Below are 115343 nucleotides of genomic sequence, written 5' to 3' on the forward strand. Positions count from 1 at the left end.
TCCTTTTCCATCATATCCAAACCGTCGTGTCTTAAGGATGGACGGTGTGCCGACCGAATTGATTGCGCTTTCAAGTTCGTTAACCGTTTCAACGTTTTCATAGGGCGCAACGCGCAGACCCAGTCCGGACAGGAAGTCCTTTTCGGTCAGCCGGTCTTGACTGACGCGCAGCGATTCGCGGCCCGGACGTATGGTTCGGTGCTGCTCCAACAGGTCCAGCGCGGCAGTGGGGATGTTCTCGAACTCATACGTGATGATGTCAACGGATGCGGCGAAGGCTTCAAGCGCGGCGACGTCATCATAGTCGGCGGTTGTCACCCGGTCAGCAACATGCCCAGCGGGCGGGTTCGCACCCGGTTCGAAAATATGCGTTTTGAAGCCAAGGCGAGAGGCAGCGACTGACAGCATGCGACCCAACTGGCCGCCACCAAGAATACCAATCGTGGTACCAGAGGGTAGGGGTTTAGTCATCTTGCGGCTCATCCGGGATCGAGGCGGACAGCGCCGCGCGCCAGGCGTCCAGCCGGTCGGCCAGCGCCGGGTCCGATACCGCAAGGATACCAGCTGCCATTAACCCAGCATTCGCGGCACCAGCCGCGCCTATGGCCATCGTTGCGACCGGAAAGCCTTTGGGCATCTGCACAATGGAATACAGGCTGTCGACCCCGGACAAGGCGCGGGTTTGGACCGGCACACCGACAACCGGCACACGTGTTTTTGACGCCATCATGCCGGGTAGGTGCGCGGCCCCTCCAGCCCCGGCAATAATCACGTGAAGGCCGCGGTCCGCTGCCGTTTTGCCATAGTTCCACAACCGATCGGGGGTCCGGTGCGCCGAGACAATCTTTGTCTCATAGGCAACGCCCAGTTCGTCCAGAATTGCGGCAGCTTCTTTCATTGTGGGCCAGTCGGATTGGCTGCCCATAATGATCCCGACTTTTACAACTGTCATGGTGACCTCGCGTCTTGGAAGCCCGCTTTATAAGGGGATGGGGCCGTGATGCAATCAGGCAATGATGTCTGGTGTCAGTTTGTCCTCGATCCGGGCGATCTTGTCCTTCAACGACAACTTCTGCTTTTTCAGGCGCCTCAGTTGCAACTGATCGGCCATGCCGCGTTCTTCCAGTGCGTGTATGGCGGCGTCCAGATCTCGGTGTTCGGCGCGAAAGACTTCAAGTTCCACACGAAGCACCTCTTCGGTCTTCATCTCTTTGGCGTTGCTCATTTATGCGGATCGTTCTTTCTGGGGCAGGTGCACGGGCAGTTTAGCGTCAAGCGTGCCGCATAGCCAAGGAAAAGCCGCCTCTTGCAACCCTTTACCGGACACCCCATATTTTTGACAGGGTCGCCCATGCGGGGCCCGCAAACGTGTCGCTTATTCAAGGACGTGTCGATGACAAAGATGAACTTGGGAACCCATCCCTTTCTGCTGGGATTTGAACAGCTTGAACGCATGGTCGAACAGGCTGCGAAATCGGGCAAGGACGGCTATCCCCCTTTCAATATTGAACAGGTCAGTGACCGGGCGTATCGCATAACACTTGCTGTGGCGGGGTTTGCGGATGACGACCTGTCGATCACAGTCGAAAACGCAAAGCTGGTGATCCGCGGTGTGCAAAGCGACGATGGGCAGGAGCGTGTGTTCTTGCATCGTGGCATCGCTGGACGCCAATTCATGAAAAGCTTCGTGCTGGCCGATGGCGTCGATGTCAAAGGGGCGCACACGGAAAACGGACTGCTGCATATTGATCTTGAACGCGCCGAGCCGGAGCGTCTTGTGCAGACGATCCAGATCAAGAAGGGGTGAGCTGATGAACCATAAACTACCATTTGGCCAATCCGAGATTGGCAACATCGTCTATGTGAAAGCCGTCGCAATCGACGACCTACCGGATTCCATTCAAGACGAAGCGCGTGAACAGGCCGATGGGGCGGACACGCTCTATGCCGTGCACCGCGAGGACGGAGAGCAACTGGCATTGGTAGTTGACCGCGATCTGGCCTATGCGCTCGCCCGCCAGAATGATTTTTCGCCGGTTTCGATCCACTGATCCGAACCAAACAGCCAAGCCAATGAAAAACCCGGGGATCTCCCCGGGTTTTCTGCGTTCCATCTTGTCAAGGCTTTAGCCGCGAATCAGACCCATGTTCTCAAGCTTCAAAAGAACTTGGTGAGCACAGTTGTCCACGTCAACATTTTCTGTCTCGACGCTAAGTTCCGGGTTCTTTGGCACGTCATAAGGGTCTGAAATACCTGTGAACTCCTTGATCTTGCCTTCCCGCGCCAGCTTATAAAGACCCTTACGGTCACGGCGTTCGCATTCTTCAATCGAGGTGGCGACATGCACTTCGACAAAAGCACCAAACTGCTCGATCTCTTCGCGCACTGCACGGCGGGTGGTGGCATAGGGCGCGATGGGCGCACAGATGGCGATGCCGCCGTTTTTGGTGATTTCAGACGCGACATACCCGATACGTCGGATGTTCAGGTCACGGTGTTCCTTCGAGAAGCCCAGCTCGCTCGACAGGTTTTTCCGGACGATGTCACCATCCAGCAGCGTCACCGGACGTCCGCCCATTTCCATCAACTTGACCATCAGTGCGTTTGCGATGGTGGATTTTCCCGAGCCTGAGAAGCCGGTGAAGAACACGGTGAATCCCTGCTCGGCGCGCGGTGGTTTGGTCTTGCGCAGTTCTTCCACAACGGCGGGAAAGCTAAACCATTCCGGGATTTCCAGACCTTCCGACAAACGACGGCGCAGTTCGGTTCCCGAGATGTTCAGGATCGTCACGTCGTCCTTGTCTAAAATCTCGTCAGCTGGTTCATATTGCGCGCGGTCCTGCACATAAACCATGTGTTTGAAATCAACCATTTCTATGCCCATTTCGTCCTGATGCTCGCGGAACAGGTCCTGGGCGTCATATGGGCCATAGAAATCTTCACCGGCCACGTTCTTGCCGGGGCCCGCGTGGTCGCGGCCAACGATGAAATGGGTGCAGCCGTGGTTTTTGCGGATCAGCCCGTGCCAGACCGCTTCGCGGGGGCCTGCCATGCGCATGGCCAGGTTCAATAGACTCATGGTCGTGGTTGCGCCGGGGTACTGATCCAGCACAGCCTCGTAGCACCGCACACGGGTGAAGTGGTCGATGTCGCCCGGTTTAGTCATGCCGACGACGGGGTGAATCAACAGGTTGGCCTGCGCTTCTTTTGCCGCGCGGAAGGTTAGTTCCTGATGCGCGCGGTGCAGCGGGTTGCGGGTTTGGAACGCCACAATACGACGCCAGCCCAATTTACGGAAATAGGCGCGCAGCTCGTTCGGCGTGTCGCGACGACCGCGGAAGTCATAATGGATAGGCTGCTGGATGCCGACAATCGGCCCGCCCAGATAGATCTTGCCTGCCACGTTGTGCAGATAGTTCACCGCCGGATGCGTGTCGTCATCGGCGCCAAAGACCTTTTCGGCCTCGTAGGATTTGTTCGGCTCCCACCGATCGGTCACGGTCATCGTCGCCAGGATGACGCCCTCTTGATCGCGAAGGGCGATGTCCTGTCCCATTTCGATCGAGTTTGCGAAATCTTCGGACACGTCCAGCGTAATGGGCATCGGCCACAATGTGCCATCTGCCAAGCGCATGTTGTCAACGACGCCATTGTAATCGTCTTCTGTCAGAAATCCTTTCAGCGGGTTGAACCCTCCGTTCATCAAAAGCTCCAGATCGCAAGTCTGGCGCGGGCTCAGGTCGTGGCTGATCAGATCGCCAGCTTCGACTTTTAGTTTCTGCGCGCTTTCGTATGAGACATAAAGCTCGGGGATGGGTGAGAGGTTGTTCTGCATCGGATGTGTCCTGTGTTTTAAAGGCGAAAGACCGCTGGAAGTGCCGGTCAGTTCGGCATGTAGGGCGTCGTATTCGGCGAATTTTCGGGCAAGAAACTTATCTCTTAGGCGCACCTTCTCGGCAGCTCCCTGAGAGGTGATGGTGTAAGCAAAGCGCGGGCGCTTGTCGGGGCCTGCACGTTCGCTGACCCTGATCAGGCCGCGTTCGGCACAGTTACGCAACAGCGCATTCAGCCGTCCCAGCGAAATCCCAATCGCTTCTGCGGTCACGCGCTGCGACGCATCCGGCGCCAGATCAAGCTGGCGCAGAAGTCGGAAGATCTGATCTTCCTCGGCAGAAGTGGTTTTTGTCAGGTGCGACGTCATAGCTCGCGACTCAAAGAGTGTTCACGCGTGAACGCATTACATGGTTTGCGGCAAACGCAAAGCAGAAACATGCGAATGCACGTGAAATTGCCGACCGTGGCTCAAGAGCAACGCGGCGGGGTGGCTAGGGAAACGAGATCGACTGCCCAACCAAGCGCACCGCATCCGGCGCGGTTGTAAACAGGGTCAGATGAGTCAAGTCCGGGCGGGACCGCGAGGAATACATCAAGGCTTGCGCGTCATCTTCGCGGGCTTGATCCGAAAATGCCCACGTCGGCGCGGGATGACCCGCAGCCCGACTGTCTTGCCAAACCGCCGAGGCTGCTGACGGCCCACGAATGTCCACAACACGTTCAAGTGTGACCTCAAGCGGCACGATGTGGCGCGGCGCGTCATCAGGTGTCAGATAGCGCTTGATCGCGACGCCGCACCCTTCAGGTGAAAGCGATGTATAGATGGCCATTTGGCCAGAATGGTGAAAGCGCCCTTCGGGGGATTGCACCGGCAATGTCGCATTCTGATCAGTGAAGATCAGGCGATAGACACTGCCGGTGTAAGATATCATTCTTGTTCAGCGAGGAAATGTTCAGCCTCAAGTGCGGCCATGCAGCCCATACCAGCCGAGGTCACGGCCTGTCGATATTTGTGGTCGGTCAGGTCTCCTGCCGCAAACACCCCGGGGATCGACGTCGCGGTCGAGTCCGGTTTTGTCACCACGTATCCGCCCATATGGGTTTCCAGCACATCTTTGACCAATTCGTTCGCGGGTGCGTGACCGATGGCGATAAAGACGCCCTTGGCCGGGATCTCGGTGATCTCGCCTGTTTTGACGTGCTTTACGCGCACGCCGGTTACACCCAGCGGGTTTTCGTCGCCCACGACTTCCTCCAATGTGTGATCCCACAGCGGTACGATCTTTTCGTTCTTCATCAGCCGGTTGATCAGAATCTTCTCAGCGCGCAACTCGTCGCGGCGATGGACCAACGTCACTTTCGACGCGAAGTTGGTCAAAAACAGAGCTTCCTCGACCGCCGTGTTGCCACCACCGATAACGACGATTTCCTGCCCACGATAGAAGAAACCATCGCAGGTGGCACAGGCAGACACGCCGAAGCCTTTGAATTTCTCTTCGCTCTCCAGACCCAGCCATTTGGCGCGGGCGCCTGTCGCCAGAATGACCGCATCGGCTTGATAGATCGTGCCGCTGTCACCGGTAGCAGTAAACGGACGCTTGGACAGGTTCAAATCAGTGATCAGATCGCCGATAATCTCGGTGCCGACGGCTTTTGCGTGGGCTTCCATGTTGACCATCAGGTCAGGACCTTGAATTTCGGTCTCGCCGGGCCAGTTCTCAACCTCGGTCGTGGTGGTTAACTGACCGCCGGGTTCCATGCCCTGCACAAGGATCGGCTCCAGCATAGCGCGCGACGCATAGACTGCGGCGGTATATCCTGCCGGACCTGAGCCAATGATAAGGACTTTTGTTTTACGTGGTTCGGACATGCAACGTTCCTTGAGTATTCTGGGTTCCCAACGCATATAAGGTGACCTGCCGCCGGTGGAAAGCCCGTGTCCACTTCCAAAAGCGTGACGATGGAATGTGCGGGCATGTACTAATGCAGAAATTATGTTGCGCGAAGGCGAAAGATTGTTGCGCATTCATTCTCTGGGCGGTAATCTCTGCGCAATTTCCAACGAAAACTCTGGTTCTACCGGGATCAGTGGGCCCACCCAAAAAGGTTCATCTATGACCGCAAGTAAACTTGATCCAATCGATCGCATGATTCTCGCCGAGCTTCAGGCGGATGGTCGTATGACGAATGTCGAACTGGCCAAACGTGTGGGAATTTCTGCGCCTCCCTGTTTGCGGCGGGTTAGAACGCTGGAAGAGCAAGGGTTGATCCGAGGTTATCACGCCGATGTTGATGCACGCGCGCTTGGATTCGAAGTGCAGGTGTTCGCAATGGTCGGGCTTGTCAGTCAGGCCGAGGCCGATCTGTCAGCGTTCGAAAACCAATGTCGGGGTTGGTCGCTGGTTCGTGAATGTCACATGCTGAACGGCGAAGTTGATTTCGTGCTGAAATGCGTGGCCCCGGACCTGTCCACCTTCCAGACTTTCCTGACCGAGGAACTGACAGCAGCTGAAAACGTGGCGTCGGTAAAAACCTCATTGGTAATTCGAGGTGCGAAAGACGAACCTGGTGTGCCTTTTGATGTGCTTGAAGCCCGGCTAGGCTCAGCGCCCTGATCTGCGCGCCAAGTTTCTAAAGACGTATGGCTGAAATCAAACGACCGTAATCCGCTTCCTTCTTATGGCAACTGCGCCGATAGGAATAGAAACGGTCCGGGTCGGAATAGGTGCAGTGTCCTACCCACTCTGCGTGCGCCACTCCGGCCTCGCGCAGCAGGTGAAGACCAAAGCCCGGCAGATCGAACATCGCACGATCCCCTTCACCGCCCGCGAAGAAACGACCATATTCAGGGTTTTCGATCATGAAACTGTCAAAGAATTCTGGACCGACCTCATAGGCGCGTTGGCTGATCGTTGGCCCAATGATGGCGGTGATGCTGCTGCGGGTCGCACCCAGCGCCGTCATCGCGTCTATCGTCGCCTCAAGAACGCCGCCAAGTGCGCCCTTCCATCCAGCGTGGGCCGCGCCAATGACCTTTGCAGCCTGATCGGCAAACAACACCGGCTGGCAGTCAGCAGTCAGGATCGTCAGGGCCAAGCCGGGTGTGGCCGTAACCAGCGCATCCGCTTCGGGGGTAGCGCCATTGAAGGGTCCGTCCAGAGTCACAACATCTGGGGAGTGCACCTGGTGCACGCCACATAAACTGTCGCATTCAACACCCATTGCGTCTGCCACGCGGGTGCGATTGATCGATACAAGTTCGGACTGGTCCTGACTTCCCCTGCCACAATTCAAGCCAGCATAAACGCCGGATGATGCTCCGCCCCGGCGGGTAAAAAAGCCATGCTTCAGAGGAGCCAGAGCGTTTGAAGTGATGATTTCAAGGGTCATGCGGGGTCAGCTTGGTTGGGTTTTCGGGTGAGGCCGGGCAGGTCAGGTGCATCTGCACGAGTCAGGCCCAGCACTTTGAAGAGCGTCCCCATTTCATCCGGGTGCGTCAAGCGCCGGTGTGCATTGATATGCGTGTCCAGCGCGCCGCCGGTAAGGTTTGCGGCCAATGTATGGGCCCGCTGAGTGATACCCAATCGCTCTAGAAACAATCCCTGAGGGGTCAGAAGATGTGGGGAAAGCGGAGCAGCGTCGCGGACCAAAGCTTCGAAATCTACATGGGCGGTCAGGTCCGCCGCGCCAGGGTTGGCCAGCGGGTCAACATGTTCATGCGACGCAACAGCTTGCAACGTGTCACCAACTGACCGCCAATCACCATAGTCGATGATCAGTGCTGCGCCACCATGTGCTTCGATACGCGTCGCGATCTGCGCCATGATAGCAGGCGCGGCGGGGCAAAGCTCGACAAGGTCGCCGTCGCGCGTGTCGTCCAACCGGTGTTCGATATCGCGGACATGTAGGGGGAAGGTCAGACCGAAGGTCAGGCGGTCATCCTCCAGCCCGATCTGACGCTCGCGCCAACCTGTGCCATCCCTTTGAAACTGGCGAATGGGCAGGGCATCGAAAAATTCGTTGGCAACAAGGAAAAGCGGTGCGTCCGGCAGGGTGTCAACATGGTCGTGATGATGGATGGTATATGGGGTGAGCGCCTTGGCCTGTGCGTCTTTCAGCACCGGAGAGACTTCGACCAGATGCACTTGAAGGGCAGCATGAAAGCTTGGCACATTCTTGGTTGCGCGTAGGATGTCTGCCATCAGGGTGCCACGCCCCGGTCCAAGCTCGGCCAGTGTGAAGGGGGCTGGTGCGCCCTGATCCAACCAAGCCTGTGCCAAGGCCAACCCCAAAAGCTCTCCGAACATCTGGCTTATCTCGGGGGCTGTGGTGAAATCGCCAGCTGTGCCAAATGGGTCGCAAGTGGCATAGTAGCCATGTCCCGGGTTCATCAGACATTCAGCCATGAAGTCTGCAACCGAGACCGGTCCGGTGGTGGCGATTTGGCGCGCCAGTATCGTGGCCAGCGGAGTCATGGGGAGGCAGCGGATGATGTTTGCCGGGCGGCCCAGATCATCGTGAAAATCCCGATCACAATCATTGGAAGCGTCAACGTCTGCCCCATGGTCAATCCCCAATCGCCAAGCCGAATGACGTGACCCCACGGATTGTCGGAGGTAATGAACTGCATGTCTGCCTGCCGAAAAAACTCGACAATAAAGCGCGACAGCCCGTAGCCCAAGAAGAACAGTCCTGTCAGCATCCCAGGTCGTTTCAACCATCCGCGGCGGAATGCCAATGTCAGAAGGATTGCCGCAAGCAAGAGCCCCTCAAGTATCGCTTCGTAAAGCTGGCTGGGGTGGCGGGCACAGGCACCAAGTGTGACATCCCAACCGGGACAGCTTTGCGCTGCTTCACCCGGGAAGATGACACCCCAGGGTGCTGAGGTCGGACGGCCCCAAAGCTCTGCATTGATGAAATTGGTGATCCTCACCAACCCGATGCCGATCGGGGCGGCAATGGCCATAAGGTCTGCCAGCTTGGCCACGGCGATCCCGTGTTTGCGGGCAAACAGACAAGTGACCGTTATGATGCCAAGAAAGCCGCCGTGAAACGACATGCCCCCGGTCCAGACCTTCGGAATGTCCAGCGGGTTCTGCAGGAAATGCGCAGGATCATAGAACAGAACATAGCCCAGCCGACCACCCAGAACGATGCCAACGATGGCCCATGTGGCTAGGTCTTCCAGATGTGATCGCGTCATCGGCACGTCACCGCGCCACAGCGCGGGCTTTGAAATCGCGCGTGCGATGATCCACCAGCCAAGCGCGATGCCGGCCAGATACCCCAGCGCATACCAGCGCAGGGCGAAGGTGAAACTGCCGATCTCGACCGAGAAGATCTCGGGCGAAATGGCGGGAAATGGGATAGCCAAGAACATGCCGCATTCCTGACCCTGTCCGGCGGGGCAAGTCAACCTTGTCTCTGCCATCGGAAATCCCCATATAGTTCCCAACAAGCGAGGAGATGCCGATGCAGACGCGCAATAAAATTTTGGATGATATGTCTCAATTGATGACCAACGCCATGGGCGTGGCTCAAGGTGCTAAGGATGAGGCCGAGACGGCGATGAAAAGCTGGATGGACCGTTGGTTGGCAGATCGTGATTTCGTGACCCGCGAAGAATTCGATGCTGTGCGCGCGATGGCGCAGAAAGCACGCGAAGAAAACGAGGCGCTTAAATCTCGTCTGGACGCGCTTGAGAAAAAGATAACCAAAAACTGATCGCGGTAAGAGCGCTCGACATCAGTCGGACGCTTTCGCCACCATCGCTATTTCAGAATAGGCGGCTTGTCAGGGTCAGAGCCGGGCGCAACTGGTGTCAGCCGTTCCTGCGGTTTGGGTTTTGGCAAATCAAACCTGATCCCAAGCGCGGCAAGTTTCCCCGCCGCCTGATCGTGGCTGGCAAAGAACCCCACATCCATTTCGCCTGCTTCTAACCCCGAAAACGTCAGGGCTTCATTTGCCGCCCCAGCCAAGGCGTGCTCGGCACCGGTAGCGGCATCCACAAAGCCTAGCAGATGCCCTTTTCGCCCATCGGCATAAGTGACGCCTGCCAAACAGGCATAGCTTGCCAACCCAGCCGCACTGGCCAGCTTGACGCCAAGCGCCGAAATCAGGGCCTCGGGTGCGGAAGGGGCATGAACTTCGGCAATGCGCGCTTCGACCTGCTCCGGTCCGGATTTCAGCGTGTCGGCGAGCCATGACATCGCATCCGGCGGGATCAGGATCGAGGATGGTGCTATACCCAAGTTGACGCCCAGACCGATATTCTGTCCCGCCAACATATTGGCAACCAAGCGGCCCGGAAGGGCGGCATAGGGGGCAGGTGTGCCAACAAATTCTGCCAGCCGATCCTCGCGATCGAACACAAGGGCGAAGGTTGCGCCCTCAAGCTCGAACAGATCAGGCGAGATTTCATCGTCGTTCGGCTCTTCGGTCAGCAGAAGAAACAGTTCGCCATCCGCTAAGCGCTCATAGAACCGAAGCCGTGCCGCGTCATCATCCAGATTAGCCTGCATTGCGACGTGGGCGTCATCAAGGTGGGTCGTCTCAGTCATGGCGCGTCCTTTGCGCTTGAATTCGAAAGCACCTCGGTCAATTGAGATTGTAAGGCCGGCAGCAATTCGGCCTCGAACCAAGGGTTTTTCTTCAACCACCCCGTATTGCGCCACGACGGATGAGGCAAGGGAAACAGGCGCGGCGCATGATCGCGCCAGCCCTTGACTGTTTCTGTCACGCCCTTGCCACGTCCAAGATACCGTGCCTGTGCATAGCCCCCGACCAGAAGCGTCAGGGGCGTATCCTCAAGAAACTTATCCACGTGCTCAGCCCAGGTTTCCGCGCAAATTCGGGGCGGTGGCAGATCCGACCCTTTTGCATCGTAGCCTGGAAAGCAGAACCCCATCGGTGTGATCGCGATACGGGTTTGATCATAGAAGGCGTCGCGGTTCAGCCCCATCCAATCTCGCAAACGATCTCCCGACGGATCGTCGAAGGGCAGGCCGGACTTGTGCACACGCATTCCTGGCGCTTGCCCGATGATGCGCACTTTTGCCCCCTTTTGGAACCAAACCACCGCGCGGGGGGAATGGGCGGTCTGTGTCGCGGCGAAACGGTCGGCACACAGGCGACAGGCCTTGATGTCATCAGTCAAACTGGGCATGGCCTCAGGCTAGGGCTGCCGGGCAAAGGGTGCAACATTTCGACATTTATCGAAATAATTCTTGCGTCCGAATAACATTTCTATATTTCTAGAAATATGAAATACGAATCTCTCGAACCACTCAATGTCGACGTTGCTTCTTCGCAATTTGCTGCCCTCGGGTCTGAACACCGCCTGTCCGTCTTGCGCACTTTAGTGCGCGCTGGGCCAGAGGGATTGCCCATCGGTGCATTGGGCGAACGCTGTGGAGTAACAGGTTCAACCCTGACCCACCATATGAAAATCCTTGCGGCGGCCGGGTTGGTTACGCAAGAAAAACAAGGCCGTAGCATTATATGCGCGGCGGCTGAATATGATGTGATGCGCGCGCTGTCTGACTATCTTTTGTCGGAATGCTGCGCAGATTGTCCAGATGGAAAGGGCCACGATCATGGCTGAGACGACGCAATCGCAATCGCCTTCGAAACGTTGGCACGTCGATAAGGCATGGGTGGCGATCCTGTTGATCCCGGCCGTTTTGGCCCTGTTTGCGCCGCATGAAGTCTGGCCAACGATCGCATTTGCGCTGACAGCCCTGATGCACACAGCGCCATTTATCCTGTTTGCGATCCTTGCCGTGGCCTATCTAAAGGCGACGGGGGCGGAAAACCTTCTTGCCCGTGCCTTCGAGGGGCGCGAGACCCGAATGATCGTACTGGCGGCGTTTGCCGGTGGTTTGTCACCCTTCTGTTCCTGCGAGGTAATCCCCTTCATCGCGGCCTTGCTGGCGGTTGGTGCCCCTTTAGGCGCGGTCATGGCCTTCTGGCTGTCCTCGCCCCTGATGGACCCGGCGATGTTTGCCATTACAGCAGGCACATTGGGCACCGGCTTTGCCGTGGCGAAAACCATCGCGGCGGTGTCGATAGGGTTGTTTGGTGGGTTTACCGTAAAAGCGTTGGCCAAATCGGCGTTGTTTTCAGATCCGCTAAAAAATACCCCGGCACCTGCGTGCTGCTCATCATCGGGCTGTGGCGCTGGATCGGGAGCCGATATTTACTCCGGTGTCGTCAAATGGCGGTTCTGGACAGATGAGGTGCGCCGGTCGACCTTTCAGAAAACGGCAATTGAAAACGCGTTGTTCCTGTCGAAATGGTTGCTATTGGCCTATATGCTCGAAGCTCTGATGCTGCGCTATGTGCCCGCTGACCTTGTCGCGCAAGTGTTGGGAGGCACGGGAATCGGTCCGATCTTGCTGGCCGCCCTTGTCGGAGCGCCAGCCTATCTGAACGGTTATGCCGCTGTGCCAATGGTGGCGGCACTGCTGGAACAAGGTATGTCGAACGGTGCGGCCATGTCATTTGTGATTGCAGGCGGTGTCAGCTGTATCCCGGCCGCAGTTGCAGTCTGGGCCCTGGTCAAGCCCCGCGTGTTTGTCGCCTATCTTGGGTTGGCCATGATCGGTGCCATTGCAGCTGGTTTGGTCTGGGGGTTGGCCGCCTGATGTCGCAATGAAACAGATATTACGCTCGACCATTGTTGTTTGAGCCCAGTTGAAGTATTTCCTGAAACGAACGAAAACAAAGGTCGCGCCCAGCCTTTCATCGCCGGGACGCGGCCTGTTTGTAAAACAGGAACTAGACGGGGCAACATATGTATCGCGTATGGAATTTCATCACGACCTACTCGATCCTTCTGATCAGTGGCGCAATTCTGGCGCTGATCTGGGCCAATATTGATCCGCACTCGTATCACCATTTCGTTGAATACCCGCTGTGGTTCAACTCGACGATTGGTATCGACATTGGCTATTGGGAAAAAGCCTATGGAGAAGCGGCGCATCATTTCGAATACGGTGATATCGAACGTGTGGTGACCTTCCATTACCTGATCAACGATGTGCTGATGGCGTTGTTCTTTGCCATCGCCGGTAAAGAGGTTTGGGAGGCTGTGATCCTTGAAAATGGATCACTGCGCGGCAAAAAGGCAGCGACACCGCTGGTTGCCACAGCTGGTGGCATGCTGGGCCCGATCGCCGTTTATCTGGGCATTGCTTACTTCCTTGGCTCGACAACCTTCGATGCGGTTGCGCGGGGTTGGGCCATTCCAACCGCAACGGATATTGCGTTCAGCTATCTGGTCGGGCGCATGGTTTTCGGGGCGGGCCACCCGGCGGTACGGTTCCTGCTGCTTCTGGCTATTGCTGACGATGCTGCAGGTTTGATTATTCTGGCAATTTTCTATCCCTCGGGTGAACTCGCTCCAATCTGGCTGCTGCTCTCGGTGGCAGCATCGGCCGCTGCGTTTGTTTTGTTCAACTGGCTGCCGCGGCGCATGGATCGTGGCGACCAATTGCGCCCACGTTCGACCTGGATGCGTAAAAACCTGAAATGGTATCCCTATGCTATTGCGGGCTGTCTGAGCTGGTTTGGCTTTGCACAAGCGGGCATTCACCCCGCGCTAGGGCTTTTGCCTGTCATTCCGGCCATTCCGCACGCCGATCGCGCATTCGGTATTTTTGCTGAGGCTGAAAGATACTTGCACGACATACTGAACGATATGGAGCACGGGTTGGCCATTCCGGTCGACATCGTTCTGTTCTTCTTTGGCCTGTTAAATGCCGGAGTGGAATTCGGAGCGATTTCCGAGGCTACATGGTTGGTTCTGGCCGGTCTGATCATCGGGAAACCCGTTGGTATCTTTATCATGGGGTGGCTTGCGGCTTATCCCATGCGGCTTGGGCTACCTGCCGGAATGCGGTCGGTTGATCTGATCGTAATTGGGTTCGTGGCGGCCATCGGCTTTACCGTATCGCTGTTCGTCGCGTCGGTCGCCTTTGCGCCCGGACCGGTGCAAGACGCCGCCAAGATGGGTGCGCTGTTCAGCTTTGGAGCCGTCTTCCTGTCATTCGCCGCAGGAAAAGTTTTCAAGGTGCAGAAACAAGAGGGCTGACGCTCTTCCCTCCGGCCCCCTGGGGCCGGAGACACGCCTGCTGGCGGTTTCGGGGACCATCCCGAAATAATTCCCCATATTTCCTTGATGTTGGAACGTGATCTTCGACATAATGATGCCTAAGTGAGCAATTATAGCGCATCGTTAAGAAAGCTTGTGTACAAGCGATAGGCGAAAGCAGTGCCGGGGCACCCAATGCTCGAGTTCGATAATGTCAGTAAGTCGTTCTGGACGGGACAACAACGCAAAGTCATCTTGGACAATGTGTCCTTTCGGGTTGATCTGGGAAAGTCGTTGGGCATTCTCGCACCCAACGGGACGGGGAAGACCACGCTGATCAATATGATGGCGGGACTTGAAAAACCGGATGAGGGTGAGATCCGCCGGGGTTGCAGAATATCCTTCCCGCTCGGGTTCATGGGTGGCGTCCTCGGGAAATTATCCGCCAAAGAAAATGCACGCTACATTGCAAAAATCTATGGCCTCGACCCTGACTACATCGAGGCATTCACACGTTGGCTGTGCGAACTTGACGAATACTACGACTTCCCCGTCGCGACCTACAGCGCCGGGATGAAGGGGCGGTTTTCGTTTGCGCTGCTATTGGCGTTGGATTTTGACATCTACCTGATCGATGAAGGGATGCCGCAAAGCACAGATGCCCAGTTCAACCGCAAGGCCGGTGATGTACTGCGCGAAAGACTGGTCAATTCGACGGTGATCATTGTGTCTCACCAAGCCGAAACACTAGAGAAATTCTGCCAGTCGGCGGCAGTTCTGCGGGATGGGCAGTTCTATATGTTTGAAACTTTGGAAGAAGCGAAACGGCTTTATGACTACCAAACCCAAGGCTAAGAAATTTCGCATAAGCAGAACAAAACGCGCGTCGCATTCCCATCCTGCGCGTGCCGAAAAGGATGTCTTTGCCCAACGCGTGCAAGCTGCCGCTGGGCAGTCTGGTGCGACTGCAACTGGGTCTGGCTCCTCTGCGGCTCAAGCGCGCACCCCGAACCCGATGGAGCAATTGGCCCAGTCACCGGCCGAAGATGGCTTTCCAAAGGAAGGGTTCGTGTCAAAAGGAACTTCAACGGATGCTGTGTCGAATGAAGGCGCGCCTGACGATGACTCATTGACAGCCATTGAAACGATAAAAAAAGAGGGATTGACCAGTCGCCAACTAAGGATGGCACGCCGCGTCGCACAGAAACACGGTGTAGCAGTCGACAGCGATTTTGATGCGGTCTATCGACTTCGAAAAGCGGGTATCGATCCGTTTAAACGAGCCAATTTACTAGAACTGGTCGGCGCTGATGGTGGCGGGAAGTTCAGCGGTGGTTCGTCCAGTAATCTGCCGCAAACCCGCCCCATGCCTAACCTTCCGGCAAACCATGTATATGACGACGCTGATCGCGCCAGATCCATTCGAGAAATCCAGCTTGATATTGCGCGCCGCCGGCGGCGAAAGCTTCGGCTGCTATTTATGCGTCTTGCGTTTTTCGTATTCCTGCCGACCATCATCGCGGGGGTCTACTACTATAAATACGCCACGCCGATGTATGCGACAAAAACAGAATTCGTTATTCAGAAGGCTGATGGGGCAGGGGGCAGTGGACTGGGCAGCCTGTTTGCCGGGTCGGGCTTGGCGACGTCGCAGGATAGTATTACTGTTCAAAGCTATCTGACATCGCGCGATGCGATGCTTAGGCTGGACGGCGATATTGGTTATAAATCTGTATTTGCCGATCCAAGCATTGATCCGATACAGCGTCTTGATCCTGATGCGACAAATGAAGCGGCATATAAGCTCTATAAGAAAAACGTAAAAATCGGTTTCGACCCGACCGAAGGTATCGTCAAGATGGAGGTTGTCGCGCCCACGCCAGAACAAAGCGCGCAGTTTTCTGAGGTGTTGATTTCCTATGCCGAAGAGCGGGTTGATGATATGACTCAACGGCTGCGCGAGGATCAAATGGAAGGCGCAGTCACCAGCTATGAAAAAGCCGAGCTTGATATGCTGGAAGCACAGGCCGAAGTCCTGCGCCTTCAGGAAGAGATGGGTGTATTTGACGCGACCTCTGACGCGTCAGCCCTGATGACACAGATCACGGGTTTTGAAAGCCAATTGCAGGAAAAACGCCTGACGTTACAACAATTGTTGGACAACACACGTCCGAACAGAGCGCGGGTTGACGGGCTGCGTGGTGATATTGGACGTCTTGAAACCTTGATTGCTGAGCTGCGAGGCAGGTTGACGGAAGCAGGGGGCGAGAACGGATCACTGGCGTCCGTCAGCGGTCGTCTGCGGATTGCGATGACCAATTTGGAAACGCGCACTGCCTTGATGCAGCAGTCGCTGCAGCAGTTGGAAACGGCACGTATCGAAGTCAACAAACAGACCCGCTATTTAGAATTGGGTGTGCGTCCGGTTGCACCGGATGAACCGACATATCCAAGATCTTTTGAAAATACCTTGCTCGCGTTCCTGATTTTTTCAGGTCTGTATCTGATGGCGTCGATCACGGCATCGATCCTACGCGAACAGGTGTCGTCCTAAGATGGGGGATATAGGCGTCCGGGGCGTGCTATTGGGCAATGCCAGGCCTCTGACCATCATCGCCGGCCCTTGCCAGTTGGAAGGCCGCGATCATGCACTTCGGATCGCCGAACACATGGCGCGGGTCTGTGGCGAAAACGGGCTAGGCTATATCTTCAAGGGGTCTTTCGACAAGGCAAACCGTACTTCACTTTCCAGTGCACGAGGGTTGGGAATAACCGAAGGGCTTTCGGTGCTTGCAGCGGTCAAAGAACAGTTGGATGTGCCTGTTCTGACCGATGTTCATCTGCCGGATCAGTGTATCGAAGTAGCGGCGGTTGTGGATGTCCTGCAAATCCCTGCCTTCTTGTGCCGTCAAACTGATCTTCTGATTGCCGCGGCGCGGACCGGCAAGCCTATCAACATCAAAAAAGGTCAGTTTCTGGCACCGTGGGACATGGAACATTTGGTCGGAAAAATTACAAGCTCAGGCAATGCACAAGTGATGCTCACTGAGCGCGGCACTTCTTTCGGTTATAACACCTTGGTCGCTGACATGCGCAGCCTTCCCCAGATGGCGACGCTGGGCCATCCGGTTATCATGGATGCAACACACGCTGTTCAGATGCCGGGCGGGCAAGGGTTCGCGTCGGGGGGGCAACACGAATATGCGCCAGTACTCGCTCGCGCCGCGGTGTCTTTGGGGATTGCTGGGGTGTTCATCGAGACCCATCCTGACCCTGACACCGCCCCATCGGATGGACCGAACATGGTGCCACTTGACCAAATGGCGCAGTTGATTGCCGATCTGGCTGCCTTTGATCGGCTTGCCAAAAACCGCCCCCTAAGAGGTATTTGATGCGTATTTGCCCAAGCGGATTTCGCGAATACGACGCGCGATGGCGATACCCTGACGATATTGACCTGGAAGGAATGATTGCGGTCGGGATGGGATTTGGAACCCAAGTGGCCCGCCGAAACGTGGGGCGAAAGGTTATTGTCGGCCATGACCATCGAAGCTACTCGTCCGCAGTCAAGGATGCGTTGAGTGATGGGCTTGTTCAGACCGGCGCGCAGGTTTGCGACATTGGTATGTGCTTGTCCCCGATGGCTTATTTCGCGCAGTTCCATCTGGACATGAGTGCCGTTGCCATGGTGACAGCCAGCCACAACCCGAACGGTTGGACAGGCATCAAAGTTGGGTTTGACCGCCCATGCACCCATGGCATGTACGAGATGACGGAACTGCGAGACCTTATCCTCAATCGTGATTTCGATCTGGTTAGTGGGGGGCGGATTGATGTGGTTACAGCTATCAGCGATGCCTATCTTGACGATCTGACGGCAATTGCGACGATATCGCGCCCCCTGCGTGTGGTGTGCGCGACCGGCAATGGCACCGCCGGGGCTTTTGCGCCCGAGCTGTTGCGCCGTTTGGGCATCGATGTGGTCGAACGACATTGCCAATTGGATCACAGTTTCCCTCACTACAACCCGAACCCAGAAGCGTTGGAGATGCTAGACGATATGGGGGTGGCAGTCAGAGAAAGTGGGGCGGATTTTGGCATTGGACTGGACGGTGACGGAGATCGGCTTGGCATTGTCGATGAAATTGGTAGCGCTGTGTTTGCGGACAAGCTGGGGCTGTTGCTGGCGCGAGACCTGGCTGCCACACGGCCGGGGGCGCATTTTCTAGTGGATGTAAAATCCACCGGTTTGTTCGCCATCGACCCGTTTCTGTCGTCAGTTGGTGCAACGGTCGAATACTGCAAGACAGGCCACAGCCATGTAAAACAAAGGATCCGGGCTTCTGGCGCGTTGGCCGCTTTTGAGAAGTCAGGTCACATCTATTTCGGTTCACCGGTCGGGCGCGGCTATGACTGCGCCCTCCGTGCGGCTGTTGCATTGTGCCATCTGATGGAACGTCAATCGAATATGCGCCTTTCCGATCTGGTTGGTGGACTGCCTTCCAGTTGGTGCACTCCGACCCTATCGCCGGCCTGTCCAGACGATCAGAAATATGGTGTGGTGGAACGGTTGACCAACGTCTTTAGGCAAATGAAGCGTCGAGGCGAGACAATTGCGGGGCAGAAGATCACCAAAATCCTGACCGCCAACGGCGCGCGCGTTCAACTTGAAAATGGGGCATGGGCATTGGTTCGGGCATCCTCGAATACACCAAATTTAGTGGTGGTATGCGAAAGTTTCGAAAGCAACGCGCATCTTCAAGACGTCTTTACTGATTTTGACCGCGTCCTGCGACAAGAGCCTGTCTTAGGTGAATACGACCACTCCTTTGTTGCGCAGAACCAAATGTGACCCGCCGTTCAACCGGTGTGTCAAGACAGGTGCGTTATTGCTTTGCTCTCTGTCCAATCTGCTAATCTTGAATCTGGCAATAATCGGTCATTTTAGGGTTGCGCCCTGCTTTGGCTTTGGCTAGGAAAGCGCGCACTGCTGGGGTGTAGCCAAGTGGTAAGGCAACTGTTTTTGGTACAGTGTACCGTAGGTTCGAATCCTACCACCCCAGCCAGACACTTCCCTGATTTGAGACGTTGTGTGCGTGCCTCGCTATTGTCGCGTGATTTCCGACGCTTGCCGCATCGGATATCAGTAAGAGACACGGATTTGACCATTACTACGGTCGATTTCGGGCCGCAGTCTCTGTTTGCCATTCCGGCGGTACGAGTTTGAAGAGTATTGGGATGTACAGTTTACAGTTTCGCGAACTGTTCGTGCTGATCCGACCATGACGTCGGAACACCAGATTTGATCAGGTGGTCAGTGGTGAGCCCATCGGGTTGTTCGCCACTGGAAATGGCATCAATGATGTCCGGCGCTAGCGTTGCGAGATCGACGACATCCTGCACGCGGCGTTTCGAAACGCTGTCAGCTTCAGCGATCTCGGCGAATGTCATTCCGTCTATGATCATCGCCAACCACTTCTGGGCTTTGACGATGTTTTGTACGAGCGTCAGGTCGACTTCAGGCGATGCGTCACCCAGATGTAGTTTCAACTCGACGCCCCGGCGGCGCATTCGGAATGACGATGTGAGTGAAAGCTGACCTGTGTTAATCCGGGTTGAATCACATTCCAGGGTTGTGGCGAGTTCACCTGGGCTCAAACGAACGATCAGAGTTCCCGGGCTCAGCTCCGCGCGCGCGACCAGCTTCAGACACTGATTGGTCTGCTGAATGGCCTGCAGGAGGGGTTGCTTGGCTGCAATCTCTGATGCGGTCAGATCTCTTACTATTCTCGGCACACCATCATGACGCTGCAGATGCTTCTTGACCAGATCAGCGATCAGCCCCTCCAACTGCTCCGCTGGCAGTCGCCAGGCATCCGGATGCTTTTGGCTCCGATCTTTCACCAGCCGGTGGGAGATGTAGTAGCGCAGGCGCTTGCCGTTCTTGCGGCTGTGGCTGGGTGTCAGTCGATCACCAGTTTCATCAAAGAGTTTGCGCGCCAGCGGAGATCTTGTTGCTTTCTGTTTAGCACCGCGAGCGACCGCGGCCCCACTCTGAAGCATTTGCTGAACTTCTTCCCAAACATCCGGATCGATGATTGCAGGGTGTTGTCCTTCATAGACATTTCGTTTGTGACGAATGCGCCCGGCATAGACCGGGTTGCTCAGGATGTGCTGGATATGACCGCGGTCGAAGTGTTTTCCACCCGATATCCGATCACCCGCCCGTTTACGACGTCGGGATCTGAGATCAAAGTTCTCCGCGCGATCTTTCACGTCCCTCAAGGTGCCATGTTTCAGGTAGAGGTCGTAGAGGGTCCTGACCGTTCCGGCCTCGCTCTCGTCGATTTTCAGTGTCCGGCCATCTGGCTGATAGCCCAGTGGAACATTCCCTCCCATCCACATACCCTTTCGTTTGGAGGCGGCGATTTTGTCCCGGATGCGCTCTGCGGTGACCTCGCGTTCGAACTGGGCAAAGCTGAGCAGCATGTTGAGGGTCAGGCGTCCCATACTGGTGGCTGTGTTGAAGGACTGCGTGACAGACACAAAGGACGTCTCAGCCGCATCCAGCCGATCGACCAGCTTGGCGAAGTCCGCCAGTGAGCGTGTCAGACGGTCGATCTTGTAGACCACGATCTGATCGATGCGCTTTTCGTCCACAGCCAGCATCAGCCGCTGTAGGGCAGGGCGCTCCAGATGACCGCCTGATATGCCGCCATCATTATAGCGGTCCGGCAGCAGCTCCCAGCCTTCATGCTTCTGGCTCGCAATATAAGCTTCACATGCCTCCCGTTGTGCATCCAGAGAGTTGAAGTCTTGATCTAAACCCTCTTCAGAGCTCTTGCGGGTATAGATGGCGCAGCGAACCCGTCGCATCATTGAACCCCGAAGAAGCGTGGGCCAGACCAGTGCGCACCGGTGATATGTTTGGCGATGGCCGACAAAGATCGCCACGTTTTGCCATCCAAAACGTAGCCACCATCGATCACCTCAACCTGATAGGTCCGCCCGTTCCATTCCCGAACCAGATGCGACCCCGGCTTGGCTTTCACAAGCGGTGTCTTGCCCGATGCGATGTGTTGCAGGCGGCGTGCGGTCTTAACTGACAGCCGACCCAGTTCCTTGTTTTGCAGCTCCCAGATCAGCACCCGCTTCATGAATTGCGGCGAGAGATGTTTGGGTGGGGGCCTGCCGAATGCCTCTCGCCAGCGTTCAAGACATCTAGGTCGGTCTAGTTGTTCGATAGTAGTGATTGCCTGTTCAGATTTTCGCATGTTGTCTTTGGCCACCTTATCTCTCCACTGGCGAAGGCGAAGACCAATCCAACGCCTCGTACTGCGTGGAGCCCCGCAATGCAGGGGCGTGAAGGGTATAGCCAGTACCGCTTCCGGGCGCCCGGAAGTCCAGTGATTTTGGAAGAAGGGCGGATTGCGGTCATTCGCTACGTCATGGGATTCAGTGGCGCGGCGCCATCAAAGCTGCCATTGAAGTAAAACAGAATTTGATATCTTGTGACACGCCGTCGTCAATTTTCTTCGTTCACATCAAACAAGTCTTGCAGATCGTAGACATCGACTTCGCCGAGTTCGATCTCGTGATATAGGCTGTCCAATTCACTCTCCACAAACACAACTTCTTCATCCTCGGTACCAAAGCAATGCACATCGAGCGTGACGGTCGTGCGCACCTCGAGCTCTTCGTCAACTTCGATCATGCGACCACCCATCCCGAGAGACTCTTTGTCGACGCTATCCCAGATCGAGAAACTTAGCTCGACAGGAACCTTCACCACTAGGCTTAAAGGCAAACTGACAACCACTCTCAGAATTTCTTTATCACCGGTTTCCGGCAATTCGATGAAATCGATTTCATCTTCGCCGGGCCACTCCAAACTCTTGAGTTCACCCGCCCAAGTATACAATTCGACTTCCCCATGTGTTGGGTGGGCATTGGCGGTAAATTCGAGACGTTCCACTTCTGCAGAAATATCGCTCTGGAGTTCTACTAAGCTGTCCTCGCCTTCTTGAAGCCATGTCGAAATCGTCGTTCTTAGGCCTAGCGGAGCGTTGGTGATAAGGGAAAGTGCACGTTCAATTTCGGGCACCAAGTACAAACGACTAGATTTTTCACAGAATTCTTTCCAGTCGCCGTCCTTTGAGATCACCAGAATGCCTATGTTGCGTTCAACTGCAACTCGTTCAAGGGCGTTGAGCGCCAAAGCATCTGGAAATTCAGCTTTCTTTCCTCCCGAACCGAAGGGCGGTTCACCAGAAAAGTAACCATCAAAGATGGTCGCAATACTCACCAAATCCGTATCGTTGAGCACCTCACAACCTGTGTCTTTGATATATTTGTCCCAGCGCTGATTGGAAGCTTCAAGCGGCGTTCTCCCACCAGAAATTTGAGCAAGTAAGGCCTCCCGTTCAGGTTGGTTCGTTTCAAACGCAAAAAGTGCTTTTCCAATCGACTTCTTTGCTGATTGCAGTGCTTCGGCTGCTGCTTTTTCAAGATGGGTTAGGACTTCCTTTGCGACAGTACCGGATAGCAAAAAATCGAATGGGCGATCTTTTAACCCGGCCAAAGCCTGCATTGATGCCGAGTTAAGCTGTAGACGCTTTTGATCGAATATGCTGGTGTCGACTGAAATGGCAGTAATACGGCTTTCCGCCAGCAAAGCCGCAAGTTGATCGTCGCTCAGAATAGGCATGTCAAAGACCTCGTCGTACGGTACAAAGACTGCACTATGGGAATTGGAGCGAGTAAACGGAATCGAACAATCGCCACGTGCTTGGGACGCAAATGCTCTACCATTGAGCTATTCGCGCATTGAAGCTTGATTAACACCGCGTCCCATCACAATTTAAGGCCATAACGCTAAGCCAAAGCAATCTGTGTATCTTTCTGCGGCACACGCTTGCGCGCAGGAAGATCGAAGTGGACAACGCCGCGCTGACGCATGTCCATTAACAGCTTGTTCAGTTGTGTTCGCCTAATCGGAACGGTTTCCATCGCAATGTTGAACATTGGGCCAGGAAAAGCGTGGCTACGACCTCGCAGGAAGTCGACGATAACGGTTTCTGCGATGTCTCGGTTCGCCTTGCAACCAACCCCCTTTTGCTCCTGCTGGAACGCCGCAACGTCTTCTGCTGAAAACAGACTGATTTGTGGATTGTCGCCTTCGCGAAGGTTGTGACGCATTTCCATTTCTTGTTTTTCGACTTTCTCTTGAACGTCTCGGAAGACCTCAAGACCCTTGGGGCTGTGCGTGCCGAGGATCAGCCGCATTTTCACGCGCTCTTTCTTCGGCACCATGATTGAGAAGTCAGGAACATAAGTCGCGATTTTGTGCGACCGCATCGCCTCTTTCATCAGGTGTAGCATCTTTCGTTCGTTGCCCCAGTCACTGGGCAATTGAACAAATTCTTCAGCCCACTGTGCATCTGCAAGGAATCTCCCAAACGATGCCGCTACCTCTTCATACTCAGCGTGACGATTGATGTGGTCAGACATGAAATTCAGCATGAATTCCCCACCTTGACTGCGAAGGAAGCGGAACACCTCTTCGTTTCGAATATTCCATCCGGTTGGGTCAATAAATGTGAACGTGAAACCATCAGGCAGTTTTGCAGCGATACCGTCCAAATTGTCTTCGAACGCACCTTCGAAGATGTGAATTTCGAACCTACTTTTCGTAGCAGCGTATTCGCGCAGACGAGCAACAGCGTCAGGGCGCTGTTCACAGAAGCAAAACCTGATTTTCAAACCGGCGACGCCATTTTTACCGAGATCGGCACGCACAGCTTCGAGAGTGTTGATGGCTTGGTCGAACGAGGCGTCGGAATACTTCGCTTCGTCGGATACCTTCCAAGGTCCAGCGAAGGCGTCAACGAAATTAAATGTCTGCGAATGCCCTTGCAGCGTCTTATAGGCTGCGGCTTGCAGGTATTTAGTCAAAAATTGATGTTTGATGAACGATTGTTCTCGATCGCGATAAAGCTCTACATCTGCGGTCATTAAATTCTTTCACTATTGTAACTCAGCCATGATCGCTTTGGGAACAATCTGCCATGGGAACCCATTCCACTCTTCACCTTCAAGGGTCCGCCCCCCAGATTTCGGTCGCGCACCGCCCCATTGCTTAAAGAAGAATGCTACGTCGAAATGCTCACAGGCGAGACGTAGTTCGGTTGCCCATGGGGCCTCCATAGGACGCGCTCTAGGCCCGCTCTCGCCGCCGACAATTGCCCATGCGATACCTGAAAGGTCCACCTCGCCAATTGGCCCCAACAGCGGCTCAAACGAAATGAACCGCGCGTCAGAATTAATTTGGCGAAGGTGTTCGATCCGGCTTTTGTGCCCGCTGTCTTCGACAGAGACACCGAGCCATATGTGTGACGGTACACTTGCGCCTTCGTAACGGGTCTTGACGTAGTTTCGCATTAGTGAAGAACGCTTTGTTAACACCTGATAAACATGCCAATCAGCAGCTTCCATTGCGTCAAAAACGGCGTCGATATGCGATTTAGGAATGTCTTTGTGAAATAAATCGCTCATCGAATTGACGAAGATCATGCGAGGTTTTTTCCATTGCGCGGGCTGGCCTAGGCGAGACGGCCACAATCGTAGATCGAAGCCTTGCTCATAGGGGTGCCCCTCGATGCCGCGCCAGCGTTCTGCAAACCGCTCTGCATAGCAATTGTCACAGCCAGGGCCGATTTTTGTGCAACCCGTAACTGGGTTCCACGTCGCATCTGTCCACTCAATTTCGGATTTCTGTGCCAAGCTACTCGATCCTTTTTGTGGGTAAGTCTAGAGTAGAGTGGGCGATCAAGGAACTCATTTTCTAGCTGAATTGCCAAAAAGTGAAACACCTCGATAGGACCTCTGTGGTCTAGAATTGACGGTTTGAAGACGAGATTGCTGCACTCTGAATGAAGGTCAGCTTCTGTGAAGTGGTACAGCCTAACCGCCGATCACTCTCAACGTCAGCAAAGGGCCGCCCTCACCGCTGCTGAACGGCCCTGGCACCAAGATGCTGCGTGTGCTCCGATGACAGCAACGAGCCCATTTTGACCGATGCTGCGCTATGGCCGAATGTCGGCTTCTTCAGTCCCGACCAAAAACCGTGACAATAATATATGGAGTTCTCCATCGGACTATGGCGCTTGAAATATCAAATGTTCCACTTTGCTGTTGGTTGCTCTTGAGCATTCTCTCAAGGTAGTTGGTGATCACTTCGTTAGACGCTTTCGTTGTCGCAGAAACAGATTTTCGGCTGGGCGTGACAATCATGATATTCGACTAATGCGTTTGCTGCCAGACAGGTAAGTCCTGCGCAACTGAACCATCAATAAGGTCTCTTTTGCGTGTCCCAAGTGGATGTTAACGCGATTCCCAACCCGGTTTGCACAAAGCACAAAGGTAGAAAGAGTTTCGACCACTCCGAGACAATAAACACTACGTTGTCCTTCAGCTACCAGTGGTTGACTATAATGCAACAGTGCCACGAAAATCCTCTCCAAACATCCTAGCATGAGGCCGAAGAAAAGTTCATTCTCGCACCGTAACTTAATTGGAAAATAGGCAGGTTGGATATGCACTTAGCAATATCTCAAATTCACTCAATTGGCCGTCGTTTTGCTGTGATCGCGGCGTTGGGGGCCGTCGCTTTGACGTCGGGTTGCGGGTCGATTCGTGACGATAACTTCGACCGTTCATCGGAGTTCAGAGATCTCGCAGCGCAGATTGACCTGACGGCGCCGAGTGATGTCAGCAGCCTTCAGGGCAAAGCGACCTATAATGGTGTCGCCACGGCTGATTTTGGAGGGTTCGAAGGGACCGCTGACGCAAAACTCACTGCAGACTTCGATACACAAAAAATTGAAGGCAGCATGACGTCATGGAAGGATCAAGATCCCCACAATTATGAACTGCGCGGACAGATAGATTTGACGAATGGTCAAATTGCCAACGATGGTAGCTTTATGTCTCAGATGGCAGGCAACATCGAACGCGATGTCGCTGGCCCCAATCAGTCCCCTACGCCTACTCTGCTGATCTTTGAAGGTGTTGCTGCTGGTCAAATCTACGATTCGGTGGACGGGGCATCCGCCAGCCATCTGAAGGGCTCGTTCTCAGGCGGGGGCGTTAATGGAGTTTTTGTAGCTGGCCAATAAGAAGGCCCGTTCGACGGAAATCTGCGAGGGGTCTGACAAAATGCCTAAGCAATGTCAGTTCCTTCGCTATTCGATATATGGTTGATCGGTCAACCTGATACGACTCCGACTTGGCGCGTCGCCAATCGCATCAATCTTCAAGTTTGCTAAGTGTGCGTTGCAAAAAAAATCTCTATGCAATGGCTTGTGCAGATCTATCTCCTTGAATCGAAATGACGATTATCTGGTCAACGCAGGCTGTTGGTTTGAGAGCAGCGCGGCAGGGCGGATGATCATCTAAGTGCCCTGAAGTAGCTATCCGATGTTTGTCCATGATTGAGTTGAAACGATCCCTGCCAACTCAGATCAAAAGCGCCAAGCCTTCAGATCAAGGCCCAACAGGATTTGATTCTCTTCGTAGAGGTCGATGTTTGAATCGTTAAACTGATAACCGACGCTCGCTATGATGTGTTCGTTTATTGGCCGTCTCACCATCAGAGTATATGTATGGTCTGTTCTGGGTTGCCCAAAATGTGTGCCACCCCCTGCTCGGTTGTAATCAAACGAAATTGATGTGGTTTTTCCGAAGACAGGTCGGGTCAGAGTAATGTTAGCCCCGCTTAGCGTGGTGTGACGTTGCTCGATGTGTTCTCCCCATCGGATGCCAGTATGGACGGCGCCCACCCCTTTCACTGCACTCAGCAAACTGAAAGAGGCTCTAGACTTTGTGTAATCTTCACGAAACCCTCTCTCGAACGCAATGCTCGCTTCGTGATGACCGAGAACTGATGAGAACATCTGAGTTCCTCTGATAGATGCATACTTTTCTTCAGTTTCGGATGTTTTCTTGAGGTAGCGATAGCCACCGCAACTGTTTATCCATGTCCATCTTGCGACATGGGACTGCAAGCAGGTGCTGGCGTTGATACCTGTTTTGTCCAGATCATGTTCCGGCGCATATTCATAGCTTGCCGCAATTTTGAATGTGACAGTTTGTTTGGGTGCTAAACTGTATAAACTGTAGCCTGACGCAGCTATTCCCAGAGTTATTCCTTTTTTCGCAACACTTTCTTCATCAACAATGAAGTTCAAGTCGCCAATAGCAAATTCGGAACCGGGTAGCCCGTTGTTCAGATTGCTATCATACCCAAGAAGTGGCTTGATTGTGGAATCCGCCGCCAACTTTCTAGGTGATTCACCTTTCCGATGCGCCAATCCGTCACGTTTCATAAAACTGATCAGATATCGCTCAGCGCCTTTGGGACGGGTTTTTACAAGAGAGTAGAATGCCAGCTTCTCGGACCCAGACATCATTGATGACCGCCAAACAGAGAGGTCAGCCCCGAATCCTGGTGCATTGAGCAAGCTGAGGGAGAATACACAAGCGAGGAGGATTTTTGGTTTCAACTTACTTCTCGGGTGGGCATTCTAATTATACAGCGGAAGAATGACTTCTTAACCGCCCGACGGATTTCGCCATTTCTTCAGCCGAACGGATATCATGTCGGTACACGTAAGCCAAGTATCCGGCTAAAACTATTGATCAGTCCCGCTAAAGTTGGTGCCGTTGTCGCTGACCACCATGCGGGAGTAACGAAGCGCGATAGCGGTCGTTAGCGTAGCAGTAGCGAAAGCTCACTAAGTCCCGCACCCCGGACCTCTACCGGTCTCGCAACCGTGCAGCCGCAGCGAATGGCGGGTTCGGGGAAGCTGCACCGCGGCGACGGGAACGCCAGCGGACGGCAGCTTTGGGCCGTCACTTTTGATGTGGGAAATCCTGCCAGCTAAGAAGCAATTTTTCGGCTTCCTGGTGGTCTGGTTCAAGTGAGGCTGTGGTCAAATCTCGTATGAGCCAGCCCGCGCGTGACATCCACCCAAACATTTCCTGAAGCTCCGTCCAGGTCAGGCTGTTGCTCCTCCCACCAAGTTCTACAGTGAGGTGAGCGTCGGTGTCTTCTGGACGAATTTTTGCGGTGATCCCAACAAGACCATGACAAATCTGGTTCCTGACGCAAAGAGATTTGCTGAGGTGCGCCGAAAGCACCTCGGCTAGTTTTGCGGCCCGCTCTCGTCGAATGTTGCGGTTCTGCAATTGATAAGACCAGAGTTCGAGCCTTCGGCCGATGCCGTGAGGATGCTTCGACGAGTGGTCAGTCTGCAGCACATCCAATGAGTCCGATAACTCCCTTTCGATCTGCGACCACAAGAAAATCAGCGAGCCAATCGCCCCCTTCATCTGTTCAAAGCTTACGGTATTGTCGTTATTGACCATCGTGGGATCAGCTTCGCCGCCATTTCCGCCTGACACAAGTGCGCGCAGTATGCAAATGTCTGGTTTGGTGAAGCTGCGCCGCAGCAATAGACCTTATCGGCAATGGCCGGTCTGGGCCGCCCGTGAAGACGGCCCGATTACGTCAGATTTCGATGGCCTCAGCGATCGCCAGTGCATCTTCAAGTTCAACGCCAAGGTATCGCACCGTGCTGTCCATCTTCGTATGTCCGAGGAGAAGCTGAACAGCACGCAGGTTGCCTGTCTTCTTGTAGATCTGGGTCACCTTTGTCCGCCTCATCGAATGCGTGCCATATGCGCTCGCTTCTAGACCGATCGAAGTGACCCAGTCGCGGACGATCCGCGCATACTGGCGTGTCGAGATGTGCAGACGTTCATGGAACCGACCCGGCCAAAGGTACTCCGAGCCGATCATGAGCTCATCTTCCATCCACTTCTCGACTGAGGCGCGTGTACCTTCGGATATCTCAAAGCGCACGGGTTTCTGTGTCTTGCTTTGCAGGACGGAGGCGCGCTCTTTGATCTGACCTGATGCCATTACATCTACGACTTTCATCGTCACCAAGTCACAGCCGCGCAACTTGCTGTCGATCGCCATGTTGAACAATGCGAGGTCGCGATGATTTTCGGCCAATTCAAGTCGAACACGGATTGCCCAGACATGCTTCGGCTTCAGCGGCCGTTTTTGACCAACGATGCGGCCTTTGTTCCAGGCAGGGCGAAGTGCCCGAATGGCTGGTAGGTTTGGTGTTTCCATGACTGATCCTCCGATCCGCCATGCCCTCCCACAACGACAACCCGACGTTGACGATGCCACCATATCACAGGATGCTGCGTCGTATCCGAGGTCAGCTTGGAGCCCATTTTGACCTTGATCCACAAGCGGATACATAAGGCTATCGAAGTGCATTCAACTGGCTGCACGTGGCTTTTCTGTCGAGAGGAGCGGAAATGGATAACAATCCGACCACCGGACAATGCCTCTGTGGCGAAGTAAAATTTCGCATATCGGGAGAGTTTGAGAGCTTTTTCCTGTGTCATTGCGCCCGCTGCCGTAAGGACAGTGGCTCAGCCCATTCGGCAAATCTTTTTTCGTCCGCTGCCAAAATTACCTGGGTTTCAGGCGAATCACAGATTAAGACGTTCCAGCTATCCGGGTCATGCCACGTAAAGAGCTTTTGCTCTCAGTGCGGGTCAGCGCTTCCGGTTTCCCAGCCGGAGATTGAATTGCTTGTGGTCCCGGCAGGGTCGCTCGACAGCCATTTAGACATGCGACCGAACGCGCATATCTGTTGTTCCAGTCGCGCGAACTGGGACAACGACCTTGCCTCCATTGAGAGTATCGAAGGGCTTCCGGCCTGAACGGTCGAGCCGATGATGCAACTCTGAAAACAGCCAGACGACAAATGCGCGAAAGTCCGCTCCGTCCGCACAGTGTGAGTTCGTTGGTGCTGGAATTTTGCAGTCGCAGCGGATGGCAGCTTTGACGGGCCGCACTGCAGCGATGCGATCAACGGTTGGAGGTCGGCTTTGGGCCGTGAGCGGCTATTTACGTCAAACCCTCTATATGGCCGCAATGCGGGACGAAGCAGGCATTCGCTGCACCTGCGCCAATGACCGGTTTCGGCGATTGGCGCAGAGCGATCCAAGTCTGATCGAAATCAGGCCGGCGCTTCCTTTGCGCCTGTCATGAACGCAACCGCGTCGGACATGGTGTAATCTTTCGGATCGATCACACACAGACGTTTGCCGAGGCGATGAACGTGGATGCGATCAGCGACTTCGAACACGTGCGGCATGTTGTGGCTGATCAGGATGATCGGGATGCCGCGCGATCGGACATCAAGGATCAATTCCAACACACGGCGGGATTCTTTGACGCCAAGGGCCGCTGTGGGTTCATCCAAGATGATCACCTTGGACCCGAATGCGGCAGCTCGCGCCACAGCCACACCCTGACGTTGACCACCCGATAGCGTCTCGACCGCTTGGTTGATGTTTTGGATCGTCATCAGGCCGAGCTCTGACAGTTTGTCACGAGCGACTTGCTCCATCTTGGGGCGATCCAATTGGCGCAGCCATTTGCCGCGAAAGCCGGGTTTGCGAATTTCGCGGCCCATGAACATGTTGTCGGCAATGGACAGAGCAGGTGACATGGCGAGGGTCTGGTAGACCGTTTCGATCCCTTCTTTGCGGGCATCAATGGGGGACGTGAAGTGGACTGGTTTGCCTTCAAGAAACACCTCCCCTTCGTCGGGGATGACGGCCCCGGAGACGGCTTTGATCAGTGACGACTTACCTGCCCCGTTGTCGCCGATCACTGCGAGGATTTCACCGGGATAGAGATCGAAGTCACAGTGATCCAGTGCGGTTACTTTGCCGTAGCGTTTGACCAGCCCGCGGCCCTTGAGGATGGGTTCAATCGACCCATTCGCGATGTTTTCCATCAAAGTCATGCTGAAACCTTTCTGATCCACTGATCTACTGCGACAGCACCGATGATGAGCGCGCCGATAAGGAGGAATGTCCACTGTGCGTCAGCACCGGCAAGGCGCAGGCCAAGGGTAAAGACACCAACGATAAGGGCACCAAACAGCGGCCCCATGATTGACCCGCGACCGCCGAACAAAGAGATGCCGCCAATCACAACAGCCGTAATGCTTTCGATATTCAGCAGTTGGCCGGATGTCGGGCTGACAGACCCGATGCGGCCAATCAGCGCCCACCCTGCGATGGCACAGATGAAACCTGTGAAAGCATAGACAGAGATCAGCGTGAATTTGACGTTCACACCTGAAAGCTGTGCCGCGTCTGGGTCATCACCCACCGCATAGATGTGGCGGCCCCAAGCGGTGTGCTTAAGAGCATAGGCGAGGAAGGCAAAGATCAGGACCATTGCAATGACGCCAAAGGTAAATGTGGCCCCGCCCCGCCCGGCTTCGTCCGCGCCAACTTTGAAAGTCGTCCCAAGGAACTGAAGCAAAGGCGCATTTTCCTCGATGTCTTGCGCACGGATCGTTTCGTTAGCGGAATATAGGAAGTTAGCAGCCAGAACGATCTGCCACATGCCGAGAGTGACAATGAACGGCGGGAGCTTCATCACCGCCACAAGCCAGCCGTTGAACGTTCCGATCAACGTCCCGAACGTCAAGCCAATTACAACGGCGATCTCAACCGGAATACCGTATCGGAACGTAAACTGCCCCATGATGACGCTGGACAGAACTGCGATTGCCCCAACGCTGAGGTCGATACCCGCGGTCAGGATCACGAGGCTCTGAGCAGCAGCAACGATGCCGACGATCTGCACTTGTTGAAGGATCAATGTCAGCGCGAAGGGAGAGAGGAACCTCGACCCCAACAAAAGCGCGAACAGGATGATTGAAACAAGGAGGACGAACAGCGGCACAAGTGCAGGGTTCACATGCAAGGCGTGTTGCAACCTCGCGAGAAAGCCTTTGCGTTCGCTGAACGAAGCCACTGTATCTGCTGCGGGTGGCTTGATTGCGGCTTCAAAATCGTCGGCGTTGCCAGACATTGTTCGATCCCCTTGTGATGAATTGGATATCATGCAGGATCATATCCCGCTTTGGAAAAAGGGGCGGGAAAATTACCCGCCCCTAGTGTTGCACCTATGAAAAGATGCGGGAGGTTTGGCTTAGCCCCAGCAAAGGTCTGTGCCTTCGGCAACAGAAATGCTTTCCACGCCGTCGGCTGGCTGATCTGTGACCAAAGCAACACCTGTGTCAAAGAAGTCCTTGCCAGGCGTGTTCTCAGGCAGTGTGCCATCAGCTGCGTATGCCGCAATGGCTTCAATACCAAGGGCCGCCATGCGCAGTGGGTACTGCTGTGACGTTGCGCCGATCACACCGTCGGCGATGTTCTGAACACCAGGGCAACCGCCATCTACGGATACGATTAGAACATCGTCTTCACGACCAATGGAACGGAGTGCTTCGTATGCGCCCGCAGCGGCCGGTTCGTTGATGGTGTAGACAACGTTGATTTCTGGATCAACGGCGAGGAGGTTTTCCATCGCAGTACGACCGCCTTCTTCGTTACCGGCTGTTACGTCGTTGCCGACGATGCGCGCATCATCTTCGTCGCCCCATTTGTCAGGGTCGCCAAGGTCAATGCCAAAGCCCTGCAAGAAGCCCTGATCGCGCAGAACGCCAACAGTCGGCTGGGAAACAGCAAGGTCAAGCATAGCAATTTTCGCGTTTGCCGCGTCGTCGCCAAGCTGCGCCGCAGCCCACTGGCCGATCAGCTCACCTGCAAGGAAATTGTCTGTCGCGAATGTCGCGTCAGCCGCGTCAACCGGATCAAGCGGTGTGTCGAGTGCGATAACCAGAAGGCCCGCGTCACGTGCCTGTTGAACAGCGCCAACAATGGATGATGTATCGGACGCCGTCAGCAAGATACCGGATGCACCGTCAAGGATGCAGGTTTCAATCGCGGCCACTTGTGTTTCGTGGTCACCGTCAACCTGACCAGCAAAGGAACGAAGCGTGATACCAGCCTCGGTAGCAGCAGCTTCTGCGCCTTCGCGCATTTTGACGAAGAATGGGTTGGTGTCCGTTTTGGTGATCAGGCACGCGGAAACGGCGTGGCTGTCAGCCATAGCGGAACCAGCAGATGTAATGGCAGCAAGAGCAGTGCCGATGAGCAACTTTTTCATGATGTCCTCCCAGACAAGTAATGAGTCAGAGCCTCCACCCCGACGTTATTGCGACCGGTATTTCCCGTCGCTTGACCCTAAGAGACGTGATTCTCAATCATCTGTCAATTAGTTAGTTAAGTTTTCTTATTAATATGTTTACCTGCATTATATGGCTGTTATGGTGCACGGTATGGAAGATGGACTCATCAGATCAATCAGCACCGGTCTAAGCCAGAAGGGCGTTCGCGATCACAACGAACGGCTCTTATTGTCGCTGTTGCAGCGTAATGGTCCGATGCCAGGAAGCGATCTTTCGAAGCTGGCCGCGCTATCTCCGCCTACGGTCTCAAGTATCCTTCGACGCCTTGAAGGTGAAGGGATTCTCGAACGTGGGGACCCTGTGCGGGGCAAGGTCGGCAAGCCGTCGATCCCGATGCGATTGGCTTCGAATGGCGTGTTCTCGTTTGGCCTCAAGATCGGGCGCAGGTCGACTGATCTGGTGCTGATTGATTTGAATGGCGAGTTGCGGGAAGAACGGCAATTGACATACCCCGTGCCCGTTCCAGCCGACATTTTTACATTCCTTGAGGACGGTGTGCGAAGCATAACGGATGCGATGGACGCCGAGCATGCCAAGCGCATTTGCGGCATCGGGATCGCGGCCCCCTTCGAGATGTGGAACTGGCCCGACCCATCCATGGACATGTCAGCAGCAATCGCACCTTGGGAAGGCATTGACCTTAAGGCAGAAGCGCAGTTGCGAACGCAACTGCCTGTGCTCTTGTTGAACGACGCGACTGCAGCCTGTCAGGCCGAACACACCTACGGTCGCGGCAAAGAATTTCGGGACTACGCCTATTTCTTTATTGGCGCATTTATCGGCGGCGGGATTGTCTTGAACAACTCGGTCTTTGAAGGGCGCAAAGGCAATGCGGGCGCGCTTGGGTCACTGCGCAGCATCGGGCCTAACGGTGAAAGCATGCAGTTGGTCGATATGGCGTCGATCCATCAATTAGAATTGCGCCTTCGCGAGGTCGATCTTGATCCGCATCAGCTGTGGTCTGACCCAGAAAGCTGGCACAACTTGTCACGCTATGTTGACCCCTGGCTGGGCCAAACCGCCCAAGAACTTGCCAAAGCGGCCTTGTCCACATGTTCCGTCATCGATTTCGAAGCGATCTTAATCGACGGCGCCTTCCCTGCCAGCGTTCGTGACGATCTTGTCAGCCGCGTCCGCCGATACGTTTTGACCCAAGACACCCGAGGCCTGATCCAACCCCGTATCGAAGGCGGCAGCATCGGCGGCAAGGCTCGTGCAATCGGGGCCGCCACACGTCCCATCGGAGCGCAATTCATGATGCAGGCAAGCGTTGGAATGACGGTCTGATTGAACGGTTTGCGTGTGAGGCCCATCGTTCAAAAGGCATACATCACGATCAAATCAAGACAGCACATACATGTTCAAATCGGAGGTTAATATGCGAGTTCTCTTTACAGGCGGCAGCGGCAAGGCGGGAAAATGGGCGATCCGGCACTTACTGGAGCAAGGTCATCATGTTGTGAATGTCGATCAAACGCCTTCAGGGCTCGACTGTCCGGAATTGCTGATTGATCTTTGCGACGCAGGGCAAGTCATCGGGGCCATGTCCCAATTCGTCGAATTCGGGGAACTGGACGCGGGCACCGGCGTCCCCACTTATGACGCCGTTGTGCATTTCGCCGCCATCCCCCGCGTCATGATAGGCACAGACGGCGAGTGTTTTCGCCAGAACACTTTGACCACCTATAATGTGCTCGAGGCCGCAACGAAGCTGGCCATTCCCAAGGTGATCTTTGCCAGCTCAGAAACAACTTATGCCATCTGCTTTGCGGACGGAGAGCTAAAACCGGATTTCGTACCCGTCGATGAAACCCATCCAACCGTCCCTCATGACAGTTATGCCATGTCGAAAGTCTGCAACGAAATGACGGCAAAGTCCTTTCAGGCACGCACAGGTGCCGACATCTATGGGTTGCGGATCAACAATGTGATTGAACCGCACGAATATGCCGAGATGTTCCCGGCCTTTGTTGAGGATCCGGCCCTTCGCCGCCGTAATATATTTGCCTATATTGATGCACGTGATCTGGGGCATATGGTCGATTGCTGCCTAAAGGCAAACGGGCTGGGCTACGAAGTGTTCAACGTTGCAAATGACGATACGTCGGTTGGCATCACGTCGGATGAAATCATCCAGCAGTTCTATCAGGGCGTCGAAGTGCGCGGCGAAATGGGCGCCAACAAGACCTTCTTTTCCAACAAGAAGGCTAAGAAGGTGGTGGGTTTTCAACCAAAACACTCATGGCGGGATACCCTAGAGTAGATCGCAGCTAGCTGACGTTCGAACTAAATGCAGCATAGGTCGAAGAGGGCTCAAATCTGCCATTCGCCGCGGCTTCCTGCAAGGAACCCAAGGCAATCCTGAGCGGCCATTTATTTCGTTTCTGCAATAGTAATTCTCTGCCCGTTGCCGCGGAGATTACTCAGCGGCAACGGGCAGAGAATTGAGTTCCTCACGCATAGCCGATTGCGTCGAGCACCTGATTGATCATGCCCAGTATCTTTTGCGCATGTGCCTTGTCGTCGAGCAGGAGTTTCCGGATGCCTTCGTCCTCTTCGGTTTCCAAATCGTTGTCGATCTCGACAAGCTCTTGCGCCCACATGTCTCGTTTGTCCTGCCATTTTTCAAGCTCGACCACATCCTCTTTCATCATTGGCCCCTGTATCCGGGCTTCGCCTGTTTTGAAGTTAATTCGGACCTGATCAGGGTGGGGCAGGGGGGCAGGCAAATGTGTGATGCCCAAGGCTTCTCTGCGTTGTAATTCCTCATTCCACTCGACCTTGTAGGCAATCGCTGTCTGAACCCACTCATCCGACATTTGCTTGTTTTCGCGTTCCGTTGACCCCAAGAGTTCCGCGAACAAACGCTGAGACCGGTGTTGACCCTTGACCGCATTGACAGCCAGAGCGCGCATCACAGCCTGCGCCATTGGTACGGTCACATTACGGTCGCCGTCGCGCACCGTGATATCGCGGTAGGCTTCGTCTAGAATAATGCCTTTGAGACGTTCTTCATTGAGTTTCGGTTGCTTGTTTTTCGACCCACGTGGCCGCCCCTTGGGATTGCCGGATTGTCCCGGCTTAAACCGTGTGTCGGTCGGAGGTTTGCCATATCCGACCTCATAGTCTGAGGCATGATTATTTGAGGGAAGAGGGTTTTTACCTGTCGTCATTCGGCTGCCTCCTGAACCTGAACAGTGCGGGGCCATCCGCAAACAAGTTGTTCGGCCTCGTCCTTTGCGAAGATCTCCCACCGCGCTAGAATTCGATCACAATAGATTTGATCCAACTCGCAAAGATAAGCCTTCCGGCCGGTCTTTTCTGCCGCAATGAGCGTTGAACCGGAACCGCCAAATATATCCAGAACGATATCCCCACGGCCCGATACATCCCGGATTGCATCTGCAATCATCTGCACAGGTTTTACTGTCGGATGCAGGGCCAACTCTTCCATGCGATTGCCATGACGACTGTTGACGCCGCGATATTCCCAGACATTGGTGCGGTATCGCCCATGTTGACCAAGTTCAAAATTGTTTATGTGCGCCGAAGTGCCTTTCTTGAACACGAAGATTAACTCATGTCGCGAGCGGTAGAACGTCCCCATGCCGCCATTGTCCTTGGCCCAGACAATCAAATTCTTCAATTCGTCATAGACTTTTTGCCCAGCAGCTAGGATTTCTGTCATGTGCCGCCAATCCATACAGACAAAGTGAATCGAGCCGTCTGCGCTATGATCTGCAAGATTGTGGAAGGCTGTCTCCAGAAACGCAGTAAACTCCTCCTGGCACATCTCGCCAGACGCCATGGCGAACTCGCGGTGCTGGATGCAGCCAGAGTTTCCGACATGGCCATCAATAGGCACGTTGTATGGCGGGTCACTAAATATCATTTGTGCCACCTCGCCCTCCATGAGCAAGGACACCACATCTGTGTCCAAGGTGTCACCGCAAATCAGTCGATGTCGGCCCAGTTGCCAAATATCGCCTGGCTGAACCCGACCAGGTACATCCATTGGTATGATGTCATCATCAGGATCTCCGGGTTCTTCTGGTGCAACAGTATCCAGTATCCCATCGATTTCGGGGATGGAGAAACCAGTCAACGAGACATCGAACTCAAGGTCACTCGACATCAACGCGCCGAGTTCTGCGGCCAGGAGATCGTCATCCCAACCCGCATTAAGCGCGAGTTTGTTATCTGCCAGCACATAGGCCCGCTTTTCGTCATCGTTCATGTAATCCAGTCGCAGACATGGTACTTCGCGCATACCCAGCAGCTTTGCGCCTGCCACACGGCCGTGACCCGCTAGGATCGTGCGATGCTCGTCAACTAATACTGGATTGGTAAATCCGAACGCCTCAATGCTGTCAGCAATCTGACGTACCTGCTTTTTTGAGTGGGTCCGCGCATTCCGGACCCATGGTTGGAGATCGCAGATCGCGATCTGTTCTATATTCTTCCGGGTCATTTTGACCTCCTGCTCAACGCTGCGCCACTCGGTCGACAAAACCGCCACCGAAACAAAAAAAGGACGCCCGTGCAAACACGGCCATCCTTTATGGGTTAAACTACCCGACGCGGACATAACATGAACATTCAAGAATTACAAGCTTGCAGACGTTGAGTCGAATGCCATGCCAAGGCAGCGACCTGGTTGCTTCTAGCAGTGCAGGCAAACTTGCCGTCTGTATTCAGCTGTGAACTCCATCTGAACTTATCCCTGTTATTGAAAGGCCTTTCCCTGAAACGGAATGATATTTCCCTGTTTTTTCAAAACAGGGAACATGATGCTAACCCATTGTACCCACTCCTTAAATCAGTGCTGGAACGCCATAAATGAGCTCAAGCAATGCCAAATTAAGCCAGTTTCCCTGTTATTTCCCTGTAAACAGGGAACAACGGCGAGAGACTGGCGCGCTCAAGACTGTACGCACAGCCAGTCAATTCTTCAAAAACAGCCGATGCGATTGTCTCTTGAGGTTGTGGCAGTTTTTCAGCGAGTTATGGTTTCGCCCACTCAACTCAGGCCGTCCACATCCCGCAAATAACCTCTAGTAAACCAAAAAGCCTGAGGTCGAGCTGTTCGCGACACGACTATCAGGCGTCAAAGTTCAGGGAGTCTCGATCAGAGTGTCTTGATCTTGCCAATAACCCGAGAGTGTGTGTCGCACCTACCAGTCAGGTGTCTAGCCCAAGGGCAGTTTGCGTCGAGGACTTTGCGGATGATGCCCGGGGCAAGGAACGACAGATCGACCAGTGTCCGTCGCAGGTTTCCGGATGCATATTCTGCCTATGCTGAGGGAGAGTTTGGGCTGTTTGCGGGCAAGACTGTCGCACGTTTAAGCCCCGCTCGGTAAAAAGCTGTTCAATCCAATCCAGCCGAACCAAGAATGGTCGCTAAATCGTCCTGACTCTGCTGGCGCGCGCCCATATCTAGGCCGCTTTGAATGTGTTCGAGGTGAGATATCAGCCGTCGCTCAGCCTGTTCCGGATTTTGGGACTGGATCGCGGCCAGAATTTTTCTGTGTTCATCATCCGGGCAACTTGCGCCTTCTGATGATCCAAAAAGGCCAACAATCAGTGAGGTGCGCGTGACCAGCTCTCGCATCATACGGGAGATGAACTTGTTTCCGGTCGCTTGGGCGAGTTTGGTGTGAAATTCGCCAGACAGTCGAATGATCTCGGTCCGCTCATTCTTTTGACGGGCAGCATCTTCTAGTGCGATGTGATCGGTGAGAAGGGCCAGATCAATGTCACCGGAACTATGGGCCAACTGCCGAACGAGCGGCGGTTCAATCAACATACGGGCGGCAAAAACGTCATTCGCTTCTGACTTGTCCGGACAAGCGACATAGGCGCCGCGATTCGAATGCAGATGGATGATTCCTTGGCTTGAGAGCAGCAAAAGCGCCCTTCTGACGCGCATGCGTCCGACGCCAAAGGCTTCGCATAAGCGCGCTTCGCTTAACTTGGTATTGGGCGCCAAACGTTGCTCCATGACGGCCCTATAGATGCGCTCGACGATCAAAGATTCATCGGGTGCCGACAGGGATTTTGTTGTGTTTTCACTGCATTTCTGAGGGTTTGAGGGCACAAGATGACTTTCGATACGGATTGATCAGGCAGCATATAGTAAATGACATGGTTTAACCTGAAGCAAGTGTAAGCCTAACTGTCGAAACTTGTCGACCAATTAACAAAATTTGTTGACAAGAATTGTTAACAATCGTGAAGTGACCTAGCGGCATGCATGGGATCTCCATCTAACTGCTGGCCAAGAATGGCGCCCAAGGCGCCGAAATAGAATTCAACGGGAGTTAAGAATGCAACGTAGAACACTTATGAAGGCAGCCCTGACCGCTGTGACCTTTACGGCGCTTCAGGCCACAGCGGCCTTCGCTGAAAACCCAGTGTTGAAGATCGGCTTTGTTGGCGTGACCAGCGGGCCTGCTGCTGCCTGGGGTATATCAAACCAGCGCTCAATGGAAACACGCGCGGCCTGGATCAATGAGACCGGCGGTTACACCATTGGCGACACGACCTATGACATCGAAATCGTGTCTTTTGATGATCAGAAAGACCCCAAGCGCGCAATTGCGGGTATGGAAAAGATGGCTCAGGAAGGCATCCACTATGTCGTTGGACCGAATGTCGACGACGGTGCAGCGGCCGTCCGTCCAGTGGCTGAATCCAACGGGATCATGTATTTCCCGTACGCTTTCCCCAAGTCGCTGTATCAAGCACCGGCGTCCAATGCCATTTTGGGTATGGTTGCCAACTATCAGTCCGGTCCCGCCATTTACAAACACCTGATGGAAAACGAGGGCGTCAAGACCGTTGCCTTCATCGCTGCGAATGAATCCGACCCACTCAGCCAGCGGGATGGCGGCGCGGAAGCGGCCAAAGCGCTTGGGCTTGAGGTGGTATCGGACAACGTGACCTATCAGGTCGACACCACGGATTTCACGCCGGTCCTGACGCCGGTGATGCGCACACAACCTGACCTTCTGGTGCTGTCCGGTGTCTCGCCTGCGAACGCGCCACAGCTGATCCGCTCGGCTCGCGAACTGGGTTTCCAGGGTCTGATCTCGACAGAAACCGCGCAGGACGCAGGTGTTCTGGCTGAGGGTGCCGGGGATCTGGCAAACGGGTTCATCTCGGTTGGCGGCGCTTCGACACCCGAGTTGGCCTCGCCCATGATGAATGAATTTGTGGAGCGCTACACCACGATGTTCGGCGAATACAACGACGAGTCCAACACCAAAGTCTATGCCCTAGAGTACATTCTGGAGACGCTGAAAGCCAATCCAGCAGCGATCGATGATGTCGAGGCGTTCAAGACGACCATGGACAGCTTTGAGGCACCGAACCCCTATATGAATGTTGATGCGAAGCTGCGCTATGTCGGCACAACATCCTTTGGCCAGAAGCGCCAGGTCGCGGTGCCTTTGGTGGTGAATGTCTATCAGAACGGTGCATTCGAGACGCTGTTCGTCGCCGAAGTCGACTAGGCTTTCCTCCCTGCTGTCGGGCTTGTCCGGCGCAGAAACTTCCCGGGCCACAATTGGCCCGGGACCCTTCACTGAAAGAAAGCCTCGATGGAACAGATACTGGCTAATGGCGTCTACCTGGGGTCACAATACGCGATGATCGCGCTTGGACTGACCCTGATCTTTGCCCTGATGAACGTCCTCAATTTTGCCCATGGGCAGATGTATGTGATTGGTGGTTTTGTTACCTACACGTTCTATGGCCAGTGGGGCGTTCCCTTCGTCCTGGCCCTTGTCATGTCATGCGTGACATTGGCGATCCTCGGAGCATTGATAGAAAAATACCTGTTTGCACCGGTGATCAGAGGTTCTGCACGTGAAGAAAGCACGATGCTTCTGGCCGCCGGCATAGCCTTTTTGCTGGATGCTTTGATCCTGATCATCTTCGGGGAAAAGCAGCGCGGTGTTCCGAAAATCGTCGATGGCGTCTTCAACTACGATTTCCGACTGATCATGCCCTATGATCGAATACTCATCTGCTTTCTCGCCATCTTGTCAATCGTCGCCTTTATCGGCCTGATGCAATACACCAAGACCGGGCGTGCCCTGCGTGCGCTGGCTCAGGATCGGACGGCGGCTCAGTTGATGGGGGTGAATGTCGACCGCTACTCGATGATCGGCTTTGCGCTTGGGGCGATGCTGGCGGGCCTTGTGGGCGGCTTGCTTGTCACCATTACCGGCGTGAACCTCGGCATGGGTGGACCCACATCCATCAAGGCGTTCATGATGGTGATGATCGGCGGGGCCGGAGTGATTTCCGGTGCGATCTGGGGCGGGGTCATCCTAGGTTTCATGGAGGCCATAGGCCTCGCTGTCCTGTCGCAATATGGCGACATCACCTATCTGCTGATCTTCGTCTCGCTGATGATCTTTCTCGCCATCCGGCCGCAGGGCCTGATGGGCAAACCGTGGGGTTGATGGCATGGCGAATTTCTCTGCAAAACAGCTGATCGGTGTTGGAATCTTTCTGTTTGCCATCTTCATCGGCGTACCACTTGTCATCGGCGCAACCGGTCGCTGGGACTTCTACTTCACGCTGACATCGGTCGCTCTTTTGGCCATTGCGAGCGCGGGGGTTTGGCTGACCTTCTACATTGGCCGGATCAATATCGGACAAGGTGCGTTTGCGCTGATGGGGGCCTATGTTTCGGCCATTCTTGTGGTCAAGGCCGGATGGTCGTTCTGGATATCGCTGCCATTGGCAGGCCTGTTCGCTGCGGTCGTGGCTATACTGATTGGCCTGCCCATTCTGCGGCTGCGCGGCGTGTATTTCGCAATGATAACACTGGTGTTGACCCAAGTTGTCACATTAACGGCGCTTGCCCTTCCAATTACCAATGGGGCCAAGGGGATTTCGAACATACCGCTGCCTTCTGGCCTGTCACTTTTCGGCATTCCGGTGATCCCGGACTTCAGCACAATGGAAAGCACCAAACTAGCCTTCTACTATACCGCCTGCATACTGATGATCGTGACTTATGCAGCGCTGTACCGGTTGGTAAATTCCCGCCTTGGACATCTTTGCCGCTCAATGCAACAAAACGAAGAATTGGCCAGCTCGATCGGCGTCAACATCGCCTATATACGCATTGTGATCTTCGCGATCTCCAGCTTCTTTGGAGGCATCGGGGGTGCAATGTTCGGGTCCATCGCGCAGTCGGTCTATCCGTCCAGTTTTCAGGTCGCAGATTCGGTGAATTTCATGCTCAACTGTTTCCTTGGCGGCCTAGGCTATGTCTTTGGTCCGATGCTCGGCACTTTGGTGCTGTATTTTGGCTGGGACCTGCTTTTTGAGTTCGGGAAATATCAATTGCTGGTCTACTCGATCATTTTGATCGCAGTGATCCGCTTCCTGCCCAACGGATTGCTCAGCGTGCGGTTCAGCAAGGGGGGCAAGAAATGAGCCCCCTTCTCCAAGTCAAGAACGTTACCAAAAAATACGGCGGGCTTGTCGCAAACAACGACATCACATTTGACGTGGCCGAGAACGAGATCCTCTCTGTGATCGGACCGAACGGCGCGGGAAAATCGACCCTGTTTAAGATGATCTCCTCCTTTACGCCAACCACGTCAGGCGAAGTGCTCTACCGCGGCGAGCGCATCTCCAATCTGAAACCTCATATCGTTGCCCGCAAAGGCATCGTGCGGACTTTTCAGGAGACGACAATCTTCAAGAGCATGACCGTCCGTGAAAGCGTGGTTGTGGCGCAGCACCTGCGGGCCAAGGCGTCACTTGCCGGGTATTTTTGGGGTACGAAGACGGCACGCGAGGATGTGGCCGCTTTTGGTAAATACGCCGATGAATTGCTGGAATTTCTCGGCATGTCCGGGATCGCCAGTGAACTGGCCAGCAACCTGCCGCAGGGTAATCTGCGGGCGCTTGGGATCGCCATCGGCCTGGCCACCGACCCCAAGATCTTGTTGCTGGATGAGCCCTTTGCCGGCATGAACCATGATGAAACCATGAACATGGTCAATCTCGTCCGTTCCGTGCGCGATGAACGTGGCGTAACCGTCATGCTGGTTGAGCACGATATGCCAGCGGTCATGAAGATTTCTGACAGGATTGTGGTCCTGAATTTTGGCGAGAAGATCGCCGAAGGCACACCCTCTGAAATCCAGAATGACGAAAATGTCATCGAAGCCTATCTGGGTAGCGCAGATGACGAGATCGGGATGTAAACCATGACCGCCATGTTAGATTTCAAAGACGTCGAGCTTTATTATGACCATGTCTATGCGCTGAAAGGTGTGTCCCTGCATGTCAATCAAGGCGAAACCGTTGCGCTGATCGGAGCAAATGGTGCAGGGAAATCGTCGATCTTGCGCGCGATCACCGGGTTGGCAAAGCCGGTGAAAGGCGCCGTGACGTTTGAAGGCGAACGCGTTGACGGCACCGATCCTTCAAGCATCGTCAAGCGCGGCATCGCAATGGTGCCAGAGGGGCGGCGGGTATTTCCTTTCATGTCAGTCAAAGACAACCTGATGATGGGCGCATTCACCCGCTCGGACAAGGCTGCCATTCAAGACACGCTGGACAGCATCCTGGCCCGTTTTCCGAGACTGAAAGAACGCTATGGTCAGGCAGCTGGAACGCTGTCTGGTGGTGAGCAACAGATGATGGTGATTGGTCGTGCATTGATGGCCAAGCCCAAACTGCTGTTGCTGGATGAGCCCAGCCTTGGGATCGCACCAAAACTTGTGCAAGACATCGCCCGCTCAATCGTTGCGATCAATCGGGACGAAGGGGTGTCGGTACTGCTGGTAGAACAAAACTCACGTATGGCGCTGAGTATTTCGCATCGTGCCTACGCAATGGCGACCGGGAAAGTCGTGATCGAAGGCATTTCCAAAGAACTTTTGCACGACGATCGCATCAAGGCTGCATATCTGGGTGGCGAGGTCGATCAAGAATGAAAATCCTTGTCGTAAACCCGAATACAACCGCTTCAATGACGAAAAAAATCGGGGCCGCGGCCAATGCTGTCGCGCGTCCAGATACCGAGATCATAGCGACTAATTCTCAAAGCGGACCGGCAAGTATTCAGGGGTTTCTGGACATCGCCACATGTGTGCCGGGCCTTTTGGAAGAAGTGGCGCGGCATCCGGATGTTGACGCGATTGTCATCGCTTGTTTCGACGATACCGGGCTCGACGCGGTGCGTACGATGGTGTCAGTTCCTGTCTTGGGCATCGGTGAAGCTGCCTATCACGCAGCCAGCATGATCGCGACCAAGTTCAGCGTCATCACCACCTTGTCGCGCTCGGTTCCGGGGCTTGAAAACAATCTGATGCGCTATGGGCTTGCTGAAAAATGCATGAGGGTCCGCGCGACAGATATTCCGGTGCTAAAGCTTGAAGAGGGCGATCCGGCGACCATGACCAAAATCCGGTCTGAGATCCGCGAGGCAATCGATCAGGACAACGCGGAGGCGATTGTTTTGGGATGCGCCGGAATGGCCGATCTTATGGCACAATTAAGCGAAGAGTTCGGACTTCCTGTTATTGACGGGGTTGCGGCTGGTGTCACCTTTGCTGAAGCTCTTGTTAACAACAAACTTAGCACATCAAAGATCGGCGCTTACTCAAGCTAGGTGACATGCTGCTAAGCTGTGAAATTTTTGATTTCGATGAGCAGTAAGTTTGACCGCTCGCTGTGATCTATGACGGCAGAAATTTGATGGCAGCGCAGCAAGTGCCTGATTTGTCTGCTTTGTGAGAGTGCCAGAACCAGAAAATGCTGCACATTGGATGAACTGCGACTTTAAGCCGTGGGCGGCCATTTGCGTCAAACATTCTATATGACCACTAAGGGGCATACGCGGCGTTGCTGGTTTGAACGATCAAGGTCCGTTGTCTCCATTTCTGACACTCATTGAATGAGAAACGGGTGTTGGGGGCGTGCGACTTCTATGCCATTTGCTAAAATTACTCCAATATCCGCCACCAGATTTTGCGAGTTGTAATATTTCTGCTTTTGCCGGTCTCAGATAAAGTGAAGGTGATCTTTGACCATTCAACAGTTGGCATGTTGCAGTGTCAGCTTTCCCACGGAAGTCTTTTACACGTCGAAACCAAATGATCCACGAACAGCCGCTGTCGAGTTGACTGGAAGCGGTTGGGCTGGAACACCGCGTAGATATCGCGTTTGGGCGATGTCGCGTAATCAGGCAGCACCGCGTGCAATGCTTGGTTCTTGAGGTGCTCAGCCACGTAGAAAACGGGAAGAATGGCAATGCCAACGCCTTGCAGGGCCGCGCTGCACAAGATGTCACCGGAATCCGCCTTGAAATTGCCGCGCAGACTGACCTGACCGATCTGGCCTGTCGCGTCCTGATAGCGCCAGTCGTGCAGCCCGGTGTTTCCCGTGAACGCCAGCATATTGTGATGTGCCAGATCGCCCGGTTCCTCGGGCGTGCCGTGGGTTTCAAGATAATTCGCGCTTGCACATACCACGAAGGGACAAGAGGCCATGCGCCGCGCGATAAGTGACGTGTCCTTAAGCGCCCCGATACGCACCGCAAGGTCAAACCCCTCGTTGACGATATCGACGAAACGCTCATCCAAGCTCACGTCCAACTCCACCTCTGGGTACTTTGCTGCGAAAGACGCGATCGTTTCGCGGAAGTATTTGATGCCCAAGCTTTGCGGGAAACTGACCTTCAACGGCCCTCGGGGACGCGATTTCAACTCGTAGATTTGTTCCTGTGCTTCCTGCAAATCCTCCAACGCACGCGCCACGCGTTCATAATAAACCGCGCCCTTCTCGGTGACAGAGACATTCCGCGTGGTGCGGTTCAGCAGTTTGACCTGCAGGTCCTGTTCAAGGTTCTGCACCTGCTTGGACACGGCTGAACTGGTGATGCCCAACGCGCGCGCAGCACCTGCGAAACTTTCTGCTTTGACGACGGCAATGAAGACGCCGATGCGGGATATGTGATCCATGCTATTATCAACCAAATGGAATGAGTTATCTTCTAGATGTCAGTATTATCAAGTGAACTCTGAAATGCAATCTTAGTTCCAGCACAACGAATACCCATCTGGAGAAAGAACATGACACAGCTTACAAACCCGAACTACGGCGCATTCATCACTCGCGTTTCCCTTGGCGGCATCCTTTTGGCCCACGGCCTTTTGAAGCTGCTGGTTTTCACCATCCCCGGAACCGTCGGCTATTTTGAAAGTCTTGGGCTGCCAGCAATCGCTGCCTATCTGACCATTTTCGCCGAAATCGTCGGCGGCACCGCGATCATTCTGGGCCTGTACACCCGTTTGGCGGCGCTGCTGTCATTGCCGCTGTTGATCGGCTCGGTCTGGGCCCATGCAGGCAACGGCTGGCTGTTCAGCGCACCAAATGGCGGATGGGAATTCCCGGTGCTGCTGGTGCTTCTTGCCGTGGCAGTCGCCCTTCAGGGCGGTGGTGCATTTGCCCTGCGCAAACTGCCGATGATCGACGAATATATCCCACAGCTCTTGAAAGCTTAAGACAAACCACTCGCTTCTAGCAGAAAGCCAAATCCATGACCAAACTTCTTATGTTCGCCGGAAGCGCGCGCAAAGCGTCGACAAACAAGAAGCTCGCAGCCTTGGCTGCGAGCATTGCCCAAGACGCGGGCGCTGATGTCACCCTGATCGACCTGAAAGATTTCGAGATGCCTATCTACAATGGCGATATCGAAGCAGAGACCGGCCTGCCAGAAAATGCTAAGCGGCTGAAACAGCTTTTTGTCGATCATGACGGTCTGTTCATCGCCTCGCCGGAATACAACAGCTCGATTTCGCCTTTGTTGAAAAATGCTTTGGATTGGATATCACGCAAGCATATTGAGGATGAACCACCCCTTTGGGCCTATAATGGCAAGGTCGCGGCCCTTGGGGCCGTTGCACCCGGCGCGCTGGGCGGCTTGCGGGGGCTTGTTCCGTTGCGCATGATGTTGGGGAACATTGGCGTGACGGTCGTACCAAATCAGGTGGCCGTATCGAATGGCGCCAGCGCATTTGATGCCTCTGAGACCCTGAATAACGAGCAGCAGGCGCAGTTTTTGAAAGCCACGGTCGACCAACTGATAATGACGACGCGTGCCATATCTGAAGCATGAACCGAGGATGAAAGGAACACGTAATGAGCTGGAACCCTTCAATTGAACCGACCTGTCCCAATGCGGATGGCGTCGATGCCATCGAAACACTGATCGTGCCACGTGCGCGTGACATCGGAGGGTTCGAAGTCCGCCGCGCCCTTCCGTCACCCAGACGCCAAATGGTCGGCCCGTTTATCTTCTTCGACCAAATGGGTCCGGCAGAGTTCATCACCGAACAAGGCATCGACGTGCGCCCGCACCCGCATATCGGCTTGGCAACGGTGACCTATCTTTACCAGGGAGAGTTCCAACATAGGGATTCACTTGGCACGGACCAGATGATCTATCCCGGTGAAGTGAACTGGATGATCGCCGGGAACGGCGTCACCCATTCGGAACGCACAAGCGCGCAGACCCGCAAAGGGCCAAGCAGCCTGTTTGGCATTCAGACATGGGTGGCCTTGCCCGAGGAAGCCGAAGACATGGAGGCTGATTTTGAGCACCACAAAGAAGAGGCGCTGCCGTTCTTAGAAGGGGAAGGCAAACAGGTGCGGCTTATTGTTGGCAATGCTTGGGGTGAACGCGCGCCAACCAAGACATTTACAGAGATGTTCTATGCCGACGCCATCCTGGAAGCCGGTGCAATGCTGCCCATGCCCGACAACCATGAAGATCGCGGCATCTATGTCACTGACGGCTCAATCGAAGTCGCCGGCGACGTCTTTCAATCTGGTCAGATGATGGTGTTCCGTCCCGGCGACGCGATCACCGTTAAAGCTGGCCCGGCTGGTGCAAGATTGATGTTGCTTGGCGGCGAGACACTGAACGGCCCACGCCACATCTGGTGGAACTTCGTCGCCTCTTCAAAAGAAAAGATCGACGCCGCCAAGGAAGCTTGGGCTGCGGGTGACTGGGAACACGGTCGTTTCCAATTGCCGCCAACAGACAACGACGAATTCATTCCCTTGCCGGACTAAGCGACTGTCGTGTCTGCGGCCGAGCAAGGAACTAACGAAGGACGAATAAAATGATCATCGATCAAAACACCACCCAACAAGGTGGCATAAGTTTCACCGTTCGCCCCGCCAGTGAAAGGGGGCGGGCAGATTTTGGCTGGCTGAAGTCAGCGCATAGTTTCAGCTTTGGAAACTACTATGATCCCAAGCACATGGGGTTTGGAAATTTGCGCGTCATCAACGATGACCTTGTCGCGGGTGGCAAAGGGTTTGGCCAGCATCCGCACCAAAACGCCGAGATCTTCTCGTACGTGTTAGGTGGCGCGCTGGAACACAAGGACTCGCTGGGCAACGGATCCGTCGTCAGCGCGGGCGGCGTTCAATATATGAGCGCCGGATCGGGCGTGACCCATTCCGAGTTCAATCCATCTGCGACCGATGAAATGCGGTTCTTGCAGGTCTGGTTGCTGCCAGAGGTGCAGAACACCAAGCCCGCATATGACACCATTGATCTGTCGTACGAGGACAAAAACGGGAAGCTGAAATTGTTCCTGTCCCGAGATGGGCGCGACGGGTCGATGACAACCCAGGCAGACGCAAGTGTCTATGCAGCGACCTTGGACGGTGATCAGAGGATCAACACAGAGCTTCGTTCTGGTCGCAGAGGCTGGGTGCAGGTTGCTGATGGGTCATTGAATGTGAATGGGATCGCTTTGTCGAAGGGCGATGGGCTCGCCATTGACGGCAGCGGTGCGCTGACCTTTGACCAGGGCAAAGCCGCAGAGATCCTGTTCTTCGACCTTGCCCACTAGGGCTGGCGAACGAGGCTGGCGGCACCTAAGTGCCGCCAGACCATTCACCACCAGAGATATCTCACGAGCAGAAGCTTTGCCTTCGAGCCACGATGCTTAGACCTAAATCTGTCATCAAACCCTTTACTCGCCAGTGGCGGAGGCAGACATTCTTCACATCGCGGCATTGACGAAGTTTCGGCTCTAAACCGTCTTCGGATACAGCGCAGCTTGTTCTTGGCAATACGCACCGATGAAAAGTCCGCGATCGGATGCTCAATCAGTCATGTCTTGATTGATCTTTGCTCAATCTACGATAATTCAGATTATGTAGAAGAAACAAGATATCGACACCATCTCGTTGATTCCTGATGGCATTCATGAGGCCGAATACTTGCCTCTAATCCGCGCCGTAGGAAAGCATGGATCACGGTTGTGTTGCGCTACTTTAGCGTGCTGGCCGCCATCAATGCTTTGAGCAATGGGTCGTCAACCGGCTGGCACGGAGGATATGCGATCTCGGGTTGGCGTATGAGCCGCAGGGCTTGACCAACTCGGGGTAAGCAACCCCCATAGACAAGCCTACCAAGATCCGAGCCTACAGGATGGAATAGCTAGGATGAAACCGTGCGGGTCATTTCAAATCTTTTGTTCGAACCTACTCCTGTCCCCGCGTTCAGTTATTGTTTTTGTTTCAAAGGCAGCATTGCATAGGCCAACCGACCAGCTTTCAATGATTGGAATCCGTTCTAAGAACTTGCAGGGCTATCTTGATCTTCCTTAGAATGTCCGAGGGGTCGCCACCCTGCATGCCCTCATTTGCCGCGCGCAGGAGGGCTTTCTTATCGTCACGCCATTGTTGAAGCATTTCGATCTTTTCTTGGTGGCTCAAATCCTTTTCATTCATCAGATCGGTCGGTGAGTTGTAGGTTCCAAGATAAGCCAAGACATTTCTCCTGTTAGAAAATACCAAGTCTCGTGGTCGAATGTGTCGTAGTCAGCGGCCAGCACACCCGCGTTGTCTCGGGTCACAGATCGCCACGGATTGCGAGCACAATCACACCCTTATTGCGGCAAAATCTGCTTCGAAATCCTTGTAACAAGGTCCAACTGCATATTTGGCGCCAATATCAAGTTGTTGTGTCGATCGGCGTCGGTTTCCAGATCAATACATCGCAAGCCGCATCCCGCAGAAGGCGCCTTGAGACGCTGCCGATAAATGCGCGCCTGATCAGACTGGATCGCCCTTGGCCAAGAGCGATCAGATCGAAGTCTTGATGGCGGCACAGGCGTGTCAGCGTCTTTACAGGGTCGCCTTTCAACACCTCCGACGTGACACCCAGCCCGCTCTTTTCCGACAGATCTTTCAAGTGACCCTCGGCGTTCTTCGCCAGGTTGCGCAGATAGGCCGCAAGTTCAGCCGTTTGGGACCCGGCGCGCAACATGGCTTCTTTGAGTTGGGGCGGGATTTGTACGACTTGGACCACGTGCAACTGGTTTTCTGGTAGAAGGGTGGATACAAAATGAGACGCTTTCAATGCGTCGTCGTTGCCATTGGTGGCCAGCATGACCCCGCCATATCGACGTCCAACGGGCCTTTTCACCACGAGCACCGGTATCTGCGTTGCGGCAATAACTCTGTCCGTGGTTGAGCCAAGCAATCTTTCGGAGATTTTCACCCTTTGGTGAGCACGCATTACAATCAGGTCAGGCGATATCTCTCTACATACCTCGATCAGTCGAAAAGCATGCGTTCCCAACTCAATGTGTATCTGAACATCAGAAGGGTCTGTCCCCAGCTCGACTACGGCACCTGCGATAACGTCGCGCGCCGCAAAGGCTGCCTGACCCAGAAAGGTGGTAATGTCAGTCAGATCCGCGGCGTCTCCGGGAAGATCGAGAACGTGTACAAGGTGTAATTCAGACCGAGACGCCGTTGATATTTCAAGGGCGCGATGAAGGACAGCAACATCCTGCGGAAGTTGCCCAATGGCAGCGAGGATCGTCAAGCGTGTCATGGTCTTTGTCTCCATGTAGAGCGACTTTACTCCAACGCTGCAATCTGGCAAAGATCATCGTTTGTCACCGTGCGTATTTGGCAGAATCGGTCTGAATTGGTGGCCTTTTAGCTGAACAGCTGAGACTTGCGGGAAAGGCGTGCTGCCTCGGTTTTTATTTGGCACGCGCCCCTTTCGGTCCAGCCATGGACCCGAGACTGGCCAGCATGGACCATGCTGCCCACACCGGTGCATAAAGAACGGCGGCAGGCATCATCGCATTGGCGTTACCCATAGAAGATGCTGGTACAGCCCTTGATGGACGGTCATCTGCCGGTCCTGACTTGGATGAGAACAAATGTGGAAACAGTTCTTCAAAGTCAACTTTACTAATCATCATTGGATTGGCCCTTTCGGATTGATATGTATGTCGTTTTTGGTGGATTGGGTCACTCCTTGACAGGCGGAGAATGACCCGATCCGATGGCGTACATCAAATCACTGATCAAACGGCGCCTTGATATTCACCAGTTGAACTCTGATCCGCTGCCAGCGGAACCATTCCAAGTTCACGATCATCGAAAGCGTCTACAATGCGTTCTATGTCTTGACGACAGATGCCCATGTCTCTGAGCACACGATCGTCCAACGCTTGCATCGCCGCGATCAGTTTGCGCCGTTTCCAGCTTCGGATGGTCGAACGCCACCAGCGGCGCAAAAACCCATCCTCTTCAGACACGGAAAGGGTGTTCGTTTCCGCCCAGTTCGGTCGCAGATCCAAGAAATTATGGTGAAACAATATGGGATGCATGTCATCCTCCAAGCATAAGGTAGCTGAAGCCGTGACGTCGGTATTGCTGTCGTAGGATTTCGAGAGGCGAAATATCGCAAGCGAAAGCGATGCGGTGCAAAACCTGCGTCTTCTCAATCAGATCTAGATGATCTGTAACAACCCCGAGGCGTGGAGCGGCAACATTTGCCAGCCCCGCCCGGGGCTACCGGCGGTTCAGTGTCTTTCCTGCGAAAGGCAGGAACCTCTTATGCGAGCGGGTTATCATCATGGTTCATATATGGGACGTATAAGCCGCGCTTTCAATCCTGATAGACTTAATCAGTGGTAATCGACGCCGACCCACCAGATTGTGGGCCATTTGGGCCACAGAATGCCTAGAATGCCTATGTTTGCGTCTCTGGATTGACTATTGATCCATCAATACCTAGGTCCATTTACATGATGGTACATGCAGAACATTCTCGATTTCTATTGCTGAACCGCCCCTTTCCCCGGGCGGTCTAGGCGCGTCCGCGCCTGCCACACCCCCGGGGTCTCCTCACATTCCTGAAACGTGAACAAGGCGTCTGTCGCCGGAGGAGAAATAATGTTCGATCTCAGTCAGCCTGACCGGGCAACCATCGCAGTCCATTCCCTTAGCAGCGCACTGCTGAACACACCATTGGCCTTGCCTAAAGCGGACCACCGGAAACTGCAGGAACATCTTGATGCATGTGATTGTGCTTTGCGCTCCAGCTCTAAACTTCTTGCGTATGTTCTGGCAAATAAGTTGATGAACACGCGGCCCGTGGAAGGGTTGCATTGTTCTGATCTGGCGATCGGTGGATCACGCGTCACCTATGCAATTGATGACGAAACGCCCCAGACTGGTTTGCTTGTCCACCGGGCCAGAGCAGGATTGCCCAGCGGAGTTATCCCCGTTGCGTCGTTGCTTGGAGCCACCCTGATCGGGATGCGGGTCGGTCAACGTGCGCCGCTTCTGCGCGAAGACGGAACCATCGGCAGGCTTGCCGTGGTCGACGTCTCAAGTCCGATCTAGGTCCTTGACCACGTCCCGCACTTACCCTTGAACGAAAAGAGACTATCTATGTCTACCTCTATCCAAACACCGAAAACATCACGTAACCGAAACCCGAAAATCGTTATTAACGCGGATGATATTACGCATTTAGAAGGGCTGGTGGATGGCATGATGAGGCGTCATCCGGCACTCGCTGACCGCCTGCTTGATGAAATCAGCCGGGCGCGGATTGTTTCGCCTTCCAAGATGCCGAAAAATGTTGTGGGCATTGGCAGCACCGTAACCTACCGTGATGAAAGCACGAGGCAAAATAAAACGGTGACGCTGGTCTATCCTGAAGATGCCGATATCACGCAGTTTCGAGTGTCGGTGATGACACCCATCGGTGTGGCTTTGCTGGGGCTGGCCGAAGGCGCAAGCTTCTACTGGGATACACGGGAGAACCAGCGCCGCACGTTGACCATAATCGGTGTCGAGCAACCTGAAATCGATATTTGAAGTCAGCGGTGCGGAACAGACCATTCAGGCGAGCACCGCCCATGCGGCACGGTGCTCGCCTGAGATCAGATATGTAAAAGATTTAGCGTAGTTCATACTGCGCACTGCAATCGAAAGGTGTTTGTGATGAAAGTTGTCGTTATGGGCGCGGGTGTCATTGGCGTCACCACTGCATATTATCTGGCAAAACAAGGCGCAGAAGTCGTGGTGATCGACCGTCAGACCGGGCCGGGTCTTGAGACGAGCTATGCCAACGCGGGGCAGTTGAGCTATGGCATGACATCACCATGGGCAGCCCCCGGCATTCCGATGAAAGCCGTCAAGTGGATGTTTATGAAGCGCCGCCCTTTGTTTATCTGGCCTTTGATCAGCCCGACCATGTGGAAATGGTGCGTGCAGATGGTGCGAAACTGCAACGAGGAAAGCTATCGCATCAACAAGGGGCGCATGGTGCGTATCTCAAGCTACTCGCGCGATGTCATGCCAGATCTGATTGCCGAAACAGGCATCGAATATGACGGGCGTCAGCAGGGCACATTGCAACTGTTTCGCACGGCCAAACAGATGAAGGCATCAAAGGCTGATCAGGATATTTTAACGGAATATGGATCGCCTTACGAAGTGCTGGGTCGCGACGCCTGTATCGCCGTCGAACCTGCGCTTACCGAGGTGCGCAACAAGTTCGTTGGTGGCTTGCGTCTGACTGCAGATCGCACCGGCGATTGCCGCATGTTCACAATCGCCCTGACCGAAAAATGCAACGAGATGGGGGTTGAATTCCACTATGGCCAATCCATCAAATCGATCGCTGTCGAGGGAGGCAAGGTTGTAGGTGTTGACACGGAAATCGCCGGTCGCATCAGTGGGGACGCTTATGTTTGTGCTATGGGCAGCTATGCTGTGAACGTGTTGACCCCAATCGGGATCAAGCTGCCGGTTTACCCGGTCAAGGGCTATTCGGTGACCTTGCCTGTCACCGACGATGCGTTCGCACCGCAATCCACGATCATGGACGAAACCCATAAAGTCGCGATCACGCGTTTGGGGGATCGCATCCGTGTTGCAGGACAAGCCGAGATTGCGGGCTATTCCGATCGCCTAGGCCCACATGCCACGGATACCGTCAAGCACGTGATCAAAGATCTGTTTCCCAAAGGCGGAGATATTTCTAAGGCCGAAGGCTGGACCGGTCTGCGCCCGATGACGCCTGATGGAACGCCGGTTTTGGGCCCAACGCAGTATGACAACCTGTTTTTGAATACGGGGCATGGGACACTGGGCTGGACGATGGCCTGCGGCTCGGGTCGCGCAGTGGCCGACATCGTTCTGGGCAAGACACCAGAGATTTCTATGGACGGACTGACGGCGGCTCGATACGCCCGATAGCACGCGTGCCCCGCGGTCCGGAAAGAAGCGCAACCGTAGAAGGTTGACGAAACAGATTTCGGGCTCGCGAGCCAAGATATGCGGGCGACTTACTTCAAAAGTCCGAGAACCATCTGGATCAGATGGGTTCATGGTCCGAAGGTGAAAGCACGGTCTGACGTGGTTCGGTGTTTGTCTGGGTGCATCTGGGAAGGTGAACCTGATAAGATGAGAGACAAAGTGCCGGATTGACACAACCGCCAGAAAGGACACTGGATGAACAGCTGGGTTACTGACGCAATCGGAAAGATCAACGCGGATGCGCATCGTTCAGCTGACACTCATCTTTTCAAGCTCCCTTTGCCGCGCCTTGGGGGCGTGGACATCTATCTGAAAGACGAAAGCACCCATCCGACGGGAAGCCTCAAGCATCGGCTAGCACGGTCGCTCTTCTTGTATGCGCTGTGCAACGGCAAAATTCGGGAAGGCACGACCATCGTTGAGGCGTCTTCTGGAAGCACAGCCGTGTCTGAAGCCTACTTCGCGCGCATGATTGGCGTGCCCTTCATTGCCGTTGTTCCCGAAAGCACCGCGCGCAGCAAGATCAAGCTGATTGAATTCTATGGCGGTCAAATTCACTTTGTGGGTTCCGCTCCGCAAATGCACAGCGCATCGGTCGATTTGGCCGGCGCGATTGATGGCTATTTCATGGATCAGTTCACCTATGCCGAGCGAGCGACAGATTGGCGTGGCAACAACAACATTGCTGAAAGCGTGTTCACGCAGATGGAACGCGAACCTCACCCGATCCCTTCGCATTTAATCATGGGCGCTGGCACGGGCGGCACGTCGGCGACTCTGGGTCGATATATCCGATACAAGGGCTATGACACCGAACTTACGGTCGTCGATCCGGAAAATTCAGTTTTCTATGACAGCTATATAAGCGGTGATCGCAGTCTGATTTCCGACAAATCCAGCCGGGTGGAAGGGATCGGCCGCCCAAAGGTAGAGCACTCGTTTCAACCCGGTGTGATCGACCACATGATACAAGTGCCTGATGCCGCCAGTATTGCCACCATGTTGTGGCTGGAAGAGCTGATCGGACGCAAGGCGGGCCCATCAACAGGCACAAACCTTTGGGGGGCTTTGCGGGTTGCTCAGGACATGGTCAAGGAAGGTCGCCAAGGCTCTATCGTCACGTTGTTGTGCGACAGTGGGGAACGGTATCTAGACACCTATTACAATTCTGATTGGGTCAGTGACTGTATCGGTGATTGCCAAAGATATCACGAAGAGTTGGTGGCCGCCCATGGTTGACCATTCACTGTAGCCTGATCAACAGAATGATTATTTTGGTTTGACGGGGTCCGTGCGGGGATCAAGTGCCATAGCGATGGGCGTAACATCCGGAAGCGGTACATACCGTTCCTGTTGGTCTGCTGGAATGACTGGCCGTATGGCGACTTGGGTCAGCACGAAAACTGCATAGAGAATTGCGACGGCGCTTTCGAAGATAAAAAAGCTGGACGGACCGTAGGCTGACATAAGCGTTGCGGCGAGCACCGGGCCGATCGTCGCCCCGATTGAATATACCATAAGCAAGCGGCCAGACGCTGCGATGTAGTATTTCCGTTCCAAACGGTCGAAGGTTTGCGCAACGCAGAGCGGATAGACGCTGCTCATCGCCCCCCCAAAGAATACGGCCATGGTCAGCAAAGTCGTAAAGGGCAGACCTGAGGCAACAAAAGTGGCCAGTATCCCCCATGCGGTGCCGACAGTGATCAATGCACCAGACATGACAATGCGCCTGTCAAACCTGTCTGCCACCACGCCCATGGGAAGTTGGAACACCAGCCCCCCAAGAACCACGGCGCTCATAAACATGGCAGCTTGCGACACGCCCAGACCGATTTTAAGCGCAAACACCACGCCCATCGCATAGAAGGACCCGACCATCAGACCTGCCACGCCTGCACCGACCACGCCAACCTTCGACGCCGAATAAAGATCCCTGACGTTCAGCACACGGCTCTCGCTTAGATTGGGTTCGCCCAAGCTGGTCATTGCAACCGGGATCAGTGCAAGTCCGATCAGGGACGCCGCCAACATAAAGAGGTCAGGACCAGAGACATCTGTGATGTTGACCAGCGTCTGCCCCGTCGCAATCGCAAGATAAAAGGTTAACATGTAGAAACTGAGAACCCGTCCGCGCGTCTCGTTGCTGCTGCGGGTGTTAAGCCAGCTTTCAATCGTGGCTGTCAAACCAGCGATACAGAAGCCGTTGACAATGCGCAGGATCAGCCAGGCGACGGGATGGAAAAAGGCCGCATATGCCAGCGTCGCAGCAGCGGTCAGCGCCGCGAAAACGGCGAAGGCCCGAATATGTCCGATGCGAAAAATCACGTGTTTGCCACGCAGACCACCCAATGCCAGACCAAGGTAATAGGCAGCCATAATCGCGCCGGTAAGGGCGACGGGATAGCCAGCACCCTCCATCCGAAGCGGCAATATGACACCCAAAAGGCTGTTGCCGATCATGAAGGCTGCAGTGCCTCCCAGAAGGGCTTTTACCGAAACAAGAATTTCGCGAATGCTTTGTGCCAAGTTCGTGCTCCGGTCTTCGCCCTTGAGGTTGTGTTCAAGGAAGTGTGGGCAGGGGTATGCCTTCAACAACCCTGCCTAGAAACACCGATTTTGTCGACATTTAATGAATGGCTGTTTGCACTCCGATTCCTGCTTTGTCATCACAAGTGGGATCAATACCGGAACGGATGGCAAGCATGTCTGACGCGAACAGATGAAACAAGCCCCGGGGATGCCGGGGCTCGTTGTTTGTCTAGATTATTTAATGAGGCTAGGCGGCCAGTGATCGTAGCATCCAGGCCGTCTTTTCATGAAAAGCTGCGCGTTCCGTTGCAAGGTCGGCGGTCGCCGGATCATTTTCCGCTTCCGCGATTTCAACCAAGGCACGCGCACGCTCTGTCAGCGTTTCGTGATCCGCCAGAAGGTCGTTGATCATCTGAACCGCGCTCAGTGCGTCGTTCGCGCTTTTGTCCGTGTCCGAGACCTTTACCGATGCGAGCTGACCCAGCGCCCTGATCCGTTCGGCAATCACATCCGCCGCCGCGAACATCTCGTCGTATTGCTCTTCCGTCAGGCTGTGTACGGCAAAGAACAACGGACCCGTCACGTTCCAGTGGTAGGTATGGGTCTTGATGATAAGCGCATAGGTGTCGTTCAACACGTCAGCCAATGCATCGACAACCGGCTTGGCATTCCGAATATCGGATTTGGGGGTGTCGGTCATGGCAGTTTGTTTCGAAGTCGTGGTCATGTCTTCTCCAATTCTGAAAGTGGGGCTTTGCGGATGCGCATTCGTGCCGGGACAAGGGTGGTGGAGTTGCACGCTGTTCGCATGACATCAAGTGTCACAACAGCGCGCTGTTTCCAACTGCCATCCCGATCACGACGGTCGCAACGCGCCCAGGTGATCGATGTTGTCGATACCGGCTTGACGCGGACTGATCCGTGCCTTTCGCTTGTGGCAGGCCGCCACAAAACTGGGAATCTCGTCTCGGAAAAGCCCAATATCAGCGAGCATTCGGTCATCAAGGTCCTGCAATTCGACGGTCATTTTGCGGCGTTGCCACTTGTCGACTAATGTATAGCGCAACCGTGCGAAAAGACCCATACCGTCGTCGGTCCGATCGTCGTGCATAGGAATGTTGATCATTTTTCTAGTCAGATAAATAGACATGCTATCCTCCGATTCTGATAAGATGGAACGTGGATCTTCCCGCACCAATGGCGGGTCATCTTCGTTCATTTTCATTTTTGGATGAGAGATCAGAATAACCCCAGAGCAAGGACGCGCACGAACGCTGCGTCCGCCTGGGGCTACAGGCGGTTCAGTAGTCTTCCCGCGACAATCGGGGACCTTTTATGAAAACTGAACAACATCATGCTCCTCATATGGGCTTCGGGATGTGGTTGTTCAAGACATCTATCACCCCCTGTCACCCATTGGCATGAATGCGCTTATAGCGGGAAACACACCGCCCAGACGTGGAAGCTTTTCAGGGGGGATCAATATGGTTTGACAGGCCTGACTGGTATTCCCTCAATCAGTTTGCCAGGCCGCACCTTCCTCTGCCGGGCTGACGCAACGGGTGCAAAAGAACGAGCCAAATGCTTCAGAACCGCATCGTTCAGGGGTTAGCCCACCTTGGATGGGGCTACTGCTAACCCCGAGCGCTTATTCAGCGCAAACTCTTTGCGTGTCCAATGCTGATTGGTCCGCTAGATTTAGTAGGCCTTTGTTTGACAACCTCTGAAGTGCAACGTGATCCGTCCCCATTGAGTTGGCCACCCTAGATTTAAGAAATATTGGAATGGAGCTCGCCTTTGGGCTCATCGTCTATGGCGCAGGTACTAAACAGCATGAGTTGGGGTGAAAATCTGCTGTTCGCCTTCTTGAAATTTTCGCAGGTCCAATCGCCAACGTGCTTTTGGCCAGTACACCTCCATTTCCCGTTTCCGCGGTCGGTAGACGGCCGTGTAAAGCGTGCCAAACCCGTGATCGAATGCAGACGAATAGAGGGGTGGTTTCAAAAACGCACCTATAAATTTTTCTTCGGGCTCAGTGTGCAGGGTAAGGCGTTGAAGCAAGAAACGTTCCCGCTCGACCGTGGCTGTTAGCCGCGCATGGCTCGCCCATTCGACCCTTTCCTGATGATTTGTTGCAACGGCGGCGTGGGTGATGAGCGTCGCCCGATCCGGCGCCATCAAAGCCGTTAGATAGCGGCGTTTGGCGTCCACAACGGTTACGTTATAGCTCATATGCGTTGGTACACGCGCCAGAACCTTGCCCGCGTCTTCCGCGGTCTCGCAAGTTTGCAAGACATAGCGCAGGATCAACGGCACACCAAAGCCGTCACCAACCACCCGACGCCCACCAAAAGTGAGAGAGATCGCAAGCCCTGCATCGTTTATGCCATCGACCAGCCCCCACAGGCCATCACTGGTGCCCATTACGGTTCTGCCCTGCCATTTGGTGTGCAGGATCAGGCTGTCAAAAGCGTGTGGACTATAGTCATAGTTGCGGACCAGAACCGGCTCTGCTCCCGGCCAGATAGCTTGAGAGCAGCCGGATAAGTAGGCAGGCGGGCAATAAAAGCTCAGAAACCGTGCAGCGTGGTCCGAGCCGCCAGCAAGTTCACAAAGCTGTTCATACAGCGGAACCATTTCTGGCATGTGCTTTCTAAGGGCTTGTTGACTGTCCCAATACCCGGGACGCGCTTCCGCGCCTTCGCTCATCCACCAACGATGATAGGCAGGCCAGTATTCGTCAAATAACCCGGCCCATCTAGGACCGGGTTCAGCTTCGGATATGGCACGCCAATTCAGTCGCATGAGCTCACTAACATCTACAGAATCTTGAACGCTGGGTCTGAGAGTTCCGGCCCTGCCACGGCAACGGGAAGCGGGCGACCAGATACACCCTGCTTGATGCCATGGATCCAGCGCTTGCCACGTTCGTTCAACTGGAATCCAGGCGTCATCGAGCGGCCACGGGTCACCAGAATGCCGATATCGGCCCCCTCATAGCGATAGTCACCCGGCTGGAGTATGCGCAGGAAAAATGCCTCATTCTCGCTCTCGACGGCACGACGGTGATAGTCGAAACGGTCAAAACTGATACTGCCGTCTTCGTGCATCTTGTAAATGCCGGTTTCGGGCACTTCGGTTGCGATATCAACATTGTCCTCGGTGTGTTTGATGACCATCTGCGACCAGCTGTCGATCATTGCAGGATCGGCCCAGCGATTGTTCAACTCGTTCACATCCAGTTCGAATTTCTTCTTCGAAAACTCAAGCAGATGGAACAAAAACAGCGGGGCGTCAGCATGGGCGAAAGCGGCATGGTTGGTCATTGAGGACGCGCCCGTAATGCGCGGGTTCAACTCTCCCAGCCAGATGTCACCGGTCTTTTTGTCGATCAGGAAATCCAGCTCGAAATAGCCGCGATAGCCTTCTTTGCGCAGTTGCTCGCCGAATTTAAAGGTCAGTTCGCGGGCTTTCTGGCGAACTTTGGGCGGGAACGCAGTGGAAAGGATTTCGTTGCCACACCAGCCGCCACGATATGGGGTCAGCTCTTTGAAGCCGACAAGTTCGGTCATCAGCGGGCCGACGATGGTGCCTTGCTTGGTGGCGCAGGCCTCGATCGCTGAACCGCGGCAGTCGATCCGCTTCATGATCTTGATCTCGCCTTCGCCCACAATCTCGTGTTCGTGGCGGCGGAAATCGGCTTCGGATTTGATGAAAAACGTCGTATGGCCGCTGTCCCCGAAGGCGGACTGCAAGACAAGATCGTGACCAATGCCTGCTTTCTCGCAGGTCTTGCGCAGATCGTCATAGTCTTTGACCTCGGCCAATACGTTGGGCACCGACGGGACCCCGGCCTTGTTGCCGATGCGCACGGTTTCGATCTTATTATCCATTTTGGTGCGCAATTTCGCCTTGGGAAACCAAACCTCTGCACCAAGCTCTTTGGCCAGCCGTTCGGTCTCTTCATCAAACATCAGGAAAACAAATTTCGGCTTGCCGCCCCGCCGTTTCACAAGGTCGATCACCTCCTTGTGCTGAAGAAGGTAGTTGTTGATATCTTCGATCGACTGGAATTCGGCATGTGGCTGTTCAGACGGGCAGAACACGTTGGGATGTTTGCCATCGTAACAATCGATATAGCATATGTATTTAAAGTTCTTACACCATTCATCCAAACCCAGCAGGTTGAAATTGGTTGCCGAAATGAAATAGATCGGATCCTCATTGCGGTGAAAATGGCGTCTGATCTCGGATATGTTTTTCAGAACAGCTGTTGGCATTTTTTGTTCTCCCTATTCTTTTATTATTTATTTCGCGCGGCATTCAGTTTCAGCCGAGCATTATTTGTTTTCATCTGCTGTTTCAGGGCGTCTTGGGTGAAGACACGCAGCCCTAAGTCTTCGCGGTATCCGTGGATCTCACTCACATCCAGCGCCCGCATGAAGGCCAGGATTTCGGGGCTGACCACCTGTCCGGGCACCAGGATCGGAAAACCCGGGGGATAAGGAATGATAAACGAGGCCGAGACCACATCAGCGCCGCCTTCCTCTGCAGATTCTAGCGATCCTTCAAGCTCCAAATAATCGCAGTTCTTTTCGTCGTAGCTTAGAAAAAACGCCGAGCGGATATCGCCTTCGGATGTTGTCTGGTCAGTGCGGAAACTGTCGTGGAAACGGCTGAAATCGGGCAGCGGTGGCAGATCATGCATCAGGTTGTTAACGCGCTTCTCAAAGCCGCGCCTTTCCATGATCGAGGCATCATCAAGCAGGTCATCAAGATCCGAGGCGATTTCGACCAGAACCTCGATGAGATAGGCGACCGATGAACGGGTTGTCCCGATATTGGTCATAAACAAAACTGTATTGCGTGAGGTTTTGTTGATCTGAATCCCGTACTTATCCATCAGAATCTTGGTTTTAAACGTATCGCCATCCCAACCAGTGCCACCGACAGCAAGCGTCACACGGGTGGCATCAAGCACGAACTCGTCCTGTTCCCAACAATCCCAGATGTCGGTCCAGCCCTGCTCGGAATCATAGTAGCTTTGAACGCCACTTTCGCGATGCTTTTGGGGGATCATGTCTCCTGCGGTCAAAACCTTGAAGTATTTTTGCAGTTTCGGATGGGTTGAGATCGCTCGACGCATAGACATTGCTGCCTCGACCTGTCTTTGGACAAACTCAAAGCCTTCAAGTTCGACCTGACGTCGGCCTACATCCAACGACGCAATGATCTGATAGTTGGGTGAGGTTGACGTGTGGGTCATATAGGCTTCGCGGAAGCTGGCCTCGACCTCACCTTTGAAGTCTTGATCGTTGACATGGATCATCGAACCTTGCCGCAGCGACGTAAGGGTTTTGTGGGTTGAATGGGTGGCATAAACACGAATTCTGGCATCTGGCGGCGGGATGAGGCGCGTGTTCAGCAATGTCTCTTCGTCGGCTTTCTCAAGCTTTTTTTGCTGCTCTAGATAGGCCCGTTCGTGATCATCGGTTCGCAAGCGATCACGTAAGTTGTTTGCCGCATTCATGGCTGTGCGCTGGCGATAGGTCGGACCAAACCGGGCAAAGGCAAACCAGGCTTCATCCCACAGAAAAACAAGGTCGGGCTTGATCGCCAGACATTCCTCCATCACCCGTTCGACATTGTAAACGATGCCGTCGAAGGTGCAGTTTGTCAGCAGCAGCATCCGCACGCGATCCAGCTTGCCCTCGGCCTTTAGTTCGAGCAGTTGATGCTTGATCTCACGCAGGGGCACTGCGCCATACATCGAGTATTCATTCAACGGATAGCTGTCGAGATAGACAACCTGTGCACCCGCCAGAACCATGCCGTAATGGTGCGATTTGTGGCAATCCCGATCCACCAATACAATGTCGCCCGGCCGAACCAAACCCTGAACCACGATCTTGTTGCATGTCGACGTGCCATTGGTGGCAAAAAAAGTCTGCTTGGAGCCGAACGCGCGGCTTGCCAGTTCCTGTGCTTCTTTAATTGGGCCGTGGGGTTCCAACAGGCTGTCCAGCCCCCCCGACGTTGCCGACGTTTCGGCCATGAAGATGTTGGGGCCGTAAAAGGCGCCCATATCCTGAATCCAGTGGCTACGAGAAATGGATTTTCCGCGGCTGATCGGCAGGGCATGGAAAACACCCGTGGGTTGCTTTGAATACTCGACCAAAGCGGTGAAGAACGGAGTTTTGAAACGCGCCTGAACGCCGCGCAATATATTCAGATGCAGTTCAAGAAAGTCCTCCTGATTATAGAACACGCGGCGGCAGATCCCCAGATCCAGACCGGCAATATCCTCGACCGAGCGATCCGTGACCAGATAGGCATCAAGTTCAGGGCGGACTTTTGCGACCAGACGGCACAGTTCGGGGCCGTAGCTTTCAGGCTCTAACGCCTCGATATCCTCGATCCCGCCTGCGCGGTTCAAGTAACGTGTCAAAATGGCCAGCTCGACCTGCGAATCCATCTTCAATCCGGGTCGCACAACGATGGCTTGAATGTTGTGGTTGAACAAAACCCCGATCAGAGCATCCTGTAAACTGGGGACTACCACGATTTCATAGTGAAATGGATCTTCGTCGCGCCGCATGCGCGAGAAGCTGTTTTTAAGCCAGCGTTCCTGATGCTCGTTCAGATCATCGACAACCAGAACCTCGAAATAAGGCTTGGTCAGCGCCCGTGCTTCCAATGACTGGACGACTTCGTCCTCATGTTCGTCCGCGTCAACACTGTCGCGCTCCAGCGGAACATGCCTGCGCCGATACGCGCCTGTGGTAAGGGCCCGGGTAATTCGCTGAACCGAAAAGGCAACGTCGTCATATTTGCCATGTTCGAATTGGCGACGAACGAGGTCAAACGCCTGCATACCGGGAAAGGCCCAATAGGCTTCGATCAATGACAGCGAGTTGAAAAGTTGGTTAATCTTTTCGATCGAATGTTTTGCTTTGTCACTGCCTGCATCCCTCGAAAGGGCTGCAGTGGCGTCGCGCAAAGCGCTCCAACGGTCAGACCTTAGTTGGAGAGCGGAATAGTAGTCGCTCACTGATTGCATCGAACGTCTCCCCCTTCTTAATCGGATGCAGAGCAGACTGAAGCGCAATCGTTAGTGATCGGGGCGCCTGTCTTAGCTGCTATAAATCTTTGCAGGATGTTGCAGTGGTGTAACCTGCGTTGGTGCAGTGTCTTCGCCCAAGGCAGGCGTCGTTTGGCCGGGAACGTCAACATGCAGGCCGGCACGGGAACCTTGCGTCGGAATTTCCAAAGGCCCGAGATTTTTCAAATAGGCGTCAGTACCGCTGTCACGGTCATAAACAGAAAAGTCGACGGATCTGTCGCGGAAACTTTTCAAAACCTGACCCAGTCCTTTCATTCCAGTTTCGCGTTGTCGGCGAACCTGGTCTAGGTCCAATTCAATCGGGAACATGTCCTCTTGTCCAGCGGACTGATGCAAAACCATAGACGAAGGGTCGATGATGCAGGATTTACCAACCCCGCCGGCTCCTAGTCCGTTAACGTCGATCACATAACACTGAAACTGGGCCGCAGTGGCGCGCGCAATCGCAAGCTCCGCGTCGCGGTCAGTGGTGCCTGTCAGAACCGGGTGCAACAAGACTTCGACACCCTGACTGGTAAGCTGACGGGTCGTTTCCGGGAACCAGATGTCATAACAGATCGACAGACCAAACCGACCGACTTCAGGCACGTCGAACACACAAAATCCTGTTCCGGCTTCAACGCCTGCTTCATATGGGCGGAAAGGAAACATTTTGCGGTATGTCGCGACTGTTTCGCCCTGCGGATTGATGACGGTTGACGTGTTGTAGATCTTGCCGTCTTCGGTTTTTTCAAACATTGACCCTGGTATAAGCCAAATCTTGTGTTTGATTGCAGCTTCGCGAAAGCGGTGGATCGTATCATTTTCAAGCGGTAGGGCGAACCTGCTCAACGGCCCAAAGGCTGCCAACTCGCTGAACAATACCATCTGAGTCCAAGGGAAGCGCGCCATGAGAACGTCGAGACGATGGATCATTCCATCCACGTTTGGCTGCAGTGCATTTACATACATTTGCACACCGGCAATTGCGAATGGCGTCATTCAGGTCGTTCTCCGTCAAAAAATTTCCACATCGGTCCAGACTACTCTGCTTTTGAAGGGAAGAACAGTTAAGTATCTAAGACAAGTATACTTACCAAATTTGAATATGCACAGCGAATGCATTTCCGCAAATTCGACACGTGACCATTCTAAGCACGGGCGAGCTTGTCTGAAAACGTGCTTCTGACTAGAAATTTCCTCCGAAATCTGCATCCTGTCAGGTAAATGATCGGGGGGGGTCGACATGCGTTATCTTGCTGCTTTTATCCTATTTCTCGGATTTGTACTTCCAGCCACTGCTCAGGATCGCGCCTCTACGGTGCTTGTTCTGGATGGATCCGGTTCGATGTGGGGGCAAGTTGATGGAACCGCCAAGATCACCATTGCACAGGAAGTGATCGACGATCTGTTGCAAACACTTCCGACGGATCAAGCCCTTGGTCTGACCGTCTATGGGCATCGTCGCAAAGGAGACTGCACGGATATCGAAACGCTGGTCGCACCGAGGTCAGGAACTCAGTCAGCGATCTCGACGGCGGTAAATGCGATCAAGCCTAAGGGCAAGACACCGATGACGGATGCGGTCATCGCGGCCGCGCAATCGCTTCGATATACCGAAGAAAAGGCGACTGTGATCCTTGTGTCGGACGGAATCGAAACCTGCAACCCAGATCCTTGTGCGGCCGCCCGCGCGCTTGAGGCGGCGGGCGTGGATTTCACCGCCCACGTGATCGGATTCGATATCAATGACCCCGAAGCCATGGCGCAAATGCAATGTCTGGCAGCGGAAACCGGGGGCACTTTCCGGTCGGCCGCTGACGCAAGCGAACTTGGGGCCGCGTTGGTCGAAATTGCATCGACACCCAAGCCGGAGCCCGAACCGGTCACCATTTCGTTTCGTGCGACATTGGGCAAAGGCGGCCCGGTGATCGGTGAAGGACTGGTCTGGGGCTTCACACCTGAAGGCACCGGCGGTCAGACTGCACCCACCGGCACCACGCAGCTTGATTTGTTGCCCGGTGACTATACCGTTTCCGTTTTGCGACTTGAAGATGAGGCGGCAACTGAAACTGGCTTCAGCGTCACCGATCAGGCAAAGACTGTCACGCTTGAATTGCCAGAAATCACCCATCGGGCGTCATTGGAAGCAGTCGACACAGCCCCTATCGGATCGACGATTGAGGTCGCTTGGGATGCCGAGATCGGCGAGAATGATTATGTCACGGTCGTGCCCCCAGATGCAGAACCCGGAACCTATCGCAATTACACCTATATCTCGAAAGGCAATCCCTTGCCTCTGACACTGCCGCTGACGCCCGGCACGTATGAACTGCGTTACATCCGAAGCGGCAAAGGCAGGCCGGCAGTTACAGCAACTCGTCCGATAGATGTTTCCGATCTGACCGTCACTCTGGAGGCCGCTAATGACGTGGCGGCAGGGGCAGTTCTGGATGTCAAATGGGATGGTCCGGGTTATAAAAATGATTACATAGCAATCACAGTGCCAGACGCGGACGATAACGCCTACGAGAAGTATGCCTATACCAACCGCGGCAATCCTGCCGAAGTCACAAGCCCGATCGAGCCGGGAACCTACGAGCTTCGCTATGTCGCCCAAGGTAATCCCGTGCGTGTTCTGGCCCGTCGTCCAGTCGAAGTCTTGCCAGTCAGCGCATCACTGACAGCCCCAGATCAAGTTGTCGCTGGGGCTGCTGTCGATGTTGAATGGGTGGGGCCGGACAACAAGAATGACTATATCTCGGTTGCCGCGCCGGATCAGGACCCAAATAAATACCTCAACTATACCTATGCGAACCGCGGCAACCCGCTATCGGTAACGATGCCACTTGATCCGGGCACGTATGAACTGCGCTATATCGCCCATGGTAACCCCGCCAAAATCATCGCGACTCGACCGGTCACGGTCGTAGCAGCGCAAGTCACGCTTGAGGCGCAACCTGATGCCATCGCCGGGTCGCATATCGATGTTACTTGGGATGGCCCCGACAACAAGAACGACTACATCTCAGTGGCGTCAGCCGATCAGGCGCCGAACAAGTATGTGGCTTATGCCTATACTCAGCGGGGCAATCCGGCATCGGTGAAGATGCCGCTTGATCCGGGCACTTATCAGCTTCGTTACATCGCTCATGGCAATCCAGCGAAGGTGTTGGCCACGCGTGAGATCACGATCAATGCAGCTCAGGTTGCGCTTGAAGCTGCTGACAGTGCCGAAGCCGGGGCCACAATAGACGTCACTTGGGAAGGGCCGGATAACAGGAACGACTATGTCTCGGTGGCGGCGCCGGACCAGCCGGTCAATAAATATACGTCTTATGCCTATACCAGCCGTGGCAATCCATCGAAGGTCAAACTGCCACTTGAGCCGGGGACCTATCAGTTGCGATATATTGCACACGGAAACCCGCAACGTATTCTCGCAACGCGTGAGATCGGCATTGTTGGTGCCACTGTGGTGCTTGATGCGCCTGAAACAGCAGTCTTGGGGACCGAGATTGATGTGTCCTTTGTTGGCCCTGCCAACAAAAATGATTTCGTATCAGTGGCAGTCATCGGGTCAGAACTTGGCAAACATTTGCACTATCAATATGCCAATCGCAGCAATCCCGTTCGTTTGAAGGTTCCAGTTGAAACCGGCACTTACCTGATCCGCTATGTCGCCCATGGCAACCCGCAGAAGGTACTCGCACGACGCATGTTGAAAGTCGTCGAAGCCAGCGCGGCTGTTGTCGAAGAAGCCGTGCTTGAGGCCGCAGACTCTGCCGCATCCAGCGAGCAGATCGAGGTGTTCTGGGTTGGGCCGGACGGTGAAGCCGATTTGATCGCGATCAAGAAGATCGGATCAGATGCGGTTGAAGCTTCGGTGGCGACGGCCAGCGGCAATCCAGCAATGTTGCAATTGCCGAGCGAGCCGGGCGACTACATGCTGCATTATATTTCAGGACAGGGCCAAAACTCGATCGGCAGACGCCCACTGACCGTAAACTGACGCCTGCGGTATGCATGGACAAGAAAGTTAAGAACCGAAGACCTGCCGTTTATCCAGACGAGCGCGGTGTCCGATCGCTTGCGGGTTTTCTGGGATGACGCGGCGGACCGGCACGCCGGATTAACCAAGCAGCCCCCAAAAGGTCGGGAATGCCGACCAATGCGCGTCGCAAGTTCGAGTATTTTGACTGCCCACCTTGGCGTGCCTGATGGGATACCGACACAGTCTGCACCTCCCACCCTTCGCGCAACATCATGGCGGGCATGAACCGGTGGATGTGATTAAACCATGGCAGGTCGAAATATGCCTCGCGGCGGAACGCTTTCAGTCCGCACCCGGAATCGCGCACACCATCCTTCAACAGCGCCACGCGGATCGCATTGGCAGCCCGTGATGCCCAACGTTTCGCCGATGTGTCCTGGCGCCCAACGCGCTGCCCCTGCACCAGCCCCAATGCCTCGCAGTCTTCTACCAGAAACGGGGCCAGCAAGATCGGTATCTGATCGGGCGGGTTTTGCCCGTCACCATCCAGTGTCACGATGATCGTACCACGCGCAGCGCGCACGCCCCGCCGGATCGATGCCGACTGTCCGACGCTTTGATCGTTTTGCAACCAGGTGAGCCAGTCATGGGCAGATGCCAGTCGCATCAGGGCATGATGGGTGCCGTCTGTTGATCCGTCGTCAACTACAATGACTTCGAAAGCCTGACCATGCAGAACTTGCCCAACCTGTTCGACAAGCGGGCTGATCGCAACAACTTCATCACGTGCCGGGATGACGACACTGATCTCTGGGTTGGGTCTGGTCATGAGGATGACTCCGATTTGGGGGCGTCAGCGACCCGCCAGATGGCGTGCGGCGCGTTGCGGAACAGTATTTCACGATAAGGCGGCCAGATTGGTCCCACCTCGCCCGGGCGGCCAATGATGACCCCGTCCGGGTGATTGGCCTGCCAGACGGGTAAGTCAGCAGGGTCAATGATTTCGGCGACCGGAGAAGTCAGGCGACCAGCAAAGTTAAACTCGGCGTTATACTGACGACCAACATAGGCAATACCTGCCTCCTGATAGGGGGTGACGATGCTGGCGATCTTCTTGGTGTCAAACACATCGTGAATGGCGCTGACGCCAATTAGAATGTTTAGCGACAAGATAGTGCCAAGGGACAGGATAACCGGACCAGACAGGCCCCCTTTGTGCACAGCCAGCCAGCAAACTGCCAGCATGAACAATCCCCAGGCCAACAGGTTGGTCGTTGGCTCTAACAACAGTGCTGCCGATCCCAGATCAATCAACCCCGCACCGGATAGAACTGCGACGATGGCGGCCATCAGCAAAGGTATTATAGCGACCACCGGACGGGTTGAGGTGCCTTGAGGCAGCAACCGAGCCACGATCAAGGCGACAGCAGGAAGGTCGGGTACAAGGTAGTGCACCTGTTTTCCGCTGATCAAACTGAACAGCACCAACGCCGATGTTGCCCAGATTGCAGCCAGACTCAGCCCAGCGTCGCGCCATCGCGCTTTGACAGCGGCTTGCCAAACCGCTGGCACGAAGAACCAAGGAAACAAAAGCAGTGGAAGAAGGGCAGTGAACCACCACCACGGACGGGCATGGGCAAATGAACTGCTGATCCGCCCTGCGCTTTGCGTCCAAAGAATTTCGTCACGATAAGCTGGACCACCGGTCAGGATCGCAGGCACCAGCCAAAGCGCCACAACTCCAAGTGCGGTGGCCAAGGCGATACCAACGCCAGATGCCGTCCACCGCCAACTGCAATCACGCCATGATCTTGCCCAAAAGGGCACCAGAACCATTGCTGGGCCGACGTGAACAAGTATAACCGGCCCTTTCGCAAGCACACCCATCGCCAACGCAGCCCCAACGCCCACCCACCAGCGGCGATCCCCGGTATCAACCGCATTCACCAAGGCCAGCATCCCGGCAAGTGCCGCAGTCGCTAACAAGGCGTCGAACATTGTCAATCCACCCGATACGGAGAAGATGGTCATCGCAGCCAGCACCATGATAGTGCGCGACCCGATGGATGGGTCATCGGGCCAAAGTTTGGTTGCCAACCGTCCTGTCAACAAGATGGCAAGCACAGCAAACAGCGGTCCGACCAATCGCGCCGTCAATTCGGAAACTCCACTGAACATCCAGATCAGATTGATGGCCCAGAACAGAAGGGGGGGTTTATGTGTGTAAATGTCGTAGTTTTTGGTTGGAACAAAGTAATTGCCGCTTTGCCACATCTCCCATGCAACGGCGACATAGCGTGTCTCGTCAATCGGGGTCAGGGGGCGCAGCAACGTTCCAGCCACTGCGACCAGAAAAAAGGCGATAAGGGTCCAGCGCGCGGCTATAATCGGTCTCATGACGAGGCCATTCCGCGTCGGCGTCTGATCAGGATCAGGTTTCGCACATAGACGATCAAACCGGTTGCCTGGCCAAGTATGAATACAGGATCTTGGCGCCAGATGGCATAGGACAGCAAGGTCAGGCCACCGGCGAGACTAAACCACCAGAATGCTAGCGGCACAACGCTTTCGCCCCGCCGCTCACTGACGATCCACTGAACCAGAAATCTGGATGTAAAAAGCGCTTGTCCCAGAAAACCGATCCCAAGCCATATTGTGCTGACTGACATGAAAATCTCACCTTTGCCAACCGGCGGGCATTGCCGGCGGCAGGCTGATCGCATCACCACCTTACCGATTGCTGACGGATGCCCTATTGTGGCGAAAAATGGATGAAGATCTGAATGCGATTGTTGGTTGTCGAAGATGAGCGCGATTTGGCTGGCGCCGTGGCCGATCATTTGAGGGCCGCGGGCCACGCCGTGGATACGACCGGGGTCCTGCAAGACGCGCTGGCCGCAGTGCGCACCACGGCTTATGATCTTGTGCTTCTTGATTTGCACTTGCCCGATGGTGACGGCTTGTCGTTGGTACGTGATTTGCGCAACCGGTCTGTCGAGACACCCGTTCTGATCGCCACCGCACGTGATCGTATCATGGAGCGTATCGCGGGGTTGGAAGCAGGGGCCGATGATTACCTTGTCAAACCTTATGATCTGGACGAAATGGTTGCGCGTATCGCCGCCATCCTACGCCGGGCAGACAGCAGCCGGGCAGCCCTGCGTCAGTTCGGGCCGATCAGCGTGGTTCCTGCGACTAAAACCGTACTTAAGGATGGTCTGCCGGTGGGACTGACTGCGAAGGAGTGGGAAATACTGGACAGGCTCAGCCGACGTCCGGGCGTCACCGTCGCGAAAACCGAATTCGAAGACGCACTCTATGGGTTTGGCAACGAAGTCGAAAGCAATGCAATCGAGGCCCATATCAGTCGTATGCGTGCAAAACTCGGGCGTGGTGCAATCGAGACTGTGCGGGGTTTTGGGTATCGGATGGGGCAGGGATGAGCGCGCGCAAAAGTCTGGCGCGACGCTTGTCGCGCTTTGTAATATTGGGGTTTGCCGCGATTTGGCTGCTTGCGCTTGTTGCCACAGCTGTGGTGCTGCGCCATGAGCAGCAGGAACTTGCAGACACAATTATTCGGGAAACTGCGCAGATATACCTGCCGGCCATGGTCGCAGATTACCGGGTTGCGCAAGACGCGGGGGCTACTTTTCCAGTCGAAATTGGGCATAATCCCCGGTTTGACAAACGCAATGTAATTGAAGCGGACGATGCCGGTTTGGTCTACCGCCTGCTTGACCGGTCGGGGGCGGTTCTGATGATTTCGTTAGGCGGAGGGGAAGTCGAATTTCCTCCATTGGGTACAACTGGCTTTTCGGATGTCGTCAGCCACAAGTTTTATACGACATCACAGAACAGCGAAGGCTTTGTGATGCAAGTGGGTGATCCGCTGAGGGAACGATCGGCTGCCTATCTTGAAAGTTTGACGACGCTGTTCATTCCGATGGTCGCCATTCTTCCTTTGGCATATCTGACTGTGATGTGGATTGCGCAGCGCGCGCTAGCCCCGCTTGAACGGATGCGCGACGAAATTGAAGCGCGCAATGATGCTCGCCTTGATCCGATTGATGCAGGTGATCAGCCTGCCGAGTTGCGTGCGATTACTGCCACCTTGAACGGCTTTATGATCCGACTGTCACAAGCGCTGGACGGTGAACGCGCCTTCGCGACCAATGCTGCGCACGAATTGCGCACACCAGTTGCTGTCGCGCTGGCTCAAACCCAGAGAATGCGCGCCGAGGTTGGGGAAGACGATGCAGGCAGGCTGGCGGCAATTGAAGAGGCGCTTAAGCGGATGAGCCGTCTGGTTGAGCGGCTACTGCAGCTTGCACGTGCAGAGGCTGGGATCGGACTGTCTGAGGACGCCCATGACCTTGGCAAATTGATGGATGTTGTTCTGAGCGAAAGTCAAAGAAATCCCGATCGTCAGACCCGTCTGAGGGTCGTGCGGCCTGATCAGCCAGTGCTTTCAAAACTCGACCCTGACGCATTTGCGATGATCGCGGGTAACCTGATTGATAATGCTTTTCAACACGCGCCACCGGACACTTTGATCGAAGTTGAATTGACACAATCCGGTATGCTGCGGATTGCAAATGACGGGCCTGTTTTTTCGCAAGCCGAACTTGAGCTTTTGCCACGCCGCTTTCAGCGAGGGACGAAAGGTTCGGACGGATTTGGGCTGGGCCTTTATATCGCCAACAAGATCGCGCGTCATTCGGGTGGCCGACTGATCCTTAAATCACCGGCCAGTGGAAAGGGTAGGGGATTTGAAGCAAGTTTCGTCGCACCATTAGATAATCCGAAAACCACGTACAGTTGACCCAGCGCGAACGCCGAAAGTGAGCGAGAGAAATGGTGGTGCCATAGGCCCAGTGCGCTGCAGGTAGGTGGACCGACCGGGGCAGTAGCTGAAAAAAGTTTCATCGTTCAGTATCGGTGCAGCCTGGTGAGCTGAGAACCGTGTGGTTAGAAAATATTTTTGAATAACAACGGTATATGCGTCTCGTTCCACAACGCATTCAAACAATGCACTTTTCCTGTGAAGCAAGAGCGCGGGCAAATCACTGCTTTCTTTGATCCAAGTCAATAGGTCGCACACTTGTCGGGTTTAAACACGATGTCAGAGCCAGCAACCAGCGAGCGAGTCGTCATATGTCTGCATCACCCACCAGACGCGCCTTCCTGAAAGGCAAGGTTCAAGAGGCCCCTCGCCAGCGGCCCCCTGGCGCGGGTCCAGAGGCAGAGTTCCATGACGCCTGCACCCAGTGTGGTGAATGCGCGACGGCCTGCCCCGAAGGCATCATTATGAAAGACGCGGGCGAACGCCCGTTCCTGGATTTCAACGCCGGGGCTTGCACGTTCTGCCATGCCTGCACCGATGCCTGTGACTTTGGCGCGCTGACGCCAGAGAACGAATGGCTGTGGCGCGGGGATGTGGGCAGCGACTGCCTGTCGATGAACGGCGTAAACTGCCGCTCTTGCGAAGACCTTTGCGACCAACGCGCGATCGGATTTCAGTTGCAATCCGAAGGCCGCGCCCAGCCGGTGCTGGACGAAGCCCTGTGCAATGGCTGTGGGGGCTGTTCGACGGCCTGCCCCGTCGGGGCCATTTCCTTCAAGAAGATCAAATCAGAAACGGAAGTTCGCCCATGATGAACGTCTGTGGCTATCTGGTACACACGATGCCAGATTTGGCCGAGACAGTCATAACCGCGATTGACGCCACCCAGCGAGTGAAGTGCATGCCTACAAAGACGGTCGCGTCGTTTTGAACTTAGAAGACACGCCAGATATGCGTGCATCCGACCAGATCAGGGAGATGCACCAGATCCCCGGCGTTTTGACCATCACCCTGATAAATCACCATTTCGAAGAACACGACGGCGTCTCTGCCGCCGCTTCGACGACCAAGTACTAATCGGCAGACAAACCATCTAGATGACTTTATCCTGCGACCTTAATTGAAGGCCGGCGCCGCCGCCGCGACCGCCTCGGCCGCAGGTAATCACGCTGCCCAATGGCGCTATGGCGCAACCCAATTCTCCCGATATCCGGTGGGACAAGGCGGCGTGTCGGTTCTGCCGCACAAGCTGTTCGGTGCTTGTGGACGTCAAACACGGCCGCGCCGTGGCCACGTAAGGCAACACGGAAACCTCGGTGAACCGTGGTCTAAACTACATCAAGGGCTATTTCCTGTCCAAAAACATGCTTGGCGCCGACCGCCTAACCACGCCGCTACTGCGCAAGTCGAAAGGCGTTTACGACAAGAGGGGCCAATTTGAGCCGGTCAGCTAGGAGGAAGTCTTCTACGTGGTGGCCGATAAGTGGAAAGCCTGCCTGAGGGAAAAAAGCCCGACCATCTGCCCAGACCAGGCACCGAAAACCTTGCCGCCCCCGGTGGCTATCTGCCGGGCACGGAAGGCTTGAAGGGCCCTTCGATGGATGGCGGCTTCACGCCCTCTTTCAACCTGCCCGGTATAGGAGGGTCAGGACAATGAGCGAGAAAGCCGCCCTTTCTGTTGGGCAAGAGGCCATTCAGGACCAAGGCTAGTGGCTGGCCAATCGGTTCTTGATCCTACGTCGCCTGTCACAGGCTTCCTTCCTTGGTCTGTACTTTCTTGCCCGTGGTTCGGGGTCTGGTCGGTGAAAGGCAATTTGGCCGGGTCGTAGACCCTTGATTTCCTGCCGTTGACCGACCCGTCTGTCCTGCTGCGAGGGATGGTCGCCCAACACTGGCCCGAGATGACGGCCATCATTGGTGCGCTGATTGTTGGCGTGACCTATGCGCTGATTGGCGGGCACGTCAATTGTAGTTGGGTCTGCCCGATCAACCTGGTGACCGACAGCGCCCACTGGCTGCACGACAAGCTGGGCTTTGCCAAAGGCTGGCAACCCAAACGGTATACGCGTTACTGGGTGTTGGGTATGGTGCTGATCGTGTCCGCCCTGACTGGCACCAATGCCTGGGAGTTTGTGAACCCGATTTCCATTCTGCATCGTGGTCTGATTTTCGGGATGGGTTTTGCCTGGACCTTTGTTCTTGCCGTCTTGCCGTTCGATGTGTTCGTGTCGCGCCGAGGATGGTGCGGACAGCTGTGCCCGGTCGGCACGTTCTAGGGTCTGCTGGATCACGGATCAGTCCTCAGAGTCAGTGCGGTGAACCGCGCCGAATGCGACGACTGTATGGACTGTCTTGCGGTCTGCCCCGAAATGCAAGTGATCACCCCTGCGCCAGCCCGCGCGGCACGCCGGCCTAAACAACGTCAATCCGACGCCAATCGCGTGGCCTGAGACACAAGAATACGGGAGATGCCCAAATGAAAAAGCATCCCTTGATCAGCGTGATCGTCGTCCCGACGCTTCTGGCCTCCGTTGCCGTCGCGCAAATTACCGGTGGCGTCAGATACTGCGTGGGGCTGATGTATCTGCCCCTGTTGTTGTCAAGGACGTGTTACACCAGAAAGAAATCCGATTTGCACGCAATTATCGCCAGCAACCACCTTTGGTGCCGCACTCGATCGACCAGTATCAGATCGACCTAAGAGCCAACCGATGCCCGTCTTGCCATGACTGGACCGTGGCTGATGTTCATCGGGCGCCGACGCCTTCCATGACCCATTATCTGGATCGGGAAGGCAATCAGATGGACACAATCGCTGGCACACGTTGGTGCTGCAAACAGTGTCACGTGCCAGAGGCCGACACACCCGAACTGGTCGACAACACATTCAAACCGTCGAACTGAAACCGGATTAACATCGAAGAGGATAAGGGGCATGTCTAATACAAACCCCGGTTTCATCCGCTGAACATGGCGTAAATTCTGGTCGCCAGCAGGGGCAGTTTCCTTTGGTGTCATTCTGGTTGCAGGCTTTGCCGCCGGAGTTCTTTTCTGGGGCGACTTTCACTGGACGCTTGAAATGACCAATACCGAGAAGCTCTGCATCTGGTGCCATGAGATGGAATTTAACGTCTATGCCGAGTATCAGGGCACAGTTCACCAAAACAACAGCTCTGGCGTGCGGGCGACCTGCCTAGATTGTCAGGTGCCCAAGGATTGGGGCCCGAAGATCGTGCGCAAGATACAAGCGTTGAAAAAGCTTTACGGCCACTTCATCGCCAGATCCATCTGAACGCGCGAGAAGTTCGAAGATCACCGGTTTGTCACGGCGACGCGTGAGTGGCATCGCATGAAGACGACTGACTCCAAGGCGTTGCGCATGAGTTGTCGGAAAACTGGGAAAAAAGCTGTCAGGAATTGTCGAACCAGCTAGCGGCTGAAGGCGGCTTGAGTTTTCCCAATGGGCGCGTTGTGGCCGATGCGAAGGAAGTGTTGGACGGATATCTGTCAGGGAGGTCGAACTAGGACTTCTCGCACCCACCAATAACAAAACGGCGCGCTGATCTCAGCGCGCCGTTCTTCATTTATATGATTTTATCAGTTCAAAACCGCATCCGTAATTGCGCTGGTCCAAGCACCTTCTGGCTCTTTGGTGATCACCGGATCAGAACCGCCGGTCAACAATGTCTCGACCGTCCGCTCATACGCGGCGGGGTCCAGCGCGCCGTTTGATCCTGCGGTCAGTTTGGCAATCTCGCCCATCATGCGCACCTGATGCTTTTCGGTCTGCGCACCGGTTTCGTCATATTCCAGAACGATCATCGCAGCATCTTCCGGGTTTTCCTCGGCCCATTTCCAGCCTTTCATCGACGCGCGCACAAAGCGTTCCATCTTGTCGACAAAGGCCTCGTCGCTCAAGTTTTCTTCCATGACGTAAAGACCATCTTCCAGCGTTGCGACGCCTTGGTCTTCGTATTTGAAGGTGATCAACTCTTCTGGCGTGACACCCGCGTCGATAACCTGCCAGTATTCGTTATAGGTCATCGTCGAGATGCAATCGGCCTGACGTTGCAGAAGGGGATCGACGTTGAAGCCTTGCTTCAGAACTTCGACGCCATTCTCGCTGGCTCCATCAGTCGCGACGCCCATTTTGGACATCCAGCTCATGAACGGGAACTCGTTACCGAAGAACCAGACGCCAAGCGTGCGGTTGGTCAGATCATCGGGGCTTTCGATGCCGACGTCACCCCAGCAGGTCAGCATCATGCCGGACGAAGCGAAAGGCTGTGCAATATTGACAAGCGGCAGACCTTTTTCACGCGCGGCAAGTGCGGCAGGCATCCATTCAACAATTACATCTGCGCCGCCACCAGCAATAACCTGCGTGGGGGCGATGTCAGGCCCACCGGGCAGGACGGTGACGTTCAAATCTTCTTCGGTATAGAACCCTTGGTCCAACGCGACATAATAGCCCGCGAACTGGGATTGTGTGACCCATTTAAGCTGCAAAGTGACGTCATCTGCCGCCATTGCGGTGCCCGACGCAAGCGCCAGGGTTGTGGCCCCGATCACTGTTTTGATATTCATGTCTCTCTCCTTGTTGAACTTATGTTTTTTAGTCTTAGCTCAGCCTCGTTGGGATGGGTGCCAGAATGTCACCTTCTTTTCGAACCATGCAACCACACCATAGAAAAGCGTGCCTGCCAATGCTGCGACAACGATCTCGGCCCAAACCAGATCAATTGACAAGCTGCCGACTCCGGTTGAGATGCGAAATCCCATTCCGCGGGTGGGCGACCCAAAGTACTCGGCCACAATTGCACCGATCAGGGCGAGCGTGGCACCGACCTTCAAACCGTTGAAGATAAAGGGCATAGCGGCCGGAATGCGCAGCTTCCACAGAGTTTTGAAATACCCAGCGGCATATGTCTTCATCAGGTCGCGCAGCATTGCATCAGTTTCGCGCAACCCCTGAACCGTGTTCACGAGCACGGGGAAGAACACCATAACAACCACGACGGCGGCTTTCGAATGCCAGTCAAAACCGAACCAGCTGACCAGGATCGGAGCCACACCCACAATTGGCAGCGCCGCAACAAAGTTGCCGATGGGTAGAAGACCGCGCGTCAAAAACGGCGATCGGTCTATCAGGACGGCCACGACGAACGCAGCAGCTGCGCCGATGAAATACCCACGCAATGCACCTTTCAGAACGGTTTGAGTGAAATCTTCCCACAACATCCCGGTTGATTTGGCAAATGTGTCCGCGACAGCTGAGGGTGGGGGTAGAATTGCAGCCGAGACGTTGAAGGCATGGACCAGGGCTTCCCATGCCACCACGATGGTCAGACCGAAGATCACGGGCACCACAAACCGCACAAGCCTTGTCTCGGACCACTTCGACCGAACCATCGCGACATTTGCGGCCCAAGCTGCCAGCCAGAAGATGACGGCAATCATCAACCAATTCATGAGCACATCCCCATCCGTCGCAACAGTATTTGTTGCGTTCGGTCAACTAGGGTGACAAGCACACCTGCCAGAATAGCCGCGGCAAACAGTGCCGCCCAGATTGCCAGAGGTGTACCAAACTGATCGCCGATCAGGATGCGGGCACCAAGGCCGCTGATTGCACCCGTCGGAAGTTCACCGACGATAGCGCCGACAAGGGCGGCGGCAATACCGATCTTGAGCGATGTAAACAGATAGGGCAGGGAGGCAGGCACCCTCAATTTCATGAAACGCTGCACGCCCGACGCGCTGTAGGTTTTCAACAAATCCATCTGTTCGGCGGTGGGGGATCGCAGACCTTTTACCATACCGACCAGGACCGGAAAGAAGCACAGGTAAGACGAGATCAGCGCCTTTGGAAAGCCGCGCCCCTCGATCCCCACTTGCGACGACAGGACGATGATCATCGGGGCCAGCGCCACGATGGGAATGGCCTGGGATATGATGGCCCAGGGCATCACCGACATCTCGATCACACGCGACTGTACAATGGCAACCGCGCCAACTATTCCGATCGTCGTGCCAAGAAGAAACCCCCAGAAGGTTGATTGCAGCGTAATCCAACCGTGATAGATCAGCGATCGTTTCGACCATGTGCGGCCTTTAAAGACCATCGCGCCTGTGGTTTTCCACAGCTCTTGACCGACCTGTGTCGGGGTGGGAAGGCGTGGTCGCTCTAGGCTGTAGCCGTCGGAAATGTGATCCCTGTTCTTTACCATCAACACCCAGCTTGACATGTCGCGCCGTTCGACCGCCGAAGGGGGATCTATCGTGGCGCCCGAGCGTTCGGCCTGATCCAGCGCGACACGAATGTTCATGGGGGCGACGGCCAAATACCAGATGACGACCATGGCGGCCAATACGGTCAGAACGGAAAGTGCAGTTTTAGTCATAAGAGTGTCCTGCCCGCAGCCCTTCGCGCACCCGGTGGGCCACATCCAGAAACGCCTGCGTGTCGCGAATATCGAGTGGGCGAACCGCAGGCAGCGGATTCTCGATCACATCCGATATCCGACCAGGACGAGGCGACATGACGACGATTTTGGTTGATAGATATACCGCTTCGGGGATCGAGTGGGTGACGAAAGCAATCGTCTTCTGCGTCTTGGCCCACAGCTTCAAAAGCTGTTCGTTCAAGTGGTCGCGCACAATCTCGTCCAGCGCGCCAAAGGGTTCGTCCATCAACAGAATGTCCGCGTCAAACGCCAGCGCACGCGCGATCGAGGCGCGTTGTTGCATCCCACCAGACAGCTGCCACGGGAATTTCTTCTCAAACCCGTCCAGTTCGACCAGTTCGAGAACGCGTTTGATGCGCGCATCCTGATCGGCTTTGGCATAGCCCATGATCTCAAGCGGCAAGCGGATGTTCTTGCCGATTGTGCGCCACGGGTAAAGTCCGGCATGCTGGAAAACATAGCCATAGGCGCGCGATTTACGCGCCTCGCGTGCCGACACACCATTCACCGTGATCGAGCCACCTGTGGGCTCCTCCAAGTCAGCCATGCAGCGCAGGAACGTTGTCTTTCCACAGCCCGACGGGCCGATGAAGCTGACGAAATCGCCCTTGTTGATATCCAGCGATACGTCTTTGAGCGCATGAACCGGGCCGTCATTGGTCTGAAAGGTCAGTGAGAGATTCTCGGCCTTAATCGCCGTTTCTGTGTTCAACTTAGACCCCAGTCGCCGGAATGCCGGTGCGCTTGACCGGCTGTGGCGCGGTCAGTTCTTTCCATTTGCTGAGTGCGGTGTTGACCGTCGCATTCGGTTCGCGTTCGACAAACTTGCCGTGGCCTTCCTGCGTCTTGATCTCGCCGTCATGCACAGCAACCTGTCCGCGTGTCAGCGTGAAGCGGGGCAGGCCTTTGACCTTGTGACCTTCGAACACGTTATAGTCGATAGCCGATTGTTGGTTGCCTGCCGTGATGGTCTTTTCTTTCTCGGGATCCCAGACAACAAGATCGGCATCCGCCCCCACCAGAACAGCGCCTTTCTTGGGATAGCAATTCAGGATTTTGGCGATGTTGGTCGAGGTGACGGCGACAAATTCGTTCATCGTCAGGCGCCCCGTGGCCACGCCGTTTGTCCAAAGCATCGGCATCCGATCCTCAAGCCCGCCGGTGCCGTTTGGGATTTTGGTGAAATCCCCAACGCCATATCGTTTCTGCTCCGTTGTAAACGCGCAGTGGTCCGTCGCAACAACCGACAAGCTGCCCGATTGCAGACCGGCCCACAGGCTGTCTTGGTGTTGTTTGTTGCGGAAGGGCGGCGACATCACGCGACGCGCGGCATGGTCCCAATCTTTGTTGAAATACTCGCTTTCATCCAGTGTCAGGTGCTGGATCAGCGGCTCACCCCAAACGCGTTTGCCCTGCATGCGGGCGCGGCGGATCGCTTCGTGGCTTTCCTCGCAGGACACATGCACGACATAGAGCGGTGCACCGGCCATGTCGGCAATCATGATCGCGCGGTTGGTGGCCTCCCCTTCGACCTGAGAGGGGCGGGAATAGGCATGTGCTTCAGGCCCCGTGTTGCCCTCGGCCAGCAGCTTGGCGGAGAGTTCCGCGACCACATCGCCGTTTTCAGCATGGACCATCGGGGTCGCGCCCAGCTCGGCCAGACGGTTGAACGAGGCGAAGAGCTCGTCGTCATTCACCATCAGCGCGCCCTTATAGGCAAGGAAGTGCTTGAACGTGTTGATGCCGCGTTCCTGAACGACGGTTTTCATGTCGTCGAACACTTGCTCGCCCCACCACGTGACCGCCATATGGAACGAGTAGTCGCAGTTCGCGCGGGTCGATTTATTGTCCCAGCGTTTCAACGCGTCCAGCAGGCTTTCCCCTTGGTTTGGCAGAGCGAAATCGACAACCATCGTGGTGCCACCGGCCAGCGCCGCCCGCGTGCCGCTTTCGAAATCATCCGAGGAATAGGTGCCCATGAACGGCATTTCGAGGTGCGTGTGCGGGTCGATCCCGCCGGGCATGACGTAACAACCGGTGGCGTCGAGCGTCTCGTCGCCCTTCAGGTCCGGCCCGATCTCGATGATCTTGCCACTGTCGATCAGGACGTCTGCTTTGTAAGTGAGGTCCGCTGTTACGACAGTGCCGTTTTTGATGACTTTGGTCATTTGGGGACTCCTTGTTTATTCATCGCGCGCAATAATCACGTTCTCGCTGATTATTGCTGTTCCAGGGTTCATCCGGATTCCCGATCCAGGATTGTCGATTAGAAACCGGGCTGCTTCTTCAATGGTATCAAAAGAAATGGCATGGGTTTTCTCGTTGTTTGGTCGGTTTTTTAGATAGCAGTCATACTGAGCTTTCCCTGTCGAGCGAGATTTAACTTTGTATGCAACCTGACCTGTGTCAGCGCTATATATTTTCACTCCACAATCTCCGCCGTTTCCAACACCGCGTGCATCAGCACATCCGTGCCAGCCGCCGCCCATTCCTTGGAAATGTCCTCTGCCTCGTTATGGGATAGTCCGTCCACACAGGGGCACATGATCATAGCGGTGGGATAAATCTCGTTGATCCAGCAGGCGTCGTGGCCTGCACCCGAGACGATATCCATGTGGCTATAGCCCAGTTCTTTCGCGGCATTGCGCACGGCTTTCACGCAGCCTTCGTCAAAGGCGGGCGGGTCGAAGGTGCCGACCATCTCCCAGCTCATTTCCACGCCGATATCCGCACAGAGCTTCGGCGCACGTTCGTCAAACTCGGCGATCATCGCGTCGATCACCTCTTGCAGGTGCGAGCGGAAATCGACGGTGCAGACGACCTTGCCGGGGATGATGTTGCGCGAGTTCGGGTAGACGTCGATATGGCCAATCGCCCCCACCGCGTTGGGCTGGTGTTTCATCGCGATCTCATGGACCAGCTCGGTGATCAGCGCCAAACCACGTCCTGCGTTGATCCGCATGGGCATGGGGGTCGAGCCTGTGTGGCTTTCCTTGCCGATGATGGTCACTTCCAGCCAGTTCAGACCTTGGCCGTGGGTAACGACACCGATGTCTTTGCCCTCTGCTTCCAGAATGGGGCCTTGTTCAATGTGCAGCTCGAACATCGCGTGCATTTTGCGTGCGCCGACTTGCTCGTCGCCGACCCAACCGATGCGCTTCAGTTCATCTCCGAATTTCTTGCCCTCGGCATCCTCCCGGTCATAGGCCCAGTCTTGCGCGTGCTTTCCGGCAAACACGCCAGAGGCCAGCATGGCAGGGGCAAAGCGCGTGCCTTCTTCGTTGGTCCAGTTGGTCAGAACAATCGGGTGTTTGGTTTTGACGCTCAGGTCATTCATCGTCCGGATGGCCTCAAGCCCACCCAACACGCCCAGCACCCCGTCATACTTGCCGCCGGTCGGTTGGGTGTCGAGGTGCGAGCCCATATAGACGGGCAGGGCGTCGGGGTCTTCGCCGGGGCGGGTGGCAAACATGTTGCCCATCGTATCGACGCCCATGGTGCAGCCCGCAGCCTCGCACCAGCTTTGAAACAGAGCGCGGCCTTCGGCGTCTTCGTCGGTCAGGGTCTGGCGATTGTTACCGCCCGCGACGCCCGGCCCGATCTTGGCCATCTCCATAATGCTGTCCCAAAGACGGTCAGGATTGATGCGCAGGTTTTTCCCGTGGCTCATAGTCATCTCCCATTTGGTCGGCCTTGCGGCGTGCGGAAATTAGATTCCGTCGTTACCCACAGGCTGGCGGATTTCTGCACGATCGGTCAATCTTTTTCTGACCGATCGTGCAGACAACACCTGTTTTTTGCGCAAAACTCGTGCCACAAGATGAAACCCTGTGCAGATTTTGCGCAAGCAACGAGTGTGATGAGCGACGTGAACAAGACGACAAGAGGCATCCAAAGCCGCAATCGCGAAGAGGTGACAGCCCGCATTCTGGTTGCCGCCGAAAAAGTGTTTGCCGAGTTTGGTTATGCCGGCGCTTCGATCAGTCGGATCGCGGCGGTGGCGGGGCTGCCCAAGTCGAACGTGGTTTATTACTTTGAGACGAAAGAGGCGCTGTATCGCCGTGTCGTGGGCGAGATTTTTGACATCTGGCGTGCGGCGGCGGACAGTATCAGGGTCGACAATGACCCGATTCAAGCGCTGGGCGAATATATCGACACCAAACTGGATCTTGCGCGGACGCGGCCCTATGGCTCGAAAGTCTGGGCGAACGAGATCATCCAGCGCGCGCCCATCGTGCAGGACTATCTGGAAGACGAGCTGCGATCCTGGACCGAAAACCGGATCGTGGTGATCGAGACCTGGATCAAAAATGAACAGATCCGACCGATCAGCGCGCGCCATTTGCTTTATGCGATTTGGGCAACAACGCAGCATTACGCAGATTTCATTCACCAGATCACGACACTGAACGAAGGCGAAGAGCTCACCGATGTGCAGTGGGACGAAACCAAGACAGCCGTGAAAGATCTGCTGCTCTGTGGGGTTGCTCTGCCAAACCGGATCAGGGCTGAGGGTTGATATTGGATGGCTAAAGCAGGCTCGACATCCCGCCCCACCCGCATCCAGCGCGAGAAACGGCGGGCGATATTCGAGGCCGCGCTGGACGTGTTCTCGGAAAAAGGACTGCGCGGAGCGACTTTGGACCAAATCGCCGATGCAGCAGGTCTATCCAAGCAGAACATCGTTTATTATTTTAATGGCAAGGAAGCTATCTACTCCGAACTTCTTGAAAGCTTGCTTGAAGAGTGGGTCAGCCCCCTTCGCGATCTGTCCGAGGATGGGGATCCGCTGGACGAGATCCTGACCTATGTTGGTCGCAAGATGGAGATGTCACGCGAGATGCAGCGCGAAAGTCGACTATTTGCGACTGAGATCCTGCACGGTGCCCCTAGGTTGGGGAACATGCTGACGAAAGACCTTAAATCGTTGGTCGATGAAAAGGCTGCTGTCATTGCCAATTGGATGGTTGAAGGTCAGCTAGCCACCATTGACCCGCATCACCTCATCTTCTCGATTTGGGCGATGACCCAGCATTATGCCGATTTTGACCTTCAGGTGCAGGCGGTGTTGGGGCCGGTGCGCAGTGACACACGGTTCGAAGACGCAGAAGCGTTTATCAAGCACATGTTGGTCAGGGCGCTTCACCCCTGAGCAGCATCGCAAGTGCCAGAAGCGTTGCAGCTACACCGGCCAGCAAAAGGGCAGGGGGGGTGGTGCCGTAAAACAGGAAATCCCAAAGCACGACCCAGCTTGGTACAAGATATGTGTATGCCATGACCTTGCCTGCCGGCAGGCGCTGGGCGGCATATTGAACCAAAAAGAACGTGCCAGCGGTGGTGACCACGGCAAGATAGGCAATGACCATCCAAACTGCCGGGCGCAAGGCCGAGAAGTCAGTGTGAACGAGGTCGCCAAAACCATAGAGTCCAGTGACGATCAAAGCACCCAGCACAGTCCCAAGTGATGTTTGCAAAGGTTTGACGTCGCTTGCCAATTTCCGAGCAAGTGCTGGCACCAACGCGTGGGCCAGCGCACCAACAGAAAACAGCGCCTCGCCACGACCAAGCTCAAACCGCATGAGCGCGCCGATATCCGCGCGAAAAATGACCCACACCGCCCCCACCGCACCGATTGTCAGCGCGATCAGCGTCCAGCGCCCTGACCTCTGCCCTGCGATCAACAGCCCACAGCCTGCCGCCATCAAAGGCGTCAACGTAAAGACCGCCGCAGTCGATACAGCGGTTGTGACGCGAAGCGCCTCGAACATGGTGATGAAATATACGGCCATCAACCCGCCCATCAGCCCAAAGCGCCAAAAGCCGGTGAAGACCGGGCGCACAGAAATACGCAAGACCCGCGCAAGTCCAAACAGGACCAGCGCCGCCAACGCAAACCGCACTGTGTTCAGGGCGGTGGGTGTAATTTCTTTCGCGACGATGTGGCCAAAACTGAAAGACAACGAGACCAGTGCCGAAAAGGATAACATCGCCAGATGGCCCTGCCGAGAGGAGGACAGGGCCATCCCAGCCTTACTCGGCGGCTGTGGCGCTTGGGTTGTTGGGGTGGGTTGTCCAGTTGGCATATTCTTTCTCAACAACCTTTCCGGTTCGTTCGTCCATGGCACCCGCTACGATGGTTTCCATGGTGATGCAGCCATCGACTGGGCAGACATTCACACACAGATTACACGCCACGCATTCGTCGTCCTTCACGTCGAAAACGCGATCCTCGGACATGCTGATCGCCTGGTGCGAGGTGTCTTCACAGGCTGCATAGCAGCGCCCGCATTGGATGCAAGCGTCTTGGTCAATGCGCGCCTTGGTGACGTGGTTCAGGTTCAGATATTGCCAGTCAGTGACATTGGGCACCGCACGGCCGACCACTTCTTCGATTGAGGTGTAGCCCTTTTCATCCATCCACTGGCTGAGGCCCGAGATCATTTCCTGCACCACCTTGAACCCATAGGTCATCGCCGCCGTGCAAACCTGCACGTTGCCCGCGCCAAGCGCCATGAATTCGGCTGCATCGCGCCAGGTGGTCACACCGCCAATGCCCGAAATGGGCAGGCCGCGCGTGCCGGGGTTGCGGGCAATCTCGGCGACCATGTTCAGGGCGATGGGTTTCACCGCCGGGCCGCAATAGCCGCCATGGGTGCCTTTGCCGTCGATCATCGGCTCGGGAGCCATCACGTCCAGATTGACGTTGGTGATCGAGTTGATCGTGTTGATCAGGCTGACCGCATCCGCCCCACCATCCTTTGCGGCCTGTGCGGGCAGAAGGATGTTGGTGATGTTGGGCGTCAGCTTCACGATGACGGGCAGGTCGGTGGCTTCCTTGCACCAGCGCGTGACCATCTCGATATATTCCGGCACCTGCCCGACAGCCGATCCCATGCCGCGTTCGGCCATCCCGTGCGGACAGCCGAAGTTCAGTTCGAACCCGTCACAGCCGGTTTCGGCGATGCGCGGGATGATGCGTTTCCACTCGTCTTCCTCGCAGGGCACCATCACGGATGCGATCAGCGCGTGGTCGGGATAGTCCTTCTTCACGCGGGCCATTTCCTCAAGGTTGACCTCAAGCGGGCGGTCGGTGATCAGTTCGATGTTGTTCAAACCCAACAGGCGACGGTCTGCGCCGTGGATCGCGCCATAGCGCGGGCCGTTCACGTTAACGACGGGCGGTCCTTCGGCCCCCAGCGTCTTCCAAACCACGCCGCCCCAACCGGCTTCGAACGCGCGGCGCACGTTGTATTCCTTGTCGGTGGGTGGGGCCGAGGCCAGCCAGAACGGGTTGGGTGACTTAATTCCAAGAAAGTTCGATGTCAGGTCGGCCATTAGCTTGCTCCTGTCAGAGTGGCGTGGATGTCCATGGCCGCATCGCGACCTTCGGCAACGGCGGTGACGGTCAGATCGTCCCCGCCCGAGGCACAATCGCCCCCGGCCCAGACATTCGCCAAGTTGGTTTTCTGCGCGTCGTTGACGGTGATCTTGCCGCCGTCCAGCGTCAACCCGTCCGGCGTCTCGCCCAGTTTCTGGCCGATGGCTTTGAACAGTTGATCGGCGGGCAGGGTGAAGGTCTCGTCCAGCGTCTCCAACTTGCCAACACGCGTTTCGGTATAAGCGAAGGTCACGGCAGTCAGCGATCCGTTGCCCTCGATCCCCACTGGGGTTGCATTGCAGATCAACCTGACGCCTTTCTGCCGCGCCAAGTCCTGTTCGAACTTTGACGCCGCCATGGCCCCTTGCCCGCGACGGTAAACGATTGTCACGTCCTCGGCGCCCAGCAGTTTGGCTTGCACGCCCGCGTCAATCGCGGTCATGCCGCCGCCGATGACGACGACGCGTCGGCCAACGGGCAGGGCGGTCAGGTCGCTTGCCTGACGCAGATCGGCGATGAAGTCGACGGCATCCGCGACGTTGGTTTTGTCTTCACCGTCAAGACGCAATGCGTTGACGGCGGTCAGGCCCATGCCAAGAAACACCGCGTCGAAATCATCTTGCAGCCTGTCCAATGTGATGGACTGACCCAAAGCCTGCTGATAGCGGATTTCGATCCCGCCAATGGCCATGAGCCAATCCAGTTCCTTCTGCGCGAAATCATTGGTGGATTTGTAAGCAGCAATGCCGAATTCATTCAGACCGCCCCCTTTGGACCGCGCTTCGAACACCACAACGTTGTGGCCCAGCATCGCCAAGCGGTGCGCGCAGGCAAGGCCGGACGGGCCGGCGCCCACGACGGCGACCTGCTTGCCGGTCTCAGGTGCACGCACGAACGGGTGCACCCCCTTGGCCATCAATGTGTCGGTGGCAAAGCGTTGCAGACGGCCGATTTCGACCGGCTTGCCCTCGGCAACCTCGCGCACACACACTTCTTCGCAGAGTGTCTCGGTCGGACAGACCCGCGCGCACATGCCGCCCAGAATGTTCTGGTCAAGGATGGTCTTGGCCGCCGCTTCCGCCGTGCCGGTGGCAATCTGGCGGATGAACAGCGGTATGTCGATCGAGGTCGGGCACGCCGTCATACACGGCGCATCGTGGCAAAAATAGCAACGATCCGCGGCCACAAGAGCCTCGTGTTCATCATATGCTGGGTGAAGGTCCGAAAAATTGGCTTGCACGTCGGCTGGCGCTAATCGGGCCGGAGAAACTCCGTTTTCCCTGTTGGTTTGGGGCATTTTTTGATTCCCATTCTTGTTTTGATCCTTCTATGAAGGCATAAAATCAATAATTTTACCAGATGGTAAAAAATAAAATGACTGGGTGCCCTCATGATCAGTGCATCGTGATCGATGCCAATGTGCTGAGCGCATACATGCTGTTTAACACATGCCTGAACTGAACAACGTCGCGAACGTCACTCCGCTGGAAGTGGCGTCCTCTCGATGTCTGGTTCAAGCGTGACCAGCCAGTCGCGCCCTGTCGCGCACTGCGTTCTTGATCAACCGATTGGATGGCATATTTAAATCACAGTTGCTTAACACGCTATTCTATGGTCACTATTACATGACCAGCGGTCATTTATGCGCTGGTAAGATGAGCAAAGCGGCAGAATCTGCGATTAGGGGGCTGATCGTTGCAACTTACGGTGAACGGAGTAGTTCATGACGTGGATGTCGAAGATGACATGCCGTTGTTGTGGGTTCTTCGCGATGAAATTGGGCTGAACGGGCCGAAATACGGTTGTGGCGTGGCTGCCTGTGGCGCCTGCACGGTGCACATCAACGGTGTTTCCGTTCGTTCCTGTCAGACATTTGTTTCCGATGTAGACGGTCCCGTCACAACGATCGAGGGTTTGGGAACGCCCGAAGAATTACACGCTGTTCAAGCTGCATGGCTGGAACATCAGGTTGCGCAATGTGGGTACTGCCAAGGCGGTCAAATGATGCAGGCCGCCGAGTTGCTTTCGCATACGCCGCAGCCGTCGGATGCTGATATCGACGAGGTGATGTCTGGCAATCTGTGCCGGTGTGGCACCTATCCCCGCATTCGCGCAGCTGTGAAAACGGCTGCCAAGACTTTGCAGGACACTTGATCATGGGCAGCGCGGGAACCATCGCACGTCGCACGTTCATTGTGGGTTCGGTCGCCATTCTGGGCGGTGTCGCTTTTGGGTACTATCAGTATAAACGCCCTGCGAAGAACCCATTGCTGGACGGATTGACGGATGGCACTGCGGCACTGACGCCCTATGTCTTGATCAACGCAGAGGGTATCACGCTGATCACGCCGCGTGCGGATATGGGGCAAGGCACCTATTCGGTTCAGGCAGCTCTGATCGCGGAAGAACTGGATGTCGAACTTGACCAGATCCAGGTCGATCCCGGCCCGCCGTCAAAAGCTTATTATAACACAGCGTTGGCGAACGACGCGGTGCCATTTCCAAGCACTGATCAAAGCGCAGCCGCTAAGGTTATGCGCGGGACCGTTGATGCGGTAATGAAATTTATGGGCATGCAATTGACGGGCGGGTCGACAACTGTGCCCGATGGGTATGAAAAGCTACGTGTCGCGGGGGCCGTCGCCCGCGAAACGCTGAAAGCAGCTGCGGCCCAACAAAGCGGTTTGGACATCTCGCAACTGAAAACACAGCGTGGTTCGGTTGTTCTGCCAAATGGAAAGCGAATCTCCTATCAGGCACTGGCCACGACGGCTGCCCAGATTGATCCCATCACCGACGTGACACTGCGCCCGTCAACCCAGTGGCGACTTGTTGGTAAACCCATGCAACGGGTTGATATGATCGCGAAATCAACCGGCACTCAAACGTACGGGATTGATGTGCGGATGGAGGGGATGGTGCATGCCGCCATTCGTCTGAACCCACGCAAAGGGGGAGAGGTTGTTAGCTATGATGCTGCAACCGCCAAAACCATGCGTGGCGTGCAACATGTCATCCCGGTGACGGGTGGGATTGGGGTGATCGCCAACAATACGTGGCGTGCATTTCAAGCGGCGGACGCCATCGAAATTGAATGGGGTGCAGCTCCTTATCCTGCCTCGCAGGATGATCATTGGCAGGCATTGGCAGATACGCTTAAAGGCGGTTCGCAGGACGCCCAGCCGCGCGATGATGGTGATGTAGACAGCATTCCGATGACGGTTGAGGCTGAATATCGTGCGCCTTATCTGGCTCATGCGCCACTTGAGCCGTTAAATGCTACCGTTCTGGTAACAGACAGCCGCGTGGATGTATGGACCGGCAACCAGATCCCGCGCATGACGCAGGCGAGTGTTGCCAGCATGACGGGTGTGCCCGTTGAAGACGTGTATGTGCATATCTTGATGATGGGCGGCAGTTTCGGGCACCGGCTGGAGGACGAGGTCGTCAAGCGCTGCACTGAACTGGCGATAGCCCTGCCGGGCACGCCGGTCAAGCTGACCTATAAACGTGAAGAAGATACGGCACAGGACTACACCCGCCCGATTGCGATGATGCGAGGGCGTGGCGCTGTCGAAGATGGCAGGGTTACGGCGATAGAGATCCGGGTGGCCAGCCCCTCGATCCTCGACAGCCAGATGGGGGAACGACAGGGGTTGGGCTTGCCCGGTCCGGACAGCACGATCACCCAAGCCCTGTGGGATCAGCCCTACGCCATTCCGCATTATCGTGTAACGGGTTACCGCGCGCCGAAATTGGGGCCGGTCAGCTCGTGGCGGTCCGTCGGCGCGTCGCAAAACGGGTTTTTTCACGAAAACTTCCTGAACCAGCTGATCCATGCAGCAGGTGCCGATCCAGTCGAGGAACGCCTGCGCCTGATGACGGACATTCCATCGCGCAAGGTGTTGGAAGCCGTGGCCGAGATGTCGGGTTGGGGTGGATCACTTGATGGGAACAAGGCTCGTGGCGTGGCGTTCAGCCTGTCTTTTGGCACCCCGGTGGCCGAAGTGATCGAGATCAGCAATACAGAAAACGGGATCGAACTGGACAAGGTCTGGGTCGCTGCCGAAGTGGGGCGCGTGGTGGATCCAGTCAACTTTGAAAATCTTGTGCAAGGCGGCGTGATCTGGGCATTGGGCCATGCGATCAACAGCCAGATCACCTATGCCGACGGAATTGTGGAACAGGAAAACTTTTTCGATTTCGAAGGGTTGCGAAACTCTCAAACGCCGGAAATTTTCGTGCGCGGATTGGAAAACCGTGACCACGTCACCGGGATCGGAGAGCCCCCCGTACCGCCCGCTGCCCCCGCATTGGCTGAGGCGATATTTCAAGCGACCGGAGAACGCCCGACCGAAATGCCCTTCGCCAACAGGTTCACATTCGTCTGACCGATCTTCCACCACTCACGGGGTCAGACATCAAGGCGCGCTCGTCAGAAATGGCGGGCGCGTTTGAATTGGGGGGGGGTGACCCTCTGTGCATACGCGCATGTTTCATAGGATATTTTGGGCCAGAAGAACGGCAGAGGAAACGAGGCAAGACTGAGAAATCAGACACTCAAAGAGCCGTAGCTTAGCGACCCCGTCCTTTGCGACCTGCCCGTTGCCCGGGCTTCCCAGCCGTTGACCGCCCCTTCGTTTTTTGTGCCGCATCTCCTGCCGCTTCAATCGCTGATTGCCGCGCCAGCGGATCGTCGGCGATGGCAAGTTCGACGGCTTCTAGCCGGTGCACTTCGTCGCGCAGTCGGGCGGCTTCCTCAAACTCAAGGTTCTCAGCCGCTTTGCGCATTTGGGCTTTCAGCCCTTCCAGATGAGCGATCAGATTGTCGCCGATCATCGGTTTGTCGATGGTTGCGGTGACACGAGACATGTCGGTGTCGCCTTCGTAAAGACCAGACAGCACGTCATCGACGTTTTTCTTGACAGTTTCGGGCGTGATGCCGTGCAGGTCGTTATAGGCCTTCTGCTTCTCGCGTCGGCGGTTGGTTTCATTCAGCGCGCGTTCCATCGAGCCGGTGATGCGATCAGCGTACATGATGACGCGGCCTTCGGCGTTTCGCGCAGCGCGACCTATGGTTTGCACAAGCGAGGTTTCCGAACGCAGGAAGCCCTCTTTGTCGGCGTCCAGAATGGCGACCAAACCACATTCGGGGATGTCCAGGCCTTCGCGCAGCAGGTTGATCCCCACCAGCACGTCGAAGGCGCCAAGACGCAGGTCGCGCAGGATCTCGATCCGCTCGATCGTATCGATGTCCGAATGCATGTAACGCACGCGAATGCCTTGTTCATGCAGGTATTCAGTCAGGTCTTCGGCCATCCGTTTTGTCAGGGTCGTGACCAAAGTTCGCATACCGCGGTCGGCCACCTTGCGCACCTCGTCGAGAAGATCGTCCACCTGCATGTCCACGGGGCGAATTTCGACTTCTGGGTCCAGAAGGCCCGTTGGACGGATGACCTGTTCAGCAAAGACACCGCCGGTTTGTTCCAGTTCCCAACTGGAAGGGGTCGCGGACACGAAGATGGATTGCGGACGCATAGCGTCCCATTCTTCGAATTTGAGTGGACGGTTGTCCATGCACGACGGTAGGCGGAATCCATGCTCAGCCAAAGTGAATTTGCGACGGTAGTCACCGCGATACATGCCGCCGATTTGGGGCACCGACACGTGGCTTTCATCCGCAAAGACAATCGCATTGTCAGGGATGTATTCAAAGAGCGTGGGGGGCGGTTCACCTGGGGCGCGTCCCGTCAAATAGCGCGAGTAATTCTCGATCCCGTTGCAGAAACCAGCAGCTTCGAGCATTTCAAGGTCGAACTTGGTGCGCTGCTCAAGGCGCTGGGCTTCCAGCAGTTTGCCTTCGTCTTCGAATTGCTTCAGCCGCAGGACCAGTTCCTGTTTGATGCTCTGGATCGCCTGCTTCAGCGTGGGCGTCGGCGTCACATAGTGCGAGTTGGCATAGATGCGCACCTTTTCCAGCGTATCGGTCTTGGCGCCGGTCAACGTGTCAAACTCGGTGATGCTTTCCAACTCCTCGCCAAAGAACGAAAAGCGCCAACCGCGGTCTTCAAGGTGGCTGGGCCAGACTTCCAGGCTGTCGCCGCGCACCCGGAACGACCCCCGCTGAAATGCGTTGTCATTGCGTTTGTATTGCTGGGCGACCAGGTCGCGCATCATCGCGCGTTGGTCATAATCTTCGCCGACCGTGATATCCTGCGTCATGGCGGTATAGGTTTCGGGCGATCCGATACCGTAGATACAGCTGACCGACGCCACGATGATCACATCATCGCGTTCCAACAATGCCCGTGTGGCCGAGTGGCGCATCCGGTCAATCTGTTCGTTAATCTGGCTTTCCTTCTCAATGAAGGTGTCAGACCGGGCGACATAGGCTTCAGGCTGGTAGTAGTCGTAGTAGCTGACGAAATACTCGACTGAATTGTCGGGGAAGTATCCTTTCATTTCGCCGTAAAGTTGGGCAGCAAGTGTCTTGTTTGGCGCGAGAATGATCGCAGGGCGTTGGGTCTCTTCAATGATCTTGGCCATGGTGAAGGTTTTGCCGGTGCCGGTTGCGCCCAATAGCACTTGATCGCGGTCCCCTGCGTCAATACCGCCGACCAATTCCGCGATGGCAGTGGGTTGGTCACCGGCGGGTTTAAAAGGGGTGCTCATCTCAAATCGCTTGCCACCTTCAAGTTTGGGACGCGCGGTTGGGGCGAGTGTTGGGTTGGTCAGCGGGCTATGGGTCATGCGAATCCTTCCGCCGTTTAGAATGGTCACATTTTGTTCTTCTTCAAGGGGTAAGGATTACTTTACCTCTCCCTCCCCATAATTAGCGAATTGAGCGGACAGCGCGTATTTCGGATTATGAAATCCAGATAGTGGCTTTCAAGGCTGTGAAAGCATTTACCAGTAAGCAACCAATGGTTGCATGTGTGCAAAGAGGAGCGAAAGCCACCTTTTTGTTTTGTGCTATCTAACTACCTGAAAAATAAAATAAAAAATAGAATTTTTTTTGTGAAATATGCAACTAAAAGTGTTTTTGCACTTGTCTCAGCTATGGCGTCACGCTAGGTTTGTGTGGCAAGCAGCAGAACGGACTGCCGGTGGCGACGATACACCCACCCCACCCCACCCCTCGCTCCCTCGGAGCTACCGGCAGCCACTCTGATTTCTCAAAACCACCACTCACGATGCGCTTCCAGCCCGCAGCTGGGTTGGAAGCCGCATGTGAAGCTGTCGCGATCAAGTGCCAATTTTGCTTGAATTACATTCACGCATGCCGGATAAACCGCTCAGGCTTTCAAGGAGATCCCGGATGCGTGCACGTATCTACCAACCCGCTCGTAATGCCATGACATCAGGGCAGGCTAGGACCAAGGTTTGGCTGCTGGAATATGCAGCAGACGAGGCGCGCGACGTGGATCCGTTGATGGGCTGGACCAGTTCATCGGATACTCAAAGCCAGGTACGTCTGAAATTCGACACCAAAGAAGCAGCGTTGAGCTATGCCCGTGAGCGCGGCATCGAAGCGATTGTGCAAGAACCGCACAAACGCCGGGTGAATATTCGGTCTGGTGGCTATGGTGAAAATTTTGCCACCAACCGGCGCGGCCCCTGGACGCACTGAAGCGATGTAAATCGGGGCAAAGTTGTCTCGAAATCGGGGTAAGGATCCCGCGAACCACCGCCCGGATCAATAGGTTGGTCTCGTGACCGAAGCGCACACAACATTTAGAGTCATGGGCGACCGACCAGGTCGCCTTCTTTGTTTGTGTTGAACAGAAAGCTATTCTGATCGGTCTCACACGATCCATCATTCGCAGCGAATGTTTCGAGGAACGGAGAGGGGCGAGGGCGGCGACAAGGCACCATTAAACGAGGAGCGTGTTTCTCTCGGCGCGCGTAGGTTGTTTCGCGTAACCTGCAGATCGGGGACTATCGCGTGCAGACAGTTTGGTGCATCGGGATGGCCAGCGGATAATGGGGAAGCTCTACGCTTCTTGCAGCTTGATCGTTTGTGAGCCGACCCGCCCCGGGTCACCAGTGAAAGAATTTAGTCGAGTCCGACGCCTCCCAAGACGCGCATCCCCTTTGCGGCGCGCATCGTTGCGGCCTTTGAGCGATATCTCGTCGTGCAATATCTAACCGGCTCGTCAGGACAACAAAGATGCACTTTGACTTTATCGTCCGGTGACTTGTTTCAGACTAAGAATTTCTTAACCGCAGAAATCTGAACTTGGGCCGCGCCGTGTTGAGACCGGAAGTGTGCAAAGGCCAATTGCGGCCGATATGCGGCACCGATATCGAGCGCGATGGTGCGATAGTCTTCGATTCCGTCGCAAACCTTCAGATCGTCGGGCGTGACAATATCGCGCCGAAGAGCGGGCGTGTGACCATGAACGATAACGGTCGGTTTATGGTAACGCCGTTTTGGGTTTGGATCTCGCAAATCCCAACCCTCCCGATGTGACAGAAAAGGGTAACGCATTGTCGCCCAGTGGTCCTCGATCGCGACAAAGAACCGATCCTGCGCCAGAAACTCGGCGATATCACCGTAAGGATGAACGCCGGCATGAACAAAGAGTATTTCTCCGAGGTACTTATGGGTTGGTCCTTCGGCCATCCTATGCAGATATTCAGGATGCAACACCCGCTTGAGTTCTTCGGTGATCTCGCCCGAGGAGTGCTTGCTTTCTGACATACCGATCTCAGCCAAGACGCTACCACCACCATCTGAGACCCAGCGAGAGAGCAGTCTGGGTGAAGACAGCGCGAAGATCAGAGACAGATCATGGTTGCCGGGCAGGACGTGCAATTCGTCCGCACTGGCGAACTGGCTTGCCCCCATCGCTATATCAACGGCGCGGACCGATTCAGGTCCGCGATCAATCAGGTCTCCGAGAAAGACCAGATGCCGCGTGCGCGCCTGTCTTGGCGTGATTTTGATCTCGTCCAACACTTGTACAAGCAGGTCAGCCTGCCCGTGGACGTCACCGATCGCGAATACTTCCATCTCTTCTGGCAGGTCGCTGGGCAGGCCTCGCCATGGCAAGCTATAAGAAGCATAGGGCTGCGGGTCATCAGGCATGGCTCTCCAATCTGTTCAGGTTGGGTTTGCGTGGCGACATTGGGCAAAATCAGCGCTGCGCCATTCGTTACTGAGATGCTGGTGAGCGGCTTGGCAATTTGCCGTCAGCGCGTTTCAAACGTCCAATATGGGATTCTGATCGAACTGCGACATCAGAGTTTTCCAAGTCCTTAATTCGACGTCATAACCAAGGTCTTCCGCGATCCCTGCGATGTTAAGTCGATCGACCGCTTTGGGGTTTTCAGTGTGAACAAGGATGAGTTTTTCGCCTCCCCCATACTTAATGCGGTGCAGTCTTTCATGCACGATCTCGCTGACATCAGACGCTTCACCAATGCCAGCCGCGCCGAAGACAATCACGGCGTGACCTGCGACATTTTTTTCTATGGCTTTAAGGCCAAAACCTGAGGTCGCGACAAGACCTTCTATAATCAAGACTGTATCGAAGACGAAGTGACACCGCTTCCTGAAAAGCTCGGTGTCCCCCATGTCATAGATGTTCAGATCGAGCGGCAAAAGGACCGTATGTGCAAGCTCAGCGTCGTCTCCATGTCTGCCAGAAGCCAGAGTGCCGCGCCGTCGGTTATCAAGCGATTGCACCTGTTGCACTGCGTCATCGCCAAAACAGACGCGCATCCCAAATGAGGCTGGGGCTTCAATGTCGCAGCCTTCCGCATCACCTATGTACAGAATGTCGTTCGCCTTCATGCCAAAGCCCCTTGCCGCGCTTTCGAGCAGGACGGACCTGCCACCACGCGTTTCGGTAGCTTCCGATACGATGACCAGATCGGCATCAGAGGGTAAGGCGTCGATTGCAGATCTTACTTGAGCCTTTGGAAGCTCGGTTAGGACCACGATAGGCAAACCCGCGTCGTGTGCGGCCTGCCAGATTTCGGCCCCCCTTCGCGAAATATGAAATCCTAGATTGGCGTTGAGTTCTCGTGCAATCCGAACGTTTTCAGGCAGGGCCTGGTGTTCAGTCAAAAGTGATCTGACAAGATCAATGCAAATAGCGCGCGGTCTGCTGCGATGCGTTGTCATAATGGTCTCCACATACAATATAGCGGCCGGAACTGATTGTAGAATTCAAACAGCCCCCGGAAAGCTGCGGCGCTTTCAGACATCCTTGAGCCCCTCGCGGACCAAGTCTTCCGCAATGAGGGCTTGAAGCTCCGAGAATTCCAGCGCGCGGGCTCTCAACCCCGCCGCTTTCCGGCCCAATCGTTCGGTCAGATTGTCCGCCGTCGCTGGGTCGTTCAGCCGGTACCACCGCGACACTGTTCGCGCCCATGTTCTGCTGGCATCGATCCCGCAAAGCCGCGAAGTACTTATCAAAGGTCCTCTCAAGGTAGGGTGACCGGTCTGCATTCCCACAAGTATCGCCCCACCATATTCAGGATCACGGATTGCTATCCAGGGTGATATAGTCGGCGCATTTTTTAGATCATCAGATGTGGGGCCACTGATACCGAGTTCAAATGAACGACTTGTCATGCGTCTCATCAACTTCGAAATCAACCGCTCCCTGCAAGACAACCAATCACCTATTGGAACACACCGCGCTGGACCCACCTTAACGTATCGTACCGATGGGGTCAGGGCCTCGAATGCCTTAAGAACCTCAAGCGGAATCGAACCCGTCACCACATAAGAATCACCGCCCGAAGCCACAGAAATAACGGGGTCTGCTTGCTTCAGAGTTTCCAGAAGAATGAGGTCATAAGCATTCGGGTCCAACTCAGCTCTCCCACACGCATGCGTCGATTAGATAATCGCTTTCCGACCGGTGAAACTCGCGCGCGTAACCGACGCTCACGTTGCGCACATCCGTCTTGCCGACTATTGCGCGCAACCTTCTGTGGGAGTGACCGAAGAACCAAGCGTCGGGTTCAAACCTTTCGATCAGGTCCGTCATGTCAGAGTGAAAAGCTGGCGTGAGATCGTCGATCGGTCCGGCGACGGACAAATGCGGTCCGTGATGGGTCACAACAACAGTGCGGCCAGCATCGCCGGCAGGATGAGGTGTCATCAACCCGCGCTCAAGCCAATCTCGATGGTCACGGTGAAGTGCCAGAATATCTTCGGGTTCTATTTCACTGACCGACGGCTGCCAACCAATCCCGTCCCCGGTGGCCAGCGGTTTAACAGGGATCTCCTTCCAAATCTGTGAGTAATCCCGCATGATACGACCAGCGACACCCATGGCTTTCTCCGCGTCCCCGACCAGATCGAAATCGGTCCAGAGTGTGCAGCACAGGAGCCGTGTATCGCCATGGCGCAACTCCGCCTGCTGAACGAAATGCGCTCCAATCGACCGTGCGTGTTCGGCGAGAAGATGTTCGTCGGTCAATGCCGCGCCATAATAATCATGGTTTCCCGGAATGACGTAGATGCGCTCTGGCGCAATATGGTGTGTCAGATAGGAGAGGCCTCTGATCCACCGTGTCGGCGGCCCGTTTGTCAAATCTCCAGCAATGAGAAGCGCATCGAGTGAGCCGTCGAAGAGACGTTCAAGCCCGCTCGCAGTCACGACATTTTCACCAGCCCGTTCATAGCTGTCGATATGAAAATCCGCCAGGATTGCGATCCGGCCGCTCTCGTACGGTATTGTGTGATCCACGTTAATTTCCCTCGATCGGTCGGCAGAGCTTTGCCGTTACCTGACAGCGGAGCAAGATGCGTGTCAACTCATTAAATAACTGTTTTTAAAAGATTATTTGCGAATAGTGAAGCCCTCACTTTTTTCGCGCATCTTGGGATATGGCGATGCCCTGTAAGGCAAGGCCGGACGCATCTTTTCCCTGCGTTATTCGCAAGTATAGTCATTTGCGAAAAATCGTACGGATGGCACCAACGGCCCATTCCGGTCATTGATCGTCTAACAAAGCACCGCTGGGTAGCATCCGGAAGCAGGCATTGTTGACAACACAAAGCACCCTATAATGCGTCGAGTAGCTGAGGAGGGGATCTTGCTGGAAGGTGAATCAAATTTGATAGCGTACCAAGTGACGCGTAGATATTGATCAAATAGAAAAGGCGGCACTATGACCCACGTCACATCATCTGCTACCCAGTCTGGCCGTATCGCGGCTCTTCTCGGTCTCAAGAATGCCGCCAAAATGGACGATGTCGCGCTCGCGGACAAGATCGCTGAGGGCCTTGAAGCACAGGCAGCCATCGCTATGGAAGCCGCCTTAGGACCGACGATCAATGTCGTCGGGCATATCATCCCTGAAGCTACATTCAAACGCGCGTACAAAGCGCGCAAGCCGTTATCGCGTGAGATGAGCGATCGCCTTTATGAGGTCGGTAGGGTCTGGGATTTAGTTTGTCGCAGTTACGACGGAGATGAGAATGCGGCTGCGGCCTTCTTATCGCGCAGCCACCCGTTTCTTGGTGGCCGAGCACCCTTGGAGCTTGCTTGCAGAAGTTCAGCTGGCGCAGATGCTGTGGTAAATCTGATGCACCGTGCGGAGGCTGGCTTCTCAGTGTGATGCAGAGATCAATGTCGGCATGCCGGATCTGGAATGCTCCAGACACAAACCGGCAAAATCTTCGATGTGTCAACAATTAAGCCCTCCGGCCCGACAGGATCCCATCGCGAGGGTAAAGTTCAGAGATGTCGGCATAGCCGCTCGGAACATCCAGCACGATGTGGATATTATTCGCCTACTCTCTCAAGCCGGAGCGCCCACTGGTTCTCCCAGTGACTTCCGTCGGCGGTTTCAGGCAGATGACGTCTGTAACAAGAGGGAGTTCTGGGCCGCCCGGACGGCTCTTTACCGACTTTCAGCGACCATACTGTATCTATGATGCAGCTTCCCGAAAACGGACGCTGACAACAGGTCCATGTGAGTTAGTATCGATGATAGGGAAGCGACTATCCTTATCGGCGTCATGGCCGCGCTTGATCCGCTAAGCGTCCGAAAAGGCGTGACATTTGGAGTTTGGTTGACGCCACTTGCCCGCTCAACGATACAGGAACAAACTATAAACGCGAGGCGACTGAGCATGTCAAAGAACATCATTATCTTTTCAGACGGGACTGGCCAAGTTGGTGGACTGCGCCCAGACCAACGCCTCTCAAACGTCTACAAGATGTTCCGCGCGATGCGGCCTGGACCTTCCTCCCCAATCAGTCCCGCCAACCAAGTCTGCTATTACGACCCGGGTCTGGGTGCGGGGGAAGTCGGAGGCTTCACACTCAAGCGCATAAGGAACATTCTCTCCGCAGCGGTCGGGACCGGTATCGATGAAAATGTCATCGACTGCTACGAGAACATCATCGCCAACTATGAGTCTGGCGATCGCATCATCCTCATTGGATTTTCCCGCGGTGCATACACTGTCCGAGCCGTAGCTAACGTGATGAACCTCTGCGGTGTCCCGACACGAATGCCGGATGGCACAGACGTGCCCAAGTTTGGACCACGTCTCCGCAAGATCGCCAGCGATGCCGTGAATTTCGTGTACAACCACGGCAACGGTCGTCCGCGAGGATTGCAGCCCCATTACGAACGTCGCGAAGAACTCGGACGGCGCTTCCGCCAAAAATACGAGAGCTACGTGCCTGACGCGGAAGAGGACGTGCAGGGCAACGTGCAACCAACATTCATCGGCGTCTTTGACACAGTCGCCGCACTTGGGAACGCTCAAGTAACGGTTGTCGCTTGGTCAATTCTTGCGGTTCTTGTGGGCCTCATCGCTTTAATGATCTGGAACTCCGTTAGCTGGATTTTCTGGGCACCTCTCGTACTGCTCTTTGGTCTGATCATGTACTGGTATGGAAAGCTGCGCTGGTCGCAGTGGAAGTATTTCTCTCCAGACGAGAGCAACCCTCTCCGGATCACCAACATCTGGGACTGGCCGAAGATCTGGAAGTTTGGCCACCGGGCTGTCTGGAACCTCGAGAATTACGACAAGTGGCTCGATTCTGACGTCGGCCATGCGCGCCACGCGTTGGCCATCGACGAGAACCGCAAGAGCTTCCCCCGTGTGAAATGGGCTATGCCTGCCGAGGCCAAGAAGACCGAGGGCCGCAACCCACCGTGGCTAATGCAACTCTGGTTTGCAGGATGTCACAGCGATGTCGGGGGCAGCTACCCCGAGCCCGAGTCACGATTGAGCGATATTGCGCTCCAGTGGATGCTCGAAGAGCTCAAGGAATGCGTGCCGGATATCCGAATCAACGATGATATGCTGTTCGTGTACCCGGACGCTTTGGCCATGCAGCATGAAGAAAAATTTATGTTCAGCTACGGACCTTTCAAACGTCGTTGGCCATCGAAGCCTCGAGAAATCCACCCGGGTTTTCCGCTGCATCCTTCCGTGCTTGAGAGATTGGGTGCCACAAAAGTATCTCATGTGGGAGAAATGAAGCCTTATCGGCCTGTGCAACTTATGGATCATCCAGGAGCAAAAGAGTTTTACAAATAGAAACACGCGATTAGGCATGAGTGCATTGCGGCCACGCAAAGGACGGCCCTTTGCGGTCATTGACCAGCCGATCTGCTGCTGCGATGCGACCCGTTGAAGCAGTCGTTCGCTGCAGTTGCAAACTCGTAATGCAAACCAACCCACAGTCAGTGTTACTTACCCAATATGGCGACGTTGGCGGGTGAACTGGGTATCGGCTCCTCAAGGAGAAGTGACTAAATTCCGATTGCCAATGTAAGTTTTAGCCGCTATCTAGTGAAGAGTTACCAAAGCGGTAATCTGATAATGATAACCAAATGGGTAACTAAGAGATGAAGGTTATATCTATACAAAGGATCGAACACTTCATCAAAACGCACAAGCGAGGGAACGAAACTGCGGGCGCACTCCGGGCATGGTACCAAGAAGCGGTTGCGGCAAAGTGGAAGAACCCAGGCGAACTAAAGGCTCAGTACCCTAATGCAAGACCGGTCGGGAAAGGAAACGGGGTAACGATCTTCAAAATCAAGGGGAACCATTTCAGACTAGTAGTTCGGATCAACTACCAAGCTGGAGTCATCAAGATCGAGTTCATCGGAACCCATAATGAATACGATGAAGTCGACGTAGGAACAGTCACATGGAAAAGCTAGATATCAGACCAATCAAGACCGTAACTGACCATGCATGGGCCATGGAGCAGATTGATGCGCTGATGTTGCAGGATGAGCTTCCTGAAGAAGACGTTCGCAACCTCGAAGTGCTGGCAATCTTGGTCGAGAAATACGAGAGCGAGCATTTCCCGGTTCAGCTTCCGACACCGGTAGAAGCGATTGAGTTTCGCATTGATCAACTCGGTATCAACCGCACTCAACTTGCCACCGTTATCGACTTCCCGAAGTCGCGTGTCTCGGAAGTGCTAAATGGAAAACGCAAACCGTCACTAGACATGATGCGAGCACTCCATGAGAAGCTAAGAATTCCAACAGATGTGCTTCTGGGCAAAGCCGAAGCAACGCTGCCTGAGCCCTGCCCTAACGTAGACTGGAAGTCTTTTCCAATCACGGAAATGTTCAATCTAGGATGGCTTGGGAGCGTTAAGCCGAAAGCTGATGAGATCGAAGTTTGCATTCGAAACCTAATGTCGGCGGCACGAGTTTCTACCCCGCAGTTTGCGGGAGTTCGCTTCCGTGGCGCTGAGAACAAAGAGCCCAATCCTTATTCTGTGAACGCCTGGCTCATGAAAGCCATGGGTGAGGCAATAAACTGCGAGAGCGAGAATGATTTCATTACAGATGGCGTGGGGCATTGCTTTAGACGAGAGATCGCCAAGCTGAGCCTGTATTCCGATGGACCAAAGCGTGCATTTCGCAAGCTCGACGAAGCGGGCATCACCGCCGTTTATGTCCCTTGCTTGAAGAAGACGCATATCGACGGCGCATGTTTCAGCCTTCCAAGTGGCAAACCTGCAATCGCTGTTAGCCTACGCCACCACAGGCTCGACAACTTCTGGTTCACCCTGCTGCATGAATGTGCGCACGTAGAGCGGCACTTGTCCGACGAAGGTATAATCATTGACGAGACAGAGGGTTCAACCGGAGCATTCGGTAACGATCCAATTATGGAAGACGAAGCAAACACATTGGCCCGAAGTGCTTTGGTGCCAGACGATATTCACGACGAGCTAAGTAGAGTAGCAGGGAATATTTCCAAAGCGAAGGTACAGTCTTACGCTCGTAAGGCGGATGTTCATGAGTCGGTCATTGCGGGCCAAGTACGTGCGATGACGGGTCGATACACTCATTTTGCAGGGATGGTAGGTCAAGGCGAGGTTGCCAAAGGTCTTGGATGCGTTCGTCACTAGATTTCTATTGACAACCGGTATTGCGAAGGAACAATCCCCTGAGCTCTACCTAAACTTCAGCTTAGGCCATCTAACGACTATGCAAAGTCTGCTTGATGTACTTTTATTGAAAAACTCGAAAATTTGACAGCTGCATTTTTCTGCCAAAATCTGTTGCGGTGGCCAAATTGAAACCGAGTGCCCGGTGCAGCCTCTGAGAGCGTCAGACACTACCAACGTTGGTCTTGGGGCAGCCCTGACGGACGAAGCTATCCTCGCCATCGTCAGTTGCATCAAATCCCTTGGTCGCCGGACATTCGCGACCTCCATGACAGGATTGACGAAAGGCGATAGTCGGGATGCAACGCGAGGTGCTGATCGCAGGTTCGGCACATTATTTCGCTTTTGCCTGCCGAGAATACAGTCGGCGGAACGAAATACCATCTGGCTCGTTATGTAAGTGCAGTGGCTATCGACTCAATTGCAAGCAACAGTAGGAGGATGTCATGGATCATCAGAAGCAGAATGGAGAGCGCGGAATGGGATACGGCCTTTTTTCAGCTATGATCGCCACATCAACAGTCGTGATGTTTGCGTTAATGTATCTCAATACTTACGCGCTCGATCACGTCTTTTTCTCGCAAACCCGGATGTGGATGGCCCTTTACATGGGTGCGGCGATGGCAGTTATCATGCTTTCTTTCATGTTGGGGATGTACTCCAATCGTAACCTCAATATCGCAATCTTCATCGGGGCCATCGTCGCCTTTGGCGTCTCACTATGGCTCGTGCGTAGCCAGGAGACCGTGGAAGACCTCGCCTGGATGCGCGCGATGATTCCGCACCATTCCATTGCCATCCTGACCAGTGAGCGGGCTGATATTTCTGATCCGCGTGTGCGTGCTCTCGCGGATGCAATTATCGAGGCTCAGCGCGGTGAGATTGCCGAGATGAAGCACTACATCAGCGAAATCGAAGCCAATGGCGACGCCGCTCCGGGTACGCCGAGGTACAGCGTTGATTAGGCTGGGCGAGAGAGCCATGACAGCGGCAGAGTTCGAGCCCTCAACAAAGGATGGTAAACCGGTTGCAACAATCAAGACTAAGGGCATCTTCGGCGGTGCTGACCATGGTAACATCATTGGAAAGCCTGAACACATGGACTTCCGTTGACTTACCGGTTTCATCCACCGTTTCAACTCGGACGCACCAAGTCGGATCGCGTTTGGACGCGGCGTCAGACTGTTGTTGAGGGCCGCCAACTGTGGCCAGCGCTGCCTGAGCATTTTTCTGTTCAACCCGCGTGTCCAGGGCGATCTGACGCGCTTTCGTATAGAGATCGATCCGCGCCCTGGCAGTCGAGGGCTTTGATAATTTTTTCGGACGCTGACTTGCAGTCTCTGTAACTCATGCCGGGAATGTGGAAGGGCACCATACGCATCTCCTATTGAAACTGCCTATAGATCAACCCGACGCAATCGCAGGGCATTGCTAATGACCGAAACCGAAGACAGGCTCATCGCTGCTGCCGCAATCATTGGTGAGAGCAGTAAACCGGTAACAGGATAGAGCAACCCGGCGGCAATCGGCACGCCAAGCGCGTTGTAGGCGAAAGCGAAGAACAGGTTTTGCTTGATGTTGCGCAGCGTGGCGCGCGCCAGTTTGCGCGCCCGCACGATGCCCATCAGGTCGCCGCCCAACAGGGTGATGCCGGCACTTTCCATCGCCACATCAGCCCCGGTGCCCATGGCGATCCCGACATCGGCCGCGGCGAGGGCAGGAGCGTCATTCACCCCGTCGCCCGCCATGGCGATCTTGTGGCCGTCGCGGCCCAACTGGTCAATCAGGTCCTTCTTGGCTTCAGGCAACACTCCCGCGCGCACCTCGTCGATACCCAGCTCGCTTGCCACCGCCTGCGCCGTGCGCTCGTTGTCGCCGGTCGCCATGATGATGCGCAGCCCCTGAGCGTGAAGTTCATCGATCGCCTCCGCGGTCGAATCCTTGATCGGGTCGGCAACCGCAACGATGCCCACAAGCGCGCCGTCGACAGCGATAAACATGGCCGTCTTACCTAGGCTGCGCAAAGCGTCCGCCTGGGTTTCCGCCTTTGCCGTGTCCAGCCCCATTTTCAGCATCATCGCGGCATTGCCAAGCGCGACTGAGCGCCCTTTGACCTTGCCGCGCACACCTTTGCCGGTGACCGCCTCGAAATCGGTCGCTTCATGTCGGGTCGCGTTTTGTGCCTCCGCCCCCTCGACAATCGCTTCGGCGAGCGGGTGTTCTGAGCCACGCTCAAGCGCTGCGGCAAGCGACAACAGGTCAATTTCAGGCAGGTCGGCCAACACAACTGTATCGGTCAACTTTGGCTTGCCCATAGTCAGCGTGCCGGTCTTGTCGACGATCAGCGTATCGACCGCCGCCATCCTTTCCAGCGCCTCTGCGTCTTTGATCAATACGCCCGCCTGCGCACCGCGCCCCGCCGCCGTGGTGATCGAAATCGGTGTTGCCAAGCCAAGCGCGCAGGGGCAAGCGATGATCAGCACCGACACCGCCGAGGCGATGGCGAAGACCAGCGCGGGTTCCGGGCCAAAGATCAGCCAAACGACGAACGCGAAAATAGCGACGGCCACCACGGTTGGGACGAAGATTGCCGAGACCCTGTCGGCCATCCCCTGAATCGGGGCGCGCGAACGGCGAGCGTTTGAGACCATCGCCACAATCTGCGCCAGCACAGTATCGGCCCCGACCTTGCCCGCTTCGATCACGAGGCTGCCGTTATGGTTGATCGTGGCCCCGGTCACCGCATCACCCGGGCCCTTTTCTACTGGCATCGACTCGCCGGTCAGCATGCTCTCGTCCAAACTGGAGCGGCCGTCAATCACCACCCCGTCCACCGGCACCGCGTCACCGGGGCGCACCCGCAACCTGTCCCCCTCCATTATATTTTCCAAGGGCGCATCATATTCCGTGCCGTCGGGCAGGATACGCCGGGCGATCTTGGGCGCGAGATCCAGCAACGCCCGGATGGCATCGCCGGTGCGCTCGCGGGCGCGCAACTCCAACACCTGTCCGACAAAGACCAGCGTCACGATCACCACCGCCGCTTCGAAATAGTTGCCGACCGCATCGCCCGTCCGGTATTGTTCCGGAAACACGCCGGGCAGGAATGTGGCGACCAGCGAATAGAGATAGGCCGCCCCGACGCCGAGGCTGATCAGGGTCCACATGTTGGGTGCGCGGTTCAACACCGACTCCCAGCCGCGCTTGAAGAAGGGCCATGCCGCCCAGAGGACGATGGGCGTTGCCAACACGAATTCCAGGTAGCTGGCCGTCTGGTGTCCGATCCAGTCGCGCACCGGCAAAGCGACCATTTCACCCATCGCCAGAATAATCAGCGGCACCGCCGCCACCGACGAGATCCACATCCGGCGAGTGAAGTCGGTCAACTCCTCGCTCGGTTCGTCCGAGGGCAGCATCGGTTCCAGTGCCATGCCACAGATCGGGCAGTCTCCGGGTTCATCGCGGACGATTTCCGGGTGCATCGGGCAGGTAAACTGGGCGTCCGCAGGGGCCGCCCTCTTTTGCCCGGCGGCGCGCCCCGAGGCATAGAACCACGGATCCGCCTCGAACTTCGTTTGGCAGCTCTCAGAGCAAAACTGGAAGGCCTTGCTTTGGAACTCCGCGTGACGCCCGTCGGGTTTGACCGCGACCATCATCCCACAGACCGGGTCCTTTGCTGTCTCGGTCCCCGCCGGAATGTCGGGCGCCGTGTGATGATGATCGTGCTCCATGTTCTGCCAACCTTTCTATGTCGCGTTTCAGCTTGCGGCCTCCAGCAGCTGGAATGTCAAGCCAGTTTCAACCGTGGTCGGGAGCACCCTTTTCAGACCGTCTCCGCATGGCCATCCAGAGGAGTGGCAACCCGGTCACAAGCCCGAGGCCAAGCACTGCCCAGGTTGCCCGGACCAGGTTTCCACTGGTCGCCTCGCCTCCGAAATGGGCAAGCACGAAACTGGCCGGAATGATCCCCACAAGCGTAGCGACGGCGAAACGCCAGAAGTGAAGACGGCTCAACCCGGCAGCGTAACTGACAATGTCGAATGAAATGAAAGGCATCAACCGGCTGGCGAAAACGGTGAAGGTCAACGCGTTCTGAGAGCCGAGCCAGCCCGCATCCACCTTGCGACCGAGCCATCCAACAAGCGCATCGCGCCCAAGGAACCTGGCCAGGGCGAAGGCGATAAGTGCCCCGAGTTCGGCCCCGACAACGATGTAAACGGTCCCCAGGGCATGCCCATAAGCGGCCCCGGCTGCCAATGCGATCGGCGCGCTTGGAATGGGTGTCGCGACGATCGCGATTGTCATGAGGGAGACGATAAGGACCGGCCCCCATATCCCCGCGGCCTCGACCCAGCTGGAGACTCTCTCGCCATCGAAGCTTTCTATGACGTTGGCGAGCGGCCCTAAGGCCAAGGCGGGAATGCTGAGGACCAGCAGCGCGCCGGCCACCATTCGTGCGGTTCGCCGGGAAAGAAACCGGCTTATTCGAGCTTCACAGAACATGGAGCGCAAACATAAGGGTTACCCCCAACAGGTCGATGCCGACGCTGAATGGTCCGGCACAGCTACATGTCTCTGTTTCTTGGATACTGTCGGCTACCATACCGCCTTGTCTCCCAACTATTGACGTTCGAAACCAGTACCCTGACGCATTCGCGCTCCGGCGATGGGAAGGTTATGTAGCTGCCAATCAGGCCGCGTCGACAGCTTCGCGCAGCATCTCGCGGACCTCTCCCGCAACACTGTGGAGTTGGTCGTTGTCGATAGCCTGCATTGACGCCACTGGGTCGATGGCGCTGATCTCTGTGCTGCCGCTTACTTCGCGCAGGATAACGTTGCAGGGCAGCATCGCGCCGACGCGCGGTTCTATCCCGATCGCTTTGTGGGCCATCTGCGGATTGCAAGCGCCAAGGATACGATAGCCATTCATATCCACGTCAATCTTCTCCTTCATCGTCGTTTTGACGTCAATTTCGGTGAGGACGCCGAAGCCTCTTTCGGCCAAGGCGTCTCGAACGCGCATTTCCGCGTCGTCAATGCTGACGCCTGTAAGCGAGCGGTCGTAAGTATAAGTCATTTCTTTCTCCTTGGGGTCACTTTCGCAGCTGCTTTTTCGGTGCAGGATGTCCCAACATGATCGCAGTCGTTGCGAAAAACAGCCAATCGGTAATAATTCTAAGACTCATCAGATTTACCTCCGTTGAAGCTGGTCAAATTCTGCATCGATCCACCACCATGGTTCAGCACCAAATATGGGCACTGGCCCGTGGGCCGACGCCCAAAAGATTGCTCAGTTGTCGTTCATCATGTCGCCATTGCCCATGCTTTGGCCATCACCAGGCTGCATCTGCCCCATTCCTTCGCGCATTTGCTGCATGCGCTCCAACTTGTCTGCCGGAGCCATCATTTCTTCAGCTGTAACGGCGCCGTCGCCATCGGCGTCCAAGTGCTGGAACCGATCCACCATCATCTCACGGAGCATCGCGCTGTGCAGCATCTCGAATTCTTCGATAGACAAGGCGCCGTCGCCGTCGCTGTCATATTCGGTGAGCTTGGCCTGTAGTCCGGCGCGCATTTCCTCGGGCGTCACCGTGCCGTCACCGTCGGCGTCGAACATCTGCATCATGCCACCCACCATCGGGTGCATTCCGCCCATCATGCCGCCGCCCATCATCTGGCCGTGCATACGCTGCATCATGCCCATCATCTGGCCGTGCATACGCTGCATCATGCCCATCATGTTGGACATGTCTCCCATACTGCCCATCATTCCAGAGCCGTCTTTCATCATCATGTCGGCGCGGTCGTTCGAGCCGGGTTGTCCGCCGTGTCCGTGATTGGATTCTGCGATTGCGGTACTTCCGATTGCAGTTGCAGCCAAGACAGCCGCTGTGAGCAAGATTCTGCGGGTCATTGTGATTTCCTCGTGCTTTGGTTTCGATGGACTTCATATGGTAGCGATAAGTCGTGGTGGAATGCCGAGAAACAACGGTTTTGTAACACCTCGTAGCAAACGCCACCCTTGTTACATTTCGTGACAATTCTCATCGGGAAACCCAGGCGGCAATCGCTAAAAGGAGAAACATGAACGAACAGCCTCATATCCTTGTCGTGGACGATCATCGCGAAATCCGCGATTCCGTTACGCGGTACCTGGAGAAGAACGGCCTGCGCGCGACATCTGCACGAGATGCTGTCGAGATGGACGCCAAGCTGGCAAAAGGACAGTTCGATCTCATCGTCCTGGACGTCATGATGCCCGGCGAAGACGGGTTATCGGTCTGCCGCCGCCTGTCATCCACAGGCGACGTGCCGATCCTGATGTTGACGGCACTCGGCGAAGAGACGGATCGCATCGTCGGGCTGGAAATCGGAGCGGACGATTACCTTTCCAAACCGTTCAATCCCAGAGAACTGCTTGCGCGGATAAAGGCCATCCTGCGGCGTTCGTCGCTGCCCGAGACCTATGCTGGTAAGTTATCAGGACGACGCATCGCCTTCGCACAGTGGACCTTGGATACCGACAGCCGCTTGTTGACCGATGAGAACGGCGCGCGTGTGGATCTTACAGGCTCGGATCTCAAGCTTCTGGTCGTTTTGCTCGAACGGCCGCGTCTCGTTCTGAACCGTGATCAGCTTCTCGATCTCACCGCCGGGCGCGCGGCTTCCCCCCTTGATCGGACGATCGACAATCAGATCAGCCGCCTGCGCCGAAAAATCGAGGCTGATCCATCCCGTCCTCGCTTAATCACGACCGTACGCGGTGGTGGATACTGCCTGGCAACCGATGTGACGGAGTTGGGCTGATGACGCGTCTCTTTGACAGCCTGCGCGGCCAACTGGTTCTGTTGATCATCGCTGCACTCGTGACAGCCCAAGTGGTCAGTCTCTGGTTGTTCGTGGACGAGCGGAGTCTCGCAGTTCGCGCCGCGCTCGGGTTCGAAGCGGCCGGGCGGGCTGCGAATGTGACACGGTTGATCGAGGAAGCGCCTGCTACGCTGGAACCAGCTATTCTGCGGGCGGCCAATTCACCACTGGTGCGCTTCGAGGTGTCGGAAGCGCCTGCCGTCGATCACGAGACCCACGCGGACAGCGGTGCAGTCGAGGCAAGGGTCCGCCGTCTTCTTGGCCCCCCCGACGACCGCGAGATACGCGTGGAATTGCACGAGGTCGACCACGAGATCCTGCCGATGCCGCATCTGGCTCCCGAGATGGCCGAAATGCACCTTGCGATGATGCGGGGCGACCTGTCGGCAATCGAAATGCAGCTATCTATTGCCCTGACGGGCGGACAGTGGCTCAATGTCGGCACAAGGTTCGAGCGCCCGCCGCTACAATGGCCTTGGATGTCTTTGGTGAGCTTTGGCATCACGGCTGCCATCATTCTTGTTACCGCTTTCTGGTTTCTTCTGAGCCGTCTGACCGGTCCGCTTCTGCGAGTGTCTGGTGCCGCTGACAGGCTCGGGCGTGGCGAAAATGTCAGGCCGCTGCCATTGATGGGACCCGCAGAGGTGCGCGAACTAACACGGGCGTTCAACAGAATGCAGGACAGGTTGACCCGTTTCCTCGCCGACCGGACCCGGCTTCTCGCTGCGCTCGGACATGACCTTCGGTCACCTCTCACGGCACTCCGCGTCCGCTCGGAGATGGTCGACGAGCGGGAGACGCGCGACAGCCTCATTGCCTCGATCGAAGAGATGCAAGAGATGGTGGAATCGACTCTTTCCTTCGCGCGAGGGATCGCGGGCTCAGAAGACTACGAAACGGTCGAGCTGGGCGCATTTCTCAAACAGCTTCGCGCCGATATGCTGGAAAGCTTTGCATTGCAGGAAGGCGAGACCATTCGCCTGCGACTGCGGCCGCAATCGGTCAGGCGCGCGCTTCGAAACGTCATAGACAATGCGGAACGCTATGGCGGAAAGGTCGATGTCAGCTTTGGACGTGAGGACGATCACGCCTTCATCTTAATTGGCGACAATGGACCCGGCATACCGAATGCTGACCTCGAACAGGTCTTCGAGCCCTATTTCAGGCTTGAGAAATCTCGTTCGAGAGAGACTGGAGGAACCGGGCTTGGGCTGTCTATCGCCCGGACCATCATCCGGGCACATGGCGGCGACGTCAGCCTCGCAAACCGAGTGGAAGACGGCCTCGTCGCGACCGTGACGCTCCCGCTGGAATCGCAATCCTTGGAAAACAAAAGGACAATGACATGAAATTTCACAACCCAATCATTGCCGCAGGACCTCTCATTTTCGTCGCGGCACCGGGAGTGGCCGATACCTATGAGGGATTCGGCCACATGATGTGGGGTGGCGACCACGGAATTTTCGGTGGCCTGATAATGTTGATTTTCTGGGCGCTTATCATCGGCTTGATCGTGCTCGCGGTTCGCGGGTTTTCCAACCACCAAGTCTCTGACAATAGGCAGAAAGCAATCGATCTCCTACGTGAACGATTTGCCCGCGGCGAAATCGACGACGACGAATTCGAGCGTCGGCTGGCAAAGCTGGAACCCGGCATACAGAGATGACTCCACTAACGGCAATGTGAAGGCGGGGTCTGCAGCCGAGCTTGACCTTCCAGGTCGGGAATGCCGCATGACCGAGACAACGAGCAACTTACCGGAGTATCCATATGATACCTGAAATTGGACAATTCGCACTGGCACTGGCGCTGGCGATTGCATTGGTGCAGAGCGTCCTGCCCATCCTCGGCGCCTCCCGTGGTGATCTCGTTTGGATGCGAAGTGCGCGGGCATCGGCGCTCGCCCAACTTGTGTTCATCGGCATCGCTTTCGCCGCCCTCATGCGATCGTTCACAGTCAGCGATTTCACCGTCAGGAATGTCGTCGAGAATTCGCATTCCCTCAAGCCGATGTTGTTCAAGATCGCAGGTACTTGGGGGAGCCATGAAGGTTCTCTACTGCTCTGGGTGCTGATACTTGCTGCCTTCGGGGCAGGTGTCGCCCTGCTCGGGACCAACATTCCCGATGCACTGAAGGCGCGCACCCTGTCGGTGCAGGCTTGGATCAGCACTGGTTTCCTATCTTTCCTGCTGCTGACCTCCAATCCGTTCGAGCGTGTGTTTCCGCCACCACCGGATGGCAACGACCTCAATCCACTGCTTCAGGATGTCGGGTTGGCGATGCATCCACCGCTCCTTTACTTCGGTTATGTCGGGTTCTCGATCGTGTTCTCCTTCGCAGTCGCTGCGCTGATTGAGGGCCGTGTGGACGCGGCTTGGGCCCGCTGGGTGAGACCGTGGACGCTGGCAGCCTGGATGAGCCTGACAGCGGGCATCGCGCTGGGATCTTGGTGGGCATATTACGAGCTTGGTTGGGGTGGGTGGTGGTTCTGGGATCCGGTTGAGAACGTCAGCTTCATGCCATGGCTTCTGGGCACTGCGCTGTTGCATTCGGCAATCGTCACCGAAAAGCGCGATGCTTTCAAAAGCTGGACGATCCTGCTGGCAATCCTGACATTCTCACTGTCTCTGCTGGGCACATTCATTGTTCGCTCCGGCCTATTGACCTCGGTTCACGCGTTCGCGGTCGACCCCGAACGCGGACTCTATATCCTCGGCTTGCTGGGTCTCTCTATCGGCGGCTCTCTTACGCTATATGCCTGGCGCGCCCCGTCGATGGAAGGCGGCGGTCTCTTCGCACCGATCAGCCGCGAGGGCGGCCTACTGATCAACAACCTGCTGCTGGTAGTCGCCACAGGAACGGTGCTGGTCGGTACACTCTATCCGTTGTTTACTGAGGCGTTGGCCGATCAGAAAATTTCTGTCGGCCCCCCATTCTTCAATGCGTCCTTCATACCGATCATGCTGCCTCTATTGATGATTATGGCCGTTGGTCCGTTCCTGTCGTGGAAGCGTGCCGACCTGAAGGGGGTATTCCAACGCCTCCGTTTTGTCGCTCTGTTATCAGGGCTGGCCGCGCTTGCGGTCTGGTACCTGACCGAGGGTGGGCCCGCTCTGGCCTATCTTTCAATCGCGATTGCCACCTGGCTCCTTCTGGCGACACTGCGCGAATGGGCGACCCGGATCAGGCTATTCGATGTGCCGTTCGCGCAGGCCTTTCGAAGGGCGCGCAACCTGCCTCGTGCAGCCCACGGCATGACGCTGGCACATGCAGGCCTTGCCGTCGCGGTCTTTGGCTTCGTCGGGTCCAGCGCCTGGAAATCCGAGGAAATCGTATTCGTCCAGCCTGGTGCCGAGATTGCGATTGCAGGGTTCGACGTGCGCTTTGACGGTGTCGAACAACTGCAAGGTCCGAACTATACCGCCGACCGGGGCACGCTGGTCGTCATGCGCGACGGTGCATTTATCACGATTCTCTATCCTGAGCGCCGTTCCTACCCGGTGGCTCAGAGCACGACCACCGAATCGGCCATCCGCTCGACGCTGGCGGGCGATCTCTACGCCTCGCTGGCCGAACCAGCAGCGGAAGGTGCGGCGCAATCGGGCGCTTGGACTTTGCGCATTCTTTACGAGCCGCTGGTCAACTTCATCTGGATCGGATCGGCGCTACTGGTGCTGGGCGGCGGCTTGTCGCTATCGGATCGGCGCCTGCGCGTTGGCGCACCGCGTCGTTCCGCCACACTCAAACCACAAGCAACGCCGGCGGAGTAAAACCATGAAACGATTTCTCGCAGCCACGCCGATCCTGATTGCCCTTGTCTTGGGCGCCTTCTTCCTGTGGGGCCTCAATCCCGAACGAGATCCAAACGCGATCCCGTCGGTCCTAATATCTCAACCCGTGCCGGAATTCGATTTAGACGCCTTGGACGGCGTCGGCGTACCGGGTCTGTCACAGGCATACTTGACGGACAATCCCGCGCCGGTTGTGGTCAACGTCTTCGCCTCTTGGTGCGTCCCCTGCCGTGCCGAACATGCTGTCCTGACGCAGATGGTCGAACGCGACGGCGTGCGGCTCATGGGGATCAACTACAAGGACAAGCCCGAGGACGCGCGCGCTTGGCTCGAAGATCTGGGCAATCCCTACGAACGGATCGGGTCCGATCTAAACGGCCGCGCCGGAATTGAATGGGGTATTTCCGGCGTCCCCGAAACCTTCATCGTTTCGGGCGATGGCACAGTTCTCTACCGCTATGTCGGTCCGGTCGTAGGTCCTGACGCGGAAGAAAAGTTTGCGACCGCGCTCACGCAGGCACGCGCCATAAATGGTGCGGGAACATGATCCGAATCGTTGTCCTCACGGCTCTGATCTTGATCGCCTTGCCGCTTGCCTCACATGCCGTCGAACCCGACGAAATGCTGGCCAACCCGGTCCTGGAGGTGCGTGCGCGCGCGATTTCGAAAGATCTGCGCTGCGTGGTCTGCCAGAATCAGGACATCGACAGTTCCAACGCAGGCGTTGCGCGTGACCTGCGGCTGCTGGTTCGCGAGAGGCTAATGGCTGGCGACACCGATCAGCAAGTGTTGGGCTATATCCAAGCCCGCTATGGCGACTATGTTCTGCTGAAACCGCCCTTCAAACCGGAAACCTACGTTCTTTGGTTGACGCCCCTCATTCTCTTTCTGATCGGCTCCGGCGGCGCGGTCGCGGTCCTTGCCAGATCCGGTCGGCGAATGGCGAATGCAGACCTGAGCGACGAAGAGGAGCGCCGGGTTTCCAAACTGCTGGCACAGACTGGAAGGAATGAATCGTAATGCTATGGATTATCTTTGCGTCCCTGGCGCTGCTTGCAGCAATTTGCCTGCTGCTCCCCCTGCGATCGCTCCGCTCGGACATCTCCGGCCGCACCGAAGGGTCCGTTTCCATCCTGTCCGATCAGTTGCATGAGGTGCGCGCCGATGCGGAGCGCGGCCTGATCACGAAG

The 115343-nt window shown here is 55.4% G+C and carries 112 protein-coding genes, 1 tRNA gene and 1 pseudogene (2 of these 114 cut by a window edge); 56 read left to right on the top strand and 58 right to left on the bottom strand.

Going from position 1 to position 115343, the window contains the following annotated elements; all coding sequences use genetic code 11:
- The 3 genes in view from MWU51_RS01735 to MWU51_RS01745 are tightly spaced (at most 54 nt apart) and all read right to left on the bottom strand, a layout consistent with a single transcriptional unit that may run on beyond the window.
- Positions 1-471 carry the beginning of a 5-(carboxyamino)imidazole ribonucleotide synthase gene (locus MWU51_RS01735; protein ID WP_247033814.1) on the bottom strand. 606 nt of this gene lie to the left of the window's left edge, so 471 of the gene's 1077 nt are visible here — the first part of the coding sequence; the start codon lies at positions 469-471; its stop codon lies beyond the left edge, outside the window.
- Complete coding sequence (purE, locus tag MWU51_RS01740) at positions 464-952, bottom strand: 5-(carboxyamino)imidazole ribonucleotide mutase (protein WP_247033821.1); 489 nt, start codon at positions 950-952, stop codon at positions 464-466. Before purE ends, MWU51_RS01735 begins: the two co-directional genes overlap by 8 nt.
- A gap of 54 nt (positions 953-1006) precedes the next feature.
- Positions 1007-1225 (bottom strand): DUF465 domain-containing protein, encoded by a 219-nt coding sequence (locus MWU51_RS01745; protein WP_247033823.1) that lies wholly within the window; start codon positions 1223-1225, stop codon positions 1007-1009.
- Positions 1226-1393: 168 nt separating this feature from the next.
- Between MWU51_RS01745 and MWU51_RS01750 the strand changes: the two genes are divergently transcribed.
- Both MWU51_RS01750 and MWU51_RS01755 read left to right on the top strand, forming a co-directional pair.
- Positions 1394-1807 carry an Hsp20 family protein gene (locus MWU51_RS01750; RefSeq protein WP_247033826.1) on the top strand — a complete coding sequence of 138 codons (414 nt, stop codon included), beginning with the start codon at positions 1394-1396 and terminating at the stop codon, positions 1805-1807.
- Positions 1808-1811: 4 nt separating this feature from the next.
- Complete coding sequence (locus MWU51_RS01755) at positions 1812-2051, top strand: DUF1150 family protein (RefSeq protein ID WP_247033828.1); 240 nt, start codon at positions 1812-1814, stop codon at positions 2049-2051.
- Between the two features lie 75 nt (positions 2052-2126).
- On the opposite strand, the gene MWU51_RS01760 is transcribed toward MWU51_RS01755, so the two are convergent.
- The 3 genes from MWU51_RS01760 to trxB all read right to left on the bottom strand — a co-directional run bounded on the left by MWU51_RS01760 (position 2127) and on the right by trxB (position 5705).
- Positions 2127-4202: a bifunctional sulfate adenylyltransferase/adenylylsulfate kinase gene (locus MWU51_RS01760; RefSeq protein WP_247033830.1), complete on the bottom strand. Its 2076-nt coding sequence runs from the start codon at positions 4200-4202 to the stop codon at positions 2127-2129.
- Between the two features lie 124 nt (positions 4203-4326).
- Positions 4327-4767 (bottom strand): RES family NAD+ phosphorylase, encoded by a 441-nt coding sequence (locus MWU51_RS01765; RefSeq protein WP_247033834.1) that lies wholly within the window; start codon positions 4765-4767, stop codon positions 4327-4329.
- A complete protein-coding gene (trxB, locus tag MWU51_RS01770; protein WP_247033836.1) occupies positions 4764-5705 on the bottom strand; it encodes a thioredoxin-disulfide reductase in 942 nt (313 codons plus the stop codon). The genes MWU51_RS01765 and trxB overlap by 4 nt, the downstream gene beginning before the upstream one ends.
- A gap of 244 nt (positions 5706-5949) precedes the next feature.
- Between trxB and MWU51_RS01775 the strand changes: the two genes are divergently transcribed.
- Complete coding sequence (locus MWU51_RS01775; protein ID WP_247033838.1) at positions 5950-6450, top strand: Lrp/AsnC family transcriptional regulator; 501 nt, start codon at positions 5950-5952, stop codon at positions 6448-6450.
- Positions 6451-6466: 16 nt separating this feature from the next.
- Here the strand turns inward: MWU51_RS01775 and pgeF are convergent, their stop codons facing one another.
- The 3 genes from pgeF to lgt are packed head-to-tail and all read right to left on the bottom strand — an operon-like array spanning position 6467 to position 9215.
- A complete protein-coding gene (pgeF, locus tag MWU51_RS01780) occupies positions 6467-7225 on the bottom strand; it encodes a peptidoglycan editing factor PgeF (RefSeq protein WP_247033840.1) in 759 nt (252 codons plus the stop codon).
- Positions 7222-8310 carry an SAM-dependent methyltransferase gene (locus tag MWU51_RS01785; RefSeq protein ID WP_247033847.1) on the bottom strand — a complete coding sequence of 363 codons (1089 nt, stop codon included), beginning with the start codon at positions 8308-8310 and terminating at the stop codon, positions 7222-7224. Before MWU51_RS01785 ends, pgeF begins: the two co-directional genes overlap by 4 nt.
- Entirely contained in the window at positions 8307-9215 is a 909-nt protein-coding gene (lgt, locus tag MWU51_RS01790; RefSeq protein ID WP_247033856.1) for a prolipoprotein diacylglyceryl transferase, read from the bottom strand. Before lgt ends, MWU51_RS01785 begins: the two co-directional genes overlap by 4 nt.
- A 92-nt stretch (positions 9216-9307) precedes the next feature.
- On the opposite strand from lgt, the gene MWU51_RS01795 reads away from it, so the two are divergent.
- The gene (locus MWU51_RS01795) at positions 9308-9559 is read left to right on the top strand and encodes an accessory factor UbiK family protein (protein ID WP_247033858.1); all 252 of its coding nucleotides are present in this window, start codon (positions 9308-9310) and stop codon (positions 9557-9559) included.
- A 47-nt stretch (positions 9560-9606) separates the two neighbouring features.
- Here MWU51_RS01795 and MWU51_RS01800 read toward each other — a convergent pair whose 3' ends face one another.
- Together MWU51_RS01800 and MWU51_RS01805 are read right to left on the bottom strand one after the other, a co-directional pair.
- Complete coding sequence (locus tag MWU51_RS01800) at positions 9607-10395, bottom strand: SseB family protein (RefSeq protein WP_247033860.1); 789 nt, start codon at positions 10393-10395, stop codon at positions 9607-9609.
- Positions 10392-11000, bottom strand: coding sequence for a uracil-DNA glycosylase family protein (locus tag MWU51_RS01805; RefSeq protein WP_247033862.1), 609 nt, complete (start codon positions 10998-11000; stop codon positions 10392-10394). The genes MWU51_RS01800 and MWU51_RS01805 overlap by 4 nt, the downstream gene beginning before the upstream one ends.
- 96 nt (positions 11001-11096) lie before the next feature.
- On the opposite strand from MWU51_RS01805, the gene MWU51_RS01810 reads away from it, so the two are divergent.
- From MWU51_RS01810 to MWU51_RS01845, 8 genes are all read left to right on the top strand, one after another.
- Entirely contained in the window at positions 11097-11438 is a 342-nt protein-coding gene (locus MWU51_RS01810; protein WP_247033872.1) for a metalloregulator ArsR/SmtB family transcription factor, read from the top strand.
- Positions 11431-12480, top strand: coding sequence for a permease (locus tag MWU51_RS01815; protein WP_247033874.1), 1050 nt, complete (start codon positions 11431-11433; stop codon positions 12478-12480). Before MWU51_RS01810 ends, MWU51_RS01815 begins: the two co-directional genes overlap by 8 nt.
- Before the next feature lie 149 nt (positions 12481-12629).
- Positions 12630-13928 carry a Na+/H+ antiporter NhaA gene (locus MWU51_RS01820; protein WP_247033876.1) on the top strand — a complete coding sequence of 433 codons (1299 nt, stop codon included), beginning with the start codon at positions 12630-12632 and terminating at the stop codon, positions 13926-13928.
- Positions 13929-14123: 195 nt separating this feature from the next.
- Positions 14124-14783, top strand: coding sequence for an ATP-binding cassette domain-containing protein (locus MWU51_RS01825; RefSeq protein WP_247033885.1), 660 nt, complete (start codon positions 14124-14126; stop codon positions 14781-14783).
- Entirely contained in the window at positions 14761-16482 is a 1722-nt protein-coding gene (locus tag MWU51_RS01830; RefSeq protein WP_247033887.1) for a capsule biosynthesis protein, read from the top strand. Before MWU51_RS01825 ends, MWU51_RS01830 begins: the two co-directional genes overlap by 23 nt.
- 1 nt (position 16483) lies before the next feature.
- The gene (kdsA, locus tag MWU51_RS01835) at positions 16484-17320 is read left to right on the top strand and encodes a 3-deoxy-8-phosphooctulonate synthase (RefSeq protein WP_247033889.1); all 837 of its coding nucleotides are present in this window, start codon (positions 16484-16486) and stop codon (positions 17318-17320) included.
- A complete protein-coding gene (locus tag MWU51_RS01840) occupies positions 17320-18780 on the top strand; it encodes a phosphomannomutase/phosphoglucomutase (RefSeq protein ID WP_247033891.1) in 1461 nt (486 codons plus the stop codon). Before kdsA ends, MWU51_RS01840 begins: the two co-directional genes overlap by 1 nt.
- A gap of 139 nt (positions 18781-18919) precedes the next feature.
- Positions 18920-18994, top strand: a tRNA-Gln gene (locus MWU51_RS01845).
- 181 nt (positions 18995-19175) lie between these two features.
- On the opposite strand, the gene MWU51_RS01850 is transcribed toward MWU51_RS01845, so the two are convergent.
- The 5 genes from MWU51_RS01850 to MWU51_RS01870 form a co-directional block, all read right to left on the bottom strand.
- Entirely contained in the window at positions 19176-20804 is a 1629-nt protein-coding gene (locus MWU51_RS01850) for a recombinase family protein (protein ID WP_247033893.1), read from the bottom strand.
- Positions 20804-21202 carry a DUF2924 domain-containing protein gene (locus MWU51_RS01855; RefSeq protein ID WP_247038649.1) on the bottom strand — a complete coding sequence of 133 codons (399 nt, stop codon included), beginning with the start codon at positions 21200-21202 and terminating at the stop codon, positions 20804-20806. The genes MWU51_RS01850 and MWU51_RS01855 overlap by 1 nt, the downstream gene beginning before the upstream one ends.
- A gap of 251 nt (positions 21203-21453) precedes the next feature.
- Positions 21454-22635, bottom strand: a complete 1182-nt coding sequence (locus MWU51_RS01860; RefSeq protein WP_247033895.1) for a PIN domain-containing protein — start codon at positions 22633-22635, stop codon at positions 21454-21456.
- A 167-nt stretch (positions 22636-22802) separates the two neighbouring features.
- The gene (gene tcmP, locus MWU51_RS01865; RefSeq protein ID WP_247033897.1) at positions 22803-23942 is read right to left on the bottom strand and encodes a three-Cys-motif partner protein TcmP; all 1140 of its coding nucleotides are present in this window, start codon (positions 23940-23942) and stop codon (positions 22803-22805) included.
- Between the two features lie 12 nt (positions 23943-23954).
- Positions 23955-24710, bottom strand: a complete 756-nt coding sequence (locus MWU51_RS01870; protein WP_247033899.1) for a phage Gp37/Gp68 family protein — start codon at positions 24708-24710, stop codon at positions 23955-23957.
- Positions 24711-25522: 812 nt separating this feature from the next.
- Between MWU51_RS01870 and MWU51_RS01875 the strand changes: the two genes are divergently transcribed.
- The gene (locus MWU51_RS01875; RefSeq protein WP_247033901.1) at positions 25523-26104 is read left to right on the top strand and encodes a hypothetical protein; all 582 of its coding nucleotides are present in this window, start codon (positions 25523-25525) and stop codon (positions 26102-26104) included.
- A 345-nt stretch (positions 26105-26449) separates the two neighbouring features.
- Here the strand turns inward: MWU51_RS01875 and MWU51_RS01880 are convergent, their stop codons facing one another.
- The 6 genes from MWU51_RS01880 to MWU51_RS01905 form a co-directional block, all read right to left on the bottom strand.
- Positions 26450-27397, bottom strand: coding sequence for a hypothetical protein (locus MWU51_RS01880; RefSeq protein WP_247033903.1), 948 nt, complete (start codon positions 27395-27397; stop codon positions 26450-26452).
- Positions 27398-27839: 442 nt separating this feature from the next.
- Complete coding sequence (locus MWU51_RS01885) at positions 27840-28355, bottom strand: hypothetical protein (RefSeq protein WP_247033911.1); 516 nt, start codon at positions 28353-28355, stop codon at positions 27840-27842.
- 142 nt (positions 28356-28497) lie between these two features.
- The gene (locus MWU51_RS01890; RefSeq protein WP_247033913.1) at positions 28498-29130 is read right to left on the bottom strand and encodes a tyrosine-type recombinase/integrase; all 633 of its coding nucleotides are present in this window, start codon (positions 29128-29130) and stop codon (positions 28498-28500) included.
- Positions 29131-30034: 904 nt separating this feature from the next.
- Entirely contained in the window at positions 30035-30829 is a 795-nt protein-coding gene (locus MWU51_RS01895) for an ATP-binding cassette domain-containing protein (RefSeq protein WP_247033929.1), read from the bottom strand.
- Positions 30826-31911, bottom strand: a complete 1086-nt coding sequence (locus tag MWU51_RS01900; protein ID WP_247033931.1) for an ABC transporter permease — start codon at positions 31909-31911, stop codon at positions 30826-30828. Before MWU51_RS01900 ends, MWU51_RS01895 begins: the two co-directional genes overlap by 4 nt.
- A gap of 120 nt (positions 31912-32031) precedes the next feature.
- Complete coding sequence (locus tag MWU51_RS01905) at positions 32032-33051, bottom strand: sugar ABC transporter substrate-binding protein (RefSeq protein WP_247033933.1); 1020 nt, start codon at positions 33049-33051, stop codon at positions 32032-32034.
- Between the two features lie 172 nt (positions 33052-33223).
- On the opposite strand from MWU51_RS01905, the gene MWU51_RS01910 reads away from it, so the two are divergent.
- Both MWU51_RS01910 and MWU51_RS01915 read left to right on the top strand, forming a co-directional pair.
- Positions 33224-34420 carry an ROK family transcriptional regulator gene (locus tag MWU51_RS01910; RefSeq protein ID WP_247033935.1) on the top strand — a complete coding sequence of 399 codons (1197 nt, stop codon included), beginning with the start codon at positions 33224-33226 and terminating at the stop codon, positions 34418-34420.
- Between the two features lie 91 nt (positions 34421-34511).
- Positions 34512-35396: an NAD(P)-dependent oxidoreductase gene (locus tag MWU51_RS01915; protein ID WP_247033937.1), complete on the top strand. Its 885-nt coding sequence runs from the start codon at positions 34512-34514 to the stop codon at positions 35394-35396.
- 190 nt (positions 35397-35586) lie between these two features.
- Here the strand turns inward: MWU51_RS01915 and MWU51_RS01920 are convergent, their stop codons facing one another.
- The 3 genes from MWU51_RS01920 to MWU51_RS01930 form a co-directional block, all read right to left on the bottom strand.
- Positions 35587-36306, bottom strand: a complete 720-nt coding sequence (locus tag MWU51_RS01920) for a DUF5681 domain-containing protein (RefSeq protein WP_247033939.1) — start codon at positions 36304-36306, stop codon at positions 35587-35589.
- Positions 36303-37679, bottom strand: coding sequence for a DNA methyltransferase (locus MWU51_RS01925; protein WP_247033941.1), 1377 nt, complete (start codon positions 37677-37679; stop codon positions 36303-36305). The genes MWU51_RS01920 and MWU51_RS01925 overlap by 4 nt, the downstream gene beginning before the upstream one ends.
- 822 nt (positions 37680-38501) lie before the next feature.
- The gene (locus MWU51_RS01930) at positions 38502-39230 is read right to left on the bottom strand and encodes a GntR family transcriptional regulator (RefSeq protein ID WP_348646711.1); all 729 of its coding nucleotides are present in this window, start codon (positions 39228-39230) and stop codon (positions 38502-38504) included.
- Between the two features lie 229 nt (positions 39231-39459).
- Between MWU51_RS01930 and MWU51_RS01935 the strand changes: the two genes are divergently transcribed.
- From MWU51_RS01935 to MWU51_RS01960, 6 genes are all read left to right on the top strand, one after another.
- Complete coding sequence (locus MWU51_RS01935) at positions 39460-40647, top strand: ABC transporter substrate-binding protein (RefSeq protein ID WP_247033945.1); 1188 nt, start codon at positions 39460-39462, stop codon at positions 40645-40647.
- Between the two features lie 87 nt (positions 40648-40734).
- Positions 40735-41604, top strand: a complete 870-nt coding sequence (locus tag MWU51_RS01940) for a branched-chain amino acid ABC transporter permease (protein WP_247033953.1) — start codon at positions 40735-40737, stop codon at positions 41602-41604.
- Positions 41605-41608: 4 nt separating this feature from the next.
- A complete protein-coding gene (locus tag MWU51_RS01945) occupies positions 41609-42589 on the top strand; it encodes a branched-chain amino acid ABC transporter permease (protein WP_247033955.1) in 981 nt (326 codons plus the stop codon).
- A complete protein-coding gene (locus MWU51_RS01950; RefSeq protein ID WP_281502630.1) occupies positions 42586-43368 on the top strand; it encodes an ABC transporter ATP-binding protein in 783 nt (260 codons plus the stop codon). The genes MWU51_RS01945 and MWU51_RS01950 overlap by 4 nt, the downstream gene beginning before the upstream one ends.
- 3 nt (positions 43369-43371) lie before the next feature.
- Positions 43372-44103 (top strand): ABC transporter ATP-binding protein, encoded by a 732-nt coding sequence (locus MWU51_RS01955; RefSeq protein ID WP_247033959.1) that lies wholly within the window; start codon positions 43372-43374, stop codon positions 44101-44103.
- On the top strand, positions 44100-44780 hold the full coding sequence (locus MWU51_RS01960; RefSeq protein ID WP_247033968.1) for an aspartate/glutamate racemase family protein: 681 nt from the start codon (positions 44100-44102) through the stop codon (positions 44778-44780). The genes MWU51_RS01955 and MWU51_RS01960 overlap by 4 nt, the downstream gene beginning before the upstream one ends.
- A 445-nt stretch (positions 44781-45225) precedes the next feature.
- On the opposite strand, the gene MWU51_RS01965 is transcribed toward MWU51_RS01960, so the two are convergent.
- A complete protein-coding gene (locus MWU51_RS01965; RefSeq protein WP_247033970.1) occupies positions 45226-46131 on the bottom strand; it encodes a LysR family transcriptional regulator in 906 nt (301 codons plus the stop codon).
- A gap of 111 nt (positions 46132-46242) precedes the next feature.
- On the opposite strand from MWU51_RS01965, the gene MWU51_RS01970 reads away from it, so the two are divergent.
- From MWU51_RS01970 to MWU51_RS01985, 4 genes are read left to right on the top strand one after another with little or no spacing between them, the layout of a single operon-like run.
- Positions 46243-46674, top strand: a complete 432-nt coding sequence (locus tag MWU51_RS01970; RefSeq protein ID WP_247033979.1) for a DoxX family protein — start codon at positions 46243-46245, stop codon at positions 46672-46674.
- Positions 46675-46709: 35 nt separating this feature from the next.
- Complete coding sequence (locus MWU51_RS01975; protein ID WP_247033981.1) at positions 46710-47288, top strand: NAD(P)H-dependent oxidoreductase; 579 nt, start codon at positions 46710-46712, stop codon at positions 47286-47288.
- Between the two features lie 23 nt (positions 47289-47311).
- Positions 47312-48247 carry a pirin family protein gene (locus tag MWU51_RS01980; RefSeq protein ID WP_247033982.1) on the top strand — a complete coding sequence of 312 codons (936 nt, stop codon included), beginning with the start codon at positions 47312-47314 and terminating at the stop codon, positions 48245-48247.
- 50 nt (positions 48248-48297) lie between these two features.
- Positions 48298-49038 carry a pirin family protein gene (locus MWU51_RS01985; RefSeq protein ID WP_247033984.1) on the top strand — a complete coding sequence of 247 codons (741 nt, stop codon included), beginning with the start codon at positions 48298-48300 and terminating at the stop codon, positions 49036-49038.
- A gap of 709 nt (positions 49039-49747) precedes the next feature.
- Here MWU51_RS01985 and MWU51_RS01990 read toward each other — a convergent pair.
- The 4 genes from MWU51_RS01990 to MWU51_RS02005 all read right to left on the bottom strand — a co-directional run bounded on the left by MWU51_RS01990 (position 49748) and on the right by MWU51_RS02005 (position 51825).
- Positions 49748-49963, bottom strand: coding sequence for a hypothetical protein (locus MWU51_RS01990; protein ID WP_247033993.1), 216 nt, complete (start codon positions 49961-49963; stop codon positions 49748-49750).
- Between the two features lie 184 nt (positions 49964-50147).
- Positions 50148-51035, bottom strand: a complete 888-nt coding sequence (locus MWU51_RS01995; protein ID WP_247034002.1) for a universal stress protein — start codon at positions 51033-51035, stop codon at positions 50148-50150.
- 154 nt (positions 51036-51189) lie between these two features.
- A complete protein-coding gene (locus MWU51_RS02000) occupies positions 51190-51414 on the bottom strand; it encodes a hypothetical protein (protein ID WP_247034004.1) in 225 nt (74 codons plus the stop codon).
- A 105-nt stretch (positions 51415-51519) separates the two neighbouring features.
- A complete protein-coding gene (locus tag MWU51_RS02005; protein ID WP_247034006.1) occupies positions 51520-51825 on the bottom strand; it encodes a DUF1127 domain-containing protein in 306 nt (101 codons plus the stop codon).
- Between the two features lie 568 nt (positions 51826-52393).
- Between MWU51_RS02005 and MWU51_RS02010 the strand changes: the two genes are divergently transcribed.
- From MWU51_RS02010 to MWU51_RS02025, 4 genes are all read left to right on the top strand, one after another.
- Entirely contained in the window at positions 52394-52846 is a 453-nt protein-coding gene (locus MWU51_RS02010) for a hypothetical protein (protein WP_247034008.1), read from the top strand.
- 48 nt (positions 52847-52894) lie between these two features.
- On the top strand, positions 52895-53326 hold the full coding sequence (gene rnk, locus MWU51_RS02015; RefSeq protein WP_247034010.1) for a nucleoside diphosphate kinase regulator: 432 nt from the start codon (positions 52895-52897) through the stop codon (positions 53324-53326).
- Between the two features lie 126 nt (positions 53327-53452).
- Positions 53453-54712: a D-amino acid dehydrogenase gene (locus MWU51_RS02020; RefSeq protein WP_247034012.1), complete on the top strand. Its 1260-nt coding sequence runs from the start codon at positions 53453-53455 to the stop codon at positions 54710-54712.
- A gap of 255 nt (positions 54713-54967) precedes the next feature.
- On the top strand, positions 54968-56011 hold the full coding sequence (locus tag MWU51_RS02025) for a PLP-dependent cysteine synthase family protein (protein WP_247034014.1): 1044 nt from the start codon (positions 54968-54970) through the stop codon (positions 56009-56011).
- Between the two features lie 30 nt (positions 56012-56041).
- On the opposite strand, the gene MWU51_RS02030 is transcribed toward MWU51_RS02025, so the two are convergent.
- The 7 genes from MWU51_RS02030 to MWU51_RS02060 form a co-directional block, all read right to left on the bottom strand.
- Complete coding sequence (locus MWU51_RS02030; RefSeq protein ID WP_247034017.1) at positions 56042-57298, bottom strand: MFS transporter; 1257 nt, start codon at positions 57296-57298, stop codon at positions 56042-56044.
- Positions 57299-57548: 250 nt separating this feature from the next.
- A complete protein-coding gene (locus MWU51_RS02035) occupies positions 57549-58001 on the bottom strand; it encodes a DNA starvation/stationary phase protection protein (protein ID WP_348646749.1) in 453 nt (150 codons plus the stop codon).
- 156 nt (positions 58002-58157) lie between these two features.
- Positions 58158-58451 carry a DUF1127 domain-containing protein gene (locus MWU51_RS02040; protein ID WP_247034022.1) on the bottom strand — a complete coding sequence of 98 codons (294 nt, stop codon included), beginning with the start codon at positions 58449-58451 and terminating at the stop codon, positions 58158-58160.
- 674 nt (positions 58452-59125) lie between these two features.
- Positions 59126-60100: a C45 family peptidase gene (locus MWU51_RS02045; RefSeq protein ID WP_247038651.1), complete on the bottom strand. Its 975-nt coding sequence runs from the start codon at positions 60098-60100 to the stop codon at positions 59126-59128.
- Between the two features lie 20 nt (positions 60101-60120).
- Positions 60121-61581: a biotin carboxylase gene (locus tag MWU51_RS02050; RefSeq protein WP_247034024.1), complete on the bottom strand. Its 1461-nt coding sequence runs from the start codon at positions 61579-61581 to the stop codon at positions 60121-60123.
- 23 nt (positions 61582-61604) lie between these two features.
- Positions 61605-64361, bottom strand: a complete 2757-nt coding sequence (locus MWU51_RS02055) for an aminotransferase class I/II-fold pyridoxal phosphate-dependent enzyme (RefSeq protein ID WP_247034030.1) — start codon at positions 64359-64361, stop codon at positions 61605-61607.
- Between the two features lie 72 nt (positions 64362-64433).
- Positions 64434-65405 carry a carbon-nitrogen hydrolase family protein gene (locus tag MWU51_RS02060; RefSeq protein ID WP_247034032.1) on the bottom strand — a complete coding sequence of 324 codons (972 nt, stop codon included), beginning with the start codon at positions 65403-65405 and terminating at the stop codon, positions 64434-64436.
- A 244-nt stretch (positions 65406-65649) separates the two neighbouring features.
- Between MWU51_RS02060 and MWU51_RS02065 the strand changes: the two genes are divergently transcribed.
- The gene (locus MWU51_RS02065; RefSeq protein ID WP_247034034.1) at positions 65650-68415 is read left to right on the top strand and encodes a VWA domain-containing protein; all 2766 of its coding nucleotides are present in this window, start codon (positions 65650-65652) and stop codon (positions 68413-68415) included.
- A gap of 49 nt (positions 68416-68464) precedes the next feature.
- On the opposite strand, the gene MWU51_RS02070 is transcribed toward MWU51_RS02065, so the two are convergent.
- From MWU51_RS02070 to MWU51_RS02080, 3 genes are read right to left on the bottom strand one after another with little or no spacing between them, the layout of a single operon-like run.
- Complete coding sequence (locus MWU51_RS02070) at positions 68465-69226, bottom strand: glycosyltransferase family 2 protein (protein WP_247034048.1); 762 nt, start codon at positions 69224-69226, stop codon at positions 68465-68467.
- The gene (locus MWU51_RS02075) at positions 69223-70794 is read right to left on the bottom strand and encodes a glycosyltransferase family 39 protein (protein ID WP_247034050.1); all 1572 of its coding nucleotides are present in this window, start codon (positions 70792-70794) and stop codon (positions 69223-69225) included. The genes MWU51_RS02070 and MWU51_RS02075 overlap by 4 nt, the downstream gene beginning before the upstream one ends.
- Positions 70791-71066, bottom strand: a complete 276-nt coding sequence (locus MWU51_RS02080) for a lipid-A-disaccharide synthase N-terminal domain-containing protein (protein ID WP_247034052.1) — start codon at positions 71064-71066, stop codon at positions 70791-70793. Before MWU51_RS02080 ends, MWU51_RS02075 begins: the two co-directional genes overlap by 4 nt.
- A 114-nt stretch (positions 71067-71180) precedes the next feature.
- Between MWU51_RS02080 and MWU51_RS02085 the strand changes: the two genes are divergently transcribed.
- The 10 genes and pseudogenes from MWU51_RS02085 to MWU51_RS02135 all read left to right on the top strand — a co-directional run.
- A complete protein-coding gene (locus MWU51_RS02085) occupies positions 71181-71840 on the top strand; it encodes a response regulator transcription factor (RefSeq protein WP_247034054.1) in 660 nt (219 codons plus the stop codon).
- A complete protein-coding gene (locus tag MWU51_RS02090; RefSeq protein ID WP_247034056.1) occupies positions 71837-73219 on the top strand; it encodes a HAMP domain-containing sensor histidine kinase in 1383 nt (460 codons plus the stop codon). Before MWU51_RS02085 ends, MWU51_RS02090 begins: the two co-directional genes overlap by 4 nt.
- Before the next feature lie 332 nt (positions 73220-73551).
- Positions 73552-74052 (top strand): ferredoxin-type protein NapF, encoded by a 501-nt coding sequence (napF, locus tag MWU51_RS02095; RefSeq protein ID WP_247034064.1) that lies wholly within the window; start codon positions 73552-73554, stop codon positions 74050-74052.
- A gap of 85 nt (positions 74053-74137) precedes the next feature.
- Positions 74138-74317, top strand: a complete 180-nt coding sequence (locus MWU51_RS02100; RefSeq protein ID WP_247034072.1) for a chaperone NapD — start codon at positions 74138-74140, stop codon at positions 74315-74317.
- A gap of 107 nt (positions 74318-74424) precedes the next feature.
- Positions 74425-74538, top strand: coding sequence for a hypothetical protein (locus MWU51_RS02105; protein ID WP_247034074.1), 114 nt, complete (start codon positions 74425-74427; stop codon positions 74536-74538).
- A gap of 18 nt (positions 74539-74556) precedes the next feature.
- Entirely contained in the window at positions 74557-74694 is a 138-nt protein-coding gene (locus tag MWU51_RS02110; protein ID WP_247034076.1) for a hypothetical protein, read from the top strand.
- Between the two features lie 393 nt (positions 74695-75087).
- Positions 75088-75516, top strand: coding sequence for a 4Fe-4S binding protein (locus MWU51_RS02115; RefSeq protein ID WP_247034078.1), 429 nt, complete (start codon positions 75088-75090; stop codon positions 75514-75516).
- A gap of 200 nt (positions 75517-75716) precedes the next feature.
- The gene (locus MWU51_RS02125) at positions 75717-75941 is read left to right on the top strand and encodes a hypothetical protein (protein WP_247038880.1); all 225 of its coding nucleotides are present in this window, start codon (positions 75717-75719) and stop codon (positions 75939-75941) included.
- Entirely contained in the window at positions 75848-76144 is a 297-nt protein-coding gene (locus MWU51_RS02130; RefSeq protein WP_247034083.1) for a nitrate reductase cytochrome c-type subunit, read from the top strand. The genes MWU51_RS02125 and MWU51_RS02130 overlap by 94 nt, the downstream gene beginning before the upstream one ends.
- Before the next feature lie 109 nt (positions 76145-76253).
- Positions 76254-76532: pseudogene (locus MWU51_RS02135) on the top strand (NapC/NirT family cytochrome c); the annotation flags it as partial.
- 305 nt (positions 76533-76837) lie between these two features.
- Here MWU51_RS02135 and MWU51_RS02140 read toward each other — a convergent pair.
- Genes MWU51_RS02140 through MWU51_RS02170 form a run of 7 tightly spaced genes read right to left on the bottom strand, consistent with a single transcriptional unit; the run spans position 76838 to position 83383 of the window.
- Positions 76838-77821 (bottom strand): ABC transporter substrate-binding protein, encoded by a 984-nt coding sequence (locus MWU51_RS02140; protein ID WP_247038655.1) that lies wholly within the window; start codon positions 77819-77821, stop codon positions 76838-76840.
- Between the two features lie 45 nt (positions 77822-77866).
- Positions 77867-78712: an ABC transporter permease gene (locus MWU51_RS02145; protein ID WP_247034085.1), complete on the bottom strand. Its 846-nt coding sequence runs from the start codon at positions 78710-78712 to the stop codon at positions 77867-77869.
- Entirely contained in the window at positions 78709-79644 is a 936-nt protein-coding gene (locus tag MWU51_RS02150; protein ID WP_247034087.1) for an ABC transporter permease subunit, read from the bottom strand. The genes MWU51_RS02145 and MWU51_RS02150 overlap by 4 nt, the downstream gene beginning before the upstream one ends.
- Positions 79637-80419: an ABC transporter ATP-binding protein gene (locus tag MWU51_RS02155; RefSeq protein WP_247034095.1), complete on the bottom strand. Its 783-nt coding sequence runs from the start codon at positions 80417-80419 to the stop codon at positions 79637-79639. Before MWU51_RS02155 ends, MWU51_RS02150 begins: the two co-directional genes overlap by 8 nt.
- Position 80420: 1 nt before the next feature.
- Positions 80421-81875, bottom strand: coding sequence for a dihydropyrimidinase (gene hydA, locus MWU51_RS02160; RefSeq protein WP_247034097.1), 1455 nt, complete (start codon positions 81873-81875; stop codon positions 80421-80423).
- A gap of 15 nt (positions 81876-81890) precedes the next feature.
- The gene (locus tag MWU51_RS02165) at positions 81891-82133 is read right to left on the bottom strand and encodes a hypothetical protein (protein WP_247034099.1); all 243 of its coding nucleotides are present in this window, start codon (positions 82131-82133) and stop codon (positions 81891-81893) included.
- Positions 82130-83383, bottom strand: a complete 1254-nt coding sequence (locus MWU51_RS02170) for a Zn-dependent hydrolase (protein ID WP_247034101.1) — start codon at positions 83381-83383, stop codon at positions 82130-82132. Before MWU51_RS02170 ends, MWU51_RS02165 begins: the two co-directional genes overlap by 4 nt.
- 183 nt (positions 83384-83566) lie before the next feature.
- On the opposite strand from MWU51_RS02170, the gene MWU51_RS02175 reads away from it, so the two are divergent.
- Positions 83567-84226, top strand: coding sequence for a TetR family transcriptional regulator C-terminal domain-containing protein (locus MWU51_RS02175; protein ID WP_247034103.1), 660 nt, complete (start codon positions 83567-83569; stop codon positions 84224-84226).
- A gap of 6 nt (positions 84227-84232) precedes the next feature.
- Entirely contained in the window at positions 84233-84859 is a 627-nt protein-coding gene (locus MWU51_RS02180; RefSeq protein ID WP_247034104.1) for a TetR family transcriptional regulator C-terminal domain-containing protein, read from the top strand.
- Here MWU51_RS02180 and MWU51_RS02185 read toward each other — a convergent pair.
- Genes MWU51_RS02185 through MWU51_RS02195 form a run of 3 tightly spaced genes read right to left on the bottom strand, consistent with a single transcriptional unit; the run spans position 84840 to position 88382 of the window.
- Entirely contained in the window at positions 84840-85730 is an 891-nt protein-coding gene (locus MWU51_RS02185; RefSeq protein ID WP_247034111.1) for a DMT family transporter, read from the bottom strand. The genes MWU51_RS02180 and MWU51_RS02185 overlap by 20 nt on opposite strands.
- Positions 85731-85737: 7 nt before the next feature.
- A complete protein-coding gene (preA, locus tag MWU51_RS02190) occupies positions 85738-87042 on the bottom strand; it encodes an NAD-dependent dihydropyrimidine dehydrogenase subunit PreA (protein ID WP_247034113.1) in 1305 nt (434 codons plus the stop codon).
- On the bottom strand, positions 87042-88382 hold the full coding sequence (locus MWU51_RS02195; protein WP_247034115.1) for an NAD(P)-dependent oxidoreductase: 1341 nt from the start codon (positions 88380-88382) through the stop codon (positions 87042-87044). The genes preA and MWU51_RS02195 overlap by 1 nt, the downstream gene beginning before the upstream one ends.
- 398 nt (positions 88383-88780) lie before the next feature.
- Between MWU51_RS02195 and MWU51_RS02200 the strand changes: the two genes are divergently transcribed.
- Both MWU51_RS02200 and MWU51_RS02205 read left to right on the top strand, forming a co-directional pair.
- Positions 88781-89239, top strand: a complete 459-nt coding sequence (locus tag MWU51_RS02200; RefSeq protein ID WP_247034117.1) for a (2Fe-2S)-binding protein — start codon at positions 88781-88783, stop codon at positions 89237-89239.
- Positions 89240-89241: 2 nt separating this feature from the next.
- Entirely contained in the window at positions 89242-91476 is a 2235-nt protein-coding gene (locus MWU51_RS02205) for a molybdopterin cofactor-binding domain-containing protein (protein WP_247034119.1), read from the top strand.
- 184 nt (positions 91477-91660) lie between these two features.
- Here MWU51_RS02205 and uvrB read toward each other — a convergent pair whose 3' ends face one another.
- On the bottom strand, positions 91661-93835 hold the full coding sequence (gene uvrB, locus MWU51_RS02210; RefSeq protein ID WP_281502632.1) for an excinuclease ABC subunit UvrB: 2175 nt from the start codon (positions 93833-93835) through the stop codon (positions 91661-91663).
- Between the two features lie 568 nt (positions 93836-94403).
- On the opposite strand from uvrB, the gene MWU51_RS02215 reads away from it, so the two are divergent.
- A complete protein-coding gene (locus MWU51_RS02215) occupies positions 94404-94715 on the top strand; it encodes an ETC complex I subunit (RefSeq protein WP_247034121.1) in 312 nt (103 codons plus the stop codon).
- 573 nt (positions 94716-95288) lie between these two features.
- On the opposite strand, the gene MWU51_RS02220 is transcribed toward MWU51_RS02215, so the two are convergent.
- The 3 genes from MWU51_RS02220 to MWU51_RS02230 form a co-directional block, all read right to left on the bottom strand.
- A complete protein-coding gene (locus MWU51_RS02220; protein WP_247034123.1) occupies positions 95289-96176 on the bottom strand; it encodes a metallophosphoesterase in 888 nt (295 codons plus the stop codon).
- Positions 96177-96290: 114 nt separating this feature from the next.
- A complete protein-coding gene (locus MWU51_RS02225; protein WP_247034125.1) occupies positions 96291-96884 on the bottom strand; it encodes a hypothetical protein in 594 nt (197 codons plus the stop codon).
- A 1030-nt stretch (positions 96885-97914) separates the two neighbouring features.
- Positions 97915-98796 (bottom strand): metallophosphoesterase, encoded by an 882-nt coding sequence (locus tag MWU51_RS02230; RefSeq protein WP_247034127.1) that lies wholly within the window; start codon positions 98794-98796, stop codon positions 97915-97917.
- A gap of 424 nt (positions 98797-99220) precedes the next feature.
- On the opposite strand from MWU51_RS02230, the gene MWU51_RS02235 reads away from it, so the two are divergent.
- The 4 genes from MWU51_RS02235 to MWU51_RS02250 all read left to right on the top strand — a co-directional run bounded on the left by MWU51_RS02235 (position 99221) and on the right by MWU51_RS02250 (position 104459).
- On the top strand, positions 99221-99670 hold the full coding sequence (locus tag MWU51_RS02235) for an antitoxin Xre/MbcA/ParS toxin-binding domain-containing protein (RefSeq protein ID WP_247034129.1): 450 nt from the start codon (positions 99221-99223) through the stop codon (positions 99668-99670).
- Between the two features lie 517 nt (positions 99671-100187).
- A complete protein-coding gene (locus tag MWU51_RS02240) occupies positions 100188-101612 on the top strand; it encodes a DUF2235 domain-containing protein (RefSeq protein WP_247034131.1) in 1425 nt (474 codons plus the stop codon).
- A gap of 619 nt (positions 101613-102231) precedes the next feature.
- Positions 102232-103455: a helix-turn-helix domain-containing protein gene (locus MWU51_RS02245; protein ID WP_247034138.1), complete on the top strand. Its 1224-nt coding sequence runs from the start codon at positions 102232-102234 to the stop codon at positions 103453-103455.
- A 485-nt stretch (positions 103456-103940) separates the two neighbouring features.
- Positions 103941-104459 (top strand): DUF305 domain-containing protein, encoded by a 519-nt coding sequence (locus MWU51_RS02250; protein WP_247034149.1) that lies wholly within the window; start codon positions 103941-103943, stop codon positions 104457-104459.
- Between the two features lie 432 nt (positions 104460-104891).
- On the opposite strand, the gene MWU51_RS02255 is transcribed toward MWU51_RS02250, so the two are convergent.
- The 4 genes from MWU51_RS02255 to MWU51_RS02270 form a co-directional block, all read right to left on the bottom strand.
- Positions 104892-107225: a heavy metal translocating P-type ATPase gene (locus tag MWU51_RS02255; RefSeq protein WP_247034151.1), complete on the bottom strand. Its 2334-nt coding sequence runs from the start codon at positions 107223-107225 to the stop codon at positions 104892-104894.
- Between the two features lie 67 nt (positions 107226-107292).
- Positions 107293-107946 (bottom strand): VTT domain-containing protein, encoded by a 654-nt coding sequence (locus MWU51_RS02260; RefSeq protein ID WP_247034153.1) that lies wholly within the window; start codon positions 107944-107946, stop codon positions 107293-107295.
- Positions 107947-108184: 238 nt separating this feature from the next.
- On the bottom strand, positions 108185-108571 hold the full coding sequence (locus MWU51_RS02265) for a DUF302 domain-containing protein (protein WP_247034155.1): 387 nt from the start codon (positions 108569-108571) through the stop codon (positions 108185-108187).
- Positions 108572-108784: 213 nt separating this feature from the next.
- On the bottom strand, positions 108785-109408 hold the full coding sequence (locus MWU51_RS02270) for a calcium-binding protein (RefSeq protein ID WP_247034157.1): 624 nt from the start codon (positions 109406-109408) through the stop codon (positions 108785-108787).
- A 170-nt stretch (positions 109409-109578) separates the two neighbouring features.
- On the opposite strand from MWU51_RS02270, the gene MWU51_RS02275 reads away from it, so the two are divergent.
- The 7 genes from MWU51_RS02275 to ccmI form a co-directional block, all read left to right on the top strand.
- On the top strand, positions 109579-110301 hold the full coding sequence (locus tag MWU51_RS02275; RefSeq protein WP_247034165.1) for a response regulator: 723 nt from the start codon (positions 109579-109581) through the stop codon (positions 110299-110301).
- The gene (locus MWU51_RS02280) at positions 110301-111710 is read left to right on the top strand and encodes an ATP-binding protein (RefSeq protein WP_247034167.1); all 1410 of its coding nucleotides are present in this window, start codon (positions 110301-110303) and stop codon (positions 111708-111710) included. Before MWU51_RS02275 ends, MWU51_RS02280 begins: the two co-directional genes overlap by 1 nt.
- A complete protein-coding gene (locus MWU51_RS02285) occupies positions 111707-112027 on the top strand; it encodes an SHOCT domain-containing protein (RefSeq protein WP_247034170.1) in 321 nt (106 codons plus the stop codon). Before MWU51_RS02280 ends, MWU51_RS02285 begins: the two co-directional genes overlap by 4 nt.
- A 104-nt stretch (positions 112028-112131) precedes the next feature.
- A complete protein-coding gene (locus MWU51_RS02290) occupies positions 112132-114132 on the top strand; it encodes a heme lyase CcmF/NrfE family subunit (protein WP_247034174.1) in 2001 nt (666 codons plus the stop codon).
- A gap of 4 nt (positions 114133-114136) precedes the next feature.
- Positions 114137-114700, top strand: coding sequence for a DsbE family thiol:disulfide interchange protein (locus MWU51_RS02295; protein WP_247034176.1), 564 nt, complete (start codon positions 114137-114139; stop codon positions 114698-114700).
- Complete coding sequence (locus tag MWU51_RS02300; protein WP_247034178.1) at positions 114697-115173, top strand: cytochrome c-type biogenesis protein; 477 nt, start codon at positions 114697-114699, stop codon at positions 115171-115173. Before MWU51_RS02295 ends, MWU51_RS02300 begins: the two co-directional genes overlap by 4 nt.
- A protein-coding gene (ccmI, locus tag MWU51_RS02305) for a c-type cytochrome biogenesis protein CcmI (protein WP_247034180.1) crosses the window boundary here: on the top strand, positions 115173-115343 show its beginning. It continues 996 nt past the right edge of the window; the window shows 171 of its 1167 coding nt (coding positions 1-171); its start codon is at positions 115173-115175; its stop codon lies off the right edge, out of view. Before MWU51_RS02300 ends, ccmI begins: the two co-directional genes overlap by 1 nt.

It is taken from the genome of Aliiroseovarius sp. F47248L (assembly GCF_023016085.1).
Classification (GTDB): Bacteria; Pseudomonadota; Alphaproteobacteria; order Rhodobacterales; family Rhodobacteraceae; genus Aliiroseovarius.

Bases quoted from the DNA above. Each gene is read 5' to 3' on its own strand.
- purE (WP_247033821.1), bottom strand. From the start codon at position 952: ATGACAGTTGTAAAAGTCGGGATCATTATGGGCAGCCAATCCGACTGG.
- MWU51_RS01745 (WP_247033823.1), bottom strand. From the start codon at position 1,225: ATGAGCAACGCCAAAGAGATGAAGACCGAAGAGGTGCTTCGTGTGGAA.
- MWU51_RS01750 (WP_247033826.1), top strand. From the start codon at position 1,394: ATGACAAAGATGAACTTGGGAACCCATCCCTTTCTGCTGGGATTTGAA.
- MWU51_RS01755 (WP_247033828.1), top strand. From the start codon at position 1,812: ATGAACCATAAACTACCATTTGGCCAATCCGAGATTGGCAACATCGTC.
- MWU51_RS01760 (WP_247033830.1), bottom strand. From the start codon at position 4,202: ATGACGTCGCACCTGACAAAAACCACTTCTGCCGAGGAAGATCAGATC.
- MWU51_RS01765 (WP_247033834.1), bottom strand. From the start codon at position 4,767: ATGATATCTTACACCGGCAGTGTCTATCGCCTGATCTTCACTGATCAG.
- trxB (WP_247033836.1), bottom strand. From the start codon at position 5,705: ATGTCCGAACCACGTAAAACAAAAGTCCTTATCATTGGCTCAGGTCCG.
- MWU51_RS01775 (WP_247033838.1), top strand. From the start codon at position 5,950: ATGACCGCAAGTAAACTTGATCCAATCGATCGCATGATTCTCGCCGAG.
- pgeF (WP_247033840.1), bottom strand. From the start codon at position 7,225: ATGACCCTTGAAATCATCACTTCAAACGCTCTGGCTCCTCTGAAGCAT.
- MWU51_RS01785 (WP_247033847.1), bottom strand. From the start codon at position 8,310: ATGACTCCGCTGGCCACGATACTGGCGCGCCAAATCGCCACCACCGGA.
- lgt (WP_247033856.1), bottom strand. From the start codon at position 9,215: ATGTTCTTGGCTATCCCATTTCCCGCCATTTCGCCCGAGATCTTCTCG.
- MWU51_RS01795 (WP_247033858.1), top strand. From the start codon at position 9,308: ATGCAGACGCGCAATAAAATTTTGGATGATATGTCTCAATTGATGACC.
- MWU51_RS01800 (WP_247033860.1), bottom strand. From the start codon at position 10,395: ATGACTGAGACGACCCACCTTGATGACGCCCACGTCGCAATGCAGGCT.
- MWU51_RS01805 (WP_247033862.1), bottom strand. From the start codon at position 11,000: ATGCCCAGTTTGACTGATGACATCAAGGCCTGTCGCCTGTGTGCCGAC.
- MWU51_RS01810 (WP_247033872.1), top strand. From the start codon at position 11,097: ATGAAATACGAATCTCTCGAACCACTCAATGTCGACGTTGCTTCTTCG.
- MWU51_RS01815 (WP_247033874.1), top strand. From the start codon at position 11,431: ATGGCTGAGACGACGCAATCGCAATCGCCTTCGAAACGTTGGCACGTC.
- MWU51_RS01820 (WP_247033876.1), top strand. From the start codon at position 12,630: ATGTATCGCGTATGGAATTTCATCACGACCTACTCGATCCTTCTGATC.
- MWU51_RS01825 (WP_247033885.1), top strand. From the start codon at position 14,124: ATGCTCGAGTTCGATAATGTCAGTAAGTCGTTCTGGACGGGACAACAA.
- MWU51_RS01830 (WP_247033887.1), top strand. From the start codon at position 14,761: ATGACTACCAAACCCAAGGCTAAGAAATTTCGCATAAGCAGAACAAAA.
- kdsA (WP_247033889.1), top strand. From the start codon at position 16,484: ATGGGGGATATAGGCGTCCGGGGCGTGCTATTGGGCAATGCCAGGCCT.
- MWU51_RS01840 (WP_247033891.1), top strand. From the start codon at position 17,320: ATGCGTATTTGCCCAAGCGGATTTCGCGAATACGACGCGCGATGGCGA.
- MWU51_RS01850 (WP_247033893.1), bottom strand. From the start codon at position 20,804: ATGCGACGGGTTCGCTGCGCCATCTATACCCGCAAGAGCTCTGAAGAG.
- MWU51_RS01855 (WP_247038649.1), bottom strand. From the start codon at position 21,202: ATGCGAAAATCTGAACAGGCAATCACTACTATCGAACAACTAGACCGA.
- MWU51_RS01860 (WP_247033895.1), bottom strand. From the start codon at position 22,635: ATGCCTATTCTGAGCGACGATCAACTTGCGGCTTTGCTGGCGGAAAGC.
- tcmP (WP_247033897.1), bottom strand. From the start codon at position 23,942: ATGACCGCAGATGTAGAGCTTTATCGCGATCGAGAACAATCGTTCATC.
- MWU51_RS01875 (WP_247033901.1), top strand. From the start codon at position 25,523: ATGCACTTAGCAATATCTCAAATTCACTCAATTGGCCGTCGTTTTGCT.
- MWU51_RS01880 (WP_247033903.1), bottom strand. From the start codon at position 27,397: ATGATGTCTGGGTCCGAGAAGCTGGCATTCTACTCTCTTGTAAAAACC.
- MWU51_RS01885 (WP_247033911.1), bottom strand. From the start codon at position 28,355: ATGGTCAATAACGACAATACCGTAAGCTTTGAACAGATGAAGGGGGCG.
- MWU51_RS01890 (WP_247033913.1), bottom strand. From the start codon at position 29,130: ATGGAAACACCAAACCTACCAGCCATTCGGGCACTTCGCCCTGCCTGG.
- MWU51_RS01895 (WP_247033929.1), bottom strand. From the start codon at position 30,829: ATGACTTTGATGGAAAACATCGCGAATGGGTCGATTGAACCCATCCTC.
- MWU51_RS01900 (WP_247033931.1), bottom strand. From the start codon at position 31,911: ATGTCTGGCAACGCCGACGATTTTGAAGCCGCAATCAAGCCACCCGCA.
- MWU51_RS01905 (WP_247033933.1), bottom strand. From the start codon at position 33,051: ATGAAAAAGTTGCTCATCGGCACTGCTCTTGCTGCCATTACATCTGCT.
- MWU51_RS01910 (WP_247033935.1), top strand. From the start codon at position 33,224: ATGGAAGATGGACTCATCAGATCAATCAGCACCGGTCTAAGCCAGAAG.
- MWU51_RS01915 (WP_247033937.1), top strand. From the start codon at position 34,512: ATGCGAGTTCTCTTTACAGGCGGCAGCGGCAAGGCGGGAAAATGGGCG.
- MWU51_RS01920 (WP_247033939.1), bottom strand. From the start codon at position 36,306: ATGACGACAGGTAAAAACCCTCTTCCCTCAAATAATCATGCCTCAGAC.
- MWU51_RS01935 (WP_247033945.1), top strand. From the start codon at position 39,460: ATGCAACGTAGAACACTTATGAAGGCAGCCCTGACCGCTGTGACCTTT.
- MWU51_RS01940 (WP_247033953.1), top strand. From the start codon at position 40,735: ATGGAACAGATACTGGCTAATGGCGTCTACCTGGGGTCACAATACGCG.
- MWU51_RS01945 (WP_247033955.1), top strand. From the start codon at position 41,609: ATGGCGAATTTCTCTGCAAAACAGCTGATCGGTGTTGGAATCTTTCTG.
- MWU51_RS01950 (WP_281502630.1), top strand. From the start codon at position 42,586: ATGAGCCCCCTTCTCCAAGTCAAGAACGTTACCAAAAAATACGGCGGG.
- MWU51_RS01955 (WP_247033959.1), top strand. From the start codon at position 43,372: ATGACCGCCATGTTAGATTTCAAAGACGTCGAGCTTTATTATGACCAT.
- MWU51_RS01960 (WP_247033968.1), top strand. From the start codon at position 44,100: ATGAAAATCCTTGTCGTAAACCCGAATACAACCGCTTCAATGACGAAA.
- MWU51_RS01965 (WP_247033970.1), bottom strand. From the start codon at position 46,131: ATGGATCACATATCCCGCATCGGCGTCTTCATTGCCGTCGTCAAAGCA.
- MWU51_RS01970 (WP_247033979.1), top strand. From the start codon at position 46,243: ATGACACAGCTTACAAACCCGAACTACGGCGCATTCATCACTCGCGTT.
- MWU51_RS01975 (WP_247033981.1), top strand. From the start codon at position 46,710: ATGACCAAACTTCTTATGTTCGCCGGAAGCGCGCGCAAAGCGTCGACA.
- MWU51_RS01980 (WP_247033982.1), top strand. From the start codon at position 47,312: ATGAGCTGGAACCCTTCAATTGAACCGACCTGTCCCAATGCGGATGGC.
- MWU51_RS01985 (WP_247033984.1), top strand. From the start codon at position 48,298: ATGATCATCGATCAAAACACCACCCAACAAGGTGGCATAAGTTTCACC.
- MWU51_RS01995 (WP_247034002.1), bottom strand. From the start codon at position 51,035: ATGACACGCTTGACGATCCTCGCTGCCATTGGGCAACTTCCGCAGGAT.
- MWU51_RS02000 (WP_247034004.1), bottom strand. From the start codon at position 51,414: ATGATGATTAGTAAAGTTGACTTTGAAGAACTGTTTCCACATTTGTTC.
- MWU51_RS02005 (WP_247034006.1), bottom strand. From the start codon at position 51,825: ATGCATCCCATATTGTTTCACCATAATTTCTTGGATCTGCGACCGAAC.
- MWU51_RS02010 (WP_247034008.1), top strand. From the start codon at position 52,394: ATGTTCGATCTCAGTCAGCCTGACCGGGCAACCATCGCAGTCCATTCC.
- rnk (WP_247034010.1), top strand. From the start codon at position 52,895: ATGTCTACCTCTATCCAAACACCGAAAACATCACGTAACCGAAACCCG.
- MWU51_RS02020 (WP_247034012.1), top strand. From the start codon at position 53,453: ATGAAAGTTGTCGTTATGGGCGCGGGTGTCATTGGCGTCACCACTGCA.
- MWU51_RS02025 (WP_247034014.1), top strand. From the start codon at position 54,968: ATGAACAGCTGGGTTACTGACGCAATCGGAAAGATCAACGCGGATGCG.
- MWU51_RS02035 (WP_348646749.1), bottom strand. From the start codon at position 58,001: ATGACCGACACCCCCAAATCCGATATTCGGAATGCCAAGCCGGTTGTC.
- MWU51_RS02040 (WP_247034022.1), bottom strand. From the start codon at position 58,451: ATGTCTATTTATCTGACTAGAAAAATGATCAACATTCCTATGCACGAC.
- MWU51_RS02050 (WP_247034024.1), bottom strand. From the start codon at position 61,581: ATGCCAACAGCTGTTCTGAAAAACATATCCGAGATCAGACGCCATTTT.
- MWU51_RS02055 (WP_247034030.1), bottom strand. From the start codon at position 64,361: ATGCAATCAGTGAGCGACTACTATTCCGCTCTCCAACTAAGGTCTGAC.
- MWU51_RS02060 (WP_247034032.1), bottom strand. From the start codon at position 65,405: ATGACGCCATTCGCAATTGCCGGTGTGCAAATGTATGTAAATGCACTG.
- MWU51_RS02065 (WP_247034034.1), top strand. From the start codon at position 65,650: ATGCGTTATCTTGCTGCTTTTATCCTATTTCTCGGATTTGTACTTCCA.
- MWU51_RS02070 (WP_247034048.1), bottom strand. From the start codon at position 69,226: ATGACCAGACCCAACCCAGAGATCAGTGTCGTCATCCCGGCACGTGAT.
- MWU51_RS02075 (WP_247034050.1), bottom strand. From the start codon at position 70,794: ATGAGACCGATTATAGCCGCGCGCTGGACCCTTATCGCCTTTTTTCTG.
- MWU51_RS02080 (WP_247034052.1), bottom strand. From the start codon at position 71,066: ATGTCAGTCAGCACAATATGGCTTGGGATCGGTTTTCTGGGACAAGCG.
- MWU51_RS02085 (WP_247034054.1), top strand. From the start codon at position 71,181: ATGCGATTGTTGGTTGTCGAAGATGAGCGCGATTTGGCTGGCGCCGTG.
- MWU51_RS02090 (WP_247034056.1), top strand. From the start codon at position 71,837: ATGAGCGCGCGCAAAAGTCTGGCGCGACGCTTGTCGCGCTTTGTAATA.
- napF (WP_247034064.1), top strand. From the start codon at position 73,552: ATGTCTGCATCACCCACCAGACGCGCCTTCCTGAAAGGCAAGGTTCAA.
- MWU51_RS02105 (WP_247034074.1), top strand. From the start codon at position 74,425: ATGGCGCAACCCAATTCTCCCGATATCCGGTGGGACAAGGCGGCGTGT.
- MWU51_RS02125 (WP_247038880.1), top strand. From the start codon at position 75,717: ATGAAAAAGCATCCCTTGATCAGCGTGATCGTCGTCCCGACGCTTCTG.
- MWU51_RS02145 (WP_247034085.1), bottom strand. From the start codon at position 78,712: ATGAATTGGTTGATGATTGCCGTCATCTTCTGGCTGGCAGCTTGGGCC.
- MWU51_RS02150 (WP_247034087.1), bottom strand. From the start codon at position 79,644: ATGACTAAAACTGCACTTTCCGTTCTGACCGTATTGGCCGCCATGGTC.
- hydA (WP_247034097.1), bottom strand. From the start codon at position 81,875: ATGACCAAAGTCATCAAAAACGGCACTGTCGTAACAGCGGACCTCACT.
- MWU51_RS02170 (WP_247034101.1), bottom strand. From the start codon at position 83,383: ATGACTATGAGCCACGGGAAAAACCTGCGCATCAATCCTGACCGTCTT.
- MWU51_RS02175 (WP_247034103.1), top strand. From the start codon at position 83,567: ATGAGCGACGTGAACAAGACGACAAGAGGCATCCAAAGCCGCAATCGC.
- MWU51_RS02180 (WP_247034104.1), top strand. From the start codon at position 84,233: ATGGCTAAAGCAGGCTCGACATCCCGCCCCACCCGCATCCAGCGCGAG.
- MWU51_RS02185 (WP_247034111.1), bottom strand. From the start codon at position 85,730: ATGGCCCTGTCCTCCTCTCGGCAGGGCCATCTGGCGATGTTATCCTTT.
- preA (WP_247034113.1), bottom strand. From the start codon at position 87,042: ATGGCCGACCTGACATCGAACTTTCTTGGAATTAAGTCACCCAACCCG.
- MWU51_RS02195 (WP_247034115.1), bottom strand. From the start codon at position 88,382: ATGCCCCAAACCAACAGGGAAAACGGAGTTTCTCCGGCCCGATTAGCG.
- MWU51_RS02205 (WP_247034119.1), top strand. From the start codon at position 89,242: ATGGGCAGCGCGGGAACCATCGCACGTCGCACGTTCATTGTGGGTTCG.
- uvrB (WP_281502632.1), bottom strand. From the start codon at position 93,835: ATGACCCATAGCCCGCTGACCAACCCAACACTCGCCCCAACCGCGCGT.
- MWU51_RS02215 (WP_247034121.1), top strand. From the start codon at position 94,404: ATGCGTGCACGTATCTACCAACCCGCTCGTAATGCCATGACATCAGGG.
- MWU51_RS02220 (WP_247034123.1), bottom strand. From the start codon at position 96,176: ATGCCTGATGACCCGCAGCCCTATGCTTCTTATAGCTTGCCATGGCGA.
- MWU51_RS02225 (WP_247034125.1), bottom strand. From the start codon at position 96,884: ATGAAGGCGAACGACATTCTGTACATAGGTGATGCGGAAGGCTGCGAC.
- MWU51_RS02235 (WP_247034129.1), top strand. From the start codon at position 99,221: ATGACCCACGTCACATCATCTGCTACCCAGTCTGGCCGTATCGCGGCT.
- MWU51_RS02240 (WP_247034131.1), top strand. From the start codon at position 100,188: ATGTCAAAGAACATCATTATCTTTTCAGACGGGACTGGCCAAGTTGGT.
- MWU51_RS02245 (WP_247034138.1), top strand. From the start codon at position 102,232: ATGGAAAAGCTAGATATCAGACCAATCAAGACCGTAACTGACCATGCA.
- MWU51_RS02250 (WP_247034149.1), top strand. From the start codon at position 103,941: ATGGATCATCAGAAGCAGAATGGAGAGCGCGGAATGGGATACGGCCTT.
- MWU51_RS02255 (WP_247034151.1), bottom strand. From the start codon at position 107,225: ATGGAGCACGATCATCATCACACGGCGCCCGACATTCCGGCGGGGACC.
- MWU51_RS02260 (WP_247034153.1), bottom strand. From the start codon at position 107,946: ATGGTGGCCGGCGCGCTGCTGGTCCTCAGCATTCCCGCCTTGGCCTTA.
- MWU51_RS02265 (WP_247034155.1), bottom strand. From the start codon at position 108,571: ATGACTTATACTTACGACCGCTCGCTTACAGGCGTCAGCATTGACGAC.
- MWU51_RS02270 (WP_247034157.1), bottom strand. From the start codon at position 109,408: ATGACCCGCAGAATCTTGCTCACAGCGGCTGTCTTGGCTGCAACTGCA.
- MWU51_RS02275 (WP_247034165.1), top strand. From the start codon at position 109,579: ATGAACGAACAGCCTCATATCCTTGTCGTGGACGATCATCGCGAAATC.
- MWU51_RS02280 (WP_247034167.1), top strand. From the start codon at position 110,301: ATGACGCGTCTCTTTGACAGCCTGCGCGGCCAACTGGTTCTGTTGATC.
- MWU51_RS02285 (WP_247034170.1), top strand. From the start codon at position 111,707: ATGAAATTTCACAACCCAATCATTGCCGCAGGACCTCTCATTTTCGTC.
- MWU51_RS02290 (WP_247034174.1), top strand. From the start codon at position 112,132: ATGATACCTGAAATTGGACAATTCGCACTGGCACTGGCGCTGGCGATT.
- MWU51_RS02295 (WP_247034176.1), top strand. From the start codon at position 114,137: ATGAAACGATTTCTCGCAGCCACGCCGATCCTGATTGCCCTTGTCTTG.
- MWU51_RS02300 (WP_247034178.1), top strand. From the start codon at position 114,697: ATGATCCGAATCGTTGTCCTCACGGCTCTGATCTTGATCGCCTTGCCG.